This is a genomic window from Bacteroides sp. 51 (assembly GCF_010500965.1).
GTDB lineage: Bacteria > Bacteroidota > Bacteroidia > Bacteroidales > Bacteroidaceae > Bacteroides.
The window spans coordinates 246,442-361,784 of record NZ_QVMI01000001.1; the positions used below are offsets into that span (position 1 = coordinate 246,442).

Here is a 115,343-nt window from a genome sequence, read left to right on the forward strand (position 1 = left end):
TCTTTTAATGATTACCACTATATGTTCAGTACTTTAAAACCACTATATGTTCTCAGTATGATCGGATACTGTTTTATCGTTCCGACAATGCAAACTTACAACCAATTTCAAAGAGAGATGGGACAAGAATCGTCACAGATTAGGGGGTAAACTGACTTCGGATAGTTTTCAGGTGGTTTTGACCTGTTTTCTGATAGATTTTGGGTGGTAAAAAAGCAAATTAAATATTTTCGGAGATCATCTCACAAAGATAACATTTAACAGATAATACCACCCCCCAGAACCAGTCCGTTTTTATAAAATGCCGCTGCCTGCCCGGGAGCAATGGCTGTGAGGGGTTCATATAAAGAAACGTGTAGAGTTCCATCGGGTAATTTAGTCACCATGCAACGGTTTTCCTGTTTCCGGTAGCGTATCTTAACGATAATATCGTCCTGGTTCAACAGTTGAGTTTCATCAATGATATTCCAGTTCTTGAGCACCATTTCGTTTTTCTCTAACGAACGAAGGGGAGCAAGGGTGACTTCATTCCGTATGGGGTCAATCTCCTTCACAAAAACCGGACGGTTGAGATGAATGCCCAGTCCGCGGCGCTGGCCGACGGTATAAAAAGGATAACCTTCATTCCAGGCTATAAATTTGCCGTCTTCGTCCGTAAAGCGTCCACGTTTCAGTAAACCGACATCTACATGGTTGCGCAAGAAGGTATGATAATCGAAAGGACAGAAACAAACGCCGATGCTATCTTTCTTTGTAGAAGCTTTTTGGAAGCCGCGTTCAGCGGCCAGTGCGCGGGCGTCGGTTTTGGTAATCGCACCCATAGGTAATACCATTCGTTGAAGGATGGGTTGCGAGAGTCCCCATAAAAAGAAGGATTGGTCTTTCTCCGGGTCTATGGCTTGCCGGATATAGTAAGACCCATTCGATAGCTCTTTGCGGACGTAATGTCCGGTAGATATATAATGAATGCCACGTTCATCGGCAAGCCGGGCGAGCAGAGGCCACTTCAGGTAGTTGTTGCATAAGACACAAGGCACAGGGGTACGGCCTGCCATATATTCATCTATAAAATAGTCTATAATATGTTGTTTGAAGACTTCACGGGCATCGTATGTAATATGTTCAATGCCCAAACGGGAGGCTAACTCGCGGGCATCTTCCAGATATTCCGTAGAGCCGTTCACTTCATAAAAACGGAAGGTGACTCCAACTACTTCATAACCAGAATCCTGGAGCAACATGGCAGCGACAGAACTATCGGTTCCGCCACTCATGCCTAAAAGTATACGCTTCTTTTCCGTGCAACTCATAGCGCAAATTTACATAAATTCTCGTACCTTTGCTCCTTAAAGCCTAAATTATGAAAAGAGCTAAAGCAGCAGTTAAGGTTATTATTACACTCACACAACACCCTTCATTGGGTCCGTTGTTCATTCCATATACCGTAGAGGATATGCCCGACGGAACCATACAAATTATGGAGCCCGGAGGACATTTACCTCCTTCTACCCTCGCCAAACTAACAGATGTTGAGCGCCAGGCCATAGATATTGCATCTAAATATTCCGAAAGAAACCTGATGAAGGTTTTCTCCAAAGAGACTGTTATCCCGGTATTTCTTAAGAAGCTGACAGAAGAACATTTCAAGAAGGTAGTCCGCCCGTATATAGACAAGAAGCTGGTGGAAATGCTCGAGCTGATACGCACCGGGGAACTTCCTTTTTATCAGAATGAGAAGGGAAACAAGATTTTGTATGCCCACAGTATGATAGATGTTTCTCCCGATTATACGGATGTACAGTTCGACTTTGAGTCCGATAATAAGAGCTTTCATTATTCACTGCAATGCTCGCGGGGTGGCAAGCTTATTTCTTTATTAGAGAAGAAGCCGGTTGTTGTACTTACGGCATCGCCTGCAACCATGTTGTTGGGAAATGAATTGCATATATTCCAGGATATCAGTTCTATGCGTATCTTACCTTTTACGAATAAGACGAAGGTTAGTGTCAATGCATCGGAAACGGATAAGTATCTGGAAAAGATTGTGCTTCCGGTTCTGCGCCATCATAATGTCACCTTTTCCGGACTGAGGATCGTTGAAGAGAAAAGGACTTGTGAACCGATACTTTCCGTAGAGGAGAATGTATACGACACCACGGTGTTAAAACTGACGTTCCATTATGAAGACGAGGCATTCTATCCGGGATCAAAGAAGGCGGATAAGTCGGCGAAGATGCACCAGGACGAAGATGGAAGGGCTTCCATTCGTTATTTCCACAGGGATACGGATAAGGAAAGTCTTCTTGTGGGGTTACTTAAAAACGCACACTTGACACTGGTGGGTGATAGTCATTTTAAACTCCGCGAAGATGCTCCCGAAAAGGATATGGTAGACTGGATCGCAGTCAACCGGGCGATGCTGATCGAACACTTCCGGCTACTCAGTAGTAACAATGATGCCGACTACTGTCTGGATGAAATCCATATGGAGCAGGAAGTCACCGAAGAGCGTGACTGGTTTGAGCTACATATGACAGTCGCAATTGGAGAATTCCGCATCCCGTTTATCCGGTTCCGCAAAAATATACTTGCCGGAAAGAGAGAGTATATCTTACCCGACGGAAGGGTGACGCTACTACCCGAGGAGTGGTTCAGTAAGTACACCAATCTACTGGAACATAGTGAAGAGAATAAAACGGGTGACGAGAATCTGCGCATCAAACACACCTTCGTTGGTTTGGTTGAGTCTGCTTTAAGCAACGACCCCGAAAAAAAAAAATAAACTACCAAGCTAAAGCGTACATAGAGCCTCCTCAGAAGTTGAAGGCCAAGCTCCGTAACTATCAGGAGGAGGGTTTCAACTGGATGGTTCACCTAAGCAAACATGGCTTTGGAGGCTGCCTGGCCGACGACATGGGGCTAGGTAAAACACTCCAAACCCTAACATTACTCCAATACATCTACGGCAGCGAGCCGCTGCACCCAGGTTTCCATGCGGACAGCGAGCCGCCATTACTTGGCACCGGCGCCTCGCCGGACCCTTTGGAGGGGGCAGGAGGAGAAGATATGATACAACCTCATGGTCAACTATCTCTTTTCGATGAACTTACGGAAGCGAATACGCTCCCTATTCAGGCAAAGTCGTCCGGTAGCAGCACACCGGAGACGCCTCGCAAGCCGGCATCACTTATTGTTATGCCTACCTCACTGCTTCACAACTGGCGGAAGGAAACGAGCCGGTTCACTACACTGACGGTTTACGAGTTTACCGGACATGGATTATCGGGCAAAGCCAACTTCAAACCGATATTCGATCGTTATAATTTAATATTGACTAGCTATGGCCTGATGAGGAAGCATATAGCCACACTAGCTCAATACCACTTTGAATATATCGTATTGGACGAAAGCCAGCATATCAAAAACAGTGATTCGCAGACGTTTAAGTCGGCCACCATGCTTCGCAGTAACCATAAACTGATATTAACGGGCACGCCGATAGAGAACTCACTAAAAGATCTTTGGTCGCAGTTCCATTTTGTACAGCCCGAGCTATTGGGAGCAGAAAACGTATTCCAAAAGCTATTCGGTATCCCCATTAAGCAAGGCAACGAACGTATAGAAGCGAAGCTGCAACTCCTGATTTCTCCTTTCATTCTGAGGCGGTGTAAAGAAGAAGTTGCCCCCGAACTTCCTCCGCTGACCGAGGAAATCATCTTCTGTGAAATGGCAGAGTTACAGAAGGAAGCGTATGAAAAAGAAAAGAACAGTCTTCGCAACGTATTGCTTCAACTAAAAACAAGTAACGAAAAGGCATCGAATTTTACTGTACTCAATGGAATCAACCATTTGCGGCAACTGGCATGCCATCCGCGAATGGTCGACAAGGATTTTCCAGGTACGTCCGGTAAGCTTCAGGAGGTGATTTCCACCTTCGAAACGCTACGAAGTGAAGGCCACAAAGTACTGATCTTCTCTTCATTCGTAAAACACCTGGAACTAATAGCCGAAGTCTTTGAAGAACACAACTGGCCATATGCCTTGCTAACCGGAAGGTCTACCAAGCGGGAGGAGGAGATAAAACGCTTCACCGATACGGAAAAGATACAGGCTTTTCTTATCTCACTTAAAGCGGGAGGTGTGGGGTTGAACCTGACACAAGCGGACTATGTGTTTATCATTGACCCGTGGTGGAATCCGGCAGCCGAGCTACAGGCCATTAGTCGCGCCCACCGCATCGGGCAGAATAAACAGGTGTTTGCTTATCGTTTTATTACGGAAGGGAGCATCGAGGAAAAGATTATTCAGTTGCAGAATGAGAAGAAAGAGCTCTTCGAAACGTTTATTACGGAGAATAATCCGCTGAAGAGTTTGAATGACAGGGAGTGGGCAGGGTTGCTGGAAGGGTGAGTCATCAGGTTTCCAATCTTCTTCATTACGTTTTCTTATCAGAAAAACATCATAAGTTACACGTACTTCTGAAACGCCGATGGATAAGTGATTTGGGAAATCGCATATGGCATAAAAAGTCACATGCTAATGTCATAAGTATCATTTCAAACAAGATAGTTCACCATTGCTTTAAGATAAAAGCACAAAACACCGGAAGAAACACTCAAGATACTATGAGCCAATCAACTTTCCGGTAAGGAAAAACCCTATTACAGATAATTTATGTAATTTTGCAACATTATGAACTAAGTCCCGGCGTCTTGGCCGCAAAACATTATGGAACATCAACTGACTATTTACAACACGTTAAGCAGAAAGAAAGAATTATTTGTGCCCTTGCACGCTCCACATGTTGGAATGTACGTATGTGGGCCTACTGTATATGGCGATGCGCATTTAGGACATGCACGCCCGGCTATAACTTTCGATATCCTCTTCCGCTATCTCACCCACTTGGGATACAAGGTGCGTTATGTACGCAACATTACCGATGTGGGTCATCTGGAACACGATGCCGATGAAGGAGAAGATAAGATCGCCAAGAAAGCGCGTCTGGAAGAGCTCGAACCGATGGAAGTTGTTCAGTACTACCTGAACCGCTACCGCCATGCTATGGAAGCATTGAATGTGTTGCCTCCAAGCATTGAACCGCACGCATCGGGCCACATCATCGAACAAATCAATCTGGTAAAAGAAATCCTTGACCACGGCTATGCATACGAAAGCGAAGGTTCCGTTTACTTCGATGTTCCCAAATATAACAAGGAGTACCGCTACGGAAAACTTTCCGGACGCAATATAGACGATCTGCTGAGCACCACCCGCGAACTGGATGGTCAAACAGAGAAACATAACCCTGCCGACTTCGCTTTATGGAAGAAAGCACAGCCCGAACATATCATGCGTTGGCCTTCTCCCTGGGGAGACGGTTTCCCGGGCTGGCATTGCGAATGTACTGCTATGGGACGCAAATATCTGGGCGAACATTTCGACATTCATGGTGGTGGCATGGACCTCATCTTCCCACATCACGAATGTGAGATCGCCCAATCTGTAGCATCGCAAGGCGATGATATGGTGCATTATTGGATGCACAACAATATGATTACCGTGAATGGTACCAAGATGGGAAAATCATTGGGCAACTTCATTACGTTAGATGAATTCTTCACCGGTTCGCATAAGTTGCTTACGCAGGCGTATACGGCCATGACCATTCGTTTCTTTATTCTACAAGCACACTACCGCAGCACAGTAGACTTTAGCAACGAAGCACTGCAAGCCTCAGAAAAAGGACTGCAACGCCTTCTGGAAGCTGTGGCCAATCTGGATAAGATAACGCCTTCGTCAGCATCCGATGTAGACGTGAAAGGCTTAAAAGCAAAATGCTATGAAGCCATCAACGATGATATGAATACACCAATCGTTATTTCGCACTTGTTTGATGGCGCGAAGATGATCAACAATATCATTGCAGGGAATAATACCATTTCTGCCGAAGACCTGAAAGAACTAAAAGATACATTCCACCTCTTTATGTTCGATATCCTCGGATTGAAAGAAGAAAAAGGTTCATCGGATGGTCGCGAGGCTGCTTATGGCAAAGTGGTAGATATGCTGCTGGAAGAACGCGTCAAAGCCAAAGCCAACAAAGATTGGGCAACCTCGGATAAAATCCGTAATGAGCTGACTGCTCTTGGCTTCGATATCAAAGATACCAAAGACGGTTTTGAATGGAAATTAAACAAGTGACACCACAGGAGTTTTTTAAGATGGATCGCTTCGCAACCGAAGCGGGCATTGAGCTAATAGAAATAAAAAAAGGGTATGGAAAGGCCCAACTCATCATTGGGCCTCAACATTTAAATGCTGGTAATACCACGCAAGGCGGAGCCATATTCACACTGGCCGATCTTGCCCTTGCTGCGGCCGCCAATTCGCACGGAACATTAGCATTATCGTTAACTTCCAATATCACTTTCCTACGTGGTAGTGGTCCTGGCGATACGCTCACAGCAGAAGCCCGCGAGCGGTATACAGGCAGACGGACAGGGCATTATCAGGTAGATGTAACGAACCAACATGGCGACTTGATTGCAACATTCGAGGCCAGCGTCTTTCGAAAAGATAATGAACTGCCTTTTACGATTGAGGATTAGTTTTTTTTATCATTCTTCTTATTCGTTCCTGCACAAGTCTCGCTCACAGCCCCTTTTCGTCAATATAATGCGTTAAAACCATCCATGCCTTCCGGGTTGCAGATAAGGAGTTTGCCTCCTTTATCTTAAGCCCATATTCTGATTATAGTTCTGGTTATTCTGGCTCCTGTTTTGATTCCGGTTTCGTTCCGCATTCCGGTTTTGTTCACGTTTCTTTTTATCCTCATCCGGTTTCTGTTTCTTCATTTCATCCAGTTTTTGTTTATCCAGAGGTCTTGAAGTTACATTCCAGTCTTGTTCAAGTTGCCAGAGAGCCTTTAAATCAACAATTTGGGGATAATAATATACCATTTCGGGTTGTAATCCTTCTTCATAATTACCGGTATCCCAGACACCGTTTCCATTGGTATCGTTTATCAGGCGGGCACTGTACTTACCGGGAGCAAGGAAATGGAAATCTGCTTTGCCATCAACAACGGGAACTGTACGTATGACTTTATCCTGGGGGTCTAGCAATTCTACAAAAGCAATAGAATCTTGTCCGCTGAGATTGAAGTAGATCTCTCCGTAATCATCTAAAGAGCGGACTTTGAACTTTTGTTCCATTTTGTCGGTATGCAAACCGTATAGTCCATAGAATGTTGCAGAGTCGGCCCTAAACGAATATTCGGCCGATGGTTCCCAGTTGGCATAGAGGTTGAACTTCCTGAATTCCAACGAGTCTTGTTCAAAATCAAAAGGAACATCCTGCCACAAAGTGTCGACCTTCATTTGCAGGTGGATTGAATCGGGTTCATACTCCATCATGGGTTCGTCGAACACCATACTGATATAACCGTAAACGTCCATAGACGAAGGTATTTGTGGAGCCACCTTCAGGAATTGGGTTGGTTCCGGTTCGTCTTCTTTACCTTTTTTCTTCTTCTTTTCGTCTTCACGCTCGCGGTTCGCACCTCCCCTGGCCTTTCTTACAGATAGCTTGAGTGTATCTGTTCGTGGAACAAGTTGTTTTAACGTGTCTGTATATAGATATTCCAAACTTAGTTTAAGTGTATCTTGCTGGTAAAGTAAAGAATCTCTCACCCAATAATGAATGGTGTCATTACCACGCGATTTTTCAATTACAAAAGCATCTTGCTCATCGAAGTTCAAGCCTTTAAGGGTGGGAAGGGTATCGGCTTTTTCGGCAAAGTAAAGGGAAATCTTTTGTGCCGTCAAACGCTCACCCCTGATGAGGTATTGCGAATAGTTGGTTTCTTTAAAAGAACGGAGCATCAGATCATCGGGTAAGTAATGGGTGTATGAACGCTCAATGATGGTATCGACAGTCAATGAGTCTTTCCACGTGGTATCCTGACGAATACGCTCTTCGAAACGGGGGATGATTAATGAATCGTAAAAAGCAATGGCTTCGCTTTTCTGTGTGAAAGCATAGTTCTGGTCGGCATCCATCAATGCGAATACGCGATAGGTGCCAGGGGCAATACCGCGGATGTTAAAACGTCCACGGGCATCGGTACGGGATACGCGTTCAAGGGGTAGCTTGGTAAATGCGGAATCTTCGAGATTGGAATGCAATCCTACGAGCATGCCTTTCACCGGTTCGAGATTGGAAGCCTCGAGCAGGACACCTGCCACGCACATGGTATCGATGCGGTCGCCTGTAGAAAAAGTAAATGTAAAGTCGCCCAGCGGATTGCCTTCGTTATTATCAACGATGGCGTCGGAGAAATCGACTGTGTAAGTTACATCGAGCTTTAGGGTATCCAGCAGGTTAATGGCGATTCTTTTTCCATTTGTCTTGATCTCAGGTTGCATGACCTGAGGGGGAGAGATAACCACTTTTTCGTTGGGCTTTTCTAATTTGATGTATTCATCAAACTCGAGCACAATACGCGTTCGGGTAATATTCAGACCACCTGCCTGGGGGGTACTACCAATAAAACGGGGAGGTGTTTCATCATACGCTCCACCATCGGGACGGCCAATACTGGCACAAGAATATAACACGCCGATTACAATGGCTGCACCCAGCAAGCCCTTGAAATATTGCTTTACTATATTATTTCTCCATTTTAACATGGTGCAAAAATAAGCGTTATTTGGAAGATAACGCTATAATTTACATTTATTTAGATGGTGAATCCTGTAGGGGCGGTTCGTGAACCGCCCACAGCAAAGCTAAAACTGCTTATTCGAACAGTAACGTTCCGAAATATTCCGGTAGATGGAAGTTCGGCTTCTTTGCCGTAATAGGGTTCCAGGAAAGGAAATGCGGGGTAGCAAGTTCATCACCACACTTATAGAAGTTTGCCCGGATAGTTTTTCCTTGCAACGAGGAGATATCATGTTTATAAAAAGCAGTAAATGGAATAACCAATGCCACTTCCCACTCGTCTACGTCTGTACGTTCTTCGAATGGGGTACGTCCGAGGCTAGCCCAGCGGTCAATCTGGTTCATTACCGAAGGAGTGGCACGGTCACGATCGCCGGGTTTGCCGCCACCCTGTAAAATGGTGCCCACACAATTGCATTCAAAATTATAATAAACCTCATCGCCAGCGGGACTGATAAAGAATTCCACACACGAATCTGTGTAAACCGGATCATCGTCTTTTCCATAATGTCCGCGCACACTTTTTTCTTTCACTTTATAATGCACAAGAATGGCATTATCCGTATAGGCTATACGGAAAGAAACTTCGGGGCGATAAGGATAGGTATCCCAATTCACAACATCAATGACCTGGAATGTTACATTCTCTTTGTCCATTAACACAGGTACAGTACTGGCTTCTACAGTGCCGGCACTGATTTTTTTTACTTTTAATTCTTTCATTTGAGTTGGATTTTCACCGGCCAGGGAAGATATACTGCCGCAGAAAAGGGCAAGGATAAACAAGCCGGTTTTAGTTAAGTTATTCATAAATGGGGGTATCAAGGTTATATGTGCAAAATTAAGAGTTTATTTGAAACAAACGGTATCATTCTCAATAAAATCATATCTTTGTTCTCCTTATGATTCCAATCCATTTCGCCCCATTACAGGGATATACCGAAGCGCCTTACCGCAACTTCCACGCCAGTTCATTTGGTGGGGTGGATGCGTATTATACTCCATTTGTGCGCATCGAAAAGGGTGAGTTCCGCCGGAAGGAGTTGCGTGATATTGATCCCGGCAATAATACCGTGCCCCGGCTCATCCCACAATTGATAGCCTCAACGCCGGATGAAATGAAAAGAATCGCCGGTTTGTTCATTGAACAGGGGTATCGGGAGGTAGATATCAACATGGGTTGCCCCTTCCCTCTTATAGCCCATAGGCATAAGGGATCGGGCATTTTACCTTATCCGGACGAGGTAAAGATGGTATTAGAAACGATGCATCAATACCCCGGCATCCGGTTTTCGATCAAAATGCGGTTGGGTTGGGAGTCTAAGGAAGAGAGCATGAGGTTGCTCCCACTTTTAAATGATCTTCCACTCTCGCACATCACCCTTCATCCAAGAATAGGCAAGCAGCAATATAAGGGTTCTGTCGACATGGACGGCTTTACCGCCTTTTATGAACAATGCAAGCATCCTGTTATTTATAATGGCGATATAGAAACGCTCGAAGACCTACGGCGTATTACTTCATTTTATCCCAATCTATCGGGAGTAATGGTTGGTAGAGGCTTGCTTGCCAACCCCGCACTGGCGCTCGAGTTTAAAGAAGAACGGGTAATTTCTCTCGAAGAGAAAAGAAGAAGAATACAGGAACTGCACGAAGGGGTGTTCAACTACTATAAGAAACAAATAGAAGGAGGTGATGCCCAATTGCTCAATAAAATGAAAACATTTTGGGAATATCTTTGGCCGGATGCAGATAAGAAATTGAAGAAAAGCATACAGAAAAGTTCCCGGTTGAGTGCGTATGAGCAAAGCGTACAGGAACTATGGTAAGAAACCACTATAAACTTCTCAAGCAACCGGATCGACCTTGCATACACCCGGGTGTACGAGGCCAAAAGACCCGGGTGTATGGGTATAAAAGACCCGGGTGTAATCATACGAAACACCCGGGTCTTTTGGAGTTCTTTGGACTTTCACGTTACCTTCCTCCCAGTATTATTCCAATAATCTGAAGGTGGTTGACTGCTCCCGGAATGGAGCACCGTGTGACTTGTGACGCTAGCATGTGACTTCTGCTCATCGGCTACACAAAATATCCGCCTAACAGTCAGCGACTTAATACATGCGTGTGAGTTATGATGCTTTTTTCATCGAAAAACCATATGAACGGGGTTTATAAACCGAAAACACCCAGACATATACAGTAACACCAATCCTTAAGGATACTCTTCCCTGAAAGCCTTATTCTCTTCCTGTACCTGTGCAACTGTATCCTGAAACTCTTCAACCGGCAGGTCAAAGCTGTACCAGGCATTATAACAATCGGTTACATACCATTTACCATCAATCAATTTAAATATAATTCGCAGGTCCAGTTCCGATTCCTCATAACCAGCCTCGTATTCCTTATGGTTAGCCTCATCGAGTACATAGTGAGCAATGTAAACCGCACCCTCTTCCTGAACTACCCGTTCTACCCTAAAACTTTCGGCATTGAGTAGTGGCCATCTTTCTTTGGTAAACGGGAATGTTTTCTCATTGCCATTGTCTGTTACCAAAGTTATCGGGGTTTCCAATGGAAACTTAACGCGCGAATACTGAAAAGCTGCACTTGTGGTAAACTTATTCAGGAATGTTTCAAAATCTTCACCGGCAGATTGTTCCGTCACTTCCGTATTATCGTTACCCAGATACGTTTTTCCAAAAGAGAATATAGATACTCCCGCCAGCAGGGCGAAAAACAGAAAAGAAAGCAACGAATTCTTAGCTTTCATAATAGTGCCATATTAATTGTTAATGAACAAGGTTATATCGATGCAAACTTACGAAATTAATTGAGAATGGAGAATTACCTGTGGATTTATGTTTTTAACTACTAAACTTTTATCTGCTGCACAGCAATTCTCCATTCTCCACTCTCCATTCTCAATTCTTATAACGAAGATATTCGAACCCAAAACGGCAATACAAACACTTCTTAAGGTCACAATAAGCCGTCTGGAGTTGTATCAACGCCTGAGAATCGGCCGCTGTTTTCACCGGCAGCCCTGCCCCATCCCACATACGGGTAATGCGATTGTTTTCGGCTGCGATCTCTTCCAGAAAAGCAGATGCACGCATACATAAACGTTCATCCGATTTATGCAACCCATAAGCATAAAGAAACGGAACAATGGTATTGATCACAATCAAATCCAACGCACCCTTACCCAACGCTTTTACCCTTGAAGGAGAAGTTTTGGCAAAATTAAAATGAGTATTCCAATACTCCGAGGTGCCAATCGAGAGAATACCCTGTACCTCCTTCAACGTTTCCGCTTCCATAATACACGAAAACAACCCCTGCTTTTGATGATAAAGCAAGGCCAATTGTGCTAACCGTACATGAGGAAAGTTTCCCGGGCGTAACCGTAAAAATCGCCATAAAGTTGGCTCCATCTGCCGCAATTCAAACTTCTGCCGCAGGTAATGATATTCTTTTTGTAGTTCCAGATAGTAAGAATCGGCCAAATCCTCTTCCAGCAAACCCGCCTGGCCGAAGAACATGGCCTCAATCTGTTTCTGGCTATCACGGTGTTTATCAACAGCTCGCAACGACAACAGATTTCCCCACGTTTCAAAGGCATCACCATTCAGCCCAAATCCAAAATTTCGTGAAAGAGTGATAAAAAACACATCCTCCCAGTGATTATTACATCTCTCCAAGCGACTAACAATCAGATTTGTTTTCTGTTCCAGCCTTTCTGTTTGCAAGGCGGTGAACCAGGAATGAATCTTCAAGGTAGACAATGAAGCGAGCAATGAGTAACAACGCGGACGCATATCCGCCTGACTCAGTTCTTCGTATCGCGTGCGTACCGTTTCGGGACAACCGAACTGTACCTGATGGATAGGTTCGCCGTCCGTGCGATAAACTTCACTGTCTATCTGTTCGGCAAGATGGAGGATAACGGAATCGTAGGCTTTATCTTTATGATGACCATGACGATTCCAATCGGACGACCGGACATGTATTTCAACATTGCCAACCCAAAGTGTACCGTCAATTTTGACTTTGGCATTGAAGAAATCAGGACCGGCATTAGAGTTAGATAACCCGGGATCAATCACCTCAATAGGTAAGCCAGTGGTGGTTTTCATCCCTGCAAGTGGATATATTTTATGCTTCCACGTATAATGTAGCAGTCGTTCCATTTGTTTGTGTCAGTTAAGTGGGTATTAATGTGAGGCAAAAGTAACAACTTCACAGGCAAAATCCCTATCTTTGCGTCAATTTAATTACATAAAATATGAAAATAGCATTAATTGGTTACGGCAAAATGGGCAAAGAAATAGAAAAGCTTGCTCTCGGCCGCGGACATGAAATTGTTTGTATTATCGACATCCATAATCAGGAAGATTTTGAATCGGAAGCTTTCCGTTCGGCAGATGTAGCGATTGAATTTACAAATCCGATGGTAGCATACGGTAACTATATAAAAACATTCAACGCAGGTGTTAAACTGGTATCAGGAAGCACCGGATGGATGGAAGAACATGGCGATGAAATCAAGGAAATGTGTACCAAAGGCGGAAAGACGCTTTTCTGGGCATCCAACTTCAGTCTGGGAGTGGTTATCTTCTCTGCTTTGAACAAATATCTGGCAAAGGTGATGAACCAATTTCCGGAATATGACGTTACGATGAGCGAAACGCATCATATACACAAGTTGGATGCGCCGAGCGGTACGGCTATCACACTGGCCGAAGGGATACTGGAAAACTTGGGACGGAAAGACAAATGGGTAAAAGATGAAGCACATGATGCTAAAGAATTACCTATCGAATCTGTTCGCGAAGGTGAAGTAGTGGGCTTGCATACCATCCGGTACGAATCGGCTGCCGATACCATCTCCATCACACACGACGCCAAAAACCGCGATGGATTTGTGTTGGGAGCACTGCTGGCTGCTGAATTCACCGCTAAAAACGAAGGATATCTGGGAATGAGCGATCTGTTCCCGTTTTTACAATAATAAAAGATAGAGCAATATGGATGATATAAAGAAAGTAACAAAGCGGAGTTGGATCAAGATGGGCATCGTAATGGCCCTCTACCTGCTCTTCCTATTATGGGTAAAAAGCTGGCTGGGGTTGATCGTAATTCCATTCATCTTCGACGCTTACATTACTAAAAAGATAGCTTGGACATTCTGGAAGAAATCTAAGAATCCAACGGTTAGAAGTGTAATGAGTTGGGTAGATGCAATTGTCTTTGCATTGATCGCTGTTTATTTCGTGAATATATACCTGTTCCAAAACTACCAGATTCCATCGTCTTCTTTGGAGAAATCATTGTTGGTAGGCGACTTTCTTTATGTAAGCAAGGTGAGTTACGGTCCGCGTGTACCTAATACTCCGCTGTCCATGCCGTTGGCTCAGCATACGCTGCCGGTTGTAAATACCAAATCTTATATTGAGTACCCACAGTGGTCCTATAAAAGAGTAAAAGGGCTTGGCGAGGTGAAACTCAACGATATTGTAGTATTCAACTTTCCGGCTGGCGACACCGTTGCACTGAATAATCAACAAATGGATTTCTACTTGTTGGCGATGAGAGAAGGCAAGAGATTATACCCCAATAAGGTAAATATGGATAGTTTATCGCGCGAACAACAAGATATTATTCTGGATTTGTATTACAACGCCGGAAGGAAGTTGATCCTTTCCAATCCTAAAGTATACGGCAAGGTAATCACCCGCCCTGTCGACCGCAGAGAGAACTACGTAAAACGTTGTGTCGGCTTGCCGGGAGATTCTCTGAAGATTATAAACGGACAGGTGTATGTAAACAACACTGCAACTGAGAATCCGGAGGGACTTCAATTCAATTACCTGGTTCAAACCAACGGAAGTTATATCCCGGAAGACTTCTTCCGCGAATTGGGCATTAGCCTTGACGACCAGAATATGCTTACCGAAAAAGGCGGATGGGGCCCTTATCTGCTTGAAAACGGATTGAACGCAAGAAATGAAAGAGGAGAACTAAACCCTGTTTATCATTTGCCTTTAACCCAAAAGATGTATGAAACGCTTTCCGGCAACAAGGCTCTGACCAGCAAGATCGTTATGGAACCGGAAGAGCAAACCACCGGAGAAATATATCCGATAAACATGCATACCGGATGGAACAGAAATAACTATGGCCCAATCTGGATTCCATCCAAAGGTTCAACCATTACGCTGACCAAAGATAATCTTCCGATATACGAACGCTGCATCCGTGCATACGAAGAAAATACGCTGGAAGAAAAAGAGGATGGTATTTACATCAATGGTCAAAAGACGGATACGTACACCTTCAAAATGGATTATTACTGGATGATGGGCGATAACCGCCACAATTCATTAGACTCACGTTACTGGGGGTTTGTTCCGGAAGACCATGTAGTAGGTAAACCCATCATGGTATGGCTCTCATTGGATAAAGACCGCGGATGGTTCAGCGGCAAAATACGCTGGAACCGCCTATTCAAATGGGTGCGGTGAGGCACCGCAGCCAGGTTTCTATGCAGTATGTTTTAACCAAGTATAAAGCTAAAGTAACATACATTTGATGAAAGGAAAGAAATGGATAATCGTACTTGCCGGAGCAGTAGTCACCGTACTACTGCTCCGCGGTTTTGTATTTACATCCTATATCATTCCGTCATCGGGTATGGAAAACTCACTTTACCAGGGCGACCGTATTATCGTCAATAAATGGAGTTATGGTTTACGTCTGCCCTGCATGTCGCTCCTATCCTATCACAGATGGAACAGTCGTCCGGTGAAATCGGGCGATATTGTGGTATTTAATAATCCCGTATCCTTATCCCAGCCTGTCATTGACCGCCGGCAGACATTCATCAGCCGATGTATAGCCACTCCGGGAGAAGAGATCATTCTTGATTCATTATATAACCCAACAGCATCTATAGAAAAAGCCGGACCGGACCGTAAGCAGCTCTATTCGTATCCCAAAGAAAAAGGACGAACGATGGATTCGTTACTTCAGGTACTTGCCTTGACCGGAAATGAACTGATGGGCAAGAATGAACATGAATATGTGCGCAGTTTCAGTCGCTATGAAATGTACTTGCTGGAACAAGCCATAACAAACATCAGTTGGATACTGCCTCTACAAAGTATCTCAGAGGAGAATCTAAAAACAATAACGATTCCCGCTCAGGGGAAAACAGTGAAAATACATCCATGGAGTGCAATGTTATACTGCAACACACTGGTATTGCATGAAGACATCAGAGCGGAAGTCAAAAACGATAGTTTGTATATCAACGGGAAGCCTGTCACAGAATACACTTTCACTAAGGATTACTACTGGATGGCATCCAACAACTCTATAAACCTTGCAGATTCCCGCTTATTCGGACTGGTTCCGCACGATCACATCATCGGCAGGGCTACCTTTGTTTGGTTCTCAAAAGAACCGCACACAGGCTTATTTGACGGTTATCGCTGGAATCGCTTCTTCAGGCGGCAAGGTGCCGCAGCCGGGTTCTAGGCGATGAAGCGCTACTGCTATATAGGCCATGAGGTACTACTGCTATATCAATCTTAATCATTCAACTACATGACAACTCAAAACTTAAAACTCAAAACTCAAAACTCAATATACCTCAGTTCAGCCTATCTGGCCCCGATAGAGTATTACAGCAAATTGCTGGCTTATGATACGGCTTATATCGAACAGCATGATCATTACACAAAACAGACCTATCGGAACCGTTGCAATATTGTAGGGCCGGGAGGTATCTTACCACTTTCCATACCCACCGTAAAACCCGAATCACTGAAATGCCCAATGAAGGATATCCAAATCTCAGATCATGGCAACTGGCGGCATTTACATTGGAACGCAATAGAATCGGCATATAACAATACGCCTTTCTTTGAATATTATAAGGATGATTTTGCTCCTTTCTATGAGAAGAAATACGCATTCCTGTTCGATTTCAACGAGGAATTACGGCAACTTATCTGTGAATTAATAGATATAACGCCAACCGTAAAATATACGCAGGAATATAAAACGGTATTCAACGCCAATGAATCTGATTTCAGGGAAATCATTCACCCAAAGAAGGATTTCAAAACGGAAGATCCGGAATTCATACCTGTACCCTATTACCAGGTTTTTGAAGCACGGCATGGTTTCATTCCCAATTTGAGTATTATTGACTTGTTATTCAATATGGGACCGGAAAGTTTACTGGTATTAAAGGGAACTCAATAGTCAATAAAACTCTCGTCATTGCGAGTCGCCACTATATTAAAATATAGAACTATTTGTAATGACAATATCCACCCCCTGCCCCCGCCAGCGGGGGATACGATGCCGCAGGTATCCCCCGCTGGCGGGGGCAGGGGGTGGATATTGTCATTGGTAACGTAGTGAAGCAATCCAGCCTATATATTTTTACTGGATTGCTTCACTACGTTCGCAATAACGCCACCCAACGGTTTTGAAATCTCATTTACCGCAAATTCAATTCCTTAATCAAGTGATCCGCCTTGCCCAACTTCTCCATTACAAAAAGCATATAGCGTACATCTACACCAATGCAGCGTTGCAAATCGGGTTCATAGATAAAGTCGCTTCCCATGGCTTCCCAGTTTCCATCGAAGGCTAGTCCTAATAGTTCACCGTTGGCATTGAACATGGCGCTTCCGGAGTTTCCGCCCGTAATGTCATTGTTTGAGATAAAACAAACACTCATATCGCCATCTGTATTAGCATACTTACCATAATCTCGGGATGAAAGAAAATCAAGAACTTCGGGTTCGAGCGTAAAGTCGCGGTCGCCGGCATGTGCTTTTGCTTTTTCAATGATACCGCGGGTAGTGGTATAATAATCATATTCGGCTCCATCAAAGGGGGTATATCCGCGTACGGTTCCGAAGCTCAGCCGCATGGTTGAATTGGCATCCGGATAGAAGTTCCGGTTGGCATACATCCGGCGGATAGCAGCGTTGAATAGCCGTTCATCACGCTCAATATTAGTCGATGGTTCCTGGATAACCTGGTGTATATCGAACATTTTCACTAACAGATCAATGGAAAGGGATATAGCAGGGTCTTCAAAGATATTATATGTAGAATCTTGTTCGAAAAAGAGCTTCAAACCTAGAGGTGTGGTTATTTTGGTTTGGGCATATAAAGAGTCGATAAATGCATGATCGCTTCCATTATACTCGTCGGTAATTGTGGCGTAGAAATCGGGATAATACAGTGAATCGACCTGCGAGCGGTATTCCTTGATCATAGCTGTAAATACCTCTTTGTCTAAAGCCAGATCGAGGTTTGCATATTTGTCGAGTAGCTTCTTCATGCGCGACATAACCATCTTTTCTTCTGCTTCATAGTCGAAGTTCAGGATTTCCAGTGCAAGTTGCACCAGTTCCGGACCGTTCATAAATGACTCGCCGAAATAGGCCATTGCCCTGCCTGCTTCACGACGGGCTTTATAGTTCAGTTCCAGAGAAGAGAAGAGATGCAGAAGATTTTCACGTTCGGCTGGGGTATCCTGAATCCAACGGAATAGGGTTGCTTCCATTTCGCGCCTTCTTTCCAGAATCTTTTGCTGGCGGATGACTTTATTGGTTCCGGTACTGTTTTTCCAATAATTGGAGCTTTCATCGTATTTTGAAGCATATTTTATGCGGATGGCATCGCTGCGCTCCATTTCGCGTTTCCAGATGGCCTGCTTTACTCCACGGACATCAATCATGGACTGGTTCATTCCATTCATCATTTCTTCGATTCCAAACGATGAAAGGTAACGTTCGGTGGTGCCGGGATAACCCAGGGTCATAGAGAAAGTTCCTTCTTTATAGCCGGCCAGAGAAATGGGAACCACATAAGGGGGATGATAGGGCACGTTTTCGGGCGAATAATCGGCAGGTTTGTTATCTTTCCCGGCGTAGATGCGGAAAACGCTGAAGTCACCTGTATGACGGGGCCAAACCCAGTTGTCGGTATCCCAGCCAAACTTTCCGATGGAGGAAGGTGGAGCAAACACAAGGCGGACGTCTGTATAATCACGATAAACGGAAAGCCAGAATTCATTGCCGCCGTAGTAGGGATCGACAACGGCTACGAGTGTAGTGTCTTTTGCATAAATTTCATCCTGAATGGCGTACATGATGGAGTCGGTAATGGCCTGTCTGTCCTGTTCGGTCATGCCGGGGGTAATGGCTTTCAGTACACGGGGAGTTACATTCTCGGTACGTAGCAAGAAGCGAACAAACAGTTCGGGGTTGGGCAGTTCTTCCTCATGGGTACGGGCTACAAAGCCATCTTGAAGGTAGTCGTTTTGTAGGGTACTGTGTTGTTGGATAGCGCTGAATCCGCAGTGATGGTTCGTAAAAACCAGTCCGTCGTTGGAGACAACCACACCGGAGCAGAAGCCGCCGAAGCTGACGACAGCATCGGTCAGTGATGTTTTCTTGGGGTTATAGATTTTATCGGCGGGGAATTTCAGTCCCAGTTCTTTCATCGTCTGACGGGATTGTTTGTTCAGGTTTCCCAGCATCCACATGCCTTCGTCGGCAAAGGCAGATAGACTGATGAAAAGGGCGATAATTGTACTAAGTCTTCTCATGGTAAGTAATCTCATATTATAACTAATTATAATTCTGCATAGAACTTCGCAGCGGCACGTTGCCGCTTGCCGCTTATGGCTTCTTAATAAAACGGTTTAGAACCGGAATTTGATTTAAAGGAAGATCCTTTTTTATGGTATAGGCTATAAATATAAACAGTAATAGGGTACGGAACAATAAACGCAGGATAATGTTTGAAGGTACAACGAGCAAAGATATGCCATAAAGGGCAGCGGCCAGAAGGACATATAACCCAATGCCTTTCAGGTCGTAGTTGATTGGGTATTTCTTTTGTCCCAACAGATATGAAAGTACGGTGATAACGGCGTATCCCACAAATCCGGCCCAGGCGCAAGCCCAATAGCCGTAGATAGGCACAAAAAGAACGTTCAATGCAATGATAATGACACAACCGATCAAGGAGAAATAGGCTCCCCATCGGGTTTCGTCAATGAGCTTATACCAAAAGGAGAGATTGAAATAGATGCCCATGAAAAGTTCGGCGGTCATTACCACCGGAACCACATCGAGTCCTTCCCAATAGTCGGATGCAATGATGTATCGCAGGATGTCCAGATAGAACATTACGGCGAGAAAAGCCAGCAAAGCAAAGATGATAAAGAACTTCATCACCCGTGCATACATCGCCCGTTGGTCGCCATCTTTGTTTTTGCTAAAGACGAAGGGTTCGTAAGCATAGCGGAAGGCTTGGGTGAACATGACCATTACCATGGCTACCTTGGAGGTTGCTCCGTAAATGCCCAGTTGAACGCGTGCTTCGTTTTCATCGGGATACAGGAAGGGAAACAGGATTTTATCTACTGTTTGATTTAATACACCGGCTACTCCCAGAATAATGAGCGGAGAGGAGTAGCGGAAGATGCGTTTCATCAGTTCGCGGTCATACTTATAAGGGAATCCGCGTAGTTCGGGAATGAAGAATACGGTCTGGAAGAGTGTGGTAATGAGGTTGGCCACAAACACATAGCCTACCCCATAGGACGGATCGTAGAACCATGAGATGGTTTCGGGATAGTGTGTATGCAACCACGGACAGAGCAAAAGGAAGAACAGGTTGAGCGATATGCCGAATATGATCGAGAATAATTTAATCGCAGCAAACTTTATAGGGCGTTTCTTATGCCGAAGGTAAGCAAAAGGTATGCTCTGAAAAGCATCCATCGCTACCACTATAGCCATCATACCGAGAAATTCGGGATGATCTCCATAACCAAACCACGATGAAATCGGGTCTAAAAAGACAAGAGACAGGAAAACAAAAAGCAAAGAGGTGCTCCCAACCGAGATCAGAATGGATGAATAGACGGTATTTTCGTTTTCTTCTTTCTTATTGGCGAAACGGAAAAAGCCTGTCTCCATACCGTAGATCAGCAATACTTGTAGCAAAGCGACCACGGCATAGATATTGGTTACTACTCCGTAGCCACCCGACTGGGCGCTGAAAGATGCGGTGTAAAGGGGAACAAGCAGATAGTTCAGGAATTTACCCAAAATACTACTCATTCCGTAAATGGCGGTGTCCTTTGCCAATGATTTCAAGTTGGACATCTTTATTTAATTAAGTTCTATAAATAATCATGCAGATGATATGGCACTCTGTCATCATACTGTAGGGGCGGTTCGCGAACCGCCCAATGCACAGAATATACAGAAAACCATTTTCGGGCGGTTCGCGAACCGCCCCTACAGTTAATCACTGCCGCTAGTCGAATAATGTATTCTGTCGGCCGCTGTATAGGCTGCGACCTAAATGTTTATACGCCAGTTCGGTTACTTCACGACCACGGGGAGTGCGTTTCAGGAAACCTTCTTTGATAAGGAAAGGCTCGTAAACTTCCTCGATGGTTCCGGCATCTTCGCCCAGGGCGGTAGCGATGGTGGTCAGCCCGACGGGTCCTCCGCTAAACTTATCAATGATGGTGCAAAGTATTTTATTGTCGATTTCATCGAGGCCATAACGGTCGATATTCAACGCTTCCAACGCATAAGTTGCAATCTCCGTATCAATAGAACCGGAACCTTTTACCTGAGCAAAGTCGCGGACGCGGCGGAGCAGAGCATTCGCAATACGAGGCGTACCCCGGCTTCGCGAAGCAATCTCATTAGCGGCCTGATACGAACACGGAACATTCAGGATTCCGGCCGACCGCTTGATAATACCACTCAACACATCGTCATCGTAATACTCCAGGTGCATATTTATTCCGAAACGGGCACGCAAAGGAGCGGTAAGCAAACCGCTACGGGTGGTGGCGCCGACGAGGGTAAATGGATTCAGTTCGATCTGTATGCTACGGGCCGAAGGACCTTTATCGATCATAATATCGATCCGGTAATCTTCCATGGCCGAGTACAAATACTCTTCTACCACGGGCGAAAGACGGTGAATCTCATCAATGAAAAGCACATCGTTAGGTTCGAGACTGGTAAGCACACCGGCCAGATCGCCGGGCTTGTCCAACACCGGACCGGAAGTCACCTTAAACCCTACCCCCAATTCATTGGCGATGATATTGGACAACGTCGTTTTACCCAACCCCGGAGGCCCGTGCAACAGTACATGATCCAATGCTTCGCCACGCAAACTGGCAGCTTTCACAAAAATACGCAGATTCTCCACCACCTTGTCCTGGCCGTTAAAGTCGCCAAAAGCCAGTGGACGCAAAGCGTTTTCGTACTCACGTTCTTTGTTCGAAAGCTTGTAATCGCGTATATCAAAATCCTCTTCCATAGGTACATCTGCTAATAACTCACAAAGGTATAAAAGATTGGAGAGATAATAACCGATTTTACAAAAAACAACAAATGAAAGGAGGTTTGGCAAAGAACAACAACACATTCAAGAGGTTTTTTCGATTGAAAAGTATCATAAGTATCACCATGCATATTAACCGACTGGCATACAGCACGATACAAATAGTGATACTTCCCCGGAAGTATCATCCAAGTATCACAAGTATCATCGATTCAACTTAAAGGGAGATATGGACAAAGACTCTTGCTGTTTTTTCGAAAAGCTACTCTACGATTTTCAAAAGCCAGTAGCATAAACCCTCTGACACCCGGGTGTCAGACTCGTTCACACCCGGGTGTCAGCACCATTGAGACCCGGGTGTCAGAGGGACTAAGACGGTTGCCCGATAAACTTCTACAATAGGTTCTGAAGAAAACTCCAAGTAAAATTAAAACTTAAAGCCACTATATACAAAAACTAATCCCTATTTTTGTAGAATATTCTCAACTATAACAAGTTCATTATCTATGGTTTTAAACTATATCTGGATTGCATTTTTCGTTATCGCATTCATCGTAGCCCTCGTAAAACTAATCTTTTGGGGAGACACGGAAATCTTCACCGAAATCATGAATTCAACGTTCAGTTCCTCGAAAACAGCCTTCGAAATATCACTGGGGCTAACCGGAATCCTGGCCCTCTGGCTAGGCATCATGAAAATCGGAGAAAACAGCGGACTGATCCATGCCATATCCCGCTTCCTGAGTCCCGTACTAACCAAACTTTTCCCCGAAATCCCCAAAGGACACCCCGTTATGGGCTCCATGTTCATGAACATCTCCGCCAATATGCTGGGACTCGACAACGCCGCCACCCCCCTGGGACTGAAAGCCATGAAAGAACTGCAAGAACTCAACCTCCGGAAAGACACCGCCACCAACTCCATGATCATGTTCCTCGTGATGAACACCTCCGGGCTGATGCTCATCCCCATCAGCATCATGGTTTACCGTGCCCAGATGGGTGCCGCCCAACCCACCGATGTCTTCATCCCTATCCTACTCACCACCTTCAGTTCCACCATAGCGGGCGTTATCGCCGTCAGCATATCGCAGCGCATCAATCTGTTTACACGTGGAACACTCATTTTTATGATCGGGCTGAGCATCTTCTTCGCCGGCATAATCTACCTTTTCACCGCACTTCCTAAAGAAGATGTGAACGTTATATCCACACTCAGCGCCAACATTATCCTCTTTACGGTAATCATCTGCTTCATCGTCAGCGGATTGCGTAAAAAGATCAACGTCTACGATTCATTCATTGAAGGAGCGAAAGAAGGATTCACCACCGCCGTGCGCATCATTCCCTATCTTGTAGCCTTTCTGGTAGGAATCGCCGTATTCCGAACCTCCGGAGCACTTGACATTATAGTCGATGGAATCGGTGCTTTTTTCGGTTTCCTCGGAGCAGACACCAGCTTTGTAGGCGCCCTGCCCACGGGACTGATGAAATCGCTCAGCGGAAGCGCCGCCAACGGCCTGATGATTGATACCATGGCAGAGTATGGCGCCGATTCTTTCGTCGGCCGCACCAGTAGCGTCATTCGTGGAGCATCAGACACTACGTTCTATATTCTCGCCGTTTACTTCGGAAGCGTAGGAATCACCAAAACCCGCAATGCCGTGACCTGCGGACTGATTGCCGATTTCACCGGAATCGTAGCCGCAATCCTATTCAGTTACTTATTCTTCTATTAAAATATAACACTGTTACCATGCCAATAACTTACCAGACAGACGGCGTTAAAATGCCCGCCATCGCAAAGAAAGACATCACAGCCTGGATCAAGGCAGTAGCCGAATCATATGGAAAGAAAGTCGGTGAAATCGCCTATATCTTCTGCTCGGACGAGAAAATCCTGGAAGTAAACCGCACCTACCTCCAACACGATTACTATACCGATATCATCACATTCGACTATACAGAAGGCAATAAAATAGCAGGAGACTTGTTTATAAGCCTGGACACCGTTACCACCAACGCCGAACAGTTCAGCACCACATACAATGAAGAACTCCACCGGGTCATCATCCACGGCATTCTCCACCTCTGTGGCATCGATGATAAAGGCCCCGGAGAACGCGAAAAGATGGAAGCAGCAGAGAATAAAGCCCTCCAATTACTAAAAGCGTAAGCAATATAAGACAAGAGGCCATCTCATCATCGTGAGACAGCCTCTTATTCATCTACCTTAGTGGAAGTTTTTTCGGAATGAACCAGAATCTCCATTATGACATGCGTATGAAAGTATTCACATACTCTGCCGGAAACATCCGATCAATTCATTAAATTAGTGTTTAGATTAAATTAGCTTAAACCTATTTTTGCAATTATTTTTCAAGTTATTGCAATGTCAAACAGCTGAAAATCCTAATTCATTCCAAAAACAACCACTAACTTTATTTTTTATAGCGTAAATTCACCATTATATATAGTAGAAGTAGTAGTTATATCAACATAGTATAACCCCGGTTCGCATCCATCTAACTGAATCATAACAGTTGTCGGCGCGCTACAAGAGAATAGTTCGTGATGAACAACCTCACCCGTTTCTGCATTAGTCACTACGATCGAAGCATTCGATGTTGAAGACGCAAAGTTCACTGCTACCGCATCACCAACCAAAAATACAGCTGGCGCGATTTCCTGTACACTTGATGTTAATGATGTTGTTCTCATAGATCTAGGTGATAAACGTGCTGTAGCTTTAATCTGGATCTCTCTCAAAGTTGTTTCTGTTTCCATTTGTTTTGAGTTTGCATCCATTGCCAGAAAAGCAAACAGCGATAATAATAATAAAAATTTCGTTCTCATAATTTCGTTAGTTTTAGTGGTTTGATGCAAAATTAGGCATTTATTATAGGCGAACAAATAACAATACGAATAAAAGTCGTATTGATAATCAATCACTTATGATTTTTTTTTCTGAAAAACATAACACCCCATTATTTCAGGGTTGAAGAGGAGGAAAAAATGAGGTTAAATGTCGATTCATCCATCTTTCCTTTGATACGATAACGGCGTTGAGTGACCACATTCGGGTCTACTCCCATCAAATATCCAATGAGAGAATTAGAAAATCCCATGTACGCCAAAACACAACAATATACATCGCCTTGCGATAATTGAGGAAAAGATTGTTGTTGACTCTGAATGAAATCAATATATATTTCACTGATTAACTGCTGTACCTTAAGCCTATCCTTTTCAGATAGATCCTTTGGATATTTCTTCTGTCGTTTGGCTGAAACAAACTCCTGTACTATTTTATAAGAAGAACTGGTTTCAAATAAACGCATGCAGAGTTCTTTCTGGCGCAACTGCAACTGTTGTTGGGCAGCTTCATTCTCCTGACGCTCCATTTCAATCTCTGTTGTAGATGAAGCCAGTTTATTCTGCAACTGAGCAAGCTTCGAACGGTTTTGCATCAAATCCTGTTGCAGTCCGATCAATTTCTTTTTCTTATTTCTATCAATATGGAAAAATGCATATACACATATGCTCAGGATAACCAGAAAACCTATAATATAATAAAGCATGAATCGTTGCTGGCGGGCATCAACTTCTTTTTTATGCGATTCCAACGCATGATCGTTCATCAATTTAGTAATCTCTTCACGCTGATTCTGATGTTGTATGGAGTCATAGTACACAATATAATTATCTGCATATTGAACAGCATTCTTATAGTTACCTATATTCTTCTCTAAATTATAAAGTGCATAATTTGAAGCAACATAAGTATATAAGTTATTCATATCCAAACTCTTATCTAAATAATATTGAGCCGAATCAAATCTATTCAACTTAGAAAGAATATCCCCTTTCAAATAATAGTAAACATGATCGAAATTAGGACTTCGGTCAATGGCGCGGGAAATATATTCATTTGCCTCATTATACATCTCACGCATATTATAAAACTGTGCGATATCAGATAAAACAGTTGCAGCAAACAAAGAATCGCCAACCTGCTCAGCCAGATCCAAGGACTCATGATAATAAAACAATGCGCTATCTGGAAGATTTAGGCTAGTATACACATTCCCCATCGCACGAAGAGGGTAAAACAAATCAGACGTATTTCCTATTTCAATACCAATATCATACGCTTTTCTGTACCTTTCCATCGATCTTTCATACAAATCCTGATAATAATAACACGACCCCAGATTTATATTCGCATACAGATGGAGTTTACTCACTCCTTTTTCGCCTATAATATTCAATGCACGCAAATATGCTTCTGTAGCAGCAATATCATCACCCAGCCCCTCATAGACCCGTCCTAAATAATAATATGACCATGACTGCTGATCTTTTTTATGTGGCCTCCCTTCATAATAGTCCACGGCAACCATGATCAATGAATCATTAGTATATGGAATATAATTTTTATCCATAGCCTGAACCATTAGCAAAGCATACTCGGCCTGCTGTGAATTAGATAAATTAGTAGCATCAATATCTTGTAATAATATCAAAGCACTATCCGGATAATTTTCCAATAAAGAGTCCATCCCCGTGAAGAGAGAAGCTGAAGACGACCTGGAAGTACAAGAAGCCAATCCGCACAGAGCAACAAGCAATATCAGCAAAATAGGTTGTTTCATAAAATATAATAGCAAGGAATTCTACAAAAGTAACGCATTCCATGCAATGTTCCAATGTGTATTTATACATTTTTTAGTGAATATTTAATAAATATTCCACCCTTGTTGAAACACTCAATTCGTCCTAAAAAATTATATTCTTACACATTAAAAAAAGCACATACAGAAAAAAGAATAAACCGACTATTCGCCTTATAATCAAACAAATAGATTAAAAGTCTAAAACGATTAAAAAATAATAATTACAATTACACCTTAAATCTTATGAAAAAATTATAGCACACAAAATCATCTTATATATTGTATATTAGCAATATAAATGCAGTAATGAGATAGTAAACAAAATGATAAACCAATAAGATAAAAGCAGACTGAACAGATTAACACACCTCACCCCCGGAAAACACAAAAATGACCACTTAAACTCAAATTAAATTGACTATCCCCAACATAATAGTGAAACATTATATAAACAAAACAGTCGTAATGCAAAAACAAACTAAAAAATCGTAAGATTTAAAGTAAAAAACTGTTTTTGATAACGCAATTCGGCGAAAAGAAAATAATCACGTAACTTTGCATAGATTTATAATATTAACTCAATGGATTTTAAATACGACGTTATTGTAATTGGTGCCGGCCATGCAGGATGTGAAGCAGCGGCAGCAGCAGCCAATTTAGGTTCCAAGACTTGTCTCATAACAATGGACATGAATAAGATTGGCCAAATGAGTTGCAATCCTGCCATAGGTGGAATTGCAAAAGGCCAAATCGTTAGAGAGATAGATGCGCTGGGAGGATACATGGGATTGATCACGGATCAGACCGCTATCCAATTCCGCATACTGAACCGCTCAAAAGGCCCCGCCATGTGGAGCCCCCGCGCACAATGCGATCGTAACAAATTCATCTGGGCCTGGCGGGAAATCTTAGAGAACACCCCCAACCTCCACATCTGGCAAGATACAGTCAAAGAAATCCTTGTTGAAAACGGAGAAGTAACCGGATTAACAACTTTATGGGATGTTACCTTTCATGCCAAAACAATTATACTAACCGCCGGGACTTTCCTGAATGGTTTAATGCATGTAGGTAAAACCAAGCTTGCCGGTGGACGAATGGCAGAACCCGCATCCTACCAATTAACCGAATCCATCGCCAAACATGGGATCAAATATGACCGGATGAAAACCGGAACACCCGTACGTATTGATGGCCGGAGCGTAAACTATGACTTAATGGAGACACAGGACGGAGAATGTGATTTCCATAAATTCTCATACATGGACACAAATGTCCGCCACCTGAAACAATTACAATGCTGGACCTGCTTTACAAATGAAGAAGTTCATCAAATATTACGCGATGGATTGCCGGATTCTCCTTTATATAATGGACAAATCCAAAGTATTGGTCCACGCTACTGCCCAAGCATTGAAACGAAGATTGTCACCTTCCCGGAGAAGATACAACATCAGCTATTTTTAGAACCCGAAGGAGAGACTACACAAGAATTATACCTGAATGGCTTCTCTTCTTCTCTCCCACTCCATATTCAAATTGCTGCATTACGAAAAGTTCCCGCCTTTAAAGATCTGATCATTTATCGTCCGGGATATGCCATTGAATATGACTTCTTCGACCCAACCCAACTAAAACACACGTTAGAATCGAAGATCATCAAAAACCTATTCTTTGCCGGACAGGTAAATGGAACAACCGGATATGAAGAAGCTGGGGGACAGGGAATCATTGCCGGCATCAATGCACACATTAATTGCCACGGAGGAGAACCATTCACATTGAAACGAGACGAAGCATATATTGGTGTTTTAATTGACGACCTCGTAACCAAGGGAGTCGACGAACCTTACCGTATGTTCACCTCGCGCGCCGAATACAGAATTCTTCTTCGCCAGGACGATGCGGATATTCGCCTAACTGAAAAAGCATGGAAGATCGGATTGGTAAAAGAAGATCGGTATACACTACTTAAAAACAAAAAAGAAGCAATTGATCGCATTATATCTTTCACCAAAAGTTATTCTATCAAACCGAACCTGATCAATGAAGCATTAGAAAAACTTGGGACTACTCCTTTAAAGCAAGGCTGCAAACTGATCGATTTAATCAATCGTCCGCAAATCACAATTGAGAATATCGCCGAACATGTATCAGCATTCAAGCGCGAATTGGATAAAATCACCGAGCGTCGTGAAGAGATTATTGAAGCTGCGGAGATTCAAATCAAATATCAAGGATATATTGAACGCGAAAGAATCATCGCCGATAAATTGGCTCGCTTGGAAAGTATCAAAATAAAAGGCCGCTTCGATTATAACAGTTTGCAATCACTATCAACCGAGGCACGGCAGAAACTAATCAAGATCGACCCCGAAACAATTGCGCAAGCAAGTCGTATACCCGGAGTATCTCCAAGTGACATCAATGTTCTTCTAGTGCTTTGCGGACGATAGGAAACTTCGATGAATAGGATGAAATTTAAAATGTTCCACGTGAAACATTAAATATTAAAACATAAGATAACCCCATGAAAATGAACGAAGAAACAAATAAAGAACGTCTAATAAAAAGCGTGAGAAACATTCCTGATTTCCCGATACCGGGTATTCAATTCAAAGATGTTACTACATTATTTAAAGACGCCGAATGCTTGCAGATACTTTCCGATACAATGTACGATATGTATAAAGATAAAGGTATAACTAAAGTCATCGGCATAGAGTCGCGAGGATTTATTATGGGTCCTATCCTGGCAACAAGATTAAAAACAGGATTCGTCCCTATTCGTAAACCCGGCAAACTGCCGGCAGAGGTAATTGAAGAATGCTATGATAAAGAGTATGGAACCGATTGCGTGCAAATTCATAAAGATGCTATAGACGAAAACGACATTGTATTATTGCACGACGATTTATTAGCTACAGGAGGAACAATGAAAGCAGCATGTAGTTTGGTTAAGAAATTGAATCCAAAGAAGATCTATGTCAACTTTATCATAGAGTTGGAGGAGTTAAAAGGAAAAGATATCTTTGATGATGATGTAGAGATAGAATCTATTTTATCGCTATAATACTGTAGAGGCGGTTCGCGAACCGCCCCTACAGTATTATCATTCATAGGTTTCGAAATATTAAGCCAACATAAAAATGGAACAACAGGAATTAAGAACCAGCGATTATCTGAAAGGCATTGTAATGAGCCTTCCGGAAACTCCGGGTATTTACCAGTACTTAGATACCACAGGAACCATTATTTACGTTGGTAAAGCAAAGAACTTAAAACGCCGGGTCTACTCCTATTTCAGCAAAGAGCACGAACCTGGGAAAACAAGGGTGCTCGTTAGCCGGATAGCAGACATAAGATATATTGTAGTTAACACAGAAGAAGATGCACTCTTGCTGGAGAACAACCTGATTAAGAAATACAGACCGCGTTATAATGTACTCTTAAAAGACGATAAAACATATCCTTCTATCTGTGTACAGAATGAATATTTTCCAAGAGTATTCAAAACAAGAAAAATAATCAGAAATGGTTCGTTGTATTTTGGTCCATACAGTCACTTTCCATCTATGATGGCAGTACTGAACCTGATTAAGCATCTTTATCCTTTGCGCACATGCAATCATAATCTTTCTCCGGAAAACATTCATGCCGGAAAATTCAATGTTTGCCTGGAATATCATATTAAGAACTGCGCAGGTCCATGTGTCGGATTACAATCCCACGAGGATTATATGAAGAACATTGAACTGATAAAGGAAATTCTGAAAGGAGATACCCAAAGAATAAGCAAACTACTCTTCGAGCAAATGCAGGAATTGGCTGCAAATATGAAGTTTGAAGAAGCACAACAGGTAAAAGAGAAGTATGCATTGGTCGAGAACTATCGCTCCAAATCCGAGGTAGTTAGTTCTGTCTTGCATAATATTGATGTATTCTCAATAGAAGAAGACGGAGAAAAATCCGCTTTCATCAATTATCTTCATATTACAAATGGAGCTATTAACCAGGCTTTCACCTTTGAATACAAGAAGAGATTGGAAGAAACGAAAGAAGAACTTCTATCGCTTGGCATCATTGAAATGCGCGAAAGATATAAAAGCCTCTCCCGTGAAATTATCATTCCCTTCCCTTTGGATATGGAATTGAACAATGTAATATTTACCGTTCCACAACGGGGAGATAAGAAAAAACTGCTGGATTTATCCCTCCTTAATGTAAAGCAATACAAGGCAGACCGGATGAAACAAACCGAAAAGCTGAATCCGGAGCAACGAAGCATCCGTTTGATGAAAGAGATCCAGCAGGAGTTACATCTGGAAAGAATGCCTTTGCAGATAGAGTGCTTTGATAACTCGAATATCCAGGGATCGGATGCTGTAGCTGCATGTGTGGTATTTAAGAAGTTAAAGCCATCCAAAAAGGATTATCGTAAATACAATATAAAAACGGTTGAAGGTCCGGATGATTATGCCTCAATGAAGGAAGTTGTTCGCAGACGTTATAAGCGAGCCATTGAAGAAGAAAGTCCCCTGCCCGACCTGATCATAACCGATGGTGGAAAAGGACAAATGGAAGTGGTAAGACAGGTTATAGTCAACGAATTAAACTTAAATATCCCGATAGCCGGACTTGCAAAGGACAGAAAACACCGTACATCCGAACTATTATATGGTTTCCCCCCTCAAACTATCGGCCTGAAGCAAGGTACTCTCCTATTCCGCTTATTAGAGCAGATACAGGATGAAGTACACCGCTTTGCTATCACTTTCCATCGCGATAAACGCAGCAAACGACAGGTTGCTTCCGCACTGGATAGTATAGAGGGAATCGGAGAGAAAACGAAAGCCCAACTGCTTCAGAAATTCAAGAGTGTAAAACGAATCCGGGAAGCCACATTAGAGGAACTTAGTACCGTTGTAGGCCCTGCTAAGGCAAAGAAAATACAAGATTCTCTATCGTAAACCGGCAGCCTCACTGGGGTCGGACCATTTACTATTTATCATCCAACCATTGATAGTAAATGGTCGGATGATTTATATAAAAGGTTCGTACCAAATTAATGATATAATTTGTAACTTTGTTGCTATGAGAGCAGTAATACAACGTACATCACATGCATCCGTAACGATAAATGGCGTATGTAAGTCCTCAATAGGAAAAGGATTAATGATCCTACTCGGAATAGAAGATGCAGACGGGGAAGAAGATATGGATTGGTTATGCAAAAAGATAGTCAACCTCAGAATATTCGACGATGAACAAGGCGTAATGAATAAATCTATATTAGATATTCAAGGAGAAATCCTCCTGATCAGCCAATTTACATTGCATGCTTCTACAAAAAAAGGTAACCGTCCCTCCTATATTAAAGCTGCAAAACCCGAAATAGCCATCCCTATCTACGAAGAATTCTGCTGTAAATTAAGCAGTGAATTAGGCAGGGAAATAGGTACTGGCGAGTTCGGTGCAGATATGAAGGTCGAACTATTAAACGATGGTCCGGTAACCATCTGTATGGATACTAAAAACAAAGAATAATGACATTGGAAGAAGCCCAAAAGCAAGTAGACACCTGGATAAAAACGCATGGAGTGCGTTACTTCAGTGAACTCACCAACATGGCTATCTTAACCGAAGAGGTAGGAGAATTAGCCCGGGTAATGGCACGGAAATATGGTGATCAGTCCTTCAAAGAAGGAGAAAAAGATAACCTGGACGACGAATTAACAGACGTTTTATGGGTTCTCCTATGCATTGCCAACCAAACCGGTGTAAACCTGACTGAGTCTTTTACACGGAATCTGGAAAAGAAAACAAAAAGAGATAGTCAAAGACATATCAATAATCCTAAATTAAAGAATCATGGAACAGAATGATGGAAATCCAACAAAGTATGAAGTTGCTTTAAGCAAGTACAATACGGATCTGAAAGACAACGATATACAGGCAAAAGTAAATGCTCTAATCGAAAGAAAGGTAGCAGCAAACAATACGCCGGAGATTAAGAAATTTCTTTTCAATTGCATTGATCTCACTACACTCAACACGACAGACAGTGACGAATGTGTAATGAAATTCACCGAGAAAGTGAATAAATTTGATGACGAATATCCTGATTTACAGAATGTTGCGGCAATTTGCGTATATCCTAACTTTGCTCAGGTAGTAAGTGACACATTAGAAGTTGATAGTGTCAGAATAGCCTGTGTATCAGCAGGTTTCCCCTCTTCTCAAACCTTCATTGAGGTGAAGGTAGCAGAAACAGCTATGGCCATTATGGATGGTGCAGACGAAATTGATATTGTTATATCCGTAGGCAAATTCCTTAGTGAGGATTATGAAAGCGTATGCGAAGAAATCCAGGAAATTAAGGAGGTTTGCAAAGACAAGCACCTCAAGGTTATCCTCGAAACCGGAGCATTGGGAAGTGCTTCTAATATCAAAAAAGCCTCTATCCTATCTATGTATTCGGGTGCCGACTTCATCAAAACATCTACGGGCAAGCAACAACCTGCTGCTACTCCGGAAGCTGCTTATGTGATGTGCGAAGCTATTAAAGAATATTATGATCAGACGGGTAATAAAGTAGGTTTTAAACCAGCAGGAGGTATCAATACAGTCAATGACGCTTTGATCTATTATACCATCGTAAAAGAGTTATTAGGAGAAGAATGGTTAAATAATGAATTGTTCCGCTTGGGCACCAGCCGATTAGCCAATTTAATACTTTCTGATATAAAGGGAGAAGATATCAAATTCTTCTAGGCGGCGGCAGCGAGGCGCTGCACCCAGGTTTCAATGCTGGCCTTTATAATTTTGACGCGGATTACACAGAAATCCGCGTCTAATAAATTCTATTAACTACGTAATCCAAATAAGCCAATAAAGACGTTTTTACCGGAGAATCAGGCACTGCCTCCATCAAACCGGCAGCTTTATCGCGATACTTATACATTACTTTTTGTGCGTACTCAATGCCACCATTTTCTTTAGTAAATGCAATTAATTTCTTGATTTCATCGGGTGTTGCATCACCATCTTTTATTCTTGCGGCAATCTCTTTTGCCCACGTAACATGAGTGGAATTCAACGCATAAATAGCAGGCAAAGTAAGTTTACCCTCTATCATATCATTACCTGTGGGTTTGCCTATTTCCTCGCTATCGAAATAGTCAAATATATCATCCCGAATCTGGAAACAAATACCGATGTATTCGCCAAATAAACGGGCAGCAGCGCATTGTTCCGAATCTGCTTCTACAGAAAGGGCAGCCACTTGCGTACATGTAGAGAAGAGTGCAGCCGTTTTCTTACGAATCACATTCAGGTATACTTCCTCAGAAAAAACAGGGTTACTTATATTGGATAGTTGAAGCAATTCACCCTCGGCCAGGTTCTGCCCCAACAGTGATATTTGCTTAATGATATCCATATCTTTTGTCTTTCCGGCTATCACCAAACAAGAAGCCAATAAGAAATCGCCTACCAAGACAGCCACTTTATTATTATAAACGGCATTTACTGACAGTTGCCCCCGGCGTTCGGTACTCTCATCAACTACATCATCATGCACTAAACTAGCTGTATGAAGAATTTCCAAAGCCACCGCTGCATGTAGTGTAGAGTGCCTCACACGACCAAATAATTTAGCCATAAGAAGTACTAATATCGGACGCATCATCTTCCCATTCCGTTGATGAATATGGTCGATAACTTCCTGCAATAAAGGATTGGAACTAGTCAAAGAACGATCAAAAATCTTCTTAAATTCGACTAGTTCGTCTACTACAGGCTGTTTTATGATTGCTAAACGATCCATGAAATAGAAATAGACTACAAAAGTAATAATAAAACGATTAATAGCGCATTTTTTTGTATTTTTACCAATAAAATTGGTATAATTATGGACGAAAACCACAAACTTTTCCTTTTAGATGCTTATGCACTCATATATAGAGCCTATTATGCATTCATCAAAAATCCACGGATTACCTCAAAGGGCTTCAACACATCTGCCATACTCGGATTTGTGAATACCTTGGAAGATGTTTTAAAGAAGGAAAATCCTACACATATTGGAATCGCTTTTGACCCGGCCGGACCGACATTCAGACACGAAGCATACGAACATTATAAAGCGCAACGGGAAGAAACTCCGGAAGCCATCCGACTATCGGTTCCGATCATAAAAGATATTATCCGGGCATACAATATTCCAATTCTGGAGGTTCCGGGTTACGAAGCTGATGATGTGATCGGTACGCTGGCAACCCAAGCCGGTAAACAAGGTATCACTACCTATATGATGACCCCCGATAAAGACTATGCCCAGTTGGTGACAGACAATGTATTTATCTACCGTCCCAAGTATGGAGACAAAGAGTTTGAAGTGATGGGACCGGAAAAGGTAAAAGAGAAATATAACATTGAATCTCCTTGCCAGATTATTGATATGCTTGGACTCATGGGCGACGCCTCCGATAACATTCCGGGTTGTCCGGGGGTGGGAGAGAAAACTGCTCAGAAACTAATTGCCGAATTTGGCAGCATTGAAAATCTGCTGGAACATACCGATCAACTAAAAGGTGCATTAAAAACCAAAGTGGAGTCGAGTAAGGAAATGATCACCTTCTCAAAATTCCTGGCTACAATCAAAATTGATGTTCCGATCGAACTTGATATGGATGCACTTGTTCGTGAAGAAATAAAAGAAGAGGAACTTCGGAAGATTTTCGAGGAGTTGGAGTTTCGAACGTTGGCCGACCGAATTTTCAAGAAAGAGGCTAAGCCAGCCGCCAACATCCAAAAACAAGTCCAAAGTGGCCCAACTCAAGGCGATCTCTTTGGATTTTTTGCGGCCGAAGGGACGGAAGAAGCAAATTTTGGAAATCTGGCGCGTTTAGATTCTTTGAACTATGACTATCAACTCGTTGATAATGAAGAGAAAAGGCTGTCATTAGTTCAAAAATTGCTGACAACAGAAGTTTTTGCTCTAGATACGGAAACCACTGGTATGGACCCGATCGAGAGCGAATTGGTGGGAATGAGCTTCAGTTTTGCCGAAAACCAGGCATTCTATGTTCCGGTTCCTGCAAACCAGGAAGAAACCTTAAAAATCGTAAAAGAGTTCCAACCTGTCTTTGAAAATGAAAAATCGCTCAAGGTTGGGCAAAATATAAAATACGATATGTTGATCCTACAAAATTATGGAATCAACATCAAAGGCAAACTTTTCGATACGATGATTGCCCACTATGTCATTCAACCCGAACTTAGACATGGAATGGACTATCTTGCGGAAGTCTACCTCAATTACCATACGATACATATTGATGAATTGATCGGCCCGAAGGGAAAGAACCAAAAAAACATGCGCGACCTCTCTCCCACCGATGTGTATCTTTATGCATGCGAAGATGCGGACGTTACCTTAAAGCTCAAAAACATACTGGAAGAGGAATTAAAGAAGTATGGTGCGGAAGACCTTTTCTATAACATCGAAATGCCGCTGGTGCCTGTATTGGCTTATATGGAGAGCAACGGAGTCCGACTGGATACGGAGGCTTTGAAACAATCATCAATATATTTCAGCAATAAAGTAGTTGAAATTGAAAAAGAAATCTATGCACTTGCAGGCGAAGAATTCAACATTGCTTCGCCCAAACAAGTAGGTGAAATATTGTTCGATAAACTGAAGATTGTAGAGAAAGCCAAGAAGACAAAAACGGGTCAGTACACTACTTCGGAAGAGGTACTGGAAAGTCTCCGAGGGAAACATGAAATTATTGGAAAGATTCTGGAACATAGAGGTTTAAAGAAACTTCTGGGTACCTATATTGATGCACTTCCACTGTTGATCAATCCGCGTACGGGAAGGGTCCATACCTCATTCAATCAAACCGTAACTTCTACCGGCCGATTGAGTTCGAGCAACCCGAATTTGCAAAATATCCCTATCCGCGATGAAGAAGGGAAAGAGATACGAAAAGCCTTTATCCCGGATGACGATTGTCTGTTCTTTTCGGCAGACTACTCGCAAATCGAGCTACGCATCATGGCGCACCTTAGTGAGGATAAAAATATGATTGATGCCTTCTTGAGCGGACATGATATCCATGCAGCAACGGCTGCCAAAATATATAAAATAGATATTAAAGACGTGACATCGGATATGCGTCGCAAGGCGAAAACGGCAAACTTTGGTATTATTTACGGTATATCTGTATTCGGACTTGCCGAACGGATGAACGTGGACCGGAAAGAAGCAAAAGAGCTTATTGATGGTTACTTCGAGACGTATCCGCAAGTGAAAACTTACATGGATCAAAGCATTACAGTAGCTCAGGAAACTGGTTATGTGGAAACCATTTTCCATCGTAAACGCTATCTGCCGGATATCAATTCCAGAAATGCCGTAGTCAGAGGATATGCCGAACGAAATGCGATCAATGCGCCTATCCAAGGCAGTGCGGCAGATATTATTAAGGTAGCGATGATTCGTATCTACAAGCGGTTCCAGGCAGAAGGGATCAAAGCAAAAATGATTCTTCAGGTACACGATGAATTGAATTTTAGTGTGCCCATCGAAGAAAAAGAGCAGGTAGAAAGGATTGTGATTGAAGAAATGGAAAATGCATACCGGATGCATGTGCCATTGAAAGCAGACTGCGACTGGGGAAAAAACTGGCTGGAAGCACATTAAAAAAAGAAGAGAGCATTAAAACTAAAATCATTCTAACAAAAGGAGTGAAAGTCACTCATTATATTTTAGTCACACTGAGAAGCTTTCTCAGCTATACTGAGAAAGTTTCTCAATGGTGCTGAGAAAGTTGCTCAATGGCAATGGGAAAGTTGCTCAATGAGAGCGTGAAAGTTTCTCAATTACCCAAAGCTAGAATCTCTGCCGCACATAAGTTCTTTGCGGCAGAATGAACCGTTAAAGCTGATCCCTATTCCTTCTTTACATACAATACATAAACCACCTGTGGTTCCGTCTCAACAGCCTTTTCTCCATCGCCCTGACGAGTTTTTTGTACAAATAAATGTAATTGTTTTTTCTGTTTCCAAAGTTCCGTATCATAGGTAGGCTCCCAGGCATCAACAGAAAAACCCGTCAAGTCAGCAACTTCCCATTTACCCGATGCCACGCGGTCTGTATATGCCACCGACACCTTACTGCCACGCTCCTCATCACGAAAAATATACCAAATCCTTTCATCGTCAACCGCTATTCTGGGCCGGGCAATAGGAATCATTTTGGTGCCCCCGCCAACCAATGAGAACGGAGTTTTACGCTCCATCACCCGACGGTTATTCCACCCCTCTCCATCATGCCAGATGATACGATACTGAGGGACCTCACTGTCCTGATCGCGCCAATACGTAGCAATATAAGGATTACCAGCAGCATTCGCCCCCATACTAGTCTGATTAATAAGCTCCGAATTCTGAGGTATCCGGCAAGCATATTCCGCATTGGCCAACGTAATAGGAAGTTCATATTTTTCACCATTCGTTTTATACCAGGTCATGCCGTTATCAAAAGAACGCGCATAACACATATCATGATTGGTTTCTACCATCCACGTTTCCCGCCAAACCCAGGACAGGTGAATGGTACCCTTCTCGTCGACATAAAGCTGCCAATAAGCATTGCGCCGGTCTTCCCCATCAATCAGAACATCCTGCACACGCGTCCACTTCTGATCCTGAAGCAAATAGCGATTCATTACCAGATTTCCCCTACCCGACGAACCGGAACGATAAACAAACAACAAATCGCCATTCGCCAAAGCATAGAATTCCGGATAGGTCACGTTTCCTTCATCATCGCCCGTCATCGGGATTTTCTCTCCCAACTCTAAAGAAAACGGAGCCACGCTACGACAATAATTAAGCGGATGACCATGATGATCGAAAGATACATGTAAATATCCATCACCATCTACCATCAGACTGATGATGTTATGAGCATCTTTACAATTGCCCTTATAAGCCGAACGCTTCAACTCCCATTGCGCATTTCCTAATTTGCGCTTCCCAAGAACAAGGTACTCGTCAGGATCGTAAAAAGCCACGAACTGCGTATCCCCGAAAGTCACCAAAGAGTTATTACGGAACACCGTTGTATTGACCGAAGTATGACTATACCCCTCTCCTACCCGGATCAGACCTGTTGAACACGACTGCAATAGAAATATACAGAACAAACATACACCCGGAATTATTACTTTTGATTTCATCAAGCTTTAAATTGAACAGTAAAACAACGATAAAAATAAGGATATATTAGCTATCTTTGCACCCAATAATGAATAATTTTTAAAACGTAAACTGATTAATGGCTTTACAATGTGGTATTGTCGGATTACCAAACGTAGGTAAGTCGACCCTTTTCAACTGCCTATCCAACGCCAAAGCGCAGGCAGCAAATTTCCCCTTTTGTACAATCGAACCGAATGTCGGAGTGATTACCGTACCCGACGAACGTTTAAATAAACTGGCCGAACTGGTTCACCCGCAACGAATAGTACCTACAACAGTAGAGATTGTAGATATCGCCGGACTCGTAAAAGGAGCCAGCAAAGGCGAAGGCCTTGGAAATAAATTCCTTGCCAACATCCGCGAAACAGATGCTATTCTGCACGTACTACGCTGCTTTGACGACGAGAATGTAACCCATGTTGATGGCAGTGTAAACCCCGTCCGCGATAAAGAAATCATTGACTACGAATTGCAGCTTAAAGACCTCGATACAATCGAAACCCGCATTCAACGGGTGCAAAAACAAGCTCAAACCGGGGGAGATAAGAACGCCAAACAAACATACGATGTACTTGTACGCTTCAAAGAAGCCCTTGAACAAGGCAAATCGGCACGTACCGTTCAGTTTGAAACCAAAGACGAACAGAAAATAGCCAAGGAGTTATTCCTTCTCACCAGCAAACCAGTAATGTATGTCTGCAATGTAGACGAAGCAAGTGCTGTAAAAGGAAATAAATACGTCGACATGGTTCGCGAAGCTGTAAAAGAAGAAAATGCAGAAATCCTGGTCGTGGCAGCTAAAACCGAATCGGATATCGCAGAACTGGAAACATACGAAGACCGCCAGATGTTCCTTGAAGAAATCGGACTGGAAGAATCGGGCGTAGCACGTTTAATCAAATCTGCTTATAAACTTCTGAATCTGGAAACATACTTCACCGCCGGTGTGCAGGAAGTACGCGCATGGACTTACCTGAAAGGTAGCAAAGCCCCTCAATGCGCCGGAGTAATCCACACCGACTTTGAAAAAGGATTCATCCGTGCCGAAGTCATCAAATTCGACGACTTCATCCAATACGGCTCCGAGGCTGCTGTAAAAGAAGCCGGAAAAATGGGCGTAGAAGGCAAAGAATACGTCGCACAAGACGGCGACATCATGCACTTCCGCTTTAATGTATAACTCAGTAGCTAGAAGCTAGAAGTTAGTAGCTAGGTTAATGGAGTGATTTCACATAGTAAATACAAAACCTAGCTACTTACTACTAACTTCTAACTACTAACTTCTAACTTCTAACTACTAACTTCTAACTACCGAATGAAATATCTTGTTGCAGGAACAGGAGGCGTAGGAGGCAGCATAGCTGCCTTTCTCGCACTAGCAGGAAAAGATGTGACTTGCATAGCCCGCGGGTCACACCTGGAAGCTATTCAAAAGAATGGATTGAAACTGATATCCGGTTTGAAAGGCGAACATATTATTCCGATAAACGCTTGTACCGCAGAGGAATATACAGGAAAGGCCGATGTTATTTTCGTTTGCGTCAAAGGATATTCAATCGACTCCATCATACAGCTTATTGACAGAGCTGCGCACGAAAACACCATCGTTATTCCTATCCTCAATGTATACGGCACCGGACCTAAATTGCAGCGACTTGTTCCACGTGTAACGGTGTTGGACGGTTGCATCTACATCGTTGGCTTTATCTCCAATCCAGGCGAAATCACCCAAATGGGAACCATCTTCCGCATGGTATATGGAGCACATAAAGGCACCATAGTTCCTCCGGGAACAATGGAAGCCGTACAAAACGACTTGCAGGAAAGTGGTATAAAAGCCGAAATATCACCCGATATAAACCGCGATACGTTTATCAAATGGTCTTTCATATCAGCCATGGCATGTACAGGCGCTTATTACGACGCTCCTATGGGCGAAGGACAGAAACCCGGAGCATTCCGTGATACATTTACCGGATTATCCCGCGAAAGTGCCGGATTGGGCAAAAAACTAGGCATTTCGTTCGATGAAGACCTGGTAAGCTATAACCTGAAAGTTTTAGATAAGCTGGCTCCCGAAAGCACAGCATCCATGCAAAAAGATCTTGCCCGTGGCCATGATTCGGAAATCCAGGGCCTACTATTCGATATGATTGATACAGCACGCGAACATGGAGTTGAAACTCCTACCTACGAAATGGTAGCCAGCAAGTTCAGAGACAGAAACAATAAATCAAACTAAATAATTAGTTATATGGATAAACTATTGTTATACATCAACTGGAATCCGGAGACGGAATTCCTTAACCTTTTCGGTATTTCAGTCAGATATTATGGATTATTTTGGGTGATTGGTATTGCATTGGCCTATTTCATTGTACGATACCTCTACAAAGACAAAAAAATAGATGAAAAGATCTTTGATCCTCTTTTCATTTACTGCTTCTTCGGTATCCTGATCGGCTCACGCCTGGGACACTGTATATTCTATCAACCCGATTACTACTTTAGTAGTCTTAATCACTTCATAGAAATGCTTCTCCCCATCCATTTCCTTCCGGATGGAAACTGGAAATTTGTAGGCTATGCAGGGCTGGCAAGCCATGGAGGAACGGTAGGTTTAGCCATTGCGTTACTACTTTATGCTCGCAAAGTAAAGATGAATTTCATGGATGTGTTGGATATGGTGGCTATCGCTACTCCAATAACAGCTTGTTTCATTCGTTTGGCCAACCTGATGAATTCAGAGATCATCGGACACCCAACTACTATGCCCTGGGCATTTGTGTTTGAAAGTGTAGACAATGTTGCACGCCATCCGGCACAGCTTTACGAAGCTATTGCTTACTTTGTCTTGTTTCTGATCATGATATTCTTGTATAAGAACTACGGCAAGAAGGTACACCGCGGATTCTTCTTTGGCCTTTGCCTGACGTACATCTTTACCTTCCGCTTCTTTATTGAATATCTCAAAGAAAACCAGGTAGATTTCGAGCAAGGCATGTTATTCAATATGGGCCAATTGCTAAGTGTTCCTATTGTTATTATTGGTCTAATCAGCTTATTTTCAGGAAAGAAACTGGATAAGATGAATCCTCCTTTACATCAAAAGAAGTAAATTACAACCATAAAAAAAGAGCGGAAAACCAGTTACTGATTTTCCGCTCTTTTTTTATAATCAATTAGAATTCAAATCCGAATTTTACATTAAAACCGCTTGTATCTGTTACATCATCATAATACCCATATTCATACTCTTGATAAGAGAAACCTAATGTAAGATTCAAAGCCATTTTATTTACCAATTTAAAACGGGCGCCCAGTCCGACATAAGCATATCCGCCTTCCAAATCACCAACAGAATAACCTACTCTGACATCAGTAAATGGAGTTACTTTCTTATTCATAAAATTAGCTCTGAAATTAGCAAATATAGGCATTGTATAAAGGTCAGTTTCATCATCATGATAATAATGATAAGCTATACCACCCCCAACAAATAAATAGTTATTAAACTGATATCCATGGCTGGTACTCATTTCTATACGGTCTTCATATTCATCAGCGAACGTATATCCCATATCAATAAAACCCTTATAACCGCGCAATGTTTTATTGCTTGGAGTAGCAGTAATGGTACGGGAATAGTTCCGGGAATTATTCCGATTGTAAGTTCTTTCCTGTACAACGGGCTCTTCTCTTGTCATTTTTTCTACGTCAGAGATGTTATATACAAAGACACTACCATCAGCAGTTCTAATCTTTAAAGATTGATTAGGGACTTGCTCAATAATTATCCCCCGGATCATACTTCCGTTTTTCAAATAAACTACATCAATCAGGTTATTCTGAGAATAACAGAAGGAAGAAATAAAAAGTGAAATTAATAATATAAAAAGCTGTTTCATAGAGTAATAAGTAAATTTAAAACTTAAGTTCATTAAATCACGTGAATAATATAAGTACAAATATAAGGCTATTAATAGATACAGCAATAAAAATGCCAACAAATACAACTATAAAAGGGATATACTCGTAGGGGCGGTTCGCGAACCGCCCAATATTATTTGCCCTTTACTATTTTCTTAATTTCATTTAGCTTATTCAGTGCTTCCAACGGTGTGAGGTTATTCACATCAAGAGTCAGAATCTCATCCCGTATCTGACTCAGAACCGGATCATCCAATTGAAAGAAGTTCAACTGCATACCTTCCCGTTTTTCACTCACTTCGGCAAGTGGCTTACCTGATATACCTTGTTTCCGGTTATCAGTTTCCAACTGTCCAAGAATATCATTTGCACGTTTCACAATGCTTTTCGGCATCCCGGCCATCTTTGCCACATGGATACCAAAAGAATGCTCGCTACCACCACGCTCCAGTTTACGTAAAAAGATAACCTTGTTATCTACTTCTTTCACAGATACATTGTAGTTCTTGATCCGGTTAAATGATTTTTCCATCTCATTCAACTCGTGATAGTGCGTAGCAAACAAGGTACGCGCTTTAGCTTTCGGATGCTCATGGATGTACTCTACAATGGCCCAGGCAATAGAGATACCATCATACGTAGAAGTACCGCGGCCCAACTCATCAAACAAGATAAGACTACGCAACGACACATTATTCAGGATATCGGCCGCCTCGTTCATCTCCACCATAAACGTAGATTCGCCTACGGAAATGTTATCGCTGGCTCCTACACGGGTAAATATCTTATCAACCATGCCGATATGGGCACTTTCGGCAGGCACAAACGAACCAATCTGGGCAAGCAGGGTAATGAGTGCCGTTTGACGTAAAAGTGCCGATTTACCCGCCATATTAGGCCCTGTAATGATGATAATTTGTTGTTGCTTACTATCCAACATTACATCATTCGCAATATACTTCTCTCCTATCGGCAATTGTTTTTCAATGACCGGGTGGCGGCCCTGGTGAATATCCAATACATCATCGTCACTAATAACCGGACGTATATAGTTATTCTCACGGGCAACATTGGCAAAGGAGTGCAAACAATCCAGACGGGCAATCTGACTGGCATTGATTTGAATTTCAGGTATAAACTCAGTCAATGCACCAACCAGGTTATTATATATTTTAGTCTCCAATGCCAGGATCTTATCTTCGGCGCCTAATATCTTCTCTTCGTATTCCTTCAATTCCTGGGTAATGTAGCGTTCGGCATTTACCAGTGTCTGTTTACGTATCCACTCCTGAGGAACTTTATCTTTATGGATATTACGGACTTCAATATAATACCCAAAAACGTTATTAAAAGCTATTTTCAGACTGGGGATGCCTGTGGCTTCACTTTCACGCTGTTGTATTTTCAGCAGATAATCCTTACCGGAATAAGCTATTTGGCGCAACTGGTCCAGCTCATCATTCACTCCGTCGCGGATAACTCCTCCTTTATTGATAAGCAATGGAGGATCGTTATTGATTTCCTTATCAATACGTTCTCTGATCGAAAGGCAAAGATTAAGCTTCTCTCCTATCGTATTCAGACTAGCATTATCAGCTTCCAAACAAGCCAATTTGATAGGTTCTATTGAGCGTAGAGCAACTTTCAACTGTACTACTTCGCGGGGTGAAACACGGCCTACGGCTACTTTGGAAACGATACGTTCCAAGTCACCTATTTGCCCCAAATGATCTTCAACCAGTTCCTTGAAATCAGGATGGCGGAAGAAGTATTCTACCACATTCAACCGGTCGTCAATTGGCCCTTCATCTTTCAACGGGAATACCACCCAACGCTTCAGCATACGGGCACCCATCGGACTGATTGTTCTATCAATGACATCCAACAAACTTTTACCACCTTCGTTCATTGTGGAAATAAGCTCCAGGCTGCGAACAGTGAACTTATCCAGGCGGACATATTTATCTTCTTCAATGCGAGACAGGGAAAGGATATGACCTATTTGCGTATGCTGGGTAATTTCCAGGTATTGCAGAATAGCACCGGAGGCAATTATACCGTTTTTAAGATGCTCTACACCGAATCCTTTCAGGTTCTTTGTTTCAAAATGCTTGAGGAGTTTCTGACGGGCGGAAGTATCGGTAAACACCCAATCGTCCAGTTCGAAAGTGAAGAAGCGATTACCGAAATTCCCTTCGAACATACCGCGCTTTCCGCGTTCGAAAAGCACTTCTTTGGGACCAAAGTTATTCAGCAGTTTATCGATGTAATCGAAAGGACCTTCGGCAGTAAGGAACTCACCGGTAGATATATCCAGGAAAGCTACTCCACAAGCTCCTTTACCAAAATGTACGGCTGCCAGGAAGTTATTTTCTTTGTAATTCAGTACATTATCATTGATGGAAACTCCCGGAGTAACAAGTTCTGTAATACCACGCTTTACGAGTTTCTTTGTTGCCTTTGGGTCTTCCAACTGGTCGCAAATGGCCACACGCTTGCCTGCACGGACGAGTTTAGGCAGATAAGTATCCAGGGCATGATAAGGGAAACCAGCCATTTCTACTGTTTTCTCTTTTCCGTTGGCACGTTTGGTTAGTGTAATGCCTAATATCTCAGATGCTACGATTGCATCTGTAGAATAAGTTTCATAAAAGTCACCACAACGAAACAGTAATACAGCATCCGGATGCTGCGTTTTGATGTCAAGAAACTGTTTCATCATTGGGGTGAGGACGATATCGCTGTTCACTGCCATTTCTTGTTTTCTTTTTATAAGCCAACAAAGATAGTGAAAAATGCAAGATTTTTTGCATACCTACAAAAAGGTAATTTTCTAATTTGAAGTAAATGAATCATTGAGAATCAACTACCTACATATCCTAAGTTAATTTAAATTTTAACTTATTTTTTTCGTCTTAATTTATAATTCGTTATTATTGCAAAGATTCACAACAGTGAAATCGGATATAGAGAATATGACCATAGATTATCTTAGTCATGCTATTATAGAACTCACTACAAAATGCAACATACATTGCATGCATTGTTATAATTGGTGGAAGCAGGATGGAGAACCCGCACTTCATCAGGATTCTTATAAAAAAGCTTTCCGGTTGATAGACAAAATCATAAAAACCACAACAGCCGAACGACTGACTTTTACAGAACCTACCATCAGCGAACGTTTCCTCGAACTTGTACTGCACGCAAAACTGAATCAAAAGAAAGTAACGATTATTACCAACGGAAACGGGCCGACAGAAGTATATCGCCAACTATGTAAACTTCAAACCAATTTGATTGAATTTTCTATCCATTCCCTGCATCCAGAGATACATGATAGGATAACCCGGAAATCCGGTTCATGGCAAAAGGCTATTCAAAGGTACATTTTTTCTATGATATGGGTATTCGCAGTGCTATGGTAAACCGCTATAACCTGGGAGGCGAAGGCTTGAATCATGTTAATGGATTATCGGCCGGTATTAAGGAATTACGCACATCTTTCAGCGAAGTGAACGAATTTGCCAGCACATCGGGTATGCGAATTGTTTCCGGTGTATGTACCCCTCATTGCATTCTGAATCCAGACGATTATCCGAATATAGGCTTTGGTTCTTGTTCTGAAGATGTGTACCGGCGTCCGCTTACCTTTGATATCGAAGGTAATCTCCGACTTTGTAACCACTCTCCTATCGTGGCAGGAAATATATTTAAGCAATCATTCGGAGAAATATTCAGTTCACGGTATATTGACGAATGGAGCGAATTAAATATGTCGTTTTGTAATCAATGCACCCGATTGAGTAAATGCCGTGGAGGATGCCGTGCTGCTTCCGAACAAATGGGTCTTACGCTGAAAACAGAAGATCCAATTGTGCATGAATTAAACACTGTTCCGTTTGCTTAGAATATAAATACAACACTTAATGCGGTAACACCATGAAAAAAGTTATTTATAAAGGTCTATATAGACTATTGTCTGTTATAACCGAAAGAATCAACAACCGGTATATCAATCATTACAAAATAGCTGTAGGAACTACTCTCCTACTCCTTTCAAGCGGATGCCAAACGAAAACAAAAAATCAGGGAAGTGATGAAAATAATTTAATCACAGAAGATTCTTTGTATAATGAAGAAGATTCAGACCACCATGATATGTTTTGTTATGTAGTTGAGAAAATGCCCGAGTATCCGGGAGGAACCGAAGCTTTAATGGAATTCATTAGAAAGAATACATATTATCCAAAAGAATGTGCCGATTCAGGTATTCAGGGAAGAGTTGTTGTTCTTTTTAGAATTTCAAAAGATGGAAGTGTTTCAGACCCAGTAGTTGTGCGCAGTGTCCACCCGAAACTAGATGAAGCAGCATTGGAAGTTGCTAATAAAATTCCCAATTTTAAACCTGGAACAATGGCTGGTGAACCAGCAAGATTTAGTTATACGGTTCCTATTATGTTTAAATCCGAAGCAGAATAAAATTATGAAAAAGCAGCTACCACATATTGGAAAATGGTAACTGCTTAATATTAGTTCACTTTGAAAATAGTCAACTATTCAGTATGAAACAGAGTCAACTATTTACCATTGACAAATTTCTCTATAACTAAAGTAATTATGATTTTTGAAATACAAAAACCAAGTTGGTGGATCATCTGGCATAGGTTCATACTCAATAAACTTTATTACTTTTCTATCACTCCCTTTCTTAAAAAGGTCATTTGGATTATTGTTGACTATAAATAACGAATTATTTACCTCAAAGAATCCTGCCCCATTACCAAACCTGTCAGATTCTATAATTTCTTCTTTTGCTGTAATGACTAAACGCAAATAAACATCTGTATCATAAATACAGGTTATACCAAATTTATTGATTCCCTTTTCTTTAACGCATTTAGAGCCTAATATTAAAGAATCTATTATAGAATCCAAATTCATTAATTTATTTTCTACTAATTTGGGTAATATAACATCCTCCACCTTTTGCCCATAAAAAATGTTTGGAATACAAAATATAAAGCTAATACTCAATATTATAAATCGTATTTTGCACATACTTATAAAGAATTTATTGATAAATAATTATGTTTACCTTGCTTTATGGTGTTACCACTATCTCATCCAATTCAAAACCTGTAGTAGGATAATTTTTAAAATCAGACGGTCTAGAAGAAGGAGTATAACTAATATACTGATTAGATTCAGGTAAATAAATTTTTAAGATCGGTCTTGATGAATATCTATATACTTTGGATCCCCAACCAATATCTCCACCTCTATCTTCAAGACCTGATGGGTAAGGTGTGTTGCCTGGGTGATTATGAATATGTCCTCTTATAGTATAACCATGTCTAAGTTCTTGTTCTAATACAGCAAGAGAACCTCTTTCTTTATCTTCCAAATGAGAGGTTGTTAAGAAGTTCAACCCAGAATCACCTGCTTTACCAGTCATAAATTGTCCCCATTCAACTCCCGTGTTTTGAGCTAGAAATTCAAATAAGTCACTTGCATTTTTATCGCCTCTAACTCTATAATATGAATATGTTCCTTTACTTGAATTATTTATATCTACTTTCAAAGTAGCCTGTTTTTCAATAGTCCCATAATCCATATAATGTGCTTTATATCTTCCATTACTGTCTTTGACTCTATTTCCTTTTTTATCAACCATGAAAAAAGCATCATGATCTGTCGTTTTTATAACTTTCCCAACAATTTTTCCTTTCTTATTTATATTATATTCATCCTTTCCATCAGGATCAATATGAATAATTGGACTATTTGAACAATACGCATATGGACTAATCGAATAATACTTCTCGGCCAGCGGATCTATCGTTGTGAACCTTCCCAGACTTGGTTCCATGTACCTTGCTGAGTAATCATAGAGGTTTAGCCCATTCTTGCGATCCAGTTCCTTACCATTGTACTTGTGCGCCTGTTTATCCTGCTCACTTACTGCAATCTCTCCGAAAGGCATGCCGAATGGATAATAATGATTACGTTGTACAATGGTTCCTGAACCGGTGGCTACTATACGGTTATTGCCCTGGTGATCCTGAATATAGAAATGATATATCCCATTTTCTATATAACCACCATCTATCAAAATCCTTTTCAAAGAACCATTTTCATAGATCTTACCTGCGACATAATCGACTATATCAGACCCACGAGTTATTTTCAGCTTAGTCCCATCTGCAGTATATTTATAGCTGTTGGTCACGCCATTGATGATGAGCTGAGTGGGTAAATTTAATGAATTATATGCAATATTACTAATTCCTTTGTTTAAATCTTTGGTCATGGCTCCATTTCTATTATAAGCATATTCGCCGGATGTAGCTGATGATGCATCTTTGAAGTCATTTAGTCCTGCTGTCACATCCGGGGTTTTTACGGCTATATCTGTCACATAAGAAAGCTGGTTGCCTATATGCCCCATTGTCAGGTTATCTACTATTCCATAGCCGGAACTTGTTTTCCCCCAGCGTTGTAAGGTTTTAATGTTTCCATGTTTGTCGTAGGAAATGGATGGAACTTTGTAGTTATCGTTTAAAGAACTATTGAGTAGATAATCGGCTTTGGTGATTCGTGATAAACCATCGTAGACAAAGCGATATCCTCTCAGGGTTTCACTGCCCGCTTTCCAACTCATCGCGGATATGTTTCCATTGTAGCGTGGTGTATTCCCTGCATAGCTATCATTGTAGTACAGCGTTTGACTGAACAAGGTTCCCGTAATGGACTTCATCCACGAACGAACATTGTAGGTGTATGTACTTACAGGTAGGTTTCCCTTCTTTTGGGTTTTCAGTCTTCCGAGTTCATCGTATGTATTCTCTGCCAATATTGTTTTGACGGCTGTACTGCTCCCCAGTTGGTGTTCAGTTCTTGTCAACCTTCCAGCATGATCGTAGGTATAGGTGTAATACTCGGTTTGGGTAGTTTTGCCCGGAGCAGTATGTACGGTTTTCCTTTTCAGAGGTTGCCCATTGAAATTATACCCAATGAATTCAGCGTCTTTTCCACTCAGGTGGTTTGTGGTTTGCGATTGAATTAGCCTTCCTTGATAGTCATAGTATAGGGCTGCGCAAATCTGTTCACTTCCTCCGCCAGCTTCGACAAAGTAGGTTCCTGTCAGGAGTGACTTATAGCTTACAGTATATTGTATACCAAAACCAGCTTCCGGTGCTGCATGTCCTAGTGTAGAGAATCCAGGTAGAGACAAGAAATCATAGCTATCATAATATTGCGCAGACAATATCTTGATAGGTGATACTGGGGTGATCCCGGAGATGTTATATCCTTTGTATGAACCACCTGTTCCTGTCCAAATAGCTTTTACGATTATACTTCCTAATGGATTATCCTGATAATTGAATGTGTTTTTACAGGTTCCTGTCAACACTGTTCTTCCCAAGTCATCGGGGATACTGAATAACCACTCTTCGCGAGAACGAAGTTCTCCATCTTGTGTAAAGATCAATCGGTCGGCTTTGTCATAAATATAATATATCCATTCTGCTCCTGGTAGCTTCTTGGCTATACACCGATTGCGTTCATCATATTTGTACAGATAGGCATACTGTTGCAGGTAAGTGTTACTTTCGTTCCATGTACCGGAGTTTAGATTATCGGCTGCTAGTGGTGGAAGGACAGCACGTAGATTGCCATAACTGTCATATACGAAATAGGTGTCGTGAGCAACGCTTCCGTCCATCTGGCGGGTGAGTACAACCTGTCCCAGTTTGTCTTTAAACTCGTAAGATGTGTTACCGTCTTCATCGGTGAGTTTGACAATAAATAATTCACTGTTGTTGTAGTTTGTTGCACTATTTGCCCGAGTGAGGCTAATAAGCTTCCCATTATCACTGGTGATGTAGAGCTTACAAAGATGTTCACTATTATTAATTAAGTATGCGGTTCGTATAGTCTTACTATTATTATGCCAATCTTGTCCAGGTCCATACTGTTGGAGTACCCTGTTCAGTGGTGAGCTTTCGTATTGGATTTTACTATAAGGCTTCGCCTCATTAATATAGGTTGCAGATGCTTTATTGATAAAGTTCGCATAGGGCACGAATGCTCCATTATTATTAGTTGCCACCACGGGTTGCCAAGTGTTGGAACCTCGTCCAAAATTATCATACTCCTGATAGGTTACGAGATCGGATCTACTAGGAGTAGTATTGATTTGTATCGTTTGCACGGATCTTCCCAATTTGTCAAAGTATTGAACAGATGTCAATGAATTGTTTGTGGTAAGCCCGCCAACACTTGAGATGGATGTGGTAGGAGTAATAGTCAGAATATAATTTTCGTTTTCTCCTACACTTATCGTACTTTGCCCATGCAATGAACTGAATAGTGCGAAAAGGGCAATGGTTGTAATTCGTATTCTTTTTCTCATATTTTAGGATATTTATTGATTTGCATAATGATATTCTTTCACTTCAAGGATTTCTTTTGCACTTCCATTTTTAATATATGCTTCTTTTAGCCGGTTGTAAGAGTCATACTGATAATACGTAGTTTGCCTTGATGGGTCTGTGACTTCAATAACACCGACTAAGGGTTTGTATTTATACGTAGTTACCATGGCACCCGATAGCGCCGAATGAGTGTGCAATTTATCCAGTAGCACTTTGTCAGGATTAGCATTGTCTGCCAATGCGTTGATCGAACCTAAACCGATGCTACCTAATACGGAATTTACTACGCTGTGATCTGTGTTGATTATTTGAGCTATAGGATATTGACCTTTATGGCTCCACAAGTAGACGATTTTCGTTTGGTTGTCTTTAGTTATCTGTACAGGATTACCAAACTTATCGTATTTATTGTAAACAATACGGATCTCTGTTTGCGAACTTCCTTTTTGTAGTTCTTCTATTTCCGGTATATATATCCCTTCTGTTGTTTTCGTATAGTTTATTTTCTTCTTTTGCAAGAAAGAATTATCAAGGTATTGAGCCATTTCTATAACAGGCTTCAAGATGTTTTTTTGAACCATACTTCTGTAAAGTTCCACATTCTTGAAGTCGACAGGATACTTATAAGTGTTTTTAATTGTTCTTCCGTCACTTCTTTTAATTCTCACTTCCGTGGGTTTGAACGAATTGAAATTGTTTCCATATAAGTACTCTTCTGTTATTTGAAGACTGCTTGTTGATTCATAATTGGTTGTCTCTTTTCGACTCACCTTCCAACGTTCTACTTTATTTTCGTATGGAAATATTTCAATAAAAGATAGGGATGTATATAATGAGTTATTCCATCTAATGGTATTTCCAACAACTTTAAAGGAATAAATGGTAGTGTCCATCTCTATTTGGTCATAATATAATCTCTCTTTCTTTTTTATCGCGTTATTCTCGTAATAGTTTACTTCGAGTGGTAGCCCATTCGAATATACCGGAATGCGCGGTGCTTTACCCAAATGATTAGAAATAGCAAACTCCATAGAGGCAAAATACATATCTGGTTCAAGTTTATGTCCACAAACATATTCTGACCCTAAGGTAGTTTCTTGCTCTTTTTCAACATCGAATATATATTCAATGGTTGAGGTGTCGGCACCTGATGTTATGGTTTCTTTTACATTGGCATAACCCACATATACTCCTGTATTAAAATCGTTCAGAGGCAGTAATGGTTCTGATTGCTTTTCAACCAAATTCGATTCTCTTATCATAGCATAGCGTGGAGTTGCAAGGAGTTGAGCCTGAACAGGGGAGGATGTATTATACGTGAATTTACGAATTTTGGCGTCTGTCTTTATTTCGGCAACGCGCACTCCTCCACCATATGCATCTCTTCCTACATAACTGATACCTCGTTTTATAAGAGCAGTTAAGGCAGCATCGAATCCGTTAGGTGTATTTACTATTATTTTATATTTTCCGGCAGAAAGTGTTATTTCTTGCATAGGATTGTATAGTTGAACCACATCATCATGGCAGTATTCATCTGGATTGTTAATCTGGAAGGCGGCCGATTGTGTAGTATATCCCTGTGTAGAATTGTTGCACTTCATAACATAGGTCCAGAATCCTGTTGGTTTTTGATATACGCTTAATCCTCTATATTCATCGCAAGTCATATTAAGATTTTCCAGGAATCCATCCAGCTGAACAGTTGTTTGACTGGATATTTCAAAAAATTCTTCTTTAGTTTCAGATGTTTCTATGTAAATTCTCTCCCATCCATTATTAACTTCGAAGGTGTGGTAAAAACTATTTTGTTCGTAAGTAAATTCACAACTGCCACCTGTTGGATAGGTTATTTTATTGAGGAGACCGAGAAAAATATAATCATTACTACTTGTTCTAATAGCACCATCGGTAGGTAGCTCTCTTTTGCTGATTTCATCCATAAGATGGTCTGGCCGGGGAAGCAGTTTTTGGGTAACGGTATTGTTATTGAAGTATCCCCAATGGTCATACTGATGAGTGTGTTTTGGAGGAATCGGCTTGGATTCATTGTAGAAGAATTTATATGTTTCTATTGTTTCATTTGCCGATCCTTTTTGAAGTGTTTTTAGTTTTAACCGGAGATACTTGTATTTATCATCATTCGTTGTGCTCAGGTAGCTTGGGTTAAAATATTCATATCCGAATTGATAAGTATATAATGGGGTTGATTCTGACCGATTGTAAACACGAATCTTTTCTAGTTTTTTTTGGGAACGATAATCATAATATGATTTGATATCACTTCTGTCCGAATGTTCAAATACGATTCGGCCATTGTTCCAAAGAATCTCCTGAAGCAACAGTTCTCTTGATGTGTTGGATTCGGATATATATAACCTTGATTTATTGGAATGGTATGGTTTTGTTGATGCTTGGGCATCTATAAACCATTCGCTTAGTGTGGGAATACTTCGGGTAGCCTGAATATCGACAATGTAATTGAATTGGATGTTTTCTCCGTTTGGCAGGATGATCTCTGAGAGGTACCAGGCATTGACAGCAGCACTGGTTGATCCGGGTTCACTTCCGCTAATGCCATATGTATAAAGCGCTTGACTTATGGAGTGTCCGTCTTCAACTACCCGTCCGGAAGAAGAAATGATCTCCGAATGATTGAATTTGTAGATTATACCGTTCTCATCTGTGATTTTGAATGCATAATGATAGTAACCAAGTTGTGGATCAGTATTAATAAAATTCACTTCGATTTTTACCTCCTGTTCGGACTTTAAGAGTATAGCATTTTTATTTCTGTCCAAAATGAATTTCCCGGAACAGTTATTTATGGAAAAGCTAAAGATATCCGGTTCATGATCTCTTTCTAATGCAAAGTTATAGTTTCGACTATATTCAGTATAAAAATCGTTAGGTGTGTTCGCGAAAAAACGTGGAAACTGTCCGAAGTCATCTTTCCCCATAATTGTCCGGGTAATGATTCCGCCGGTGTTTAGCGTCCAGCCCAGTCCTACCCAAGAAGCCTCTTGCTTGGCTTTGATACCAGATGCATGGTAACTAATAGATGTAGGAAGCTTAAATCCGTTCAGATCTATTTCATAAAGTGGGATACTAATTTCAGGAAGTCCCGAGAAACAGGAAACCGGATGATCAATGTATTGTTGTAAGGCGGATGCATTGGGAGTTAGTGGGTACATTTCCGGCGCTTTAACACTATAGTCGGATGATGAATTGGCTTGAATGGCTCTTGATAAGAGCAGAGTATCCTTTCCATGCAAGGAAATGGAGTCTTTTTTAAGTTGGGTGGCGTATATATTTGCCATGCATCCCAACAATAAACAGGTCAATAGAATAATATTTTTTTTCATATAACAATGTTGTTTTATGATGATTGAAATTTTGTTTTATAATATTTGTTTTATAGAGGGATGCCAAAGGTTCTGAGAGATGTCTGCTCTCTCAGATAACCTTCAGCATTACTTTTACAATGTCATTGCACTCGCCCCCAGCGCACCTGCCAGTGCACTAATGGCTGCAATAATTACTTTCAGGATTACATCCCATGTTTTTTGTTTACTCATAATTTGTTTGTTTTTATAGTGGTGGTAAACCACCACCCGATTATTTTACTCTTTTTTTAATTTTAGTAAGCCGCCACAGCCAACTCTTTTAGTCGACATCAAAACCTGACAGCGGCACCTTGCCACCCGCATGGAAACCTGGCAGCCCCGTCTCGGGGCCTAGAATCCCGGGTCTACTACTTCGTCGTCGTCATCGCTTCCACCAGCATTGTTGCCTGGGTGCAGCGCCTCGCTGCCCTTGCCGCTGATATAGAACTCCACATTATTTGCTGCGCCACGTGTAGTTGCGTTTGCCTCGTTCACTAAACGAAGAGTGTTATCTACTTTAAAGCGAATATTTACGCGTTTGATACTTTTCACTGTACAATCCTTTTCTTCCTCCTTGCCTTCGCAACTGAAAGTAACGTGGAAAATACCCAGACCGTCGACTTTCACCTTATCGCCTTTGGCAAGGATTCGGCGCATAGAGCGGATGAACGATTTTACGACATGCGTCACATCTTCGGCACTCATACCACCGGCAATTTCGGTTTCGGAAGCAATTTCATCGATGGTATATAACTTCATGTGCCCTGGTACTAGTTTAAGATAATTCAACACGGGCGAAGTTGGATCACTGATAAATTTGTTGCGTTTACAACGCATAACTGCTATTGACATAATTCTATTTTTTTTTATTTTGATTTATACTTATTAATTCGGATCATTGAATCGGATAGTGCACCTCTCGTCTTCGTTTTGATCTCTGATGCAAAGGTAGGACAGCCCAAAATGGGCATGGTACGTAATGGTACATAATGGTACGCTGTATCGGGAAACACCGATGAACACAGCGAAAAAAAATGAAATGTAATTCCGGAGCGATTACGGTTCACCCAAATAATCAACAATAGCCCGTACCTGGGCAGTATTGAATATCTGTGTTTTGATGGTTATACCCTCACGCTGAAGCCGTTTCCAAAAAGGAGGGTGATGAGTAAGCCATTTATTAAACATACGCATCGCTGTGCGTTGAGCACGATCGGGAACATACATCCGGGCAAGCTCCGCTTTATTATAACTACGGTAAACGAAACCGTTATTTTCTTCTATATTTTGCATAATTATATTATTTTAAATAAGTTAATACTAACGATATACTACCCCAATAAACCCCAGGTAGTAGATCAATGTCCTTCATCCATAGGCTGAATCTCCTTCAACCAGTAGATAAAAGACATGCATCCAGTAGCTAAATCTGGTCGACCCAGTACACCAGCTAGATTAAGCCAGTACTTCAGGGAGATTGAGCCAGTACACCAGCCAGATTAAGCCAGTGCATCAACTCAGCTCAGCCATTGGATAAATATCACTAAGGCACTGCATCATTTTTATTCGTCAGTCGCACCGCACAAACCACTATATTTACGGGCAACTTTCACATCAAATCAAAGAACTTGCGGAGCAAACTGTGTACGTTCTACACCTTATATTATATATAGCTCCTGAAAAAGTTATTTCACTATGAATACTAACTTATTTACTTTGCAAATATACTACTATTTAGTATATTAACAAATAATTATGCCATATATTTAGTATTAAAATATTAAGTCGCTAATATACAGTAGTACATAGGAAGTATAAAAGAGTAAAAAAGAATCAACCGGGTAAGGAATAAGGCCCGACACAACAAAATCAAGAAAAAGACAGATATTGAATGCATACTTTCATTTATTTTCTATCTCCCGCTTAAAAAACCTCCCTTTTCATCGAACACCTATTTAATGCCTTGACAATACGTAAATTACCCTTTCAGCACTTTTTGTTAATCTGTTATTTTGTTTTGTTAGTCTGTTATCAACCTTTCGTCAGACGGCACTTATATTCACGCCCGAATTGCACATATGCGTCATTTCTTTATTAACAACTATATAGATTTTCATTAATGAAACAAACAAAAAAGAAGTACGTGGCACCTCAAATCGAGGTAATCACGGTACAAAACGAGGGCGTAATGGCTAATAGCGTTGGTAGTGGTAGCGTTGGCAATGTAGACGACGGTGGAGGTATATTCCAAGGCGCATCATCTACACGAACAGGTACAAAACACCAAAGTAGAAGTTCAATGGACGAGTGGGGAGATATGATCAACGATTTGCTAACATTTTAAACACCGAAGGAACAATTCTAATGAAAAAGAACAAACAGCTTATTCCATTCCTGATACTGGCTTTATCCATCATCCTGCCTGTAGCATGTACCAACAACGATTTGGAAGTAGAAAAACCGCAAACCGGCGACAAAGTAACCATACGCGCCAACATAGCCCAACCGGCAGAAACACGCATGTCTTATACCGACATCGGTACGTTTGGTGCAGAAAAAATAGAAGTGAAATGGGAAGTAGGCGACGAAATTGTAGTATACGATGAAATGGACGCTAACTCAAAGGCAACCTTTAAAATAGAAAATTCAACAGATATTTCTTCCGATGGCAAAAGCGCCACTTTTACCGCCATAGGCGATGTACCCGAAATGGAGTACGGCGGCAGAGCATATTTTGCAGAAGACCCCACAGCGTATGGAGCTACATATTTCCCAGTTCCCGATTCCCAGTCGGCCAATGACACAAAAGTGTTGACCGGAAAGAAACTACCCATGATGGCGAGAGGAGTTTTCGTGAACTCAAGTATAACATTCGAGCACATGGCTTACATTCTGAAATTCTCGTTCAGACTACCCGAAGGCGCTGAAAACCCAGCTATGGTAACCTTGAAAACTGATGAAACCGCTTTGCAATCAATTAATGGATTAGGCACCAAAACCCATGACTTCACGCTCGAGGGTTATGACTTCGGTGGCCAGGTGGCCAACTTCGATGTATATATTCCCCTTTTCCCATCGCCTAATCCTTTAGGCAACCTCACTGTCACACTGAAAGATGCTTCCAGCAATACAATAGGCGAATTCGTAGCCGCTACCAACAGTACAGACGCCGCGTTTAAAGCCGGAAAAATGTACACCGCCAAAATAGCTTTCAATGCTGATCCCGATCAGTCAGGTTCATTAGTAAAAACAAGTACATTCAATGCCGACATAGCCAATATGACTGATTTCAGCGGTATCGACTTCGAAGGTGACGGATACGACGAAGAATATCCTTATATCATAAGTTCCGCCACGCTATTAAGGAAATTGATTGTAGAAACACTAGACGGAGAAACTTACGAAGACTGTTATTTTAAACTCACTACCGATATCCACATAACCGATGATATTCAATGGACACCAATAGGCCATGACGGTGGGGATTTCTATGGTAACTTCGACGGAAGTGGCCATACCATTAGCGGAACATTGAATCTAAATAATAACGATGCGGGTTTTTTTGGATACATCTACGATTACGACTACCCAATTACCATAAAGAACCTAACTATTGCAGCCAATATCGTAGCAAATGGACTTGAGGATATTGGTGGGATAATTGGAACAACAGCATTTTCTCCAAATGTAACGATTGACAACTGTCATTTCTCGGGAAATATTACAGACGCAGAAAATTACGTAGGAGGTATCATTGGTAGCGCAGATTCTGAAATCAAAAACTGTACATCGCGCGGTACCATTTCCTCCTCAAGTGATTACTGTGGTGGTATCTGTGGTTACAGTGCCACTATAACTTCTTGCAAAAACTATGCAAAAGTAACATCAGGAGGAAAAAACATTGGTGGAATTGCTGGCGGAACTATATCTAGCATCATATCAGCTTGCGAGAATTTCGGAAACATAAATGGGACAAATCAAATAGGCGGTATTGTAGGTTATTGCCAAAGCTAAATATCCGTTTCCGCCTGTGAAAACTACGGAGATATAGATGGGGATTATCGAATAGCGGGTATTATAGGTTATTTAAACCGCTCACCATACTTAATAACACCATCTATTTCAAATAATCTGAATAAAGGAAAAATAGGAAGTAGTAGTACCAGAGAAGTAGGCGGTATTGCAGGCTATCTACAGAATGGAAACGTTATTATTTCAGATAATCAGAATAATGGGATAATAGGAAATTATGGGCAGCGACGGTGTAGGCAATCCCGAACCCTAATAATATTCCATAACTATTATCATTCCGAGTTGGGTAGCTTCTCCTACCCAGCTCGTTTTTTCCTTTTATTGCACATACAAACCACTATGCTAAAAAGTCTCGCCATATTTACTCCTTTCTTTGTATCCCTGTTTTGGACGATAATGTTCCTGATAAACAGGAAACAGAATTCGCGTTCTCAGAATATCTGGGGAGTAGCTACGGCATTATGCACCATCTCTATGGGTATTATGGCGTTCTATTGGCATCTCAACGGCAATTACAGCCTTTACTACAAACTCGATATTGTAGACTACTTTATCACCCTTTCATTTATACCCGCAGTATTCCTATACTTTCGTGAGCTGACAGGAGATAAGAGCCGGGTAGCCTGGAAAATCATTTTACTAATGCTACCACCCATATTGTTTGGTAGCCTGGTGGGAACCATCTACCTACTGCTGGGAGATGAAGAAGCTTCCGCTTTTGTACAAAGTATGATCGAGAATCAGGGCGAAGCACCTTACGACGCATCCATGCCGTTTTACGAAATACACAAGATAGCCAACGGCTACGGATATAGCCTATCGTTCTTCCTACAAGCAGTTTGTGTTATTATCTATGCCGGCAGGCGGTTGTTGGTATACCGCAGGCAGTTGGCCGACTTCTTTTCCAATATAGAAGACAAGTCGCTGGATCGCCATTGGGGTGTGCTCTGGGGAATGATGGCATTGCTGGTGCTTGCCACCATTGTCTCGGCATCGGGTTATCTATTGTATATATCGTACACGCCATGGGTACCGGTCATTACCGTAACCGTCGGAGTGATACAATTTTATACCTGTTACCATGCCTACCACTCGTACTACACTGCCGAAGACTTTGTGCGCGAGCTAACAACCAACAACATAATAACCGAATTCAATGACAATTCCGAAGATCCGCCCACTATCCACGCCAATCTACTAACCAAATTCAATCACGCAATCGATGTAGACAAACTATTCCTGCAAAAAAACCTGCGTGTAGACGATATTACTTCGCTAATCGGCACCAACCGCACCTACATCTCGCGTATACTGCGCGAAGAATACGAGTGCAACTTCTGGACATTCATCAACATCAAACGCATTGAGTATGCCAAAGAGCAGGCACTACTTGATCCCACCCTTTCCGTAGAACACCTTGCTGAGATGTGCGGATTCTCACATAACACCGCATTTAGCCGCGCCTTTCGTCAATGCGAAGGCATCACTTTCAGCGAGTGGCAAAACTGCACAACGTGATACTTGTGATATTAGAATGTCACATCCATACCACTTCCATCTCTACAGAACACCCTATCCATCGGCATCGCAAGAGGATGTGTTAGATATGATGCTTTTTTTCTAAAAAAACTTTATGTAAGAGGATGTATTTGTCTTTTTATCACTAAAAGATACATTGAACTCATACTTTCACTATCTTTGTACTCCGAATCAGAATGCTTCATATTTAAACTAAATAACTGTATCACAATATAAAGGATTACCATTATGGAATACAATTTCAGGGAGATCGAAAAGAAATGGCAAAAAAGATGGGAAGACAATAAAACCTATCAGGTGACGGAGGATGCTTCGAAAGAAAAATTCTACGTCCTCAATATGTTTCCTTATCCATCCGGAGCCGGATTACACGTCGGCCACCCACTGGGCTACATCGGGTCGGACATCTACGCACGTTACAAACGCCTGCAAGGATTCAACGTCCTCAACCCCATGGGATACGATGCCTACGGTCTGCCTGCCGAGCAGTACGCCATCCAAACCGGTCAGCACCCTGCAATCACTACCGAAGAAAACATCAAACGCTATCGCGAACAATTAGATAAAATAGGTTTCTCGTTCGACTGGAGCCGCGAAGTCCAAACCTGCGACCCCGTCTATTATAAATGGACACAATGGGCATTCGTTAAAATGTTCAACAGCTACTATTGCAACGACGAAAAACAAGCCCGCCCCATCAGCGAGTTGGTCGAAGCCTTCCCCACATACGGAAACATCGGGCTAAACGCAGCATGCAGCGAAGAAATGGAATTCACTGCCGATGAGTGGAACGCATACGATGAACACCGCAAACAAGAAATACTCATGAACTACCGCATGGCTTATTTGGGCAACATGATGGTAAACTGGTGCGAAGGCTTGGGCACGGTATTGGCCAACGACGAAGTCATCGACGGGCTTTCCGAACGTGGCGGATTCCCCGTTACCCAGAAAGTCATGCGTCAATGGTGCTTGCGTGTATCTGCCTACTCACAACGCTTGTTGGACGGATTGGATACCATCGACTGGACAGAATCCCTGAAAGAAACCCAACGCAACTGGATCGGCCGCAGCGAAGGTGCCGAAATGCAATTCAAAGTGAAAGATTCCGACCTGGAATTCACCATATTCACCACCCGCGCCGATACCGTATTCGGTGTAACGTTCATGGTTCTGGCTCCTGAAAGCGAATTAGTTTGCCAACTCACCAAACCCGAACAGAAAGTCGAAGTAGACGCTTATCTGGAACGCACCAAGAAACGTACCGAACGCGACCGTATTGCCGATCGTAGCGTTAGCGGTGTATTCTCGGGTTCGTACGCCATCAATCCACTGACCAACGAAGCCATCCCCGTTTGGATCAGCGATTACGTACTGGCAGGATACGGTACCGGAGCCATCATGGCCGTACCGGCACACGATAGCCGCGACTATGCATTCGCTAAACACTTCGGACTGGAAATCCGTCCGCTGATCGAAGGATGTGACGTATCCGAAGAAAGTCTTGACGCCAAAGAAGGAATCATGATGAACTCTCCCCGCCCCGGCACTCCCGAAGGTGGCTTGGTATTGAATGGCCTGACCGTAAAAGAAGCTATCGCCAAAACCAAAACATACATCACCGAAACCGGACTAGGAAAAGTAAAGGTAAACTATCGCCTGCGCGATGCCATCTTCTCCCGTCAACGCTATTGGGGAGAACCATTCCCGGTATATTATAAAGATAATATGCCCCAAATGCTCCCCGAAGATTGCCTGCCGTTGGAACTTCCCGAAGTAGACAAATACCTGCCTACCGAAACCGGAGAACCCCCATTGGGCAACGCAACGCACTGGGCCTGGGATACAGTAAACAAAAAAGTAGTCGACAACACCGAAATAGACAACATCACCATCTTCCCGTTGGAATTAAACACCATGCCGGGATTTGCCGGTTCCTCAGCCTATTACCTGCGCTATATGGACCCAAAAGACAACGATTACCTGGTAGCACCAAACATCGTTAACTATTGGAAAAACGTAGACCTGTACGTGGGTGGTACCGAACATGCTACCGGACACTTGATCTACTCTCGTTTCTGGAACAAATTCTTATTTGATATGGGCGTAGCCATCAAAGAAGAACCCTTCCAGAAGCTGATTAACCAAGGTATGATCCAGGGACGCAGTAACTTTGTATACCGCATCAAAAACTCCAATACATTCGTATCCCTGAATAAAAAAGACGAATACGATGTCACCCCATTGCATGTCGATGTAAACATCGTATCCAATGATATACTCGACGTCGAAGCCTTTAAAGCATGGCGCCCCGAATTTGCCACCGCCGAATTTATTTTCGAAGACGATGGTAAATACATCTGCGGTTGGGCCGTTGAGAAGATGAGTAAATCCATGTTCAACGTAGTAAACCCCGATGTTATTGTCGATAAATACGGAGCAGATACCCTACGTATGTACGAAATGTTCCTCGGACCATTGGAACAATCCAAACCCTGGGATACCAACGGTATTGATGGTGTTTACCGTTTCATCCGTAAATTCTGGTCGTTGTTCTACAGCCGTACCGACGAATATTTGGTAACCGACGAACCAGCAACCAAAGATGAACTGAAAGCCTTGCATAAACTTATCAAAAAGGTTACAGGAGATATTGAACAATTCTCTTTCAACACCTCCGTAAGCGCCTTTATGATTTGTGTAAACGAACTGTTTACGTTGAAATGCAACAAGAAAGAAATCCTGAATCAACTAATCATTACCCTCTCCCCCTTTGCTCCTCACACCTGCGAAGAACTTTGGGAAACTCTGGGTAATGAAGGATCTGTTTTCGATACCCAATGGCCGGCTTACAATGAAGAATACCTAAAAGAAGATGTAGTAAACTACACCATTTCTTTCAACGGTAAAGCACGCTTCAATATCGAATTCGCCGCCGATGCAACCAACGAACACATTCAAACCACCGTATTGAATGATGAACGTGCCCACAAGTGGATGGAAGGTAAAGACCCTAAAAAGGTAATTATCGTACCAAAGAAGATCGTTAATATCGTAATTTAAGTTTTGAGTTATAAGTTTTGAGTTATGAGTTTACCATGCGGCACTAAAACTCATAACTCATAACTCATAACTCATAACTCATAACCCATAACTCAAAACTCAACATGTATAAACCCACTAAATCCGATATTCTACGCGAATTCAAAGATTTAATCTTCATTACATTCGGATTATGTTGTTACGCAATGGGTTGGGCGGCATTCTTGCTGCCCTATCAGATAACTACCGGGGGAGTAACCGGTATCTCGGCTATTGTTTTCTATGCCACCGGATTCCCACTCCAATACACCTACTTTATTATCAATGCTATACTCATGGCCTTTGCCATGAAAATAATGGGAGCCAAATTCACCATTAAAACTGGTTTCGCTATCTTTATGCTCACCTTCCTTTTGGGATTCTTCCAACAAGTCGTAGGAGATACAAAGATTATTGGTGAAGGGCAGGAGTTTATGGCATGTATTGTCGGCGCAGCTCTCTGCGGACTAGGATTGGGTATAGTCTTTATCAATAACGGAAGCACCGGAGGAACGGATATCATTGCCGCTGTAGTCAACAAATACCGCGACGTAACCTTCGGACGCATGATTCTCTATTGCGATATTATCATCATCTCTTCCTGTTATTTTGTCTTCGAAGACTGGAAACGCGTCGTATTCGGTTTTGTTACGCTAATCGTTATCAGCTATATTCTCGATATGGTGATCAACAGTGCGCGTCAATCCGTACAGTTCCTTATCTTCTCCAAAGATTACCAGAAAATAGCCGACCGCATCATTTCCGAAACACACCGTGGAGTAACCGTACTGGACGGAACCGGATGGTACAGCAAAAACGATGTTAAAGTGCTTGTTGTACTAGCCAAAAAAAGCCAATCCGTAGGTATATTCCGGTTAGTTAAAGACATCGATCCCAATGCTTTCATCTCCCAAAGTTCCGTTATTGGAGTTTATGGAGAAGGATTCGATCGTATAAAAGTGAAGTGATTTACGATTTGACGATTTACTATTTACGATTGAAGTTAGTTAGTAAATAGTGATATAGCAAATCGTCAAATTGTAAATACCAAGTATCTCCAATCGTAAATAGTAAATCGTCAAATTGTAAATTTAATGAAGTTAGTTTTCGCTACCAACAATCCCCATAAACTGGAAGAAGTATCTCAAATACTGGGAGATAAAATAGAAGTATTAAGCCTTGCAGACATCAACTGCAATGTAGATATCCCCGAAACCTCAGATACATTAGAAGGAAATGCATTACTCAAAGCAGAATACATCTATCAAAACTACGGATTTAATGCTTTTGCTGACGATACAGGCCTTGAAATAGAAGCATTAAACAATGAGCCTGGCGTTTACTCTGCACGATATGCAGGAGAAGAAAAGAGCGCTCAGGCCAATATGCTGAAAGTATTGGAAAAACTGGAAGGTATAGAAAACCGCAGAGCACAGTTCCGCACTGCTATTTCACTTATACTGGATGGCAAAACTTATCTCTTCGAAGGCATCATCAAAGGAACCATTATCAAAGAAAAGAGGGGAGAAGCAGGCTTCGGATATGATCCCATTTTCATACCTGATGGTTATAACAAGACCTTTGCAGAATTAGGTAATGATGTAAAGAACGAAATCAGCCACCGGGCCTTGGCTGTAAATAAGTTATGCGAATTCCTGGCCTAAATCAATCCCATCCCGTCATTGCGAACGTAGTGAAGCAATCCAGATTATGCACACTGTGAACTGGATTGCTTCGGGTAAACCCTCGCAATGACGTGATGGAATTAACTTATGCTACTCTTTTTTAATATGTAATATTTCAATAACTACTCAATAGTAGGAGCTTCTACAGTTGGCTCAGGGATAACAGGAGGTGGAGGAGCAGGTAATTCTGCCGGAGTAACATCCGCTTCCTCTTTCGTCAGATCTCTGTAAATTACAGCAAAGCAACCCAACATAACCGCGTTATAAATCAACATCAAAGCGATAACCAATAATGGTCCAAGGAAAGGAATAAGAGCAAATATAAGAGTCAGGATATAATTAGCAATACCCAATATGAATATAACAAAGAAGATTGTCCATTTATATCCGTATGTAGCGTGATTACTCCGAATCAGAGCCTCAGATGGAGAAATCCCTTTATCAAACATAATAAATATAGCCAGACACCAGCCTAAAGCGATTACATAAGCCGGAATAATAACGAAAAGCAGAGCCGGGAAAATAGACATAAACATCAATCCCAACAGGTTAAAGAACTCTCCCATATATTTCCGATATTTAGCATCAAAAATAAACGTAGGAGAAATAACTTTCCCTTTACTTAATTCAGCAGGAATAGTAGCCATAGCAATTGTTGTACCTACATTCAAATAGGGAATCCAAAAAGTGATTGCCCACAACAATACAGCACCCAACAACGAAACCGCGTTTTTCAAACCGATGCTAAATCCTTCCTGGAGTACACCGCCAACCGTAATTTTTTTCACTACACTCATACAATATTAGATTAAATTAGAAAAATTAACCACAAATATATAAAATTTATCCAATTAACCTAATAATCTGCAAGTTATATCAATATAAATAAGTACAATTGTCTATTTACAACCCTAGTTGCTCAGAAATATCTAACATCCGTTTAATAGGCTTCACAGCTTCTTTAGCAATATCAGGATCAACTTCTATCTCAGGGAATTCGTATTTAAGGCAATTATAAAGCTTTTCCAGCGTATTCAACCGCATAAAGCTACATTCATTGCATGCACATGTACTATCGTTAGGAGGGGCAGGAATAAACGTTTTATCGGGTGCTTGTTTCTGCATCTCATGCAGAATGCCCGATTCAGTAGCTACAATGAATCTCTTCACTTCACTCTTCGTTGCAAATTTCAATAATGCAGCCGTAGAACCAATATAATCAGCCAACTTCAATACTGTACTTTTACATTCGGGATGGGCAAGTACCAAAGCATCCGGGTACTGTGCTTTCAGCTCTACGATCTTCTCCACAGAAAACTGTTCATGTACATGGCAGGCACCATCCCAAAGCAACATATTTCTGTTCGTAATAGAGTTAATATAATTACCCAGATTCCGGTCCGGACCAAAGATTATTTTCTCATCTTTAGGGAAACTTTCAACGATCTGCTTGGCGTTGGTCGATGTAACTACCACATCAGTTACCGCCTTTACCGCAGCTGTTGTATTTACGTAGGATATCACCGTATATCCAGGATGCTCTTTGACAAATTGTGCAAACTTATCGGCCGGACAGCTGTCGGCCAACGAACAGCCAGCATTCAGGTCAGGAACCAGCACTTTCTTATCCGGACAAAGCACTTTGGCAGTCTCGCCCATAAAATGAACACCACACAATACAATAATGTCGGCAGTGGTTTTTGCCGCCCATTGAGCCAAAGCCAGACTATCGCCAACAAAATCCGCTATATCTTGTATTTCACCCTCCTGGTAGTAGTGCGCCAGGATAACAGCATTTTTTTCTTTTCTCAGTCTGTCGATAGCCACTTTCAAATCGATGTCCTTGTCCACCGGCTCATTCACAAAACCAGTTTTCAACCATTCGTCTTTTTTCATTATTAAATTATTTATTCTTTAGTTTTAAGAAAAAAATCTATGGTGATAATATTAGCCTGTTAATAGTGTTATTAATTTGGTTGTCTTTTTCTTGTTTATTAAGATATTAGTCTTAGAATGATGACTGTTAGTACAGTATTAACAAGACAAAAAAGAAATGAGTTATTGATTATCAGGCATCTATTATACTGTTTCAACAACCTGTTGATAAAGTGCAAAGTTAAGAACTTTATGATATAAACATCCTGTTAATAGCTGAAAAAAGTGTTTAATCTACAATTGAAAATTCCATCAAACTTTTTTGGATTGTTCATTTCCGGGCGAACTTATAAGTAATTATTAGATTCCAAAATAATTGGAAGAGATTTCTTTGATGTTTTATCAATAAGTTTTCCACTGTTTTCAACAACCCTTTCCACAAAACAAAGTACTTTTGTGGAAAAGTATAAAACCATGCGTAAACTAAAAATAACCGAGCTGAACAGAATTACTCCCGAAGAATTTGCAGCCACCCGAAAACTACCTTTGGTAGTGGTATTGGATGATATCAGAAGCCTTCACAATATAGGTTCGGTATTCCGTACTTCGGATGCTTTTTGTATAGAATGCATCTATCTGTGTGGTATTACTGCTGTTCCTCCACATCCTGAAATGCATAAAACCGCATTAGGTGCCGAGTTTACTGTGAATTGGAAATATGTAAAGAACACAGTAGATGCTGTTGAAGAACTCAAACAGGAAGGATATATAGTCTACTCGGTGGAACAGGCTGAAGGGAGCGTGATGCTTAATGAATTATCTTTAGACAGATCTAAAAAGTACGCGGTTATTATGGGAAATGAGGTAAAAGGAGTGAAACAAGAAGTGATTGACCACTCGCATGGATGTATTGAAATACCCCAATACGGAACTAAACATTCGCTGAATGTGTCGGTTACTGCCGGAATTGTGATCTGGGATTTATTTAATAAGCTTAAAGATTAATATATTAATTTCTATAATTACTCTGTCTGTTTTGTTAATTTTCCGTTAAAATCATTTTATTAACTACTCTGTTAATAACTACGTTAATGTGTTGCTATTTACTTTAAGTATTTTTCGATTAACCATTATTTAATCAATACTAAAAGTAAAATGAAAACAAGAATTTCTATCTTTTTCCTGCTGATAGCAGGTTATGTCAGTGGCCAGAATCTGGAATGGATTTATAGTGTTGAAACTTCTCCCTGGCAAAAAGAAAAGGCGATTAAACCTTTAAAGTCAGTATCCGATATCTCCATTGATATTGATGTTTCCGATCAAAAAGCCCAGTATATTGATGGTTTTGGCGGTTGTTTCAATGAGATGGGTTGGGATGCATTGATGACACTTACTCCGCAGGAACGGGATAATGTAATACAAAACCTTTTCAGTTCTTCACAATCTAATTATACGTATTGTCGTATGCCGATTGGTGCCAGTGATTATGGTCTTGGATTTTATTCGTTGAATGATGTAGCTGATGATTTTAACATGATAAATTTCAATATACATCGCGATCGCTACATCCTCATTCCTTATATAAAAGCAGCTTTGCAGAAAAATCCGGATATGAAGATCTTTGCTTCACCCTGGTGTCCACCTGCATGGATGAAAAGTAATAATCATTATGCCGGAAATACCAATGGAAACGGAACAGATTATAATGGTATGCCGGAAGAAAAGATAACCGAAACCCCTACCACAGCCTTTAAAATGGAACGTGGATACCTGAAATCTTATGCTCTTTATTTTACTAAATTCATTCAAGCATACGAGAAAGAAGGGATAAATGTTGAAGCTATTCATGTGCAGAATGAACCTTGTTCCAATCAGATCTTTCCAAGTTGTAACTGGCGTTCCGAAGACCTGGCTTATTTTATCAGTGATTTCTTAGGACCTAAGTTTGAAGAGGAGAAAATTAAATCAGATATTTATTTTGGTACCATTAACCGGGATAACCCAAATTATACAAAAACTGCACTCGACAATGATAAAGCTGCAAAATACATCAAAGGTGTAGGGTTTCAGTGGGCGGGTAAAGGTGCTATTCCTACTATCCATAAAGAATATCCACAGCTGAAAATCATGCAAACCGAATCCGAATGTGGAAATGGAGCAAACGATTGGGCAGCTGCGGAGTATACCTGGGGACTGATTAATCATTATCTAAACAATGGCGCCAATGTATATGCTTATTGGAATATGGTATTGGATGATACCGGTAAGAGTATGTGGGGATGGAAGCAAAATGCTCTTATTTCTATAAATAAAGAAACTGGTAAAGTAACATATAACCCAGAGTTTTACATCATGAAGCATGTATCTCATTTTGTTTCTTCCGGTGCATACCGACTATTAACCTTAGCCGAAAAAAACGATCATCTGGCTTTTATAAACCCTGATGGAAAAATAATAGTAGTGGTAGTTAATAAGGAAAATACAGAGAAAACTATTCATATACAGATTAATGGAAAAGTATATCCTGTATCTATGAAAGCAAAATCATTTAATACGTTTTCTATCTGATTTTACAATGATAATGGCATTATAATTGTCCGTTTTCAACCAGCAATACGACTCGTTCGGTAAGTTTATCTTCGCCCAGCGGGTCGTATTCTTTTTTAAGGCTGGCTCCGAATAATCCGGCAAAGGTTTGGTAAAATCCCGCTTTGAAGGGTCCCATAAAAGCTTTTACTAATTCATAGGAGGACTGATTAGACTCTCTGTCAACCAGTTTAATAAGGAGTTTGCCTTGCGAAAAAGAAAGCTTTTTCATTTGTGCGGTATATTGTTCTTTCAGCCCTTTTTCCACACGTTTAATGTGTTTATCTTTTGCTTTTTTGTCGGGTAAGGTTTCCAGATATTCGTAGGTTTCGATAATAGCGCGTTGTATCTCTTTGGCAATGGGTAGGGTTCTTTTTACATTACGTATCAGCCGATCGTATTCTTGCCTTTCTTTATTATTCTTGAATTTCAGCGGTTTAAAGATAAGGACTTCTCTTAACTGCACACAAGGAATAGTGTCTCCCTGATATACACACATCGGAACAAGATAGATTTTATTATTTTGTTCGTCCTGTGCTTTACAAAGAAACATTCCTGTAAATATGAACAGGTTAATAATTAATAGGTTAAGCCGCTTAATCATAGGTACAAAAATAAACGATTAATTTATATTCTTTTCCGGGAATCGTATTTTTCCTTGTCGTATTAACTTTATTAAGCTAACTTCGCCGCCGATTTTAGCAAACACACACCAATAAATACGATGAAATACATAAAAGTAACCACTGTACTTTTTCTATTTTTTTATGTCTATACAACTGATACTTTTGGCCAAAACACAATCGAATCGGGTATGGAAGATGTATTGGAACAACTTATTGAAAGCAGTGAAGAAGAATCTTATAACTGGGATAACGAAATTGAAGAACTCTATGACAGAATCCGGGAACCTATCAACCTGAATATCATTACTAAAGAACAACTTGAGCAATTTCCTTTTCTAAGCGATCTGCAAATAGAAAATATACTTGCATACTTGTATATCAATGGGCAGATGAAAACCATTTATGAATTACAGATGGTTGAAGAGATGGACAGGCAAACTATTCAATATTTGCTTCCTTTTGTTTGTGTGCTTCCTGTAGCCGAAAAAGAACCTTTACCTACCATTAAAAATATACTATCTTATGGTAAAAATGAAATATTAACCCGTGTGGACATTCCTTTTTATAAGCGGAAAGGATATGAATCAGCTTATCTCGGACCTTCAATATATCATTCATTACGATATAGTTTCCGTTATAAAGATCAGATATATGCAGGTGTTACTGCCGAAAAAGATGCCGGCGAACCAATGTTTGCTTTGCATAATACGAAAGGGTATGACTATTATTCTTTCTATTTCTATCTGCGTAATATTCGTAAGTTAAAAGCTTTAGCCTTAGGGAACTATCGTCTTAGCTTTGGACAAGGATTGGTTATGAGTAATGATTTTATGTTGGGAAAGAGTACAAGCTTATCTTCTATGGTAACACGAAAGAACAGCATCCGGAAACATTCTTCTACGGATGAATACAATTACTTCCGTGGAGTAGCTGCGGCAGTGCAATTCAACCGCTTTGTTGTGTCTGCTTTCTACTCACATCGTTCGTTGGATGCTATTGCAACCGGCGAGAGCATAACATCTATCCAAAAGACCGGTTTGCATCGTACACAAAAAGAAGCGGATAGGAGAGAGGTGGCTACTATGCAACTGGCAGGTGGAAACATTGAATATTCAAAGAATAAATTGAAAATCGGGGTAACCGGTATATATTACTTTTTCGATCGCCCATATGAACCTCAGATCCGTGAATATTCCAAGTACAACATCCGGGGAAATAACTTCCATAACATCGGCTTGAATTATAAGTACCGGTGGCAACGGTTTACTTTCCTGGGCGAGACAGCTATGGATAAGAACAATAATATCGCAACATTAAATGCTGTTAATTACTCTTACAGACAAACCTATCAGGTTATGCTGTTGCACCGGTATTATGCTTATAACTATTGGAACCTGTTTGCCCGTTCCTTTTCCGAAGGAGGATATGTGCAAAACGAGAACGGTTGGTATGTGGCTGTCGAAGCCCGTCCGATTCGTTACTGGACGTTTTTCCTTTCTGCCGATTTCTTTTCTTTTCCCTGGTGGAAGTACCTGGTTGATGCTCCTTCGCAGGGTTATGATTTATCAGCGAAGGCTACTTTTAAGCCGCGTGAAAACCTTCAGATGTATATTCGTTACCGGTATAAGAAGAAAGAGAAAAACTATACAGATGAATCTAAAAACAAAACTGTCCGCCCGTTATATCATCACCGGTTGAGATATCAGTTTACTTACACACTACCTGCGAATATATCTCTTCGTTCAACTGTAGACTATAATCGCATCTATCCGCAAGATGTTTCACCCAGTCAGGGCTTTCATTTTGTTCAGGCTGTATCTTATGCTTTTCCAACCTTCCCTCTTCGTTTTGAACTTCAAGGTTCATTCTTTAAAACGGACGATTATGCTTCGCGTGTATATGCCTACGAGAAAGGTTTACTTAATACCTTTTATACTCCTTCTTTTTATGGTAAAGGTACCCGACTGAATGCGTTTTTTCGATATGATCCGAACAAAAACTGGATGTTTATTGCTCGTTACGGGCAAACAACTTACTCGGATCGGGATGAGATAGGTTCGGGTAATGATCTTATTGAGGGAAACAAAAAGTGCGACTTGCAGCTACAGCTCCGAATCAAATTCTGATAATAAATCTGTAAATAACTTTAAATAAAGAACTTTTGTTTCTGTATACTTGTTGATCTCTCATAACCTTTAAAATGAATGAATTATGAGAGATCAGATTAATAGAAACAATGAATTTGCGGAAGAAAACTTAAGACCAACTGGTCATCCGGCAAAAGAAAAATTTAGTAGATGGGAATCAAGTATTTCCGATAATCTGGATGTGCATGAAGAGCAGAAACATAAAGATACCTCTGCACAACGCAAGAAGAAGATTAAGGAAATGGATGAAATCATTAAAGAGGATATTGAGAGAACAAAAGAATAATCTTTGTAAAAGCATTATCTTTGTATTAAAATTTAAAGATAATGTCTACAATACTCTTTGATACTCCCATTTTCGGTCCGGTACATTCCCGTCGGTTAGGGGTTTCTTTAGGTATAAACCTGTTGCCTGCCGATGGGAAAGTATGTTCTTTCGATTGTATTTATTGCGAATGTGGATATAATAGCGATTTTAAAACGAAATCTAAACTGCCCACACGCGAAGAGGTGCATATAGCTTTGGAGAATAAGCTACAGGATATGCAGGCAAATGGCCCTGCTCCCGATGTTTTTACATTTGCAGGAAACGGTGAACCGACTATTCATCCTCATTTTGCAGAGATAATTGACGATACATTGGCTTTGCGGGATAAATATTTTCCCAATGCCAAGGTGAGTGTTTTAAGTAATGCAGCACATATCAACCGCCCGGCTGTTTTTGATGCTTTAAATAAAGTCGATAACAATATATTAAAGCTTGATACGGTAGATGAAGATTATATTCGTCTTGTAGATCGTCCGGTAGCAAAATACTCACTATCCGATGTGATAGAACATCTGAAAGCTTATAATGGCAATTGCATTATTCAGACGATGTTTCTGAAAGGAATGTATAAAGGCAAAGATGTCGATAATACATCCGACAACTATGTTTTGCCCTGGATAGAAGCAGTCAAAGAAATAGCTCCCCGACAGGTTATGATATATACAATTGAGCGTGAAACGCCTGATCATGACTTATTAAAAGCATCAAGGGAAGAATTGGATCGTATTGTTTCTTTGCTTAAAAAAGAAGGAATATACACCACTGCATCTTACTAACGGGGAGAATAAATCATATATGTTCCGTCATTGCGAACCGTAGGTGAAGCAATCCAGATTTATACGGCTGTGAGCTGGATTGCTTCACCTACGGTTGCAATGACGGAACATAAGTTCGATTTCTATATAACCCATATATACTATATAATAATGAAAAAGATAACCGTTAAAGAACTGACCGATAACTTTATTGAAGTAATCGGCAAAGAGTGGATGCTCGTCACAGCAGGAACCAAAGATTCCTTCAATACCATGACCGCTAGTTGGGGTGGGGTAGGCTTCCTGTGGAATAAACCCGTAGTGTTTGTTTTTGTACGTCCCGAACGTTACACGCATAAGTTTACTGAACAAAATGATTCCTTTACCCTGTCTTTCCTGGGCGAAGAGAATAAAGCGATTCATAAGATATGCGGTTCAAAATCGGGTAGAGAAGTAGATAAAGTAAAAGAAACCGGATTGAAACCTGTTATCTCTGAAAGAGGTAATATCCTTTTTGAACAGTCGCGCCTTTCGTTGGAGTGCCGTAAACTATATACTACCGAGTTGAAGAAAGAAAACTTTCTGGATGAGGCTATACCCAAACAGTGGTATGATGCCACACACGGTGATTATCATACGGTATACGTAGCAGAGATCACAGATGTTTGGGTGAAGTGAAGTCTACCTTCTTATATTTCCTGAATATCTCTTAATCATCTCTTGCTTTTCATAGTATGGAGATACAATTAACTCCTAGAGATAAGGTTACCATGATGTACATGTCGGTAACCTTATCTCTAGGAGTTATTAACAATAACATCAGAAGATATTCCAATATCTCCTGATGAGAAAGAAAGTAAGTCTTATTCCCGGATAATTTCCTTTGCCCTTTCCAGAGCTACATTGATGTTCGGACAGATATTCTCTTTGCCGATCAGATCATAGAATCCCGCTTTCTCCAGTGTATCATGCACCTTTCTGTTGACTCCTGAAAGTACAATCGTGATCTTTTCTTTTTGCGAAGTCCGGCAAAGCGTAGTTAAGTTATGAATACCGGTTGAGTCGATAAACGGAACCTTACGCATACGGATGATACGAACGTTGGGTTTATCTCTCATCAGGATCATCTGCTCTTCAAACTTATTGGCTATACCGAAGAAATAAGGTCCGTTGATTTCGTACACTTCCACACCTTCAGGTATGGTGATGTTTTCGTCTTTACCAATAGCTATATCCGTCTCCGAGCTTGGGTCGATTTCATCTTTGATTACGGATATCTCGGTTGTTTCGGCTACGCGGCGCATGAATAACAAACAAGCAATGATAAGCCCGATCTCAATGGCAATAGTCAGGTCGAATATAACCGTCAGGAAGAAGGTGATAAGTAGTACGGCAACATCCGACTTTGGATTTTTCAGCAACGCTTTGAACGTCCGCCATTCGCTCATATTATAAGAAACAATCACCAGTACTCCCGCCAGACATGCCATGGGTATATATTGTGCCAGTGGCATCAACAGCAACAGGATCAGTAGCAAAACCACGGCGTGGATTATTCCCGCTACCGGAGTTTTACCTCCATTATTGATATTGGTCATGGTACGTGCGATGGCTCCTGTTGCAGGTATACCACCAAATAATGGAGTAATCATATTCGCTGCTCCCTGTGCAATCAGCTCTGTGTTAGAATCATGTTTATCGCCAATCATACCATCGGCTACGGTAGCCGAGAGCAGCGACTCTATGGCTCCCAACACGGCAATGGTTATGGCTGCCGGAAGTAAACCATTGATCATTTCCCAGTTGATGACGGGTACTTCCATATCCGGTAGTTCGGATTTAATAGTGAAGCGGTCGCCGATAGTATCAATGCAATCAATTCCGGCGTATGTTTTCAGTAGATAAACAACTACCGTAACCAGAATAATGGCAATGAGCGATCCGGGTATTTTCTTGACTATTCTACCCGAAAAGGCGATGATAAGAATACTGAAGATACTAATGATGGTGTTCCACCAATTGATCGTATCGAAATGCCGGAAGTAAAGCGCCCATTTGCCCAGGAAGTCGCCGGGAACGGTTTCCTCACCGAAAGACAGGCCGAATATATCTGTGATTTGGGTAGTGAAGATGGTTACGGCAATACCGCTGGTAAAACCTACAATGATAGGATAAGGAATAAATTTTATGATAGTGCCGAGTTTGAATACTCCCAAGAGGATAAGCATCACACCTGCCATGATGGTGGCTACGATCAATCCCTTTTCGCCGTATTGTTGGATAATGCCATAAACAATGACAATGAACGCACCGGTTGGTCCACCGATCTGTACCTTGCTGCCGCCTAATAGGGAGATGATAAATCCAGCAATGATAGCTGTAATGATTCCCTTTTCGGGCGAAACTCCTGAGGCTATAGCAAATGCGATAGCCAGTGGAAGCGCTACGATACCTACAATGAGTCCGGCCATGAGGTCGGCCATGAATGTCTCTTTCGAATAATTTTTAAGCGTAGAGATTAGCTTAGGTCTAAAAACAAATCCTTTCATTTTACTAGAGTGGTGATTCACCACAAACAATATTATTATTAAAACCTGGTTATGCTGCCTTGCTTTCCGCATGGAAACCTGGCAGCGGCACCTTGCCGCCGCAAAATTAGGCAAAAAAGAAACAGTAAGTCTCAAAGTCTTCTTTTATTTGTTTATAGATAGATAGAATCTATTAGTCTGAAAGATTTAATTAATAAAAAAATAAATGGCTTTTTGCTAATCAATTTATATCTTTGTGTTGTTATATATAAGTGGATACAGGGAAATAGATGCTAGAGACGGCTAATAGTGGACACGTAATATCAATAATCTATATTTAATTCATTTTTCTAAATAATAATATTATGGCTAAAAGTATTAAAGGAACTCGTACAGAGAAGAACTTGCTTTGCACATTTGCAGGCGAATCACAGGCTAGAATGCGTTATACTTACTTCGCAAGCGTAGCAAAAAAAGAAGGTTACGAACAAATCGCTGCTATTTTTACTGAAACAGCTGATCAGGAAAAGGAACATGCAAAACGTATGTTTAAGTTTCTGGAAGGTGGTATGGTAGAATTTACCGGTACTTTCCCAGCAGGTGTTATCGGTACAACCATGGAAAACCTGAAAGCTGCCGCTGCCGGCGAACACGAAGAGTGGGCTATCGACTATCCTAAATTTGCTGATATCGCAGAAGAAGAAGGTTTCCCTGCAATCGCTGCTATGTATCGCAATATTTCTATCGCTGAAAAAGGACACGAAGAGAGATACCTTGCATTCCTGAAGAATATTGAAGATAATACTGTATTTGCTAAGACTGAAGAAGTACTATGGCAATGTCGTAACTGCGGTTACATCCATGCCGGTACTGAAGCTCCAAAAGTATGTCCTGCATGTGTTCATCCACAGGCTCACTTTGAAGTGAAGAAGGAAAACTGGTAATCAGTTATCATCATAAGATATAAAACAATAACGGCTGTCCATGCAGGACAGCCGTTATTGTTTTATATAAATCTGGCAGCGACACCTTGCCGCTTATTTCAAATACCAGTCTCTGTATTCTTTACCATTGCTTTTTACCCAGTTGTCATAGTCTGGGTAGGTGATGTTGATTCTATCGTGTTCTCCCAGGTTGATAAATGTATCTACTCCCGAAAGATGCAATGCGAAAGGATACAGTACCTTTTCACCACTAACATAATAGATCTTTTTCTCTACGTCCGATCTGTCATGTTTCGTGCCGAAGTGACTTAAGTCTGCCCTGTCTGTAGGGGGATAGTATGGAAGGTGCACTTCAGTCTTATCTTTTGGAGTGATGAATGGATTGTATGGCGCACATGCAGCTTCCCATTGCTCTTCGGTTATTCCATCTTCGAATTCCATAACGATGTCGTAATGGAAGGGTTGAGTGTTGGGTTGGTAAGGAACAACAGGAGGAGTGTTGGTTGCATCATTGCATAAATCAACAATAAATCCGATACCATCGAAATTGTCTTTTATATATGTATGGGCCTTTCCATTTACAGAGATACTCTTTACATAAGAAGGGTCAATATTTACTTTGAAACCAAACTTATTCGGTAAGTCGGCACCTGTATGAATCAGGCTGAATCTATCTTCCAGTTTGGTCATATAAGCAACCTGTTCTCCGGGTTTGCAGGTCAATGTAGCTTTTGAGCTGTATCTCATCACTACGTCATTCAGGTCATAGTCTCCTTCGCTTGGCCAGTTGTCTTCGAAGGCTAATATTCCTTTTTTGTTAACTGTAGTTTCTACATCTTCTTCTTCAGAAGGAATGGGTTCTACAGGCTTTATTGCATCTATCGGATCGGTAAGTACATGGAATATCAAATCATTGAAATCCTCATCGGCTGCCGGATAATTGTTGCGTCTGTAATCATCTTCGAATCCGACGCAAACGAATGGTTTTGCTTCTGTTCCGGCATCGAATACTATGCAGTCAATCCGATGGCCGTCGGTATTAAGTGTATTGATGGAACAAAGTGGCCATTGCCAGCCGCTTGCAGCAAGTCTTTTATTTGTTCTGTCGTAGGATTTGGGGTGTAATAACCATCCAATAGTAAGACCGGCAGGGAATTCATTTTCCCACTGTTGAGTGGTTTCATTGAAATACTTTAATTGCACATAATCACCGCTTTGCAAGGCAAGTTTTGAATCTGAAGTCTTGAGTTTTGCAAGGGGTATTGCAATTATTTCTTTGTTTGTTATTCCTGTTCTGTTTTCATGTACCAGTTCATTGGCAGGACCATCATGATAGAAATATCCCAATGTATTTTCCCATTGTGCTCCTGTATGTATGATAGAGATCCATACTTGAGCTGGTTTATTCAGATAAAGGGATGCCTCGGATAAGTATGGCGAATCTTTTTCTACTTTCTGTTTTTCGGGGAAAGCAGCATTGATCTTGCTGAGAACTTCTCCAGGAATATCATGATGAACTGCAATGCATGGCTCATGGTTTGGTCCTACTGCTCCGTTGGGTAATAAGAGGTCATTGGATGCATTCAGTGATGTTTCGCCTACTCCACCACCTTCATACAGAAGGCAAAAGTCGGGTCTTTTATCGGCTACGGTTCTTGTAGCTGGTGAAGAATTTCTTGTGACCTCATCGGTCAGATCAACTCTTGTAAAGTCGGCTACCCCATTTTGAATGGTTGCTTTCATCAACGTAGGAACGAACATGCTGGTAGAATACACATAAAGCTCCTTTACGTACGAAGGAATGGTTTTAGTCAGGTTGTACTTTCCTGATATTGAAATACCACCACTAATGGGTGTAAGATTGGTGTTTAAGGTGGGTCTTTTCACCGTTGGTGCACCCGGCTCTGAGGACATTTTAAAATCCTCTTCAATGAACGGGTTTTCGCTGTAGACCTCAAAAGTTGCAGCATACCCTTTTGGGGCATCATCATAAACAAGATTAAACTTAACACTTTGCGTTGTTGAATAGTCCAGGAGTGAAGGTTGATCGTTGTTGTCATCGTCTTCTTCTCCGGGTCCTGGGATAGAAAGGTCTTTATCCCCGCAGGCTGTGAATAGAAAAGCCAGGCATGTTGCAAATACGGCAACATATTTACCACTAAATTTAACCATAAATCTAATTTAAGCTGTTTTGTTACGTTATACTTGAAAAATAAGGGGACAAATATAATGCTTAAAATTGAATGTATGATTATATTTTGCAAAGAATTTAGTCTGGATACGGGATTTTTTTGTTTCGTATCTCCTTAAAAGCCAAAGTCGTTTGATTCTTTTTCACTCTCTTTCTTCTCGTCACCTTTTAAGTAAATATAGTTTTCACTATCTTCCAGTATATTATCGGGAGTGAGGGTGCGTTTTAGTTTCTCTACTTCGTTCCGGTTGGGAAGATGTATCAGGGCTTTATATGTTTTTGCCGCTTACAACGGGGTTGGGGTGGTTGGCTTTAACGACTTTTCCGGGATATTTGCCCGGCATGGAGTGCATGGTGCGGGGAATGTTTCTGGCCGTTTCAATGTTAGTCTGCGGTTTGAGGTCCGATGGGGCATCGGGTGCGGCAGCTTTGATTACGGGAGCGGTCATTATGCCTGCTCCACTAACGAATAATGTCCGGATAAAGTTGCGTCTTTTCATAATGGTGATGATTTGGTCAATTCTTCCGCGGATAGTCGATCGTGTAATGCAGTCCCCGGCTTTCTTTCCGTTCGATGGCCTGGCGCATAACGAGGTATCCTACGTTGATGACATTACGTAGTTCGCAGATTTCCCGCGAGGCAAAGCTACGCTTAAAGAGGCTTTCCGTTTCTTCGTAGATGATGTCCAGCCGGAGCCAGGCGCGTTTGAGGCGAAGATCGGAACGTACAATGCCTACGTAGGCACTCATGATCTGGTTCACTTCCTTCATGCTTTGGGTGATGAGTATCATCTCTTCGGTGGAGCTGGTTCCCTCGTCGTTCCATTCGGGGATTTCGCTGTTATACGTATAGTTCTCCATCACGTTGAGACTGTGTTTGGCAGCGGCGTCGGCATAGACAACGGCTTCTACAAGCGAGTTGGATGCCAGTCGGTTTCCGCCGTGAAGCCCTGTGCAGGAGCATTCGCCTACGGCGTACAACCGCTCGATGGACGATTGGCTGTTGAGATCTACCTTGATACCTCCGCAAAGGTAGTGGGCGGCCGGGGCAACGGGGATGTAGTCTTTGGTGATGTCGATGCCCAGGCTGAGGCATTTCTCGTATATGTTGGGGAAGTGCTTCCGGGTTTCTTCCGCGTCTTTGTGCGTTACGTCGAGGTACACATGGTCGTCTCCGCGGTTCTTCATCTCATTGTCGATGGCGCGGGCCACGATGTCGCGGGGGGCGAGTGAGAGGCGGGAATCGTATTTCTGCATAAACTCTTTGCCGTCTTTCGTGCGGAGTACTCCGCCGTAACCGCGCATGGCTTCGGTAATGAGGAACGATGGGCGGTCGCCCGGGTGATAGAGCGCCGTGGGGTGGAATTGTACAAACTCCATGTCTTTCACCGTTCCTTTGGCACGGTAAACCATGGCAATGCCGTCGCCGGTGGCTACCAGCGGATTGGTGGTGGTTTGGTAGATGGCGCCTACACCACCGGTGGCCATAAGGGTTATCTTAGAGAGGAAGGTGTCGACCTTGCCGGTAGATTCGTTGAGGATATACGCGCCATAGCATTTTATGTCCGGCGTTTGCCGGGTGACGGTGATGCCCAGGTGGTGCTGGGTGAGTATTTCGATGGCGAAATGGTTCTCGAAAACCTCGATGTTGGGGTGTTTTTTGATGGCCGCGATGAGGCTTTCCTGTATCTCGGCCCCTGTGCTGTCTTTGTGGTGGAGTATCCGGAACTCGGAGTGGCCGCCTTCGCGGTGCAGGTCGAATTCGCCCTGTTCGTTCTTGTCGAAGTCTACTCCCCAACTGATGAGCTCTTCGATTTGTCCGGGAGCTTCGCGCACTACCATTTCCACGGCCTGGCGATCGCTCAGCCAGTCGCCTGCGATGAGGGTATCTTCTATATGTTTCTCGAAGTTGTCGACCAGTGTATTGGTTACCGAGGCTATTCCGCCCTGGGCGTAGTAGGTGTTTGCTTCTTCCAGTTCTGTTTTGCAGATCAGTGCTACTTTGCCTTTGCCGGCTACTTTCAGCGCAAAACTCATACCGGCTATGCCGGAGCCGATTACAAGGAAATCGAACTTTTTGACCATGATATAATGTATTTCTTCTTGCAAAACTACAAAATAACTCGGTTTGTTGTACTGTTTTTGTGGTAATTTGAAACAGCTGGTCGAAAAAGCGTTACCTTTGCAGCCGATTTAACTACGTTATTTATAATGATTATGAATAAGAAGCTCACTTTTGCCATTCTCTCCATCTCTATGATTACGGTAATGGCCAGTGCTGCTGTTTCGCCTGCGCTGGCAAACATCAGCCGTGCTTTTCCGGAGGTGGGAATCGGCATGATTAAAACGGTTCTGACGCTGCCTTCGTTGTTTATTATCCCTTTCAGCCTTGTTTCGGGGCATTTGGTGCACCGGTTTGGGAATAAACATGTGCTCATGGCGGGTATCGTTATTTATATTGTCGGGGGCATTGCTCCGGTTTTTGCAGATAGTATAACCGAACTTTTGGTGTGGCGGGCGATACTGGGTTGCGGATGCGGATTGATTATGCCTATCTCGCAGACGTTGATCGCGGTGAACTTTCAGGGTGATCTGAAAGCGAAGATAACCGGATATTCGGGTGCCGCTTCTTACCTGATGGGGGTGATTGCTTCGTTTGTTGTGGCTCCGCTTTCTTCTGTCGACTGGCATTATAGTTTTTATATTTACCTGGTTGCCGTCATGGTTTTGGTATTGAACATCGTGTTGTTGCCCAACGATAAACCTCAAAAGACGGAGCACAAGGCGGCGTCGAAGACATTCCCGCGTTATGTGTGGTGGATCATTCTGGGCATGCTGTTGGTTAATGTTGCGTTCTATGCCGTGCCTGCCAATGTGGCTTTGTTTATGAAGGAGCAGGGGATTGGGCATGCGCAGTCTGCGGGAGTTGTTATTTCTGCTTTTATGATAGCGGGGTTCGTTTCGGGACTGATTCTGTCGGTTCTCCGCCGGTGGTTCAGAACCTATACGGTGATGTTGGGGGTGGCGATTATGGCTTTGGGGTATGTTATCCTTTCTTCGGCTTATGCCCTGATGCCGGTGGTGGCAGGCTCGGCGTTGGTGGGCTTTAGCTTTGGGGTGTTGTTTCCTTCGTTGTTGATCTTGATTACCAATAAATGTTCGGGTGCGGCTTGTATCCTGGCATTGTCGTTTAGTAGCTGTGCGCAGTTTCTGGGACAGTTTTTGTCTCCGTATGTGTTGCAAGGGGCGAAAGATTTGGTTGGTTTGCGCTCGTTGAGGGGCGATTTTACGATACTTGCCGTGGCGTTGGGTGTGGCGGTGTTTGTTTATCTGGTGGTTAAACTGCTTTTGTCTTATCATCCGATTCATCGACTATCTTTTACTTCGAACAGGAACCGGTTCAGAATAACTTACTGGTTGGGCGAAATGGATGCCGATTCCGGCGATATTTATCATTTGAATTTCTTCCTGGGCAAAGCGCAGCTTTTTAAATTGTCCAGACAGGTGGTGGTTATTAAATCTTCGACGGCACGTTGCCGAATATGCCAAAAGGATGCGTTTTCTTTGAAATAGAAAGCATATTGTTGCGATATCTGCAATTCTACTAACTCGTTATGTTTTAAAAACAGCGAACCAGCACAGGAAATGTATGATTTCAGTACCTGATTCCCTGTTTGCTTACTTCATTCGGGCCGAATGCTTATTGCATTTCGAGCAAATGGTTATTGCATTTTAGTGAAATGCCTATTGCATCCGGGCGAAATGCTACTAGCATTTAACTCGTTTGCTTGTTTCTTAAAGTCAAAAAGGTGATTTTAGATTAGTTGAGGCGAATAAAAAGCGTAAGAATATTCCGATTTACTCCAGATGAAGAGAAACTACTGATGAGTTAGAATCGCCATATTGTTTAAATATGAAAGAGTAATCGGAAAAGATGAATGCGAATACCCGGCAATAAGAATAATATGCCATTCAGTGTATTGTTTTTGTAACATTCGCTTTGATCCTAATGCGCTTGGATTGTATATAGAATTATCTTCCCTTACTTGAGCCTTAATTACGCAAATCCAGAGGCGTTGGGATATCATTTTGATAAAATGGCAAATAGATACCCTGCGCTTATTTATCCTTTTTGTTGTGATTTACTGGTAAAAGTATTAACTTGCACCATAATTCTGACACAATGACTTTATGAATCGAATATTTCATGTACGCATTGCGTGGTACCAATACCTATACCTTATACTATTAGGCGGATTGAGTTTCTTTTTGTTATGGGATAAAAGCATCATCCTGGCAGCCATCTGTATGATCATGCTTGTATTGCTCATCGAACGCTTCATCCACACCACCTATACCATTACAACAGACGGCAGGTTGATACTCTCGTCCGGTCGTTTCTCTAAGCCTAAAACCATCTGGCTCAAAGACATTATATCCGTAGAACGCAGAACCTCCGTGCGAATCGGTAACTTCTCCGTACTACAGTATGTTATGATTGGATACGGTGCAGGCCGTTACCTCTCCGTATTGCCCCTGAAAGAGCAAGAGTTTATAGACCTGTTGGAGACAAAAAGAAAAGAACTCATTGAAGATTAACGCATAAAACAATTAAATATATGAAGTACGATCTAGCTATTATTGGTGGCGGACCTGCGGGATATACCGCTGCCGAAACCGCCGGAAAAGCCGGCCTGAGCGTTGTTCTGTTCGAGAAACAAAACGTAGGTGGAGTATGCCTGAACGAAGGCTGCATACCCACAAAGACCCTGCTTTACTCCGCCAAAACCTACGACTCCGCCCGGCACGCTTCGAAATACGCAGTAAACGTAGCCGAAGCCTCCTTCGACCTGCCCAAAATCATTGCCCGCAAAACCAAAATCGTGCGTAAGCTGGTGCTGGGCGTCAAAGCCAAACTCACCGAAAACAAAGTAACCATCGTATCCGGCGAAGCCTCTATTGTAGATAAAAACACCATCCGATGCGGTGAAGAAACCTATACCTACAATCACCTCATCCTTTGTACAGGCTCCGAAACCGTAATCCCCCCCATCCCGGGCGTAGACGCCGTGCCCTATTGGACCCACCGCGACGCATTGGACAGCAAAGAACTGCCCGTTTCCCTCATCATCGTAGGCGGGGGAGTGATCGGCATAGAATTCGCCTCCTTCTTCAATAGCCTCGGCGTTGAAGTTACCGTCATCGAAATGCTCGACGAGATCCTTACCGGCATGGACCGCGAACTATCCGCCCTGCTTCGTGCCGAATACACCAAACGCGGCATAAAGTTCCTGCTGAATACGAAAGTCGTTGCCCTGGCCGCTGAAGGCGATAACGCGACCGTTTCCTACGAAAACGCCGAAGGCGAAGGTAGCGTCACCGCCGCCAAGCTCCTACTAAGCGTTGGCCGCCGACCCGTAACCAAAGGCTTCGGATTGGAGAACCTCAACCTGGAACTCGTTAATAGCAAATCCATCCGTGTCGATAACCACATGTCCACATCCGTTGCCGGCGTGTACGTTTGCGGCGATTTAACCGGTTTCTCCTTGTTGGCGCATACCGCCGTTCGCGAAGCCGAAGTCGCCGTGCATCACATCCTGGGCAAAGAAGATGAAATGAGCTACCGCGCCATTCCCGGTGTAGTCTACACCAATCCCGAAATAGGCGGAGTAGGGGCAACCGAGGAGTCTTTACAGGCCCACAACACCCCATACGATGTCGTTAAACTGCCTATGGCCTTCTCCGGTCGGTTCGTAGCCGAGAATGAAGGAGTGAACGGTGTTTGCAAGATATTATTATCCAAAGACAACCATACCGTTCTGGGCGCCCATGTACTAGGCAATCCGGCATCGGAAATCATCACCCTTGCCGGAATGGCCATTGAATTACAATTAACAGCCGGGCAATGGAAGAAGATCGTCTTCCCCCATCCTACCGTTGGCGAGATATTCAGAGAAGCATTATGAGAAAAGAAATACTGCTGACGCTTCTTTTACTTGTTACTCTATCTGCCACCGCAGGAGACCCTGTCCGCGGCGGCGGCAAGGTGCTGCTGCCAGATTTCAATGCTGTGGGCACCTTGCCGCTGCCGCTGCAAGACCGCTTGGACAAATTAGTTGAAGAAGCCCTGCCCGAAGCATCCGAGGTAGGCATAGTAGTCTACGACCTCACCGCCAAGAAAGAATTATATACCTATCGACAGAATAAACTCTGCCGTCCCGCCTCCACCATGAAACTGCTGACGGTGATAACCGCTTTGTCGCAAGCCCGTGCCAACGAGCCGTTCGCCACCGATGTGTGGTATAAAGGCACCATAGCAAACGATACTCTCGTGGGCGATCTGTATGTCGTGGGCGGCTTTGATCCGGAGTTCGATGATGCAAATATGGATACGCTCGTTGCCCGTGTCAGCTCCTTCCCTTTCACTGCCATTAAAGGTAAAGTCTACGGCGATGTAACCATGAAAGACTCCCTTTACTGGGGCAGCGGTTGGGCATGGGACGATAACCCCTCTTCCTTCCAGCCCTACCTTTCGCCGTTAATCTTCCATAAAGGAATGGTAAAAGTAACCGCCACCCCCGGAGCAGCCAAAGGCGACTCGGCTACGCTGGTATGCGAACCCGTTTCGAGTTTCTACACCGTAGCCAATTCGACCGAAACAAAGACCCCGGCGGCAGGCAAGTTCTCCGTATCGCGCAACTGGTTGGAGAATAAGAACGATATCATAGTCAAAGGCAATATAGAAAGCAAACGCGTGGGCGAGGTAAACATCGTTCCCTCCCAAGACTTCTTTATGCACACCTTTGTGGAGCGGTTACAGGAAAAAGGCATTACACTGGAACACCCCTATGCATATGCCGAATTTGTGGAAGACTCTACGGCCGCCCGCATGGCCCGTATCGAATGCTCGGTTCAGCGCGTAATCAACCAGATTATGAAGAAAAGCGATAACCTCAATGCCGAGGCTCTGCTCTGTAAACTGGCCGTGCAAGCCACAGGACGCCGGAAAGTCTCCGCCGACGACGGTCTGGCGGCAATCAACGCGCAGATCAGGAGAGTAGGGCATAACCCGGCCGATTTCCGCATTGCCGATGGTTGCGGACTGTCCAACTACAACTATGTATCGCCTGCCTTGCTTGTCGACTTTCTGAAATACGCTTACTCCCGTACCTCTGTTTTCCAGAGCCTTTATAAATCACTTCCTGTAAGTGGAATAGATGGGACATTACAGTCGCGTATGCGGAGCGGAAGCATAGCCTACCGCAAGGTAAACGCCAAGACCGGCTCATTTACCGGAATCAGTTCGCTGGCCGGCTACCTGAAAACAAATAAAGGGCATGATGTGGCTTTCGCCATAATGAACCAGAATGCCATGTCATTGGCTAAAGCAAGGGAGTTTCAGAATAAAGTCTGCGAACTGCTTTGTGCAGAGTGATCTCGTCGCAATGACGTATAATTGATATAATAACAACTAAATTTTAATTAATGGAAAAGAAAACAATTGTTGCCCGTGCTGAGGTGCTGGCAGGTAAAGAGGCAGCATTCATTGCTCACGCAGAAAAATGTATTGAAGCTACCCGTACCGAAGAAGGTAATTTAAGCTATAGCCTTTATCAAAGTCCTTTTACCCCATCTTCTTTTATCTTCTATGAAGAATATAAAGATCAAGCGGCTATCCGGACGCACGCTACTTCGGCGCACTTCAAAGCATTTGCCGATGCTATAAAAGATATACTTGCCGCCGAACTGATCATCGAAACGTTCTGATAGACAAATAGAACGGAATGAACTATCTGGCACACATCTTCCTTTCCGGTTCAAACAGAAAAATGCAAGTAGGTAACTTTGTAGGAGACGCCGTAAAAGGCAGCTCCTATAAAGACTATCCGCAAGATATGTGTAAAGGCATACTGCTTCACCGTGCCATCGACGATTATACCGACCGGCATCCATTGGTCCGTGAGGCAGTCCAAACCCTTAAACCGGAGTTTGGACGTTATTCGGCTGTTTTACTGGATATATACTTCGATTATCTGCTCGCTTCCCGGTTTGAATCATTCGCCGGAGTTTCCTTGAAGAAATATACCCGCCGGTTTTACACTTCCCTCATTATAAGCTATCGCTATCTGCCCGTCCGCTTCAAACGCTTTATCTGGTACTTCATTCTGGACGACCGTCTTGGAAAGTATGCTACTCCGGATGGAATAAGAGAAGCCTTGGATATCATGGTCGAGTACCGCCATATTGATATATCCGTAGATAAAGCTATCCGTTACATGGAAGAACACACCGAAGAACTATTTACCGTATTCCACCCCTTCTTTATTGAATTGCAGGATTATTGCAGGAACTACATTGTGAATGACATGAATCATTCCATCTGAACCGCATTTACCCCTTGTATAAAAGCAACCAGAAAGATTGGAATCTCGATCAGGCAGACCAAGAACGCGCTGATTCCGGTTGCTATAGGAATGAATGCCAGTATGATGTTGCCAAGAATTAAATACCCCACCAGCAGCATTCCGTTTGCTTTCGACGGCTCAAATACTTCATTGCCGGCAAACCGGAGGAATGCAATTCCTACAACCAGATAGGAACAAACCTGTAATATCGTAGCCAGAATACCTCCAACTAAAGGAATCATCATCAAAAGGCCGGCAAAGATCATCAGAATACCGTAACAAACAAAACCTCCTGTGCCTTTACGATCGGCCGAAGAATCTCTTAGCCTTCCGTTGCCTATAAAGAACACAACAGCCCCGGCAATAATAAACAAGGATGTTCTGAAACTATTATCAATCAGCATTAATAGCGTATACAGGAAGCCGGTAAATAGTAAAATGACTCCGTATGTAGGTTGTGGCGAGGAAGCTGTATTCTTCACAATTCCGATGTATGCGGTAATAGAAATAAGAGTAACCAGTCCGTAGAGCAAGGTAATCCCCGGAATATTTATTCCGACAACGGAAGGTAAACTCAAAATAAACAGGAAGGTATGGCTCATAAGCAAAATAACAATACCCGATTTAGCTTTGATAAATGGTTCGTAAGATAACCAAAGCACCATAGCAGCAATCAGCAGTCCATAGTAAAACAACTCAAACCATAAAGGTCCGGGAGTAACCTGCGATGTTGTTTCCAGTAACGTATCCAATGGGTTGACAGGGGTCATGCCCTCAATTAACGTAGGCGATATGGCCTGAAGCGTATTCATTGTCGAAGCTAAATCTCCTGCATAGTCCGAAAAGAAATCATCAATTGAGAACATAAGCAAGCCATTGGCTCTCATTATGATTTGAACAACAGAAGCAACCAGCAATAATATAGCACCTATGCGGCCGTTTCCGCTCAACACATGGATTAGTTTAATCTGGCCTATCAGAATAAATATCCACGCAATGAATTTTGCAATCTGTATGCTGATGCTTTTGTCCGAGAAACTGGTAATCACAAGCCCAAATACAATACAGGTAAACGCAATGGATGCTTTGTTTAGACTAGGGTTGGTATCCATACCTATGATATTTTCTATTTGCTTTTCAATATACTCGACTAAATCTTCACTAAGATAGTGGGTTTCTCGTAATTATTAAACGCATTATCAAGAAAATCCTACCATTGGTCAGATAAATTAGTTCAGGAAGCCGTTGTGTTTTAGTTTTGATTACAAAAAGAACTAACTAATAAATTTGAATATGAGAAGATATATATAAAGGCTATTGAAGGGAATCTACTTGAAGTAGGTTTGCATAAAGTTCCTGTGGCACGTAATTTGCGGGATGTAGTCTTTAATACAATTCTGAATAAATAGCAACAAATCATTCTGTTTTTAGTCATTAATTCTATTGTCGGCGTACCCGAAATAAAGGCGACTATTTAGTCATTATTTCTTTAAGTGATAGTAAGAAATGATATTATCTGTTTTATTCATTTTTTTAATTTCTTTATTAAATATGTTGTAGGTTTTAGGCATAATGTTAGTAATTCCATGTGCAAAAAAGGTTAATAATGTTAAACTATGCAAACTGGATATTTCTATCCATTCATTATTATGTTCATTAAATTAATTTGAGAATAAAATGTAAATGTAACATATTCAGTAGTTTGAGTTGTATTGAGTCTTATTACTTGTATCTAAAAACAAATTATATTATAGTCTCCTTTAGTATATACCGATTTGGATATAAGCGGACTAATAGTATACATTTACGATGTAAAACAAATTAATAGGCTAACGGTACGGAATAATAAGAGACTTCACTATATGCATTTCTATGGCGTATATAGTTTTTTGTTGTTCCATATTGAGGTATGAGAAAAATACAATTAATCTTATGTCCGAATTTTCTTCTACTTATTTCTCTATCAACCCAGGAATATAGTAAGTGGGGGTATTACTTGTAATACTTCCTGTATATTCTTTTATCTCCTGTAAAAGGAGAATTATACCAGAACACAAACTCCGCCTTTTATTTTGGCGGTAGTTGTGGCTGGTGGGACATGAATTGAGAAGCAAAAGCCTGTATTTGATATATAAAACATTATAATATGAAGATGTTTAGAAGATTGGTCACAATAATACCGAGTATTATTGTAGGCGGGATTTTAATTACCGGTTGTAACGAAAAAGAAGACGCTACAGATTCAACAAGAGTACAGGCACGAATATCGGCTGGAATTCAAACCAGAGCTATAGACACCAACTGGGAAAAGAATGACCGTATAGGATTACATATATTCAAAACCGGAACAAACGATTTTGCTTATAACCGATATAATTACCAATACTACACTCCCGAAGGAAGTTCATACTTCAACCCCAACGGTGATGATATAATATACTATCCTTTAGACGGAAGCTCTATCGACTTCATTGGATATTATCCCTATGATGCTACTATGACTGAAGCCTGCGTATGCAAGGCAGATGTAAGTGACCAGACAAGCCTGTCGGGCATTGATTTAATGACCTCCGAGCGATTCACGGGAGCAAATCGGAGCACACCGGATGTCACCATTAAATTTCACCACAGGCTGAGTAAGCTTATATTCAAAGCTTTCTACAAAGATAAAGCCACCGAGCTACCTATAGAGAAAGTGGTGATAAAAGGTATGAACACTGCCGCCACTTATAACATATTGACCGAGACATTAACGGTAGATGGCAATAGTGAAAAAACACTGGAAGCAACAAGTCGGGACACTAAAAAGGTAGAAGCCATTGTGATGCCCCGCAAACCTGCCGAAGGGGTCACTTTCCTCATCACCTCAGGAGGAAGTGAATTTACTGCGCATCTCAGCGAGGAGCAAGAATTCAAATCGGGATTCAAATACACCTTCAACCTTATATTGGACGATGAACACGGCTCAGCGCCCACCATCAAAGCTATTATCCAGGAGTGGATAGATGGAGGAGAAATAGATGTAGAGAGTAAACTCGTAACCATCGACAACGGACCGGGTGAGGCTATCGGATTTAATCCGGGCGATGTGATAACCCTCTATCACGAAGACATGGAGTTGACCAAGTTCACATATGACGGTACCGACTGGACACCCGAAACCCCGGTTTACTGGGAAAACATAGGTGATGGTGTAAGTGAGGATATCACACTACGAGCCATGTTCCAAAGAGCCGACGCGCTAAGCGATGAACAAATGCCTGAGGTATTCTTAGGTGAAACAACCACCAAGCGCTATGAATCCATAAACCTACACTTTAACCTGGCTCCGGCTAAAATAGTAGTTAAGCTTATTTCGGAGAGTCAGGACGTGAACGAAACATTTAGTAGCGATGAGTTGGCAACGGCCACTATGTTGCTCCCATCATACATTTCCGGGTATGATATAACGAATGGAATATTTACCGAAGGTACCACAACGGGCAACATCAATCTGGTCGATGGACAGGCATTGATAGTGCCCCAAAAGAAAAACGGAACGCTGGTTACCATCACTCTGAACGGAAACCAATACTCCGTGGTGCAGGAAAAGGAACAGGAATTCTTGGCGGGAAAGGTGTATACCATTACGGTGAACCTCCTCAAATCGCAATTGAACCCTGCGTTTAACGTTTCTTATACCGATTGGACGGATGGAGACAGCATCGGCATAATAAAAGGAACTCCGGTAAACATTTACCTGTCGGGAAGCACTTCCAACTTCAAGAGCGGAGATATGTTCACCCTATACAATGATGCCGAAGAGCTGACCAACTACACTTATAACGGTTCAACCTGGACTCCGGCAAAGGCTATCTATTGGGAAGGGCTGACAGAGGGGGTAGATGGAAAAATCAAGCTGCGCGCCCGGTTCATCCGTCATGATGAGCTGAACGACAAGCAGATGCCCGAAGTATTCCTGGCCGAAACAACCTGTAGCCGGTTTGAAGCAGTAAATCTCGAGTTTAAACTTGCTCCGGCGAAGATTGTGCTTAAACTACGCTCGGAAGGAGATGCAACGCAAACCTTCACCGCCGAAGAGCTAAAGAGTGCCACGATCGAATTGCGTGAATACCTAACCGAATATAGTATAGAAAAAGGAGTGTTTGTAACCGGAATAACGAAAGGAAACATACCTGTGGTAGATGGAGAGGCGCTTATTGTTCCGCAAACCAAGAATGGAGAGTTGGCCACTATCACCCTGAAGGGGAATAAATATTCCGTTCTACAGGTGGCAGCGCAGGAATACCAGGCCGGAAAAGTGTACACGATCACTGTAAACCTGCTTAAATCAAAAGTGAGCCCTGCATTCAATTTGTCCTATACCGACTGGACGGAAGGCGACCGTATTGGTGATAAAGACGGTACTCCGGTGAACATCTACCTTTCGGGAAGCACTATCAATTTCCAGAGCGGAGATATGTTCACCCTTTACAATGATGCCGAAGAACTGACCAACTACACTTACGACGGATCGACATGGACCCCGGCAAAGACCATCTATTGGGAGGATCTGACTGCGGGAGTAGGTGGAAAGATCAATCTGCGCGGCCGATTTATCCGTCTTGACGCGTTGAACGACGAACAGATGCCCGAGGTGTTTCTGGCGGAAACCACCTGCAACCGGTTTGAGGCAATAAACCTGGCCTTCAAATTGGTGCCGGCCAAGGTAGTTGTCAAACTGACATCAAAGAGCGATGTGGATGCCCACAAGTTCACAGACTTGGAATTGAGCCAAGCTACCATACAACTTCCCACATACATTACCGAATACTCACTTGTGGGCGGAGTGTTTAGTAAAGGAACGGCAACCGGCACCATTACCCTGAAAAATGGCATAGCCCACATTGTTCCACAAAGCAAATCGGGAACACTGGTCGAAGTCATTTTAAACGGAAACAAGTATGCAGTATCCCAGCTTGCAGCTGTGGATTACCAAGCCAGGAAAATATATACCATAACAATCAACCTGTTGAAATCTGGTTTACCTCCGGCATTTAACCTTTCTTATACCGATTGGGTAGATGGTGGTAAGATAGAGGAAGACGGTACACCCATTAACTTTGCTATCTCCGGACAAACCAAGAATTTTCAGAACGGTGATAAGTTTACGCTTTACCTCGATGGGCAAACTCCCGCAGTGGCTACCTATACGTATAATGGTAGCAAGTGGACCGGCAGTACAGATGTTTATTGGGAAGAAGTAGGCGATGGCGTTAGCCCTACAGTGACATTCCGTGCCGAATTCAAGCGGAAGCCTAAACTGGATGACACGCAGTTGGATGAAATGTTCCTGGCAGAGGTTACCTGCCAACGTTTTGGTGAGGTGAAATTAGACTTCAAACTGGCTCCTGCAAAGGTCATAGTTGTACTGAAATCAGAATCGACTACCGAACCGGGTAAGAGGTTCTTGATCAATGAATTAAAAGACGCTAAGGTATTGCTCAAACAATACCAAACCGGAGGAAGTTTTGCAAATGGTGTGTTCACACCCGGCACTACTACGTCGGTGAATATCAAGGCGGTAGATATAAGTGGGAATGAAACGCAGAAAGAAGCGCTCGTACAACCGCAAAAGAGAACCGGAATATTGGCTCACATTACGCTATCGGGTAATGAATACAAGGTAGAACATACCGGCGAACTCGATTTGCAAGCCGGAAAGGTCTATACTATTACAGTCAATATGCTGAAATCGACCCTGAACCCGGCATTCAATGTCAGCTACACCGACTGGGTTCCCGGCTCGGATATTCCAAAGGATGCGACTCCTGTAAACTTGGTAGCGTCGACCGGAACAACGGATAAATTTGTTGCCGGAAATAAAATTAAACTTTATGATGTGGTTAGGAATGTATATCTCACCACGTATGAGTATAAAGGCTCAGACAAATGGGAGATCTTTGGTAGTGAACCCGCTTTGTATTGGGAAGACATAGGCGACGGATTTAGCTCACAGGTAAAATTGCGTGCCGAATTTATAAGAACAGATAAGTTAAACGATACGCAGTTGCCCGAGCTCTTTCTGGCCGAGGCTACCTGTAACCGCTTCGGTAGTCTGAGCTTTCAGTTTAAACTTGTGCCTGCAAAGGTAAGTTTCGTATTGAAGTCTGAGGGTTCCACAGGTGATCTGTTTACACCGGAGGAATTGAATGGCGCGACCATTACACTACCCGATTACAAGATCGGCTACACTTTGGTTAATGGTGTCTTTACGGAAACAAGTGGCATAGGAAGTATTGATATAGCTAAAGGCAGAACAGCTTTAATTATCCCACAAACAATAACAGGGAAAATAGCTACGATAAGGTTGCTGAATGTCGATTACGAAATTACTGACGCATCAGGCATTGAATTCAAAGAAAGTCAACATACAATAATTACCGTAAATATCGTGAAAACGAATGTTACAACTTTCTCTGCTTCATATGCTGATTGGGAAGAAGTGCCAAGTGGCACATATGACGCTTTCAAAATAGTAACGGGAGATGTTAGCACTAATAATTTCAAGGAAGATGACAAGTTATCCTTGTATTATAACAATGTGAAAACAAGTAACAAAGATTTTATAGCCGAATTCAAATACGAAGGTGAAAACAAGTGGGTTAACACCAATAGTGAATCTACCAAACATTATTGGCAAAACCTGAACGACCAAAACAAGTATATTTTCTATGCAGTTAGCACATTGAAATCGGCCCCTGATAGTTCCAACCAGATGGATGACGTGATGTATGCCGAATGTACAGGAGTCGACAAACTAGGGGCCATCACCTTGGCTTTCACCAAAATGACATCGAAGATAAATGTGGTGTTGAAATCTGTGTCTGACAGTGGTAATACTTTCACTGATTCCGAATTAAGATCAGCTACCGTCACCTTGCCCGGTTATGAGATTGGTGCGAAGTATAATGGAATTGTTTACAATAACAATGGAACTACGACAGGAAACATTACAGCAAATGAAACGACTGATACAGAAGGCAAGCCTACATGGACAGCCTTGTTCGAACCGCAGACTATTAATGCTACTAATGTTGAAAAAACAGTCTTGATTAGAATAACGATTAGCGGAGTTGATTATGAGCTTAAGAAAGATATAGCAACAACATTTGCTGTAGCCAACCAATACACTTATACGATAAACTTAACGAAAACAGGTATATCGTTCACTACCAGTTATTCTGATTGGACAAACAATGATGTCAATGGCGGTGATATCGGATTAGATTAATAACAAAAACTACTATATAAATATGAAAGCGATAAAAATTATATGGATCATTTTCTCGACAATAGTACTCTTTGCCGCATGCAGTAAAGAAGATACGACAAAAGAACCGCAACCGCGCGAAGAACTTGTTTTATCGGGAACTACAGGAATTGTCGAAGAGGTGAAGCCGTTTACAAGGGCTGAAAAAGCTTTTCCTGATAATGAATATTTGAGAGTGATTGTCCGTGATGGAAATAGTCCGGGCAAATTCTTGGAAGCAGGAGATAAAACCACCAAAGCCAAAACAGTAAATGGAAATGGAACAAAGAATGATTTAGCCTGCGACCCTATTCTATTTTGGGACGACTTAGGTGGAAAAGGCGCTAATTTAAAATTGTTCGGTATTTACCCTTATGCTGATACAGAGCCAACAAGTGATATAGTTACTTGGACAGTAGATGCTGACCAAACCATTTATCCTATAGGGAAGGAACTTATGTTTGCACAAGAGGATAAAGATAATACAGGATATAGCTATGATGATAGTAAGATCGCTAAAGCACACTTGAACTTTCAACACGTGCTTACCAAAATTACAATAACCATAGATGTAGATGATACTCAAGGTTTTGACGCAGAAACGCTCGGTAAAGCAACAGTAACCTTTAAGGATATTCCGTTGAAAGCCGATTATGACATCAAAAATAATTCGTACGATGCCAAATATGGAAAAGAAATAACGGTAACACCATCCAAAAAAGGAAATGAAAATGCTAAGAAAGAAATCATATCGTATTCATACACCATACTATGTGCTCCACATAGTTATAAAAAAGGCACAGTGCTGGGAGAAATCGCAGTAAAAGGAAATACATACAAAATAGTGATATCGAAAAAAGAGGTAACTGAAGATGATTATTTGCCATTTAATCCTGGCGAACACACCTCTGTTACGGTTAAACTTAAAGGATCGGATGTAACGGCAACCGCTTCGTTGACAGATTGGGTTCCTGGACCTGATAACCCTGTAGTAGATAGTCGAATCATTACCTTCCAGGATTTTGATATAAAGGATATAAAAGGAAAACCTGTATTGACTGAGGGTTCCACTATTAATATGGCTTTTACAGACAAAGCATCCAGCCCTGTAGTTCGTAATGCTGTATTTACATATGGCGCAGACGGCAAATGGGCAGTAACCACACCTGTATATTGGGATGATATAACTATAGCTATTACGAAGGTAGAAGCGCTATTGATTATAGGACCAAGCAACGAAACAAAAACTGGCGAACACTATTTTTACGGGTTACTAGAAAGGGAATTTACCAAAGCTGCGGCAATCGCTGGCAATTCACAGATAAACTTAGATGGTCCTGATGATAAAAAGTTCTTTAACCATCCATTGAGTAAAGTGGATATTACAATAAAAACAAGTGATGGTACCGATAAGATCGCTATTAAGGATATCAAAGCCATCGGAAATGGTGTAGTTATAAAGGGTAAAGTGAATTATGGTTTAGATGGGACAACGGCTCTCAAACAAAAAACGGAGACTACAGAAGAAGATTTGGATATTACAAACAGAAGTAATGCTGACGAAGCCGCCACGCACGTATGTATCACCGCCTACATCTGGCCGCAAGATTTGAAAGAGCTTTGTCAGGTTACCATAGGTGAAAATATCTATAAAGTACAGGCAGATAAGGGCCTTGACTACACATTCGCAGCCGGAACGCACTATACTTTTACGGTGAAAATCACTAAGACTGGAATTTCAGCTACTGCAAGTTTGAAAGACTGGGAGACGGTTACCATACCTGATATAAATACTGGATTATAACTATAATACCGAACAATAATGATGAGAAAATATATATCCATATTCACTTTACTTCTGCTGTTCAATGCTTGTTCCGATGAACAGGGCAATGAAGTAGTGAAAGAAAAGGAAGCGTTATCCGTTAATGCGAACATAGCGGTATCGGTGGTTACCGGAGGACAAACAAGGGCGGATGAGGCTTTTACGAAGAATTTCGACCTGTATATGAGGCAAACTGCACCAACAACGCCTGCCGACCTTAGACGTGATTATACCTTGCACGACACTACTTATGATAACGGTAACTATGCGGTCATTAAAAAAGACGATAGTAAACCTTGGTATTGGGATGACCGCGGAGGTATAAACGCCAAGCTTAACCTGATAGGTATCTACCCCAAAGGAGCAACGGTTGGGGTTGCCTCATCTGTGTTAACTTTCTCTTGGGCGGTAGTAGCCGATCAGAGTCCAAGTACTGTTGATCATGATAACTTGGATTTACGCATTAGTAAGTTGAAAGAAGACTATACACTGAATATTCAAAAGACTGGTACTTCGGAGCAAAAGAATCTGGAATTCAGCCACGTATTATCACAGCTCACTTTCATATTGGAGAAAGGTACTGGTTTTGAGGTTAACGAGGCTTTCGAACCTACTATCGAAACCATTAAATTACAAACAGAAGCTGACATAACTATTGCTGCAAATGGTGTCGTATCCATTGCTTCTAAGGGTACTGCGACAGAAATGGTTCCTAAGTTGATAGGTAGTCCTGCTACCAATGCAAGTGAAAGAACATTTGTGGCTATAGCTATTCCCGGTCAAAAGTTTGTAAAAGGTGCAGAATTTGCTACTATTTCTTTAACTATTAATGGGGAGAAGAATACGTACAAGATACCACTACCTTCTACCCTTGCAGATGATATAGAGTTTAAGCAAGGAACGAATCATCAGTTCACAATCAAGGTGAACAAAACACAGTCGCAATTCCTAACTGCTACAATCGCCGAATGGTCGAAAGGAGACGGAGCAGCACAGACAGTAAACATTGCTATTGATGATAATAGCATAAATGGCGAAAACTCAGCTTTTGTGGATAACGCAAGGTTGTATGTTATGATAAAAGAGGATGACTCAAAAGGAAATGCAACAGAAGTGACCGGAGGGGAAAATCTAAGAAGAACGACTACATATACCAGCGCAGCTGAACCGACAGATTCAAAATGGGAGAAGTTTAGTCCGACATTATATTGGGATGATATTCCTAAGACGGGTAACACCTATGCATATGGGCTTTTAGTCAATAAAGCAATTGCATCTGACGTTGAAACTATCACATACGATGATGCAGAGAATATATACATGGGTAAATCGCAAGCTTTAGAAAAGGCGTATGAATACCTTCTTTTTAAAAATATGCCACATCCATTCAGCCGCCTTGACATTACGATACAAACGGAGAAAGATAAATCTTATACAGTTGATCTGACTAAGTTGAATAACATACGGTTCCATAATGTAATTCATAAGTTCAAAGAGATAGCCACAGGTACACAGGTTATAACGTATAATACAAATGATCCCGAAACTTATTTGTCGGATGTAAAACTTTTGATTAACGATGGAAACATGAATGATCCGGTAGATCCTACATATAATTATTACAAAGTAGCATCCGTTTATATCAAGCCTGGTGTAACTGTTCCGGCAGGTAAAGAACTGCTTTGGCTATCATACAAAAACGGTCAGGTAGAAAATGAATACCCACTTGTTTGGGATGAAAATAAAGCTATTACATTCCAAGCCAACAATACATACGAAATAGTCATTACCCTTAAAAAGACCGAAATAGCTAATTTAGGTGTAACCATTAAGGATTGGTCTACAGGACAAAAAATTACTGGTAGCGGAACTATTAAAGATTAAGAACTCAAAATAGCAATGAAGAGATATATACCCTTATTACTCATTCACCTTGTGTGGCTTATAACAAGCTGCCAAGAGGAAGCCTTACGGACCAACACGCCGGAAGAGGTGCAACTGCAAGTGATGATGACTGGCAAACAGACGGATTCGCGGGTGACTATGGATAAGAATGAGTTCGAGACTACTGACAAGTTCAGGTTCTTCTTTAACTCGAGTGAACCTACTAGTGATCCTGCTGGTACAAATACGATTCTGGGTGTAGGTGATGGAGTTATAAAGGTGGCCGACTATTCATATATTGGTAGTGATAAATGGACAACTACTACCACCATATATTGGGACGACCAAGAGAAGAAAGTCGGCAGGCTGTTTTGTGGGGTAATGCCATTTCCTGATACTGGTAATAAATACAAAGTAACCGATCACACCTTTACAATAGCAACCGATCAATCTTCAGCTACCGGCGTAGATTACAAAGCTAGTGACCTGATGATCGCTCGTACCAAAACCGACAAGCGCCTCATTCCGTTAAAGTTCTGGCATGCTTTGTCGCGTGTGGTGGTGAATGTGACTGTTTCTATAGATGACACAAATCCGGACAACTGTTTTGCAGAAGATGCACTCGACGGTATAGCTATTAATCTTTATAATATTTATACCATAGCTACAATAGACTACGCAACAGGACCTACTCCCGATACAGGAGTAGCACCAGAGTATAATCCCGCTATCGCAGTTGGAGCCAATACATCAACACAAACCAATGTAACGATGTACCAAACGGAAACATCTAAGAAGGATGATACAAAGAAAGAGTTAACAACCTCACATGTAGCTGTGATACCTCCGCAAGATATAGCTGCGGATACAAAGGTATTGGTGATAACCCTTAAGGAGGATGGCACAGAGAAGAACTATTATTTCAAGCACAATGCTATTACTACCTTTGTACAACATAAGGAAACGGAAATAAACGTAACGTTGTACAAAACTAAGGTGGAAGCAACTGGAACAATTGATATAAAGTCCTGGGGTGAAATTAAAGCGGAGGGGGGAGGTACCATTGTTCTTCCGGAATAACTAAAAAGTATAGCTATGATTAGAATAAAGAATATATACCCACTGTTCATCTGCTTGCTATTGGCGGCCTGCAACACCGACGACAGCATAGAGCAACCAACAGAAAAAAGATTGGTTGAGATAACCGAGGCGGGTGTCAACAAAGAAGGCACGCGAACAGACTTTCCGGGGGCTGAGTTTACAGATGGAGATGAGTTTACGCTGTACGAAGGAATCCCTACCGGTACAAACGTAAAATCCGCCCCCTATACCTACAATAAAACAGCCAACGAATGGACGGGCACGCCCGGACTATATTGGGACGATTTGAGTGTTTGGGAAAGCAATGGAACTCTTACTACCAACGCCAAAGAACTTACAGCTATATTGACCAACGGAATAGATTGGAATCCTACGAATCCTTTTACTGTCATTACCGCACCAACTACCGAAGCTGAATTCCTAAAAAGCGACTTATTGGTGGCATACGATGCGCGGGTGCCGCTGCAACCTGTAAATCTGAGATTCTACCACGTCTTAGCTCGGTTGAGAATAGAAATAACAGATAATACAGCGGAAAGTAAACAGCCTTATATTTTAGGTGAGGGAACAGTACTATCATTAAATGCATTAACAAGTAGTACTATCACATTTGGTCCCACTACTAAAACTACTACTACAGCAGCAGTAACGGGAAGTAATGCTAATGTTACTTTAATGCGAACAGATAATAACTCATCACGCACATTTGTCTACGAAGTCATCTTGCCACCGCAATCACTAAGGGAAGCTACATCCACACTAACCATCTCGGGTAATGCGAACGAGAAAGAATACACTTATGAATTAAAGAATGCCAAAATAGGCGGAAGTGATGCCTCATCTCCCCTCCTTCAACAAGGCTATACCACCACTATCAAGCTTAATATAGAGAAAACCGAAGTTAAGCTGGGGACAGTAGAAGTAACCAAGTGGGTAGAAAGCAGTTCTCATGGTACAGCCACCCCCAACGACTACCCTGTTATTGAAATTGGTAACGGCGAAGGCCCCGGCACAAATCCCAATCCAGGTGAAAACGGCGATGACTACGCCGGGAAAACACTCCGGTTGACAAAGGACGTTACACTGGAAGAATTGAAAGAAGAGCTGGGTGTTATGCCTTTGGGAAGCAAGGAAACCCCATTCCGCGGAACATTCGATGGGCAGGGATTCAAAATCACTGACGTTAACTTAGTTTCAAACGACGATTTCCTTGGAATCTTCGGCTATACCGATGGTGCTACCATCAAGAACCTGAATGTAGAAGGAGTAGGGGTGAAGAATGGATCTGAAAACAGCAGCACCGCCACCGGAGGACTGGTAGGTTATGCCAACAATACACTAATCACCAACTGTCATGTAACTTACACCGATATAGTATCAGCCGCCTACGACAATGCCGGTGGATTGGTAGGCTATGCCGTTGGAGGTACGCGCATTGAAGGATGTTCGACCAATACAAAGGTATACGCCCAACATAGCTATGCCGGTGGATTGGTAGGTAGGACCTTGGCGGGAACATCTATCAAATACAGTTTCGCTCAGAAATTTGATGCAGACAATACAGATTACACCGTTGAGGCTGGTAACTACTATGCTGGTGGTTTGGTAGGAGCTTGCAATAATACCAACATTGAGTACTGTTACAGTTGGTCGGGTGCCAAGGCAATCCGCTATGTGGGTGGCTTTGTGGGTCGATACGAAAGCACCGCCGAGATTACTGGCCTTTTGCAATATTGCTATGCTGCCGGTTCCAAAATAGCGGGAAACAATGCTGCCGGTATGGTGGGGTATATCGAAATACGTTCGGGCAAACCCGATAAATGTTATTGGAACTCCGCACTTGGTGTCGGATTCATCGGTCTGTACAGCGGTGGCGACAACTCAAGTTTCACCCTTACTGCCACGCAAGCCGCAATGAACAACGTATTGAATACATTGAATAGCAATGGAACAGAATGGGAGCTAACCCGAACTCTTTACAATAACTATGTATTCCCTACATTGCTAAAGAACAAAGGTGAGGCAGAACGTTAAACAGGAGAATGACAATGAGAAAGAATAAACTAATTTATCTTGTGTTTCTATTGCTGCCGGGGTTTATATCCTGTGCAGACGATGATAACGACAATCATAACATTGACGCTGGCGATAGCCAGGTGCATCTGCAAGCTACTGTGGCGAAAAACAATATACTGACGCGCGCAACAGAACCTGCTGTAGTGGGAGACTACTACCTGCATTATACAGCAGTTGGTGGAACTTCGCTTAGCGTGAACAAATTCACTTGCAGTAGTAGTGACGGTGGTCTTACCACCGCTTGGAGTGCAACCCCCACACTATACTGGGATGATATTAAAAAAGCAACCCCAAAAGACGACACCGAGTTCTACCTGACAAACGTGGAGTCCATGATATTCCCCTCTAAATCAGTGGATAAAGACATTCTGTTTGGTAAGGAAACGGGCTGGAATGAAACGTTGGACTTTACATTAAATCATCTAACTTCCAAGATAACCGTTATTGTGTACGACAATACTTTAAATAAGGACAATGCTGGAAAAGTAAACTTCAGCAATGCCAAAGTTGTATTCAATCCTGGACTGAACAGAACAACTATCGGGATAGACTATGCTACAAGTAAGATAAATAGTTTACCTGCTGATAAAGATAAAGCAACTACGATAGAACGAACTGGTTTCACAGACAGAAACGATATAGAAATCGGAGTGGAAACTTACAACGGTGTAGAAAGCGACCCGCTGTACATCGTCCCTCAGACTTTTACCAAAGGTGATTCTCTGGAAGTTACCGCTGGCAAATACGTATATCGCATTCCAGTACCTATACCGTCAGGAGAGTCATTCAGTTTAGGAGCAGGCGAACACCTGACCATACAGGTTGAACTAACCGAAGACGTTATTACTGCTACGGCAAAGCTAATCGGATGGGAAGATAAACCCGCTGGGAAAATAGAAATCAGCCGTGTGTTCAACATCGCTTCCTGGAATGAGTTACGCGATTTGGCGCAAGCCATCGCCACCGGATATACATTCAAAGGAATGGTTGTAAGGTTAATGGCAGACATAGAACTCAAAGGGCAGATAAGCCTCGGTACAGAAGAATATCCATTTGAGGGTATCTTTGGGGGTAACGGATACAAGATAAAAGACTTAGGCATTTATCAAGGTGAAGGTATGCGGCGTAACAAGGGAGGGCTTTTTGCCTACACCAGAGGGGCCACTATACAGAATCTTACGTTGGTAGCTCCCTACGTGGAATCGGATGGAGAAAATCCGGTAGGGGCACTGATTGATAATGCCACAAACACCACTGTATTTAACTGTAGAACGGAAAGTAAAACCGAAGGTGGTTATTCCGGAGATGTGAATGGTGGTGCAGCCAATAAAGTTGGTGGATTGATAGGAACGGCCACCGGAACATCTACCCTGATAAACTGCTACTCGTATGTAAGGGTGGAAGGCAAAGGTGAATATATAGGCGGGCTGATAGGTTATTCCGAAGCAAGTATCACCCACTGCTTTGCCAAAGGCGAAATAGATTGTGCCGCTGGTACTCTTGTAGGTGGACTGGCGGGCTATATGGCCGGTTCCATGCAGTATTGCTATGCACAGGGAAAAGTTACAGGATATTCTAAAGTAGGTGGACTGGTAGGAGAATTGGATGGAGAGGTTAGTCAGTGTTACTCCTCGGGACGGGCAGCCGGAAGTGAAGCGGGTGGTTTGTTCGGTAGCTTAGGATTTGATGCGGACGCCAAAAACTGTTTCTGGTTTAATTATGATGGGAATACCCCTGGTTCCGGTTCAGCAGCCTTGCCTAATTGTAAATCATATACTAATGGTGTAGACTTGTTAAACCCAAGCTTGGACTATTTAGATAACATTACAGGTATTTGGAAGACACCAGTTGACACCTATCCCGAATTCGCAAATCTATAACAAGCGGAAAGAATGAGAACAACTACAAATATATATATCACCGCTTTGGTTGCCCTACTGGCATTCAGTGCGTGCGAAGATGAAAAGACACTTCCTTCGGATGATGCAAACTGCGCCTATATTTATGCTAAAATTACAGGGCAAAAAGAAGCTATAAGTCGGGGGGCTGCTATAGATAGCGAAAATGGTACATACGCTGCTTTTGGTGCAGGAGATGAGATTGGGCTATATGCTTTGGGACCATTGTATAATAAGTCAGATCAAAGTGAGATTGATAACACTCCCGTTAAAAACACCAGCTTTAAACTGGAAGCTAATGGAAGGTGGCAGGTTAACGCTAAATTGATTTGGAACTCAACTCCTTTTGGAGAGGTTAAGTCCGCCGATATTTACGGATATTACCCTTATAAGCAACACACAGACCAGACTAATGTATATAAGAATGGTGGATATAACATCTTCAAAGAAGCCAATAAACTGGAAGATGTTTTAATGGCCGAGCGTACTACCGTTCAGTATGACAACCCCGCCGTCTTCTTAACCTTCAAGCATCGGTTTGCACTGCTAAAAATAAAATTAGGTACAGGCATGGAAGGTTCCCCAGCTACTGCGGGAGCTGTATCGGCTATAATGAGTCTAGGCATTGAAGATAATGCCAAAATAGACAATCAGGAGTTGGGACAGATGCGCTTAACGCAACAAGAACCTGATGGCGTCAAAGAATTTAAGCCTATTAATGTAAAGAGTGGCTTCTACTATATCATCGTACCTGTAGAAGGACAAGCTACCACTGAAAATTCAGTCAAAGCTGATGATCCTCTTGATCGTTTTGTTACCGATTCATTAAAAGTAACTCACATCAAAGTTGATGGTCAGGAATTTCCTCTCGACAATGTATTCGCCCCTCGCATGAACTTCATCTACAGCCTCACTGTACACAAAGGCAAGGAGGGAAGCGTATCTGTTGCCATGGGTGGCATTGAAGAATGGGGCTCCGACCGCTACCTGAGCAATGTGCGCGAAGAAGGAGGTATCTACTGGGCTTCGGATTTGGTGGGCTTGCAGGCTGCATTAAAAAAGATAGGCGGAGCACCCACTAAGGAGGATGAAGCTGCACTTGCCGCCTACGGCAGTTGGGATGATAAACTGGGATGTTTCGTTTTCCCCGTCATGCGCAATATCGATGTGGTGAACGAATATGGTAATGGCCCCCACAACAGCTGTTGCATTGAGAATTTCTACGGCGTTCTGGATGGAAGAGGTTTTACCATTAATGGACTGGACATAACAAGTGGCGGACTTATCGGAACACTGAAAGAAGGAGCGGTAGTGAAGGACCTGGAACTTAAAAACACTACTGTAAACAATGGCTCCTCTAACGCCGGTACAGGTGCTTTAGTAGGGCATGCAGAAGATGGGACCACCATACACAACTGCTCCGTAACCGGTACCTCGGCTGTAAAAGGTGGAGATAACACCGGAGGATTGATAGGAAGCGGAAACCCGACCATGGATCGCTGCTCTTCTAACGCGGATGTTACCGGAGGCAGCAATACCGGCGGACTAATTGGTTCGCTGACAGCAGGTGGAAAGATCGACCAATCGTACACCACAGGCACAGTAACTGCCACAAACGGCAATGAGGTAGGCGGATTGGCAGGAAGCGCCGCAGGCCCCATAACCAACAGCCATGCCGGTTGCGATGTAACAGGAAAGAACAACGTAGGTGGACTCGTAGGCAGCACCACGTCTACTATAGACGGTTGCACGGCAACAGGATACATCGAGGGTAAAGATATCGTGGGTGGACTGGCAGGCACTACCACAAGCACCGTGAACAAAAGCGGAGCAAACGGCACCGTAACAGGAACGGGCATTGTAGGCGGGCTGATAGGAAAGCACGATGTAAGCGGAGATGAGGTAGTTGCAATTACCGGATCGTACACACGCTCTACTATAGGTGGAGGAAGCCCTACTGGTGGGTTGATTGGGACAACTACCATGCCTTATGAACCAGCCGTTTATGAGATACCGGAACCCACGGAAGAAAATCCTGATCCGACCCCTGTTCTTAAAACCCCCGCCAAAGGCACCGAACTAAAAAACTGCTACACTACCAACGGGAAAGCTCTTATATCGGGGTCCGGTGAAGGCATCAGCTATAGTTACCAGATAGGTACTACAAACGACGTTGGCGACAACGCAGCCTACACCATCTCATTAAACCCGTCGCCGCCGACTGACGAAGAATTGGATGTTATAATCGCTGCACTAAATGCCGGTTCCGCCACCAACCCTTGGGTAAAGGGCTTGGTCATAATAGATAGTAAATCGTACACACTGCCTGTTTTAAATTACAAGTAAACAATGAACGGAAAGACATACAAGATACACACCCTGTGGAGTTTACTGCTACTATTTATAGTATACTCGTGTAGCTCCGAAGCAGATGAGTGGCAAACAGAAGTAAAGGAGACTCCCATTGAGTTTGAATTCCTGATGCCGGACGATGGACAGGCATCGACCAGGAATAAAGTAACGTTTGCTAATGAGGATAAGGTATATATTACGGCAAAGGTTAAGACAGTGGATGCTGGAAATGTTGAATCGACCAAAGTTGTATCAACCATTTTGAATTGCCAGGGCGGTAAGTTCCAACCAGCCTCCGGTAGTGATCGGTTGATGTGGCCGGCCGATGCCGTATCGGCAGAGTTCCGGGCATATTATCTTCCCGAGACACATAGTACAGCACCAACAGCAGGTTCTCCACTAACCATTCCTCTAAATAAACTGAAAGAGGATGGAACAAACGATGACCTCTTATTGGCACAGCAAGAAATCATTAATCTGAACGGTATTGTGACGTTACGCTTTGCCCATACCACCACCAAGTTGCGGTTTAACGGATTAAAGAAAGAGGCTACCACTTTGAAACTCGTTCCACAAAACATTAGCATAATCAACCAATTAGTGGTTAGCTATAGTGATGCAGATGGTTATACTCATAAATTCGAGAACAATACAACAGAAAGAGGAATCACTATGGAGAAGGCATTAAATGAAACTACGGCACTCTTCTTCCTGAATGTTACCTCCAACTGGGAAGGCGAAACATTCGAGTTTACCCAAGAGGGTTCCTCGAGTGAGCTTCCGAAGAAGACGGTGCTGGCCGATGCCTCTTCCCATCTGTCTACCATGAAGATAGGTCGGGCATACCGATTAACCTTCTACTCGGGAGGTACCAATCCGGCATTGGAAAAAGAAGACGCGTGGTACAAAGACCATGAGATTGAAACATTCCAGTCTGTAGAGGAAATTCAAAGCTACTTTAATGGAGAAGGCAAGGACGGGTTAACAAAAGACCTTGATTTTAACAATATCCTCTTGGATGAATCCATACCTATCAGCTTCTCATCAACCCGGGGCATTGCGTTAACAGGTACCTTTAACGGAAACAACCACACCATTCGCAATGTGTATGTACGCAACGGCTTATTTAATGCTATCCCTTCGGGTGCAACCATTAAGAATCTACGCCTCGAAAATGTAAAAGTCATAGCCGAAAATGGTGAAGCCGCAGGCTTATTATCCCCTAGTAACGCCGGAACCATAGACAATGTACGCATCGGTGGGAGCAACCAGATCGGTACCAATAATGTCTCTTCGGTAGGCGGATTGGTAGGTGTCAACACCGGAACCATCAACACCGTGCAACTATCGGGTGCATTGCTGATGGAGCCCTATATAGAGAATGATACTGAAACCACTAAAGTATTTGCCGTAGGCGGATTGGTGGGTAGCAATACAGGTACCATAACCAATTGCGAGATAAACGCGGGCGGGTTGCTGCAACCCGCGGGTACATACATTGCCGGCCAGGCAACCATTGGAGGAATGGTAGGAAGTCACACAGGAGCCAATGCCATAAGCGGTTGTTCCACCTTTGTGCGGGTAGATGCCACCCGGTTGGCTGCCAAGACCAGCTATGTAGGCGGGTTCTGTGGAGTGAACAGAGGTAAACTTAGCGATAACGAAGCAAATGGAGAGGTAAGAGGATCATTGTTTGTTTCCCGCTCGGCTACCGGAGGTTTCTTAGGATTTACCACATCCAGTGCGGCAGTAGTCAATGGATGTGGTGCTACAGGGAATGTTACGGAGTCGGCTTGCGATCGTGTAGCAGCAACGCCTGAACTTTATACAGGTGGCTTCTGCGGATTCTCCGAAATCGACCTGAAGAATGTATATTCCGTAGGTGCATTGATGTCGGCTTCTTCCGTTCCGGGAGATGCCGTACGCAGAAAAGGAGCCTTGACCGGACTAATCTCTGCCGATAAAACCGTTTATAACTCATTCAGTATTACAAACCAGGGAGGGGAAGACCTGACTCTTAGTGGTTCGGAGGACCTTGCTAACATCTGTAAAACACAAAATGTACACCTCAGGGGCAAGATGGTATCCGAACAAGGGGTAGTGGAAACAACTATCACTGCCACCATAGCCCGGTTGAACAATGCGGTAAGTACGGCAAATGGGTATTGGTCGTGGAGCAGCTCTTCCGCCATTTACGGTGGGGTACCTTACATAGTTAAGTAATAAAAACCATAGAATAGATGAAACGATATACGATACTGAACCTCTGCCTACTGGCATTGCTTTGTTTCTCGTGCGAACAAGATGAGCCGGAGGCAGTAGTAATCCCACAAGGAGATGAGGTGGTAACATTCCGTGCTACAACAGGGGTACAGACGCGTGCCACGGAGACAGATCTTAATATGCCAGACATTCGTGTCATTGCACCCGGCTATGGAACAGGAGCCACCAACCAAAGTAAACTGTATAGCGCTGTAGCGGGAGCAATGACCATTGCCGAAGGTGAAGAAATTCGTTGGAGTGCAAAGAACATGGTATTTACCTCCTGGTACGAAGGAGACGGTAGCACCACCGGCACCGGCTGGACTATGCCTGAACTAGGTGGCACCGGAACGGTAGACTTTACTGAAAATTTGGAAAACCTTATCGGAGCGTATGAGACGGAAGATTACGTGAGAGTACCGAAGATACCCGAAATAGAACTTATCTACAAACACCTCGTGGCCAAAGTAGATATCACCTTAAAGAACATAGCTACCGGTGCCAGTATCCCCGCAGGTACGACCATTACCTACCCTGCTATAAAGCAGACGGGAGTGTTTACAGCCGGATTGACCGGATGGCCCACCGTATCGTTGGGAAAGGCCGGCAATGAGTTGAGCTATACATTCACCCCTGATAATGGTGAAGGAAAACTAACTTGCTACATGCCCCCCATGACAGCCAATGAACTGTTGATGTATGGTTCGTTTACCGTCCGTGAGGCAGGTAACGCTACTTCGTACGTAGGAACCCTACAAGGTTTGGAGTTGGAAACAGGCAAGGGTATAGAGGCCGGAATTCACTATACCTTCACAATCGAAGTAAACAACGACCATACCGCTCTGTTGCAAGCCGTAACCCTGGCACCTTGGGAAGTAAACCCCAGGAACATCTACAATCGCCCAAGCAATGGTATCTGGGGATTGGAAGACTTGCAGGCATTATCCAAGTTTGTGAATGGAGAAACAACAGAAGTCAACAAAGACGGAGATCCAACCTGGAACAACCTGACCATGAAAGACCTCTATATTGAAGAGGCAGACGGCAAGAAAATCATCAACCTATACACCGATATCGCCTTTAAAACCACCGATGAATTTGCAGCCATCGGTAAAGCAGGCCATCCTTTTGCAGGTTATGAGTTCAACGGAAACGGATACACCATCTCCAACCTGGCGTTGAAGCAACCCGGCGCAGACAATCAGGCTTTGTTTGGCTTGGTAGGCGATGGTACAACCATCAAAAACCTGACAGTGAGCCGGGCGTCTGTAGAGGGAAACAACAATGCGGGTATGTTGGTGGGACAAACAAGCGGAACCAACATCATTATCGACCACTGCTTTGTGAGCGGTGGGGAAGTATTGGGTATACATAATGCCGGAGGTGTGATCGGGCTATGTGGTGCCGGAACAATTGTTCGTAACTGTGGTGCTACACCGTCGGCCGTTACGGGAAACCAATATGTAGGCGGGTTCGTAGGCCAGAACAATGGCACGATAGGCAACAGTTATTCGCAAACTGGCTCTATCATCTGCTCGGACGAGATTGGCGGCGGATTCGTAGGTCAAAATAATAACATGGTGCACAATTGCTATTCATCAGCTTCGTTTTCGTATGGTCAGAAATCTATCGGCGCCTTTGCCGGGCATCATGTGGCCGGAACAAAGACTATGGAAAGCTGCCATTGGAATACTGAGTGCATTAACAATACCACTTGCTCCAAAGTAGTGGGCAATAGTACCGAGAATGCCGATGGTGTGGAAGTAAAACCGGGCGGTTTCTCGGGTGTAGCCTTTGCAAAAAACAATGGGGAGGTGGTGCAAAACGATTACCGGCCCTTATACGACATTATGAACAACTTTGTAGATAGCAACCCCACCGATTTAGAGTACCTGCGCTGGACACGGATAAATAATGTACCCCTTCCTGTATTCAGTTACAGTTATCCAATAAAATGATTATATAACAACTATGAAGAAATATTTCATACCCCTACTGGCATTGGGTGCCATGTTTACAGTCACATCGTGCATAGAGGAATCGACAGATCATTGCCCCAAGAAAGCGAACGTTTTGCTTGACTGGGTGGAAACCCTCCCGATCACAGAAGATGGCAATCCGGTGAATGTAGTTATCATCCCGGGCGACGGTTCTCCCGAACAGAAGTATGATTCGGACACCCACTCGCCCGATATAGAGATACCTGTAGGAGATCAGACCATCCTGGTATATGAAAAGAACGGCGAGAAACATATCAACAACCACCAGCAAACGGTAAGTGTGGAGGCGGGAGCCGACGGAAAGGTGAACGATGATCCCGGTTTCTTTAGTGGTGGTTCTGTCACGGTGAATGTGCAACCAAACTCTGACCTCGAACTGCCGCTTTACAAGCAGGTGCGCGAACTGATTATCGAACTGAAACTTTCGGGAGCCGGGGCGGAACACATCGTCGGAATAACCGGCAACTTTGACGGTATAGCCACCGAGCGCCACATCAACAATGGTTTCCGTCCGGTAGATCATACCATTACCCGTCCGCCCGCCATCAAGAAAGGGAATGTGGATTACACGTTTGATAATATAGCGAGCGAATCGGGCGCGTTCTTTAGCGGAAGTCGCAAACTACTGGGGATAGACGGTGAGGGGAAACAAACGCTTACTCTTACGGTTACGTTTAAAAATGGCGATACGCAGGTCTTTCCGATAGATGTAACCCGGCTGATGGATGGTTTCCATACCGAAGACCTCGACCACGAAGGCAGTGAAAGGCCGTGGTATATCAAGTTGGGATTCGATGTAGACACTTCTTTCGAGATTGTTATTGTAGATTGGGAAGACGGGGGATCGTCCTGGATTATACCCGATTAAATCAATACCCCCCCTGTTCAATCACTTATAAAGTTCCATATAATGAAAAAGATTCTTGTGATAACCTTGTTCTTCGTAGGTTTCAACATCTCCGCAATAAATGCACAACGCATGGTAGTGAAGAGCAACCTGCTTTACGATGCAACTACCACGCTGAACCTGGGGATGGAGTTCGGACTGTCGCACAAATGGACGCTCGACGTACCGGTGAACTACAACCCCTGGTCGCTCAGTGATGGCGCCCGTTTAAGGCATCTGGGCGTACAGCCCGAAGCGCGTTATTGGTTTTGCGAACGTTTCCGGAATACGTTTATCGGGTTTCATGCGCACTACGCCTGGTTCAATGTGGGAAGACTGCCCGATTGGTCGTTTATCAGTTTCAATATGCAAGAGAACCGTTACCAGGGGCACCTCTTTGGTGGTGGCGTGTCCATCGGCCACTCCTGGCTATTAAGTAACCGTTGGAGCCTTGAGGCATCCGTAGGTTTGGGATATGCGCATATTTTGTACGATAAATATCCCTGCGATGAGTGTGCCACTAAGTTAAAGAGTGACCATAGGAACTATCTGGGGCCAACTAAGGCAGCCATATCACTTATCTACATTCTTAAATAAACCCGGACTAATGATGAAAAAGAATACCATACTTCTACTTGTAGCCTTTGCCGCTTTATGGGGCAATGTATATCTTGTAGCTGCGCAAGAATCTGTTTTGAAAGAACAAATATCCGTTACTCCCCTGCGGCTGGAGCAAAGCGGAGATTCGCTATATATTGACCTGGAGATCGTATTGCGTGATGTGAAGATTAAATCGGCACAAGCCATCGACCTCATACCCGTGTTGCTTACCGCCGACCGCAGCATGACTCTGCCTCTAGTTTCGTTGAAAGGGAATAATGAGTACGCGTACTACAAACGCAAAACAAGCCTGATGACCCCGGGAGAGAAACAAGCCCGTACCGCACCCTATGCCATAGAGAAAGGGAAACAATGGACGAACAACACTCTACACTACCAGTATAGCCTGCCTTACGAGGAATGGATGGCGGGCGCCAGTGTAGAAATGCGCTACGATGATTGCGGTTGTGGCGAAACTGCCACTATGTATACCCAACCGGTGGGACAGATCGTTCTTCCCCGGAAAGTGGAATACCAGGTGGTGCCACACTTGGCGTACATACAACCTGAGGCGGAAGCCGTGAAGCGTCGCGAGGTGCAGGTAGAGGCTTTTCTTGATTTTGCGGTGAACAAAACCAATATCCGGCCCGATTATATGAACAATCCGCGCGAGTTGGACAAAATACGCCAGATGATTGATGGATTGCAGAACGATGAGAGCATCACCATAAACGGTTTGGATATCATTGGTTACGCTTCTCCCGAAGGTTCGCTGGCCAACAACAAACGTTTGTCCGAAGGGCGGGCCAAGGCATTGCGCGATTATCTGGCTTCGCGATATGACTTCTCATCGGAGTACTACAATATCGTGTTTGGCGGCGAAAACTGGGACGGCCTTATAGCCGCGCTGGACATCGCCAAGCCGGATTATGGAAGCCAGGTGATCGGCATTCTGGCTAACGATGAGTCCGAGGCTGTGAGGAAGCAAAAGATTAAAGCATTGCGTGGCGGGCAGCCCTATCGCCAGATGTTGCAAGACATATATCCGGCATTGCGTGTGGCCGTGTGTAAGGTGAACTTTGAGGTGAAGAACTTTGATTTGAACGAGGCTAAAGAGATGATCCGGTTGCGTCCGCAAAACCTCAGTCTCAACGAGATGTTTCTAGTGGCTAATACTTACCCGAAAGGCTCTCCGCAGTTTATCGAGGTGTTTGAAACCGCCGCACGCCTATATCCCGGCAGTGAGGTGGCAAACCTGAACGCGGCCGCTTCTTCCCTCTCGGAAAACGATGTTGAAACTGCCGCGAACTACCTGTCTAAAGTGGAACCGCAGACTTATCCGGCGGCTTACAATAACCTTATGGGGGCGCTTTATATGCTCAGGAAAGAGTATGAAACGGCCGAACGTTACCTCAAGATTGCCCAAACCGGTGGGGTGGAAGAGGCCGGGTTTAATTTGCAGGAAATAGAAAAGACAAAGTAGACCGGGCGGTGCTTATTGAGATAAGCAAATACAAACTACGGCTACTCTGTGTACACTCAACCCTTAGCTTGGCAGCACAATACGGCTAGCAAGTTTTTACTTAACCTATATAAAAGATGAAGAATAGCGCTGTTTTTCCGGAAGAACAGCGCTATAGGGATTAAAGAAATATTTCTTTAATCCCTTGCTTTATCAAGGTATTTCCCTTAATTTTGCGCAGATTAGTAGGCTGTCAAAAAGAATTTATAGAACTAAATAATTAAATAATTTAAAAACAATCATTTATGTGGTTATGTAACTCATCTGTAGGAAGGAAAGTGGTAATGAGTATTACTGGACTCGCCCTTGTCCTATTTCTAACATTTCACATGGCAATGAACCTTGTTGCAGTAATCAGTGGAGATGCTTACAACTGGATTTGCGAAATGTTGGGAGCAAATTGGTATGCGTTAGTTGCTACGGTAGCACTTGCCGGCCTTGTTGTGCTTCACTTTGTGTATGCAATCTGGCTGACTCTTCAAAATCGCAGAGCACGTGGTAGCGAACGTTATGCAGTAACAGCGAAACCTAAAATGGTAGAATGGTCTTCGCAGAACATGTTTGTTCTCGGACTTATTGTCGTTCTGGGTTTAGGTCTGCACTTGTTCAATTTCTGGTACAAAATGCAATTCGTTGAAATACTCGAAATGATGGGTGTTCACGACCTGGTTGCTACCGGCGGAATTGCCCCTACGGATGGTGCTGCATTTATTGCTTATACATTCAGCCAACCGGTTTACGTAATACTTTACCTCATCTGGCTGGCCGCTCTTTGGTTCCACCTGACACACGGTTTCTGGAGCTCCTTGCAAACACTGGGATGGAGCAACAAAACTTGGATCAATCGTTGGAGAATAACCTCTGATATCTACTCAACAATTATCGTTGCAGGTTTTGCCTTGGTAGTTGTCGTATTCTTCGTTAAATCGTTGTGCGGAGCTTGTTAATAAGAGTAATTTGTAAATCATTAAACTGAAAATCGCATTATGACTAAGATAGATTCAAAGATTCCTGAAGGTCAATTGGCCGAGAAATGGAGTAACTATAAAGCTCATCAGAAACTAGTAAACCCTGCCAACAAACGTCGTCTGGATGTCATCGTGGTAGGAACCGGTTTGGGAGGTGCGGCAGCCGCTGCTTCTCTGGGCGAAATGGGATTCAGAGTATTCAACTTCTGTATCCAGGATTCTCCCCGTCGTGCACACTCCATCGCTGCACAGGGAGGTATCAATGCTGCTAAGAATTATCAAAACGATGGTGACTCGGTTTACCGTCTGTTCTACGATACCATTAAAGGTGGTGACTATCGTGCCCGCGAAGCAAACGTTTACCGTTTGGCCGAGGTATCGAACGCTATCATCGACCAATGTGTGGCTCAAGGTGTTCCTTTTGCACGCGATTACGGTGGTACACTCGACAACCGTTCGTTCGGTGGTGCACAGGTATCCCGTACGTTCTATGCCCGCGGCCAAACCGGACAACAATTGTTGCTGGGTGCTTACTCTGCATTGAGCCGTCAGGTACACAAAGGAAACGTGAAGCTGTACACCCGCTACGAAATGCTCGACCTGGTGGTGGTTGATGGCCGTGCCCGCGGTATCATCGCCCGTAACCTCGTTACCGGACAATTGGAACGTTTCTCGGCCCATGCCGTAGTTATCGGTACCGGTGGTTATGGTAACGCCTTCTTCCTTTCTACCAACGCGATGGGATCTAACGGTTCGGCCGCTATCCAATGCTACAAGAAAGGTGCTTACTTTGCTAACCCATGTTTCGCTCAGATTCACCCCACTTGTGTACCCGTACACGGTGACAAACAATCTAAGTTGACGCTGATGTCCGAGTCGCTTCGTAACGACGGACGTATCTGGGTTCCTAAGAAACTGGAAGATGCCAAAGCTCTGCAAGCCGGCAAGATGAAAGCCACCGATATTCCTGACGAAGATCGTGACTTCTATCTGGAACGCCGTTACCCTGCATTCGGTAACCTCGTACCACGCGACGTTGCCTCTCGTGCAGCTAAAGAACGTTGCGATGCCGGATTCGGTGTAAACAACACAGGTCTGGCCGTA

The 115,343-nt window shown here is 42.6% G+C and carries 83 protein-coding genes and 1 pseudogene (1 of these 84 running past the window's edge); 56 read left to right on the forward strand and 28 right to left on the reverse strand.

The genetic code is table 11. From position 1 onward, the window contains the following. Nucleotides 1-257: 257 nt before the first annotated feature. The gene (gene mnmA / locus D0T87_RS00845) at nucleotides 258-1,310 is read right to left on the reverse strand and encodes a tRNA 2-thiouridine(34) synthase MnmA (RefSeq protein WP_163171884.1); all 1,053 of its coding nucleotides are present in this window, start codon (nucleotides 1,308-1,310) and stop codon (nucleotides 258-260) included. 50 nt (nucleotides 1,311-1,360) lie between these two features. Here mnmA and D0T87_RS24440 point away from each other — a divergent pair. From D0T87_RS24440 to D0T87_RS00860, 3 genes and pseudogenes are all read left to right on the forward strand, one after another. After that, nucleotides 1,361-4,410: pseudogene (locus D0T87_RS24440) on the forward strand (DEAD/DEAH box helicase). 318 nt (nucleotides 4,411-4,728) lie between these two features. Further along, nucleotides 4,729-6,204 (forward strand): cysteine--tRNA ligase, encoded by a 1,476-nt coding sequence (cysS, locus tag D0T87_RS00855; RefSeq protein WP_163171886.1) that lies wholly within the window; start codon nucleotides 4,729-4,731, stop codon nucleotides 6,202-6,204. Beyond that, nucleotides 6,201-6,611 (forward strand): PaaI family thioesterase, encoded by a 411-nt coding sequence (locus D0T87_RS00860; protein ID WP_163172268.1) that lies wholly within the window; start codon nucleotides 6,201-6,203, stop codon nucleotides 6,609-6,611. Before cysS ends, D0T87_RS00860 begins: the two co-directional genes overlap by 4 nt. A gap of 120 nt (nucleotides 6,612-6,731) precedes the next feature. On the opposite strand, the gene D0T87_RS00865 is transcribed toward D0T87_RS00860, so the two are convergent. Then, a complete protein-coding gene (locus D0T87_RS00865; protein WP_163171888.1) occupies nucleotides 6,732-8,693 on the reverse strand; it encodes an Ig-like domain-containing protein in 1,962 nt (653 codons plus the stop codon). Nucleotides 8,694-8,802: 109 nt separating this feature from the next. Next, nucleotides 8,803-9,450, reverse strand: a complete 648-nt coding sequence (locus D0T87_RS00870) for a carbohydrate-binding family 9-like protein (RefSeq protein WP_163172270.1) — start codon at nucleotides 9,448-9,450, stop codon at nucleotides 8,803-8,805. A gap of 179 nt (nucleotides 9,451-9,629) precedes the next feature. Between D0T87_RS00870 and D0T87_RS00875 the strand changes: the two genes are divergently transcribed. Next, a complete protein-coding gene (locus D0T87_RS00875) occupies nucleotides 9,630-10,556 on the forward strand; it encodes a tRNA-dihydrouridine synthase family protein (RefSeq protein ID WP_163171890.1) in 927 nt (308 codons plus the stop codon). A 386-nt stretch (nucleotides 10,557-10,942) separates the two neighbouring features. Here D0T87_RS00875 and D0T87_RS00880 read toward each other — a convergent pair whose 3' ends face one another. After that, on the reverse strand, nucleotides 10,943-11,500 hold the full coding sequence (locus tag D0T87_RS00880) for a DUF4348 domain-containing protein (protein ID WP_163171892.1): 558 nt from the start codon (nucleotides 11,498-11,500) through the stop codon (nucleotides 10,943-10,945). Nucleotides 11,501-11,651: 151 nt separating this feature from the next. Further along, complete coding sequence (locus D0T87_RS00885; RefSeq protein WP_163171894.1) at nucleotides 11,652-12,920, reverse strand: DUF2851 family protein; 1,269 nt, start codon at nucleotides 12,918-12,920, stop codon at nucleotides 11,652-11,654. 95 nt (nucleotides 12,921-13,015) lie between these two features. On the opposite strand from D0T87_RS00885, the gene dapB reads away from it, so the two are divergent. The 4 genes from dapB to D0T87_RS00905 all read left to right on the forward strand — a co-directional run bounded on the left by dapB (nucleotide 13,016) and on the right by D0T87_RS00905 (nucleotide 17,001). Beyond that, the gene (gene dapB, locus D0T87_RS00890) at nucleotides 13,016-13,741 is read left to right on the forward strand and encodes a 4-hydroxy-tetrahydrodipicolinate reductase (RefSeq protein ID WP_163171896.1); all 726 of its coding nucleotides are present in this window, start codon (nucleotides 13,016-13,018) and stop codon (nucleotides 13,739-13,741) included. A 16-nt stretch (nucleotides 13,742-13,757) separates the two neighbouring features. Continuing rightward, on the forward strand, nucleotides 13,758-15,254 hold the full coding sequence (gene lepB / locus D0T87_RS00895) for a signal peptidase I (RefSeq protein ID WP_203558573.1): 1,497 nt from the start codon (nucleotides 13,758-13,760) through the stop codon (nucleotides 15,252-15,254). Between the two features lie 67 nt (nucleotides 15,255-15,321). Further along, on the forward strand, nucleotides 15,322-16,269 hold the full coding sequence (gene lepB / locus D0T87_RS00900) for a signal peptidase I (RefSeq protein WP_203558574.1): 948 nt from the start codon (nucleotides 15,322-15,324) through the stop codon (nucleotides 16,267-16,269). 69 nt (nucleotides 16,270-16,338) lie between these two features. Beyond that, nucleotides 16,339-17,001, forward strand: a complete 663-nt coding sequence (locus D0T87_RS00905) for a WbqC family protein (RefSeq protein WP_163171900.1) — start codon at nucleotides 16,339-16,341, stop codon at nucleotides 16,999-17,001. Between the two features lie 241 nt (nucleotides 17,002-17,242). Here D0T87_RS00905 and D0T87_RS00910 read toward each other — a convergent pair whose 3' ends face one another. From D0T87_RS00910 to ruvB, 3 genes are all read right to left on the reverse strand, one after another. Further along, the gene (locus D0T87_RS00910) at nucleotides 17,243-19,369 is read right to left on the reverse strand and encodes a S46 family peptidase (RefSeq protein ID WP_239063406.1); all 2,127 of its coding nucleotides are present in this window, start codon (nucleotides 19,367-19,369) and stop codon (nucleotides 17,243-17,245) included. A gap of 73 nt (nucleotides 19,370-19,442) precedes the next feature. Beyond that, complete coding sequence (locus D0T87_RS00915; RefSeq protein WP_163171904.1) at nucleotides 19,443-20,939, reverse strand: lipopolysaccharide biosynthesis protein; 1,497 nt, start codon at nucleotides 20,937-20,939, stop codon at nucleotides 19,443-19,445. Nucleotides 20,940-21,093: 154 nt separating this feature from the next. Beyond that, a complete protein-coding gene (gene ruvB / locus D0T87_RS00920; protein WP_163171906.1) occupies nucleotides 21,094-22,122 on the reverse strand; it encodes a Holliday junction branch migration DNA helicase RuvB in 1,029 nt (342 codons plus the stop codon). Nucleotides 22,123-22,652: 530 nt separating this feature from the next. Between ruvB and D0T87_RS00925 the strand changes: the two genes are divergently transcribed. Beyond that, entirely contained in the window at nucleotides 22,653-23,885 is a 1,233-nt protein-coding gene (locus D0T87_RS00925; RefSeq protein ID WP_163171908.1) for a nucleoside recognition domain-containing protein, read from the forward strand. Between the two features lie 17 nt (nucleotides 23,886-23,902). After that, nucleotides 23,903-24,322, forward strand: coding sequence for an rRNA maturation RNase YbeY (gene ybeY, locus D0T87_RS00930; protein WP_163171910.1), 420 nt, complete (start codon nucleotides 23,903-23,905; stop codon nucleotides 24,320-24,322). Nucleotides 24,323-24,594: 272 nt separating this feature from the next. On the opposite strand, the gene D0T87_RS00935 is transcribed toward ybeY, so the two are convergent. Then, a complete protein-coding gene (locus D0T87_RS00935) occupies nucleotides 24,595-25,002 on the reverse strand; it encodes a DUF3244 domain-containing protein (RefSeq protein WP_163171912.1) in 408 nt (135 codons plus the stop codon). A gap of 131 nt (nucleotides 25,003-25,133) precedes the next feature. After that, on the reverse strand, nucleotides 25,134-26,801 hold the full coding sequence (locus D0T87_RS00940; RefSeq protein WP_163171914.1) for a tetratricopeptide repeat protein: 1,668 nt from the start codon (nucleotides 26,799-26,801) through the stop codon (nucleotides 25,134-25,136). A gap of 602 nt (nucleotides 26,802-27,403) precedes the next feature. Here D0T87_RS00940 and mnmG point away from each other — a divergent pair. The 6 genes from mnmG to deoC all read left to right on the forward strand — a co-directional run bounded on the left by mnmG (nucleotide 27,404) and on the right by deoC (nucleotide 33,596). Beyond that, the gene (mnmG, locus tag D0T87_RS00945; protein ID WP_163171916.1) at nucleotides 27,404-29,278 is read left to right on the forward strand and encodes a tRNA uridine-5-carboxymethylaminomethyl(34) synthesis enzyme MnmG; all 1,875 of its coding nucleotides are present in this window, start codon (nucleotides 27,404-27,406) and stop codon (nucleotides 29,276-29,278) included. A gap of 80 nt (nucleotides 29,279-29,358) precedes the next feature. Further along, nucleotides 29,359-29,895, forward strand: coding sequence for an adenine phosphoribosyltransferase (locus D0T87_RS00950; RefSeq protein ID WP_370526804.1), 537 nt, complete (start codon nucleotides 29,359-29,361; stop codon nucleotides 29,893-29,895). A gap of 76 nt (nucleotides 29,896-29,971) precedes the next feature. Further along, nucleotides 29,972-31,792 carry an excinuclease ABC subunit UvrC gene (gene uvrC / locus D0T87_RS00955; protein WP_163171920.1) on the forward strand — a complete coding sequence of 607 codons (1,821 nt, stop codon included), beginning with the start codon at nucleotides 29,972-29,974 and terminating at the stop codon, nucleotides 31,790-31,792. 124 nt (nucleotides 31,793-31,916) lie between these two features. Next, nucleotides 31,917-32,369, forward strand: coding sequence for a D-aminoacyl-tRNA deacylase (dtd, locus tag D0T87_RS00960; RefSeq protein ID WP_163171922.1), 453 nt, complete (start codon nucleotides 31,917-31,919; stop codon nucleotides 32,367-32,369). Further along, a complete protein-coding gene (locus D0T87_RS00965; protein ID WP_163171924.1) occupies nucleotides 32,369-32,707 on the forward strand; it encodes a nucleotide pyrophosphohydrolase in 339 nt (112 codons plus the stop codon). Before dtd ends, D0T87_RS00965 begins: the two co-directional genes overlap by 1 nt. Then, on the forward strand, nucleotides 32,694-33,596 hold the full coding sequence (gene deoC, locus D0T87_RS00970; RefSeq protein ID WP_163171926.1) for a deoxyribose-phosphate aldolase: 903 nt from the start codon (nucleotides 32,694-32,696) through the stop codon (nucleotides 33,594-33,596). Before D0T87_RS00965 ends, deoC begins: the two co-directional genes overlap by 14 nt. Nucleotides 33,597-33,675: 79 nt before the next feature. On the opposite strand, the gene D0T87_RS00975 is transcribed toward deoC, so the two are convergent. Continuing rightward, nucleotides 33,676-34,650, reverse strand: coding sequence for a polyprenyl synthetase family protein (locus D0T87_RS00975; RefSeq protein WP_163171928.1), 975 nt, complete (start codon nucleotides 34,648-34,650; stop codon nucleotides 33,676-33,678). 84 nt (nucleotides 34,651-34,734) lie between these two features. On the opposite strand from D0T87_RS00975, the gene polA reads away from it, so the two are divergent. Then, nucleotides 34,735-37,533, forward strand: a complete 2,799-nt coding sequence (polA, locus tag D0T87_RS00980) for a DNA polymerase I (RefSeq protein ID WP_163171930.1) — start codon at nucleotides 34,735-34,737, stop codon at nucleotides 37,531-37,533. Between the two features lie 247 nt (nucleotides 37,534-37,780). Here the strand turns inward: polA and D0T87_RS00985 are convergent, their stop codons facing one another. Continuing rightward, nucleotides 37,781-39,073 carry a BNR repeat-containing protein gene (locus tag D0T87_RS00985; protein WP_163171932.1) on the reverse strand — a complete coding sequence of 431 codons (1,293 nt, stop codon included), beginning with the start codon at nucleotides 39,071-39,073 and terminating at the stop codon, nucleotides 37,781-37,783. A 98-nt stretch (nucleotides 39,074-39,171) separates the two neighbouring features. Here D0T87_RS00985 and ychF point away from each other — a divergent pair, with 98 nt between their 5' ends. From ychF to lgt, 3 genes are all read left to right on the forward strand, one after another. Then, nucleotides 39,172-40,275: a redox-regulated ATPase YchF gene (gene ychF / locus D0T87_RS00990; protein WP_163171934.1), complete on the forward strand. Its 1,104-nt coding sequence runs from the start codon at nucleotides 39,172-39,174 to the stop codon at nucleotides 40,273-40,275. Between the two features lie 135 nt (nucleotides 40,276-40,410). After that, on the forward strand, nucleotides 40,411-41,337 hold the full coding sequence (locus tag D0T87_RS00995; RefSeq protein ID WP_163171936.1) for a ketopantoate reductase family protein: 927 nt from the start codon (nucleotides 40,411-40,413) through the stop codon (nucleotides 41,335-41,337). Nucleotides 41,338-41,349: 12 nt separating this feature from the next. After that, nucleotides 41,350-42,213, forward strand: a complete 864-nt coding sequence (lgt, locus tag D0T87_RS01000; RefSeq protein ID WP_163171937.1) for a prolipoprotein diacylglyceryl transferase — start codon at nucleotides 41,350-41,352, stop codon at nucleotides 42,211-42,213. Nucleotides 42,214-42,277: 64 nt separating this feature from the next. Here the strand turns inward: lgt and D0T87_RS01005 are convergent, their stop codons facing one another. Both D0T87_RS01005 and mutS read right to left on the reverse strand, forming a co-directional pair. Then, nucleotides 42,278-43,003 (reverse strand): porin family protein, encoded by a 726-nt coding sequence (locus D0T87_RS01005; protein ID WP_163171939.1) that lies wholly within the window; start codon nucleotides 43,001-43,003, stop codon nucleotides 42,278-42,280. Between the two features lie 155 nt (nucleotides 43,004-43,158). After that, complete coding sequence (gene mutS, locus D0T87_RS01010) at nucleotides 43,159-45,774, reverse strand: DNA mismatch repair protein MutS (protein ID WP_370526805.1); 2,616 nt, start codon at nucleotides 45,772-45,774, stop codon at nucleotides 43,159-43,161. 205 nt (nucleotides 45,775-45,979) lie between these two features. On the opposite strand from mutS, the gene D0T87_RS01015 reads away from it, so the two are divergent. From D0T87_RS01015 to D0T87_RS01025, 3 genes are read left to right on the forward strand one after another with little or no spacing between them, the layout of a single operon-like run. Beyond that, complete coding sequence (locus D0T87_RS01015) at nucleotides 45,980-46,453, forward strand: radical SAM protein (protein ID WP_163171941.1); 474 nt, start codon at nucleotides 45,980-45,982, stop codon at nucleotides 46,451-46,453. Next, entirely contained in the window at nucleotides 46,429-46,935 is a 507-nt protein-coding gene (locus D0T87_RS01020; protein WP_163171943.1) for an SPASM domain-containing protein, read from the forward strand. Before D0T87_RS01015 ends, D0T87_RS01020 begins: the two co-directional genes overlap by 25 nt. Before the next feature lie 32 nt (nucleotides 46,936-46,967). Further along, complete coding sequence (locus D0T87_RS01025) at nucleotides 46,968-47,507, forward strand: energy transducer TonB (RefSeq protein WP_163171945.1); 540 nt, start codon at nucleotides 46,968-46,970, stop codon at nucleotides 47,505-47,507. Between the two features lie 102 nt (nucleotides 47,508-47,609). Here the strand turns inward: D0T87_RS01025 and D0T87_RS01030 are convergent, their stop codons facing one another. From D0T87_RS01030 to D0T87_RS01055, 6 genes are all read right to left on the reverse strand, one after another. Continuing rightward, a complete protein-coding gene (locus D0T87_RS01030; RefSeq protein WP_163171947.1) occupies nucleotides 47,610-48,086 on the reverse strand; it encodes a hypothetical protein in 477 nt (158 codons plus the stop codon). Nucleotides 48,087-48,129: 43 nt separating this feature from the next. Continuing rightward, complete coding sequence (locus tag D0T87_RS01035; RefSeq protein WP_163171949.1) at nucleotides 48,130-51,444, reverse strand: DUF6443 domain-containing protein; 3,315 nt, start codon at nucleotides 51,442-51,444, stop codon at nucleotides 48,130-48,132. Between the two features lie 12 nt (nucleotides 51,445-51,456). Beyond that, entirely contained in the window at nucleotides 51,457-54,831 is a 3,375-nt protein-coding gene (locus D0T87_RS01040; protein WP_163171951.1) for a hypothetical protein, read from the reverse strand. Between the two features lie 114 nt (nucleotides 54,832-54,945). After that, entirely contained in the window at nucleotides 54,946-55,044 is a 99-nt protein-coding gene (locus D0T87_RS01045; RefSeq protein WP_163171953.1) for a smalltalk protein, read from the reverse strand. Nucleotides 55,045-55,203: 159 nt separating this feature from the next. After that, on the reverse strand, nucleotides 55,204-55,704 hold the full coding sequence (locus tag D0T87_RS01050; RefSeq protein ID WP_203558576.1) for an HU family DNA-binding protein: 501 nt from the start codon (nucleotides 55,702-55,704) through the stop codon (nucleotides 55,204-55,206). A 204-nt stretch (nucleotides 55,705-55,908) separates the two neighbouring features. Next, nucleotides 55,909-56,145: a DUF4248 domain-containing protein gene (locus D0T87_RS01055; protein WP_163171955.1), complete on the reverse strand. Its 237-nt coding sequence runs from the start codon at nucleotides 56,143-56,145 to the stop codon at nucleotides 55,909-55,911. 826 nt (nucleotides 56,146-56,971) lie between these two features. Between D0T87_RS01055 and D0T87_RS01060 the strand changes: the two genes are divergently transcribed. The 6 genes from D0T87_RS01060 to D0T87_RS01085 all read left to right on the forward strand — a co-directional run bounded on the left by D0T87_RS01060 (nucleotide 56,972) and on the right by D0T87_RS01085 (nucleotide 65,168). Continuing rightward, nucleotides 56,972-57,196: a hypothetical protein gene (locus tag D0T87_RS01060; protein WP_163171957.1), complete on the forward strand. Its 225-nt coding sequence runs from the start codon at nucleotides 56,972-56,974 to the stop codon at nucleotides 57,194-57,196. 20 nt (nucleotides 57,197-57,216) lie between these two features. Then, a complete protein-coding gene (locus D0T87_RS01065; RefSeq protein ID WP_163171959.1) occupies nucleotides 57,217-58,866 on the forward strand; it encodes a GLUG motif-containing protein in 1,650 nt (549 codons plus the stop codon). A 357-nt stretch (nucleotides 58,867-59,223) separates the two neighbouring features. Next, on the forward strand, nucleotides 59,224-60,402 hold the full coding sequence (locus tag D0T87_RS01070; RefSeq protein ID WP_163171961.1) for an AraC family transcriptional regulator: 1,179 nt from the start codon (nucleotides 59,224-59,226) through the stop codon (nucleotides 60,400-60,402). Between the two features lie 249 nt (nucleotides 60,403-60,651). After that, nucleotides 60,652-63,486 carry a leucine--tRNA ligase gene (leuS, locus tag D0T87_RS01075; RefSeq protein ID WP_163171963.1) on the forward strand — a complete coding sequence of 945 codons (2,835 nt, stop codon included), beginning with the start codon at nucleotides 60,652-60,654 and terminating at the stop codon, nucleotides 63,484-63,486. Nucleotides 63,487-63,590: 104 nt separating this feature from the next. Continuing rightward, nucleotides 63,591-64,472 (forward strand): YitT family protein, encoded by an 882-nt coding sequence (locus tag D0T87_RS01080; RefSeq protein ID WP_163171965.1) that lies wholly within the window; start codon nucleotides 63,591-63,593, stop codon nucleotides 64,470-64,472. A 126-nt stretch (nucleotides 64,473-64,598) separates the two neighbouring features. Further along, nucleotides 64,599-65,168 (forward strand): non-canonical purine NTP diphosphatase, encoded by a 570-nt coding sequence (locus D0T87_RS01085; RefSeq protein WP_163171967.1) that lies wholly within the window; start codon nucleotides 64,599-64,601, stop codon nucleotides 65,166-65,168. A 143-nt stretch (nucleotides 65,169-65,311) separates the two neighbouring features. Here D0T87_RS01085 and D0T87_RS01090 read toward each other — a convergent pair whose 3' ends face one another. Beyond that, nucleotides 65,312-65,986 (reverse strand): hypothetical protein, encoded by a 675-nt coding sequence (locus tag D0T87_RS01090; RefSeq protein ID WP_163171969.1) that lies wholly within the window; start codon nucleotides 65,984-65,986, stop codon nucleotides 65,312-65,314. A gap of 106 nt (nucleotides 65,987-66,092) precedes the next feature. Continuing rightward, nucleotides 66,093-67,085 carry a quinolinate synthase NadA gene (gene nadA / locus D0T87_RS01095; protein ID WP_163171971.1) on the reverse strand — a complete coding sequence of 331 codons (993 nt, stop codon included), beginning with the start codon at nucleotides 67,083-67,085 and terminating at the stop codon, nucleotides 66,093-66,095. A 453-nt stretch (nucleotides 67,086-67,538) separates the two neighbouring features. On the opposite strand from nadA, the gene D0T87_RS01100 reads away from it, so the two are divergent. Further along, nucleotides 67,539-68,069, forward strand: coding sequence for an RNA methyltransferase (locus D0T87_RS01100; RefSeq protein WP_163172278.1), 531 nt, complete (start codon nucleotides 67,539-67,541; stop codon nucleotides 68,067-68,069). Between the two features lie 150 nt (nucleotides 68,070-68,219). Continuing rightward, nucleotides 68,220-69,632 (forward strand): glycoside hydrolase family 30 beta sandwich domain-containing protein, encoded by a 1,413-nt coding sequence (locus tag D0T87_RS01105; protein ID WP_163171973.1) that lies wholly within the window; start codon nucleotides 68,220-68,222, stop codon nucleotides 69,630-69,632. Nucleotides 69,633-69,651: 19 nt separating this feature from the next. Here D0T87_RS01105 and D0T87_RS01110 read toward each other — a convergent pair whose 3' ends face one another. Next, the gene (locus D0T87_RS01110) at nucleotides 69,652-70,203 is read right to left on the reverse strand and encodes a DUF4294 domain-containing protein (protein WP_239063417.1); all 552 of its coding nucleotides are present in this window, start codon (nucleotides 70,201-70,203) and stop codon (nucleotides 69,652-69,654) included. Nucleotides 70,204-70,374: 171 nt separating this feature from the next. Here D0T87_RS01110 and D0T87_RS01115 point away from each other — a divergent pair, with 171 nt between their 5' ends. From D0T87_RS01115 to D0T87_RS01130, 4 genes are all read left to right on the forward strand, one after another. Then, nucleotides 70,375-72,402, forward strand: a complete 2,028-nt coding sequence (locus tag D0T87_RS01115; protein WP_163171977.1) for a helix-hairpin-helix domain-containing protein — start codon at nucleotides 70,375-70,377, stop codon at nucleotides 72,400-72,402. An 85-nt stretch (nucleotides 72,403-72,487) separates the two neighbouring features. Further along, nucleotides 72,488-72,709 carry a hypothetical protein gene (locus D0T87_RS01120; protein WP_163171979.1) on the forward strand — a complete coding sequence of 74 codons (222 nt, stop codon included), beginning with the start codon at nucleotides 72,488-72,490 and terminating at the stop codon, nucleotides 72,707-72,709. A 41-nt stretch (nucleotides 72,710-72,750) separates the two neighbouring features. Then, nucleotides 72,751-73,527, forward strand: a complete 777-nt coding sequence (locus tag D0T87_RS01125; protein ID WP_163171981.1) for a radical SAM protein — start codon at nucleotides 72,751-72,753, stop codon at nucleotides 73,525-73,527. A 147-nt stretch (nucleotides 73,528-73,674) separates the two neighbouring features. Further along, entirely contained in the window at nucleotides 73,675-74,184 is a 510-nt protein-coding gene (locus D0T87_RS01130; RefSeq protein WP_163172280.1) for a flavin reductase family protein, read from the forward strand. A gap of 185 nt (nucleotides 74,185-74,369) precedes the next feature. On the opposite strand, the gene D0T87_RS01135 is transcribed toward D0T87_RS01130, so the two are convergent. After that, nucleotides 74,370-76,055 (reverse strand): SulP family inorganic anion transporter, encoded by a 1,686-nt coding sequence (locus D0T87_RS01135; protein ID WP_163171982.1) that lies wholly within the window; start codon nucleotides 76,053-76,055, stop codon nucleotides 74,370-74,372. Nucleotides 76,056-76,399: 344 nt separating this feature from the next. On the opposite strand from D0T87_RS01135, the gene rbr reads away from it, so the two are divergent. Further along, on the forward strand, nucleotides 76,400-76,978 hold the full coding sequence (rbr, locus tag D0T87_RS01140) for a rubrerythrin (RefSeq protein WP_163171984.1): 579 nt from the start codon (nucleotides 76,400-76,402) through the stop codon (nucleotides 76,976-76,978). Between the two features lie 93 nt (nucleotides 76,979-77,071). On the opposite strand, the gene D0T87_RS01145 is transcribed toward rbr, so the two are convergent. From D0T87_RS01145 to nadB, 3 genes are all read right to left on the reverse strand, one after another. Continuing rightward, the gene (locus D0T87_RS01145; protein WP_163171986.1) at nucleotides 77,072-79,150 is read right to left on the reverse strand and encodes an LruC domain-containing protein; all 2,079 of its coding nucleotides are present in this window, start codon (nucleotides 79,148-79,150) and stop codon (nucleotides 77,072-77,074) included. 288 nt (nucleotides 79,151-79,438) lie between these two features. Then, nucleotides 79,439-79,669 carry a hypothetical protein gene (locus tag D0T87_RS01150; RefSeq protein ID WP_163171988.1) on the reverse strand — a complete coding sequence of 77 codons (231 nt, stop codon included), beginning with the start codon at nucleotides 79,667-79,669 and terminating at the stop codon, nucleotides 79,439-79,441. A gap of 16 nt (nucleotides 79,670-79,685) precedes the next feature. Continuing rightward, nucleotides 79,686-81,254 carry an L-aspartate oxidase gene (gene nadB, locus D0T87_RS01155; RefSeq protein ID WP_163171989.1) on the reverse strand — a complete coding sequence of 523 codons (1,569 nt, stop codon included), beginning with the start codon at nucleotides 81,252-81,254 and terminating at the stop codon, nucleotides 79,686-79,688. 132 nt (nucleotides 81,255-81,386) lie between these two features. Between nadB and D0T87_RS01160 the strand changes: the two genes are divergently transcribed. The 6 genes from D0T87_RS01160 (at nucleotide 81,387) to D0T87_RS01185 (ending at nucleotide 87,553) form a co-directional block, all read left to right on the forward strand. After that, a complete protein-coding gene (locus D0T87_RS01160) occupies nucleotides 81,387-82,742 on the forward strand; it encodes an MFS transporter (protein ID WP_163171991.1) in 1,356 nt (451 codons plus the stop codon). 618 nt (nucleotides 82,743-83,360) lie between these two features. Further along, a complete protein-coding gene (locus D0T87_RS01165; RefSeq protein ID WP_163171994.1) occupies nucleotides 83,361-83,768 on the forward strand; it encodes a PH domain-containing protein in 408 nt (135 codons plus the stop codon). Between the two features lie 20 nt (nucleotides 83,769-83,788). Further along, nucleotides 83,789-85,135, forward strand: coding sequence for a dihydrolipoyl dehydrogenase (gene lpdA, locus D0T87_RS01170; protein WP_163171996.1), 1,347 nt, complete (start codon nucleotides 83,789-83,791; stop codon nucleotides 85,133-85,135). Next, nucleotides 85,132-86,604 carry a D-alanyl-D-alanine carboxypeptidase/D-alanyl-D-alanine-endopeptidase gene (gene dacB / locus D0T87_RS01175; RefSeq protein ID WP_163171998.1) on the forward strand — a complete coding sequence of 491 codons (1,473 nt, stop codon included), beginning with the start codon at nucleotides 85,132-85,134 and terminating at the stop codon, nucleotides 86,602-86,604. The genes lpdA and dacB overlap by 4 nt, the downstream gene beginning before the upstream one ends. A 50-nt stretch (nucleotides 86,605-86,654) precedes the next feature. After that, nucleotides 86,655-86,936: a putative quinol monooxygenase gene (locus D0T87_RS01180; protein WP_163172000.1), complete on the forward strand. Its 282-nt coding sequence runs from the start codon at nucleotides 86,655-86,657 to the stop codon at nucleotides 86,934-86,936. 17 nt (nucleotides 86,937-86,953) lie between these two features. Then, nucleotides 86,954-87,553 (forward strand): ACP phosphodiesterase, encoded by a 600-nt coding sequence (locus D0T87_RS01185; protein WP_163172002.1) that lies wholly within the window; start codon nucleotides 86,954-86,956, stop codon nucleotides 87,551-87,553. On the opposite strand, the gene D0T87_RS01190 is transcribed toward D0T87_RS01185, so the two are convergent. Further along, nucleotides 87,541-88,686, reverse strand: a complete 1,146-nt coding sequence (locus D0T87_RS01190; protein ID WP_163172004.1) for a hypothetical protein — start codon at nucleotides 88,684-88,686, stop codon at nucleotides 87,541-87,543. The two genes, D0T87_RS01185 and D0T87_RS01190, sit on opposite strands and share 13 nt — an antisense overlap. A 1,034-nt stretch (nucleotides 88,687-89,720) precedes the next feature. Here D0T87_RS01190 and D0T87_RS01195 point away from each other — a divergent pair. The 14 genes from D0T87_RS01195 to D0T87_RS01260 form a co-directional block, all read left to right on the forward strand. Further along, nucleotides 89,721-94,847, forward strand: coding sequence for a fimbrillin family protein (locus tag D0T87_RS01195; RefSeq protein ID WP_163172006.1), 5,127 nt, complete (start codon nucleotides 89,721-89,723; stop codon nucleotides 94,845-94,847). Between the two features lie 22 nt (nucleotides 94,848-94,869). After that, nucleotides 94,870-96,669 (forward strand): fimbrillin family protein, encoded by a 1,800-nt coding sequence (locus D0T87_RS01200; protein WP_163172008.1) that lies wholly within the window; start codon nucleotides 94,870-94,872, stop codon nucleotides 96,667-96,669. An 18-nt stretch (nucleotides 96,670-96,687) separates the two neighbouring features. Beyond that, complete coding sequence (locus tag D0T87_RS01205) at nucleotides 96,688-98,574, forward strand: fimbrillin family protein (RefSeq protein ID WP_163172010.1); 1,887 nt, start codon at nucleotides 96,688-96,690, stop codon at nucleotides 98,572-98,574. Between the two features lie 15 nt (nucleotides 98,575-98,589). After that, nucleotides 98,590-99,654, forward strand: a complete 1,065-nt coding sequence (locus D0T87_RS01210; RefSeq protein WP_163172012.1) for a fimbrillin family protein — start codon at nucleotides 98,590-98,592, stop codon at nucleotides 99,652-99,654. 15 nt (nucleotides 99,655-99,669) lie between these two features. Further along, the gene (locus tag D0T87_RS01215) at nucleotides 99,670-101,709 is read left to right on the forward strand and encodes a fimbrillin family protein (protein ID WP_163172014.1); all 2,040 of its coding nucleotides are present in this window, start codon (nucleotides 99,670-99,672) and stop codon (nucleotides 101,707-101,709) included. 14 nt (nucleotides 101,710-101,723) lie between these two features. After that, complete coding sequence (locus D0T87_RS01220; RefSeq protein ID WP_163172016.1) at nucleotides 101,724-103,631, forward strand: fimbrillin family protein; 1,908 nt, start codon at nucleotides 101,724-101,726, stop codon at nucleotides 103,629-103,631. 12 nt (nucleotides 103,632-103,643) lie between these two features. Next, entirely contained in the window at nucleotides 103,644-105,995 is a 2,352-nt protein-coding gene (locus tag D0T87_RS01225) for a fimbrillin family protein (RefSeq protein ID WP_163172018.1), read from the forward strand. 3 nt (nucleotides 105,996-105,998) lie between these two features. After that, nucleotides 105,999-108,224, forward strand: coding sequence for a fimbrillin family protein (locus tag D0T87_RS01230; RefSeq protein ID WP_163172020.1), 2,226 nt, complete (start codon nucleotides 105,999-106,001; stop codon nucleotides 108,222-108,224). Nucleotides 108,225-108,241: 17 nt separating this feature from the next. After that, a complete protein-coding gene (locus tag D0T87_RS01235; RefSeq protein ID WP_163172022.1) occupies nucleotides 108,242-110,221 on the forward strand; it encodes a fimbrillin family protein in 1,980 nt (659 codons plus the stop codon). 13 nt (nucleotides 110,222-110,234) lie between these two features. Continuing rightward, nucleotides 110,235-111,131: a FimB/Mfa2 family fimbrial subunit gene (locus D0T87_RS01240; RefSeq protein ID WP_163172024.1), complete on the forward strand. Its 897-nt coding sequence runs from the start codon at nucleotides 110,235-110,237 to the stop codon at nucleotides 111,129-111,131. A 42-nt stretch (nucleotides 111,132-111,173) separates the two neighbouring features. Next, nucleotides 111,174-111,746, forward strand: a complete 573-nt coding sequence (locus D0T87_RS01245; RefSeq protein ID WP_163172026.1) for a DUF3575 domain-containing protein — start codon at nucleotides 111,174-111,176, stop codon at nucleotides 111,744-111,746. 10 nt (nucleotides 111,747-111,756) lie between these two features. Continuing rightward, nucleotides 111,757-113,232 (forward strand): DUF3868 domain-containing protein, encoded by a 1,476-nt coding sequence (locus tag D0T87_RS01250; protein WP_239063407.1) that lies wholly within the window; start codon nucleotides 111,757-111,759, stop codon nucleotides 113,230-113,232. A 284-nt stretch (nucleotides 113,233-113,516) separates the two neighbouring features. Then, nucleotides 113,517-114,218 carry a succinate dehydrogenase/fumarate reductase cytochrome b subunit gene (locus D0T87_RS01255; protein ID WP_163172028.1) on the forward strand — a complete coding sequence of 234 codons (702 nt, stop codon included), beginning with the start codon at nucleotides 113,517-113,519 and terminating at the stop codon, nucleotides 114,216-114,218. A 39-nt stretch (nucleotides 114,219-114,257) separates the two neighbouring features. After that, nucleotides 114,258-115,343, forward strand: the 5' portion of a protein-coding gene (locus D0T87_RS01260; protein WP_163172030.1) for a fumarate reductase/succinate dehydrogenase flavoprotein subunit. 858 nt of this gene lie beyond the right edge of the window; the window shows 1,086 of its 1,944 coding nt (coding positions 1-1,086); it begins with the start codon at nucleotides 114,258-114,260; its stop codon lies off the right edge, out of view.

Bases quoted from the DNA above. Each gene is read 5' to 3' on its own strand.
- mnmA (WP_163171884.1), bottom strand. From the start codon at position 1,310: ATGAGTTGCACGGAAAAGAAGCGTATACTTTTAGGCATGAGTGGCGGA.
- cysS (WP_163171886.1), top strand. From the start codon at position 4,729: ATGGAACATCAACTGACTATTTACAACACGTTAAGCAGAAAGAAAGAA.
- D0T87_RS00865 (WP_163171888.1), bottom strand. From the start codon at position 8,693: ATGTTAAAATGGAGAAATAATATAGTAAAGCAATATTTCAAGGGCTTG.
- D0T87_RS00870 (WP_163172270.1), bottom strand. From the start codon at position 9,450: ATGAAAGAATTAAAAGTAAAAAAAATCAGTGCCGGCACTGTAGAAGCC.
- D0T87_RS00875 (WP_163171890.1), top strand. From the start codon at position 9,630: ATGATTCCAATCCATTTCGCCCCATTACAGGGATATACCGAAGCGCCT.
- D0T87_RS00880 (WP_163171892.1), bottom strand. From the start codon at position 11,500: ATGAAAGCTAAGAATTCGTTGCTTTCTTTTCTGTTTTTCGCCCTGCTG.
- D0T87_RS00885 (WP_163171894.1), bottom strand. From the start codon at position 12,920: ATGGAACGACTGCTACATTATACGTGGAAGCATAAAATATATCCACTT.
- dapB (WP_163171896.1), top strand. From the start codon at position 13,016: ATGAAAATAGCATTAATTGGTTACGGCAAAATGGGCAAAGAAATAGAA.
- lepB (WP_203558573.1), top strand. From the start codon at position 13,758: ATGGATGATATAAAGAAAGTAACAAAGCGGAGTTGGATCAAGATGGGC.
- lepB (WP_203558574.1), top strand. From the start codon at position 15,322: ATGAAAGGAAAGAAATGGATAATCGTACTTGCCGGAGCAGTAGTCACC.
- D0T87_RS00905 (WP_163171900.1), top strand. From the start codon at position 16,339: ATGACAACTCAAAACTTAAAACTCAAAACTCAAAACTCAATATACCTC.
- D0T87_RS00910 (WP_239063406.1), bottom strand. From the start codon at position 19,369: ATGAGAAGACTTAGTACAATTATCGCCCTTTTCATCAGTCTATCTGCC.
- D0T87_RS00915 (WP_163171904.1), bottom strand. From the start codon at position 20,939: ATGTCCAACTTGAAATCATTGGCAAAGGACACCGCCATTTACGGAATG.
- ruvB (WP_163171906.1), bottom strand. From the start codon at position 22,122: ATGGAAGAGGATTTTGATATACGCGATTACAAGCTTTCGAACAAAGAA.
- D0T87_RS00925 (WP_163171908.1), top strand. From the start codon at position 22,653: ATGGTTTTAAACTATATCTGGATTGCATTTTTCGTTATCGCATTCATC.
- ybeY (WP_163171910.1), top strand. From the start codon at position 23,903: ATGCCAATAACTTACCAGACAGACGGCGTTAAAATGCCCGCCATCGCA.
- D0T87_RS00935 (WP_163171912.1), bottom strand. From the start codon at position 25,002: ATGAGAACGAAATTTTTATTATTATTATCGCTGTTTGCTTTTCTGGCA.
- D0T87_RS00940 (WP_163171914.1), bottom strand. From the start codon at position 26,801: ATGAAACAACCTATTTTGCTGATATTGCTTGTTGCTCTGTGCGGATTG.
- mnmG (WP_163171916.1), top strand. From the start codon at position 27,404: ATGGATTTTAAATACGACGTTATTGTAATTGGTGCCGGCCATGCAGGA.
- D0T87_RS00950 (WP_370526804.1), top strand. From the start codon at position 29,359: ATGAACGAAGAAACAAATAAAGAACGTCTAATAAAAAGCGTGAGAAAC.
- uvrC (WP_163171920.1), top strand. From the start codon at position 29,972: ATGGAACAACAGGAATTAAGAACCAGCGATTATCTGAAAGGCATTGTA.
- dtd (WP_163171922.1), top strand. From the start codon at position 31,917: ATGAGAGCAGTAATACAACGTACATCACATGCATCCGTAACGATAAAT.
- D0T87_RS00965 (WP_163171924.1), top strand. From the start codon at position 32,369: ATGACATTGGAAGAAGCCCAAAAGCAAGTAGACACCTGGATAAAAACG.
- deoC (WP_163171926.1), top strand. From the start codon at position 32,694: ATGGAACAGAATGATGGAAATCCAACAAAGTATGAAGTTGCTTTAAGC.
- D0T87_RS00975 (WP_163171928.1), bottom strand. From the start codon at position 34,650: ATGGATCGTTTAGCAATCATAAAACAGCCTGTAGTAGACGAACTAGTC.
- polA (WP_163171930.1), top strand. From the start codon at position 34,735: ATGGACGAAAACCACAAACTTTTCCTTTTAGATGCTTATGCACTCATA.
- D0T87_RS00985 (WP_163171932.1), bottom strand. From the start codon at position 39,073: ATGAAATCAAAAGTAATAATTCCGGGTGTATGTTTGTTCTGTATATTT.
- ychF (WP_163171934.1), top strand. From the start codon at position 39,172: ATGGCTTTACAATGTGGTATTGTCGGATTACCAAACGTAGGTAAGTCG.
- D0T87_RS00995 (WP_163171936.1), top strand. From the start codon at position 40,411: ATGAAATATCTTGTTGCAGGAACAGGAGGCGTAGGAGGCAGCATAGCT.
- lgt (WP_163171937.1), top strand. From the start codon at position 41,350: ATGGATAAACTATTGTTATACATCAACTGGAATCCGGAGACGGAATTC.
- D0T87_RS01005 (WP_163171939.1), bottom strand. From the start codon at position 43,003: ATGAAACAGCTTTTTATATTATTAATTTCACTTTTTATTTCTTCCTTC.
- D0T87_RS01020 (WP_163171943.1), top strand. From the start codon at position 46,429: ATGGGTATTCGCAGTGCTATGGTAAACCGCTATAACCTGGGAGGCGAA.
- D0T87_RS01025 (WP_163171945.1), top strand. From the start codon at position 46,968: ATGAAAAAAGTTATTTATAAAGGTCTATATAGACTATTGTCTGTTATA.
- D0T87_RS01030 (WP_163171947.1), bottom strand. From the start codon at position 48,086: ATGTGCAAAATACGATTTATAATATTGAGTATTAGCTTTATATTTTGT.
- D0T87_RS01035 (WP_163171949.1), bottom strand. From the start codon at position 51,444: ATGAGAAAAAGAATACGAATTACAACCATTGCCCTTTTCGCACTATTC.
- D0T87_RS01040 (WP_163171951.1), bottom strand. From the start codon at position 54,831: ATGAAAAAAAATATTATTCTATTGACCTGTTTATTGTTGGGATGCATG.
- D0T87_RS01045 (WP_163171953.1), bottom strand. From the start codon at position 55,044: ATGAGTAAACAAAAAACATGGGATGTAATCCTGAAAGTAATTATTGCA.
- D0T87_RS01050 (WP_203558576.1), bottom strand. From the start codon at position 55,704: ATGTCAATAGCAGTTATGCGTTGTAAACGCAACAAATTTATCAGTGAT.
- D0T87_RS01055 (WP_163171955.1), bottom strand. From the start codon at position 56,145: ATGCAAAATATAGAAGAAAATAACGGTTTCGTTTACCGTAGTTATAAT.
- D0T87_RS01060 (WP_163171957.1), top strand. From the start codon at position 56,972: ATGAAACAAACAAAAAAGAAGTACGTGGCACCTCAAATCGAGGTAATC.
- D0T87_RS01065 (WP_163171959.1), top strand. From the start codon at position 57,217: ATGAAAAAGAACAAACAGCTTATTCCATTCCTGATACTGGCTTTATCC.
- D0T87_RS01070 (WP_163171961.1), top strand. From the start codon at position 59,224: ATGCTAAAAAGTCTCGCCATATTTACTCCTTTCTTTGTATCCCTGTTT.
- leuS (WP_163171963.1), top strand. From the start codon at position 60,652: ATGGAATACAATTTCAGGGAGATCGAAAAGAAATGGCAAAAAAGATGG.
- D0T87_RS01080 (WP_163171965.1), top strand. From the start codon at position 63,591: ATGTATAAACCCACTAAATCCGATATTCTACGCGAATTCAAAGATTTA.
- D0T87_RS01085 (WP_163171967.1), top strand. From the start codon at position 64,599: ATGAAGTTAGTTTTCGCTACCAACAATCCCCATAAACTGGAAGAAGTA.
- D0T87_RS01090 (WP_163171969.1), bottom strand. From the start codon at position 65,986: ATGAGTGTAGTGAAAAAAATTACGGTTGGCGGTGTACTCCAGGAAGGA.
- nadA (WP_163171971.1), bottom strand. From the start codon at position 67,085: ATGAAAAAAGACGAATGGTTGAAAACTGGTTTTGTGAATGAGCCGGTG.
- D0T87_RS01100 (WP_163172278.1), top strand. From the start codon at position 67,539: ATGCGTAAACTAAAAATAACCGAGCTGAACAGAATTACTCCCGAAGAA.
- D0T87_RS01105 (WP_163171973.1), top strand. From the start codon at position 68,220: ATGAAAACAAGAATTTCTATCTTTTTCCTGCTGATAGCAGGTTATGTC.
- D0T87_RS01110 (WP_239063417.1), bottom strand. From the start codon at position 70,203: ATGTTTCTTTGTAAAGCACAGGACGAACAAAATAATAAAATCTATCTT.
- D0T87_RS01115 (WP_163171977.1), top strand. From the start codon at position 70,375: ATGAAATACATAAAAGTAACCACTGTACTTTTTCTATTTTTTTATGTC.
- D0T87_RS01120 (WP_163171979.1), top strand. From the start codon at position 72,488: ATGAGAGATCAGATTAATAGAAACAATGAATTTGCGGAAGAAAACTTA.
- D0T87_RS01125 (WP_163171981.1), top strand. From the start codon at position 72,751: ATGTCTACAATACTCTTTGATACTCCCATTTTCGGTCCGGTACATTCC.
- D0T87_RS01135 (WP_163171982.1), bottom strand. From the start codon at position 76,055: ATGAAAGGATTTGTTTTTAGACCTAAGCTAATCTCTACGCTTAAAAAT.
- rbr (WP_163171984.1), top strand. From the start codon at position 76,400: ATGGCTAAAAGTATTAAAGGAACTCGTACAGAGAAGAACTTGCTTTGC.
- D0T87_RS01145 (WP_163171986.1), bottom strand. From the start codon at position 79,150: ATGGTTAAATTTAGTGGTAAATATGTTGCCGTATTTGCAACATGCCTG.
- D0T87_RS01150 (WP_163171988.1), bottom strand. From the start codon at position 79,669: ATGAAAAGACGCAACTTTATCCGGACATTATTCGTTAGTGGAGCAGGC.
- nadB (WP_163171989.1), bottom strand. From the start codon at position 81,254: ATGGTCAAAAAGTTCGATTTCCTTGTAATCGGCTCCGGCATAGCCGGT.
- D0T87_RS01160 (WP_163171991.1), top strand. From the start codon at position 81,387: ATGAATAAGAAGCTCACTTTTGCCATTCTCTCCATCTCTATGATTACG.
- D0T87_RS01165 (WP_163171994.1), top strand. From the start codon at position 83,361: ATGAATCGAATATTTCATGTACGCATTGCGTGGTACCAATACCTATAC.
- lpdA (WP_163171996.1), top strand. From the start codon at position 83,789: ATGAAGTACGATCTAGCTATTATTGGTGGCGGACCTGCGGGATATACC.
- dacB (WP_163171998.1), top strand. From the start codon at position 85,132: ATGAGAAAAGAAATACTGCTGACGCTTCTTTTACTTGTTACTCTATCT.
- D0T87_RS01180 (WP_163172000.1), top strand. From the start codon at position 86,655: ATGGAAAAGAAAACAATTGTTGCCCGTGCTGAGGTGCTGGCAGGTAAA.
- D0T87_RS01185 (WP_163172002.1), top strand. From the start codon at position 86,954: ATGAACTATCTGGCACACATCTTCCTTTCCGGTTCAAACAGAAAAATG.
- D0T87_RS01190 (WP_163172004.1), bottom strand. From the start codon at position 88,686: ATGGATACCAACCCTAGTCTAAACAAAGCATCCATTGCGTTTACCTGT.
- D0T87_RS01195 (WP_163172006.1), top strand. From the start codon at position 89,721: ATGAAGATGTTTAGAAGATTGGTCACAATAATACCGAGTATTATTGTA.
- D0T87_RS01200 (WP_163172008.1), top strand. From the start codon at position 94,870: ATGAAAGCGATAAAAATTATATGGATCATTTTCTCGACAATAGTACTC.
- D0T87_RS01205 (WP_163172010.1), top strand. From the start codon at position 96,688: ATGATGAGAAAATATATATCCATATTCACTTTACTTCTGCTGTTCAAT.
- D0T87_RS01210 (WP_163172012.1), top strand. From the start codon at position 98,590: ATGAAGAGATATATACCCTTATTACTCATTCACCTTGTGTGGCTTATA.
- D0T87_RS01215 (WP_163172014.1), top strand. From the start codon at position 99,670: ATGATTAGAATAAAGAATATATACCCACTGTTCATCTGCTTGCTATTG.
- D0T87_RS01220 (WP_163172016.1), top strand. From the start codon at position 101,724: ATGAGAAAGAATAAACTAATTTATCTTGTGTTTCTATTGCTGCCGGGG.
- D0T87_RS01225 (WP_163172018.1), top strand. From the start codon at position 103,644: ATGAGAACAACTACAAATATATATATCACCGCTTTGGTTGCCCTACTG.
- D0T87_RS01230 (WP_163172020.1), top strand. From the start codon at position 105,999: ATGAACGGAAAGACATACAAGATACACACCCTGTGGAGTTTACTGCTA.
- D0T87_RS01235 (WP_163172022.1), top strand. From the start codon at position 108,242: ATGAAACGATATACGATACTGAACCTCTGCCTACTGGCATTGCTTTGT.
- D0T87_RS01240 (WP_163172024.1), top strand. From the start codon at position 110,235: ATGAAGAAATATTTCATACCCCTACTGGCATTGGGTGCCATGTTTACA.
- D0T87_RS01245 (WP_163172026.1), top strand. From the start codon at position 111,174: ATGAAAAAGATTCTTGTGATAACCTTGTTCTTCGTAGGTTTCAACATC.
- D0T87_RS01250 (WP_239063407.1), top strand. From the start codon at position 111,757: ATGATGAAAAAGAATACCATACTTCTACTTGTAGCCTTTGCCGCTTTA.
- D0T87_RS01255 (WP_163172028.1), top strand. From the start codon at position 113,517: ATGTGGTTATGTAACTCATCTGTAGGAAGGAAAGTGGTAATGAGTATT.